This is a genomic window from Pseudomonas fluorescens, assembly GCF_902497875.1.
GTDB classification, from domain to species: domain Bacteria; phylum Pseudomonadota; class Gammaproteobacteria; order Pseudomonadales; family Pseudomonadaceae; genus Aquipseudomonas; species Aquipseudomonas fluorescens_BR.
The window spans coordinates 1-86299 of record NZ_CABVHY010000033.1 but is presented as its reverse complement, the minus strand read 5'-3'; the positions used below and the strand labels follow the sequence as shown (position 1 = coordinate 86299).

Sequence of the window (86299 nt, the reverse complement as noted above, 5' to 3'; positions counted from 1 at the left end):
GGGCTATCGGGTCTGCGTCGTCAATCCTGCACAGACCAAGGCCCATGCCAAGAGTGATTTGCAACGGGTCAAAACAGACAAGACCGACGCTAAGTTGATCGCCGATTTCGCCAAGGAAAAGCATGAAAAGCTAAGGCTGTGGGAGCCGGAGCCGCTGAAGTATCGACAGGTGAAGGCCATGGTTCGTCGCCTGAATGACCTTCAGGAAATGCTGCAGATGGAACGTAATCGTCTGGATGTGTCCGACGACAGCGTCAAGATTTCGATCAAATCCGTAATCAGCCACATCGAGAAAGAGATTGCCGAAACCAAAAAGGCTCTCAAGAAACACATTGATGACGACCCGGACATGCGCCAAATGCGCGATTTGATGGTGACCATTGATGGCATTGCCGACAAATCGGCGCAAATGCTGTTTGCCGAGCTGGGCGACCTGCGAAAGTATTCGAATCCTCGACAAATGGTGGCGGCGGCGGGCTTAAATCCAAAGCTGGAAGAGTCTGGCCAGCTTAAGGGCCGCACCTTTATCTCGAAAATCGGATCAGCGCGACTCCGAACCGGGCTCTACATGCCAGGTCTGGTGGCGATGCAGCACAACGAAGCGATTATCGCGCTCAAAGAGCGATTGAAAGCCAACGGCAAGGCTCCCAAGCAGATCATCTGTGCAGCAATGCGCAAGCTGCTGCACATCATCTTTGGAGTGATCAAATCGGGCCAGCCCTTTGACCCGAAACTTGCGCTTGCCCGGTGAGAGTTAAGACGGTATCTACGCCGATTGAGTACACCCACAACATTGCGGATGGACACAAATCTACAATCGCCGCTTGACCAATTTCATCACCACCACAAAAAACACCGGCACGAACATCACGGCCAGGGTCGCGGTGATCATTCCGCCGATTACCCCGGTACCAATCGCTTGCTGGCTCGCCGAGCTGGCACCCGTAGCAATCGCCAGTGGCATCACGCCGAGGATGAACGCCAGCGAGGTCATGACGATCGGTCGCAGCCGCAGGCGTGCGGCTTGCACCGTGGCGTCAATCAGGTCGTGGCCTTCGTCGTACAGGCTCTTGGCGAACTCGATGATCAGGATCGCGTTCTTCGCCGACAGGCCGATGATGGTGATCAGCCCGACCTTGAAGAACACGTCGTTGGGCATCCCCCGCAGGGTCACGGCCAGTACCGCGCCGAGTACGCCGAGTGGCACCACCAGCAACACCGAGGTGGGAATCGACCAGCTCTCGTACAACGCCGCCAGACACAGGAACACGATCAGCAGCGACAGCCCGAGCAGGATGGGTGCCTGGGCGCCGGAAAGGCGTTCCTGCAACGACAGCCCGGTCCATTCCTGGCCCAGGCCCGCCGGCAGTTGTGCGACGAGCCGTTGGACTTCCTCCATTGCCTCGCCAGTGCTGTAGCCGGGTGCCGGCTCGCCGGAAATGCTGATGGCCGGGTAGCCGTTGTAGCGGGTCAACTGCGCCGGGCCCTGGGTCCACGTGGCCTGGACGAAGGCCGACAAGGGCACCATTTTTCCGCTGTTGTTGCGCACGTGCATCTTCAGCAAATCCGCCACCTGGCTGCGTTGATCGCCTTCAGCCTGCACCACCACCCGTTGCATCCGGCCCTGGTTGGGGAAGTCATTGATATAGGCCGAACCCACTGCGGTGGACAGCACATTGCCAATGTCCGCAAAGGCGATGCCCAAGGCGTTGGCCTGCTTGCGGTCGACTTCCAGTTGCACCTGCGGCGCTTCGGCCAGCGCGCTTTCGCGCACGTTCATCAGGATTGGGCTTTTCTCGGCGGCGGCCAGCAACTCGCTACGCGCCTGCATCAATGCGGCATGGCCGACGCCGCCACGATCCTGCAGACGGAACTCGAAACCGCTGGAGGTGCCGAGACCGTCCACCGGTGGCGGCAGTACCGCGAAAGCCGCGGCGTCCTTGATCTGGCTCAACGCGATGTTGGCGCGATCGGCAATTGAACTCGCCGAATCGTCGCTGCCGCGATCAGACCAGTCCTTCAACGTGGTGAACGCCAACGCTGCGTTCTGTCCGCTGCCGGAAAAACTGAAGCCCAGAATCACCGTGCTATCGCCAACGCCGGGTTCGGTTGCGTTATGGGCTTCGATCTGCTCCACCACCTGCACCGTGCGGTTTTTGCTGGCACCCGGTGGCAGCTGGATATCGGTGATGGTGTAACCCTGGTCTTCGACCGGCAGGAACGAGGAGGGCAGGCGGCTGAAACACAGCCCCAGGCCAATCAGCAGCACACCGTAGATCAGCAGGTATCGCCCGGTGCGTTTCAGCGCGTAGACCACCCCGCGTTGATAACCGTTGCTGAGCTGTTCGAAGCGTCGGTTGAACCAGCCGAAGAAACCGCCCCTGGCGTGATGGTCGCCCTTGGCAATCGGTTTGAGCAGGGTCGCGCACAGGGCCGGGGTCAAGGTCAGGGCGAGGAACGCCGAGAACAGGATCGAGGTGGCCATGGACAGTGAGAACTGCTGATAGATCACCCCCACCGAGCCCGGCATGAACGCCATCGGGATAAACACCGCCACCAGCACCAGGGTGATGCCGATGATCGCCCCGGTGATCTGCTTCATCGCCTTGCGCGTCGCTTCTTTGGGCGACAGGCCCTCGGTGGCCATGATCCGCTCGACGTTCTCCACCACCACAATGGCATCGTCCACCAGGATGCCGATGGCCAGCACCATGCCGAACATGGTCAGCACATTGATCGAGAAACCCAGCGCGAGCATGGTCGCGAAGGTGCCCATCAGCGCCACCGGCACCACCAGGGTCGGAATCAACGTGTAGCGAATGTTCTGCAAAAACAGGAACATCACCGCAAACACCAGCAACATTGCTTCGCCCAGGGTGTAGACCACTTTGGTGATCGAGACCTTGACGAAGGGCGAGGTGTCGTAGGGGATCTTGTATTGCACACCGACCGGGAAATACTGCGCCAGCTCATCCATCTTCGCCCGCACCAGGGTCGCGGTGCTCAGGGCGTTGGCCCCCGGCGCCAGTTGCACGCTGACGGCGGTCGACGGCTTACCGTTCAGGCGAGTGGAAAACTGGTATTCCTGACTGCCGATCTCGACCCGGGCGACATCGCCGATGCGCACGGTGGAACCGTCGGGGTTGGCTCGCAACACGATGTCGGCGAACTCTTCGGGACTCGACAATTGGCCTTTGACCAACACCGTCGCGGTGATTTCCTGGGTCGAGCGAGCAGGCAGGTCGCCGATGCTGCCGGCCGACACCTGGGCGTTCTGCGCCGCAATGGCCGCGTTGACATCGGCCGGGGTCAGGTTGAAACCCATCAGCTTGCGCGGGTCGATCCAGATGCGCATGGCCCGCTCGGCACCATACAGCTGCGCTTTGCCGACCCCGTCGATACGGCGAATTTCGTTCATCACATTGCGCGCCAGGTAATCGCTGAGCGCCACGTCGTCGAGTTTGCCGTCACTGGAGGTCAGGGTGATCAGCAACAGGAAACCGGCCGAGACCTTCTCCACTTGCACGCCTTGCTGGGTCACTGCTTGCGGCAGGCGCGGCTCTACTGCCTTGAGTCGGTTCTGCACGTCGACCTGGGCCATTTCCGGATTAGCGCCGGGCTGGAAGGTCGCGGTGATGGTGGCGCTGCCGAGGCTGCTCTGGGATTCGAAATACAGCAGGTTGTCAGCGCCGTTGAGCTCCTGCTCGATCAGGCTGACCACGCTTTCGTCCACCGTTTGTGCCGAGGCGCCGGGGTAGGTGGCGTAGATTTCGACTTGCGGCGGCGCGACGTTGGGGTATTGCGCCACCGGCAACTGCGGGATGGCCAGGGCGCCGCCCAGCAGGATGAACAGCGCGACCACCCAAGCGAAGATCGGGCGGTCGATAAAGAATTGCGGCATGGGGTTTCCTACCTACTGAGCAGCCTGGGCAATCGGAAGAGGGGTGTCGTCGATCTGCACTTTTTCGCCGGGGCGAGCGTGCTGCAGACCTTCGGTAACGATGCGGTCGCCCGGTTTCAGGCCGTCGATGACGATCCAGCGGTCGTTTTGCACCGAGGCCAGCTGCACCGGCTGCTGGCTGACCCGCTGCTCGGCGTCCACCAGCAATACCTGGGCGATACCGGCGCTGTCGCGCAGGATGGCGCGTTGCGGCACGCTGATGCCTTGCTGGTTGATCGCCTGCTCCAGCCGTACGCGAATGAAGCTGCCGGGCAGCAGGTCGAGGTCCGGGTTGGGGAACTCGCTGCGCAGAATGATCTGGCCGGTGCTCGGGTCGACACTGATGTCGGCAAACAGCAGCTTGCCCGGCAGCGGGTAAAGGCTGCCGTCGTCCTGGATCAGGGTGACGCGGGCCTGGTCCTGGCCAATCTGCTGCAACTGCCCGGCACGGAAAGCCCGGCGCAGGTCGTTGAGTTCGCGGGTCGACTGGGTCAGGTCGGCGTGGATCGGGTCCAGTTGCTGGATCAGCGCCAGCGGGGTGGTTTCGTTCTGCCCGACCAAGGCGCCTTCAGTGACCAGCGCGCGGCCGATGCGCCCGGAAATCGGCGCGGTGACCGTGGCGTAACCCAGGTTCAACCTGGCCCGTTGCACCGCGGCCTGATTGGCCGCCACGTCAGCAGCGGTCTGCCGGACGCTGGCCCGGGCGTTGTCGTAGTCCTGGCCGCTGATGGCGTTGCCTTCGACCAATTGGGCGTAACGCTGCTCCTGCAAGCGCGCCTGGAACGCATTGGCCTCGGCCTTGCGCAGGCTGGCCTGGGCGCTGTCGAGATCGGCCTTGAACGGCGCCGGGTCGATGCGAAACAGTACATCGCCCTGCTTGACGTCGGAGCCTTCGCGGAAGGTGCGCTGCAGCACGACGCCGGCCACCCTGGCACGGACTTCGGCAATCCGCGGCGCGGCGATCCGGCCACTTAATTCGCTGGTGATCGAAAGCGCCTGCGCCTGGATCGTCTCGATCCGCACCGAGGCCAGCGGGGCCTGTTCTTCGGCGATGGAGGACTTGTCGCAAGCACTCAGCGTCACTGCCAGCGCAATCAGGCCAAGCTTTGCAAGCAGGTTCTTTGACATGTGGATACCCCAATATTGACCCCGGCATGCTACGGACAGCCGCCAAGGTGAGCGGTGAAGCTTTGTAGGCGCTCTGTGAAATTGTGTAAGGGTTTTGCTCGCTGGCGTGCGTGGGCGTATATCCTTGACGGCTTACTGACTGGTGGCACATTCCCCGTAGCAGCTGGCGAAGCCTGCCTTCGGCGGCGCAGCCGTCGTAAAATTTGCAATCGCGTTACTACAGGTAAATCACAGTTGTCGGCTTTACGACGGCTGCGCCGCCGATCGCGAGCAAGCTCGCTCCTACAGGAAACACCCATGCCCAACATTCTCCTGGTCGAAGACGACTCCGCGCTCTGCGAACTGATCGCCAGCTACCTGGAACGCAACAGCTACCACGTCAGCGTGCTCAGCCGCGGTGATCAAGTGCGTGAACGTGCACGGTCGAACCCGCCGGACCTGGTGATCCTCGATCTGATGCTGCCGGGTCTCGACGGCCTGCAAGTCTGCCGCCTGCTGCGGGCCGACTCGGCGACCCTGCCGATCCTGATGCTCACCGCTCGTGACGACAGTCACGATCAAGTCCTGGGCCTGGAAATGGGCGCCGATGACTACGTCACCAAACCTTGCGAGCCAAGGGTATTGCTGGCGCGGGTGCGCACCTTGCTGCGCCGCAGCAATCTGAACGAGCCGCAAACCGCCAACGACCGGATCCTTATCGGCAATCTGTGCATCGACCTGTCGGAGCGCAGCGTGACCTGGCGCGAGCAACCGGTGGAGCTGTCCAGCGGCGAATACAACCTGCTGGTGGTGCTGGCCCGGCATGCTGGCGAAGTGCTGAGCCGCGACCAGATCCTACAACGCCTGCGCGGCATCGAATTCAACGGCACCGACCGCTCGGTAGACGTGGCCATCTCCAAGCTGCGGCGCAAGTTCGACGACCATGCCGGTGAGGCGCGCAAGATCAAGACCGTGTGGGGCAAGGGCTACCTGTTCAGTCGATCCGAGTGGGAATGCTGAGCCGATGCTGCGAATCCTGATTCGGTTGTACCTGATCACCATCGTCACCTTCAGCGCGGCGATCTATCTGATCCCTGACCTGGTGATCAAGGTCTTTCACGAGCGTTTTCAGAACTACACCCTCGACCAGTCCCGCGGCCTGCAGAATCTGATCGTCAAACAGTTTCACCAAGTGCCCGCCGAGCAATGGCCGGCCCTGGCGGCGGAGCTGGATCAGGAGTTCCAGCCGCTGCAGGTGGTCCTGGTACGCAATGACGACCCAGACTTCAGCGACTATGAAACCGAACGCTTGCAGCGCGGCGAGAAAGTGGTTCGCATGGGCGACTGGGCCTGGCGTACGCTCGCGGTGGCGCCGCTGGACCAGCAGTTGGCGGTCAAGCTGACCGTTCCGCCGGATCCGGCGGACGTCAGTTTCCTCTACTGGAGCATCAACGTGCTGATCGGCGCGGCGTTGCTGGCGTGCCTGTTGATCTGGCTGCGCCCGCACTGGCGCGATCTGGAGCGCTTGAAAGGCACCGCCGAGCGTTTCGGCAAGGGCCAGCTGAGCGAGCGCACGCAGATTTCCCCGAGTTCCAACATTGGCAGCCTGGCCCATGTTTTCGACACCATGGCCGCCGACATTGAAAACCTGCTGAACCAGCAGCGCGACCTGCTCAACGCGGTCTCCCATGAACTGCGCACGCCGCTGACCCGGCTCGACTTCGGCCTGGCGCTGGCACTGTCCGACGATATGCCGAGCGCCAGTCGCGAGCGTTTGCAGGGGTTGGTCGCGCACATTCGCGAACTGGATGAACTGGTGCTGGAACTGTTGTCCTACAGCCGCCTGCAAAACCCGGCGCGGGTGCCGGAGCGGGTGCGGGTATCCCTCGATGAGTTCGTCGACAGCATACTGGGTAGCGTCGACGAAGAGCTGCAGTCCCCCGACATTGTCATCGATGTCTTGCTCGATGGCCTGTACGAACGCTTTGTCCTCGATCCACGACTGACCGCCCGCGCCATCCAGAACCTGCTGCGTAATGCCATGCGTTACTGCGAAAAGCGCATTCAGGTCGGCGTCCACGTAGGTTCAAAAGGCTGTGAAATCTGGGTCGACGATGACGGTATCGGCATTCCCGACGATGAACGGGAACGGATCTTCGAACCGTTCTACCGCCTCGATCGCAGCCGCGACCGCGCCACCGGCGGCTTCGGCCTCGGCCTGGCGATCAGCCGCCGGGCGCTGGAAGCCCAGGGCGGGACGTTGACGGTCGAGCCGTCACCACTGGGCGGGGCGCGGTTCAGGCTGTGGTTGCCGATGGCGGGGTGAACACTTTCAATGCTGTGGTGAGTTTGCCGGCCTCTTCGCGAGCAAGCTCGCTCCCACAGGGGAATCCGGTAGGCCACACAACTTGCGGTGTACACGGCACTTGTGGGAGCGAGCCTGCTCGCGATAGCGGTCTCACAGTCACATCAATCTTGAATGTGCTGCCTTGGAGCAAGCTCGCTCCCACAGGGGAATCCGGTAGGCCACACAACTTGCGGTGTACACGGTACTTGTGGGAGCGAGCTTGCTCGCGATAGCGGTCTCACAGTCGCATCAATCTTGAATGTGCTGCCTTGGAGCAAGCTCGCTCCCACAGGGGAATCCGGTAGGCCACACAACTTGTGGTGTACACGGTACTTGTGGGAGCGAGCTTGCTCCGGGCGGCGCTCCGACGATAGCTGCCGAACAGGCGATGAATATTCTGACTATCGTGCTCAAACACTCAACCGGCTTCTAACCAACTGCGCCATAGCCTCCAGTTCCGGCATCGGGTTACGCCCGATCAGCATGTAGGCATAACCCATGTCTGACCAGAAGACGATGTTCATCCCGCGCCGTTGCTCCTGCGCCGGATCGCGGTTGCCGACGGTCGAGCGGGTGATGCACAGCGCCAGCGGCCCATGAAGGGGGTCCAGATAGATTATCTGGGCAATCGGCACGCCATTGTATTCGAGTAGTTGTGCGCGTTTGAGTGCCGGCCTCGGGAGCTTCAGCTGCGTCGGTTCCAGCGCCCGCCCCAAACGCTGGCCGAGGGTCTGCAGTTGCGCCCGCTGGGAGGCTTCGTCGCCGGGCAGGTGGTCGAGAGTTTGCGGGCTGTAGAGGGCCATGTAATCGGCCACCTGGCCCCGCCAGTGGGTTGCAATCCTGGGGGACGAGGTCTGCCAGCCGAGGTACAGCCGATCCGCGGCGATCCCTGCGAGCAGAAAACCTGCCGCCACCCCGATGAAACGGCGGCGGCTCCATGGCGCGCTGGCAGCGGGGGCCGGCTCCGTGAGCATCGTCGCCAGCCGATCCCGGGGCGCTTGATCGTGCGATTGCGCATAGGCGCTCTGGTACGGCATGTCGCTGCTGGACAGCCACTCAAGACGCTGTTCCAGGCTTTCATCATTGGCCAGTGCGCAATCGATCCGCAGACGCTCCTCGCTGCTCAGTTGCCCATCGAGGTAGGCCACCAACTGCTCATCCGAGGGCGCGGGTCGCGAGGGTTGATCAGTCATCGCCGTTCTCCTGTGGAGGGGCTGGGCACTGAGTGCAGAATCAGCGCATCGCCCCCGTAGCAGCTGCCGAAGGCTGCGTACGAGCGGGCAGCGGTCGTAAAATCATACACCACGTTTTTCCAGGCTAACCGCAATAGCCGAACTACGACCGCTGCGGTCGAGCGCGACCCCGGTCCGAACGCAGCCTTCGGCAGCTGCTACGGGTCAGTCAGTCCCGCTTTTGGCCAATGCGCTGCCTACGTCCAGACACAATGCCTTGTTATAGTTCGGCCTTCATTACAGTCCAGCAAAGGATCACTGCATGTCCGACTACCAAGCCTTTCGCGTCGAACTGACGGATCACATCGCCCATGTGCAGATCAACCGTCCGGAAAAGATCAACTCGATGAACGCGGTGTTCTGGAGCGAAATCATCGAGATTTTCCAGTGGATCGACGACACCGATGAAGTCCGGGTAGTGGTGCTCAGTGGTGCCGGCAAACACTTCTCGTCCGGCATCGATCTGATGATGCTGGCGTCGGTGGCCAACGAGCTGGGCAAGGATGTTGGGCGTAACGCGCGCCTGCTGCGGCGCAAGATCCTGCAACTGCAAGCCTCCTTCAATGCCGTCGACAACTGCCGTAAGCCGGTGCTTGCAGCGATCCAGGGCTACTGCCTGGGCGGTGCCATCGACCTGATTGCCGCCTGCGACATGCGTTACGCCGCCGAAGATGCGCAATTCTCGATCAAGGAAATCGACATGGGCATGGCTGCCGACGTCGGCACCTTGCAACGATTGCCACGGATCATCGGCGACGGCATGCTACGGGAACTGGCTTACACCGGGCGTACCCTGGGAGCCGAAGAAGCGCGTAGCATTGGCCTGGTCAACCGCACCTACCCGGATGCGGCCAGCCTGCTCGACGGCGTAATGAGCATCGCCTGGGAAATTGCCGGCAAATCGCCGATTGCGATAGCCGGAACCAAAGAGATGATCAGTTACATGCGCGATCACAGCATTAACGACGGCCTGGAATACATCGCGACCTGGAACGCCGCCATGCTGCAATCCGCCGATTTGCGGGTGGCCATGGCCGCGCAGATGAGCAAGCAGAAACCCGAATTTATGGATTGATAAAAAATGACTTCACGCTGGACCACCGCAGTACTCGATACCGACATTACCGGCGGCTGGGCGGTGGCGCGCAGCCGCGACGGTTTTCTGTTCGATGACAACGGCGCGCTGTTCCCGCGTGAATGGCTCAAGCGCCAGGAGCTGTCGATTCTGGCGGAGCATGGCATCGGTCATCTGGATGGCGAGCCGGTCTACCTGCTCGAGCTCAACAGCTCAGCCGAGATCCCGGGTTGTCGCTGGCAAGGCCTGCGGGCGTTCATGCTCGAGGGCGATCACACGGTCTACAAAGTGTTGGGTTACGCCGCGCAAATTGGCACCTGGGCCCGCGAACATCGCTTCTGCGGCAACTGCGGCCAGGCCATGCAGCAGATTTCACGGGAACGAGCGATGTACTGCGAAGCCTGCGATCTGCGGCATTACCCACGAATCTCGCCGAGCATGATCGTGCTGATCACCCGCGGCGACGAGGTATTGCTGGCACGCTCGCCGCGTTTTGTCCCCGGGGTCTACAGCACCCTGGCCGGCTTCGCCGAGCCTGGCGAGTCGGCGGAGGATTGCCTGATTCGGGAAGTGCGCGAAGAGGTGCGGATCGAGGTCAGGAACATCCAGTACATGGGTAGCCAGTGCTGGCCGTTCCCGCATTCGATGATGCTGGGCTTCCATGCCGAGTACGCCGGTGGCGAAATCGTCCCGCAGGAGGACGAGATCGAAGATGCACAGTGGTTCAACATCCATGCGCTGCCGCCGTTGCCGGCGTCCCGCTCGATTGCCCGCTACCTGATCGACGTCTATGTCGCGCGTCGCTTAGGCCACACTGAACCAGTGTTGCCAGGCTAGGCGCACGGTCAAGCCCAGGACGACGGTGATGAACACCGGGCGAATGAACTTCGCACCACCGCTGATGGCGGTGCGCGCGCCGAAGAATGCCCCGACCATCACCGACAGGCCCATGCTCAGGCCGATGATCCAGTCCACCTGACCGGAAAAGATGAACACCGACAGCGCCGCGATGTTGCTGACGAAGTTCATGCTGCGCGCCACGCCACTGGCCTTGACCAGATCGATGGGGTACAGCAGTAGGCTGCTGACGGTCCAGAAGGCACCGGTGCCGGGGCCGGCCACTCCGTCGTAGAAACCCAGGCTGAAACCCTGGCTCGACTGCCACTTCTTCTTGATCGGCGCATCGCTGTCCAGCGGCGCCTTTGGCGTGCCACCAAACAACAGGTAGACGCCACAGGCAAAGACGATCACCGGCAGCATCTTGTTCAGCCAATCGGCCGGCAGGTAATGCGCCACGATCGCGCCGGTCAATGCGCCCACCAGGGTCCCGACTATCGCGTGCAGCCACTGGCGCGGGTGGAACAGCTTGCGCCGGTAGAAGGTGAAACTGGCGATAGCCGAGCCGAAGCTGGCGCTGAGTTTGTTGGTGCCGAGCACCAGATGCGGCGGCAAACCGGCGGTGAGCAAGGCCGGGGTGGTGAGCAAGCCACCACCGCCGGCGATGGCATCGATAAAACCGGCGATGAATGCGACAAAGACAAGAATGGCGAGGGTGGCAAGGTCTACGCTGAGTTCCAAAGGCATGGGATCGACTTATTCGGCGGGGCGCAGAAGAGGCTGCGCGAAAGGCCGGTATATTACCCATAACCACCAATGGCCGCGACTGCTGCTGACCTCACTGGCCCAGGACTTGTGCTTGCGGCGTACCGCTGCAGGCAGGCCCTGATCGGTAACGGGATTGCGGGTGTCCCCATTCGGCGTAGGAGCTGGCGAAGCCTGCGATCTTTTGATCTTTCATGAAATCGGCGGTGAGCCGGAAAAGATCGCAGCCTGCGGCAGCTCCTACAGATACCAGCTTTTACATCCCCAGCTCAGACAACCCCGGATGCTCATCCGGGCGCCGGCCCAGCGGCCAGTGGAACTTGCGCTCGCTTTCCTTGATCGGCATGTCGTTGATGCAGGCGTGACGGTTGGACATCAGTCCGTGTTCGTCGAATTCCCAGTTTTCATTGCCGTAGGAGCGGTACCAGTTGCCGGAATCGTCGTGCCATTCATAGGCGTAACGCACCGCGATGCGGTTATCGGTAAAGGCCCAGAGTTCCTTGATCAGCCGGTAGTCGAGCTCCTTCGCCCATTTACGGGTCAGGAAGCCCTTGGCTTCTTCGCGATTGTTGGCAAACTCGGCGCGGTTACGCCATTTAGTGTCCAGGGTATACGCCAGGGACACCCGTTGCGGGTCGCGGGAGTTCCAGCCGTCCTCGGCCAGGCGAATTTTCTCGATGGCCGACTCACGGGTGAAGGGCGGAAGTGGCGGACGAACTTCGGCGTTAGATGACATTTCAAGTCTCCACAGAAAGTTAACGTTCAAACAGGGGTTGTCTTGTTTGAATCAATCAGAGGTCCAATAACTTTCGCGCCATGCATTGCGCATTATCGGCGGCACTCTGATCACCCATGACAAGCGCAACGGTAATGGCGCCGTCGATCAGGATCAGCAGCTGTTTAGCCTGCTCCTGCGGATCTTGCACGCCATGTTCTTTGCAGAGCTCGCCCAAGTAGTCGAGCAGCTTCTGTTTATGTTCCCTGGCCACCAGGCGCACCGGGTTCTGCGGGTCGCCGGTTTCGCCGCTGGTGTTGATGAAGGCGCAGCCGCGAAAGCCTTCGCTGGCGAACCAGTCCTTGAGGACGGTGAACAGGTTCAGCAGGCGCGCCTCGGTAGTAGGGGCCTTGCCGACTTCGCCGCGGAACCAGCTGATCCAGCGTTCATCCCGGCGCTGCAAGGCGGCCACGGTGAGCTCGTCCTTGTTGGCAAAGTAGCGATAGATACTCTTTCTGGAGACGCCGGCGGTTTTCACCAGAAGATCCATGCCCGTGGCAGCGATGCCACTTTTATAGATCAGCTTTTCGGTGACATCCAGAATGATGTCGCGGGTTTCGTTGCTGTTGATTTCGTTCATGTGGCTAACAGTAGAACGATCGTTCTCCTTGGTCAATGGGAGATTTGGTTTTTCTTTCTGACCCCAAAAGATCGCAGCCTATCGGCAGCTCCTACGCCGATCGTGTACACCCGCAATAAATGGATGAACACCGATCCCGTAGGAGCTGCCGATAGGCTGCGATCTTTTGATCTTTTGATCTTTTGATCTTTTGATCTTACGGTCACCAGAAGACCCGGACGAACGCATGGTGTAAGCTCATCCGCTCTTCGGAATCGACCTTTTGCGAGCCCTATGCCGTCGCTTTTCAAACGCTCCCTACTGCCTAAACTGCGCAGTTTTCCGCTGACTGCCGATGCCGTCACCATCCTTAGCGGCGCCGCCGAGTTTCGCCGTTGCCTGCTGGAGAAAATCGCCCAGGCGACGCAGCGCATCTATATCGTCGCGCTTTACCTGCAACAGGATGAAGCCGGTCAGGAAATTCTCGATGCCTTGCACGCCGCCAAGGCTGCCCGGCCCGAGCTCGATGTAGTGGTCGTGGTCGACTGGCTGCGCGCCCAGCGTGGTTTGATCGGTGCCGGCAAGCAGCCGGGCAATTCGGCCTGGTATCAGGAACAAACCCGCACCCACGCCAGTGAAGTGCCGGTTTATGGCGTGCCGGTGCAGACTCGCGAGCTGTTCGGCGTGTTGCACCTTAAAGGCTTCGTGATCGATGACTGCGTGATCTACAGCGGTGCCAGCCTGAACAACGTCTATCTGCACAAGTTCGACAAGTACCGTTTCGATCGCTATCACGTGCTGCAAAACAGCGCCCTGGCCGACTCCATGCAGCACCTGGTCGAGCACGGGCTGATCGGTTCCAGAGCTGTGCATCGCCTCGACCTGCCGAACCTGCCGACTACCCGCAGCCTGCGCAATGACATCGGTGATTTGCGCAGCCGCCTGAAGTACGCGGCCTACGACACCACCTGCGGCAGCATCAACAAACAGGGGTTGTCGGTCAGCCCGCTGCTGGGGGTCGGCAAGAACAATCCGTTGAGCCGGGTGATCTGCGAGTTGATTGCCAGCGCCAAGGAACAACTGACGATCTGCACACCGTATTTCAACCTGCCGCTGGCCGTGACCCGGGAAATCAACCGGGCGCTGACCCGCGGGGTGAAAGTCGATATCGTCGTCGGCGACAAGACCGCCAATGACTTCTACATTCCGCCGAGCGAGCCGTTCAAGGTCATCGCCGCGCTGCCATACCTGTATGAAATCAGCCTGCGACGCTTCGCCAAGCGCCATCAGCGGATGATCGACAGCGGCAAGCTGAACCTGCACCTGTGGCGCGATGGCGACAATACCTATCACCTCAAGGGCATGTGGATCGATCAGCGTTATACCTTGCTGACCGGCAACAACCTGAATCCCCGGGCGTTTCGCCTGGACCTGGAAAACGGCTTGTTGATCGATGATCCGAAAAACGAGTTGAAGGAACCACGGGAGGCTGAGCTGCTGGAAATTTTCCGTAACACGCGCCGCGTCGAGCAGCATCAGCAGCTGGAAACCCTGGTGGAGTACCCGGCGGCCGTCGGCAAGTTCTTGCGACGGGTCCGCCGGTTGCGCATCGAGCGCTTGCTCTATCGCATTCTGTAAGGCTTAGCGGCGCTGCGGCTGTCTGGCCGCTGGCCAACAGGCGACCAATAGCAGCAATGCCGCCGCCAGCAGATACGGCAGGCGAGGTTCGATCGCGTAGATCAGGGTGCCGGCCAGCGGGCCGATGACCGCCCCGAAACCTTGGGCGGCACCGATGGAACCGGCAGTGGCACCTTGTTCCGCGGCCTCCACGGCATTCGCCGCCAGCGCCGCGAAGGACGGAAAGATCCAGCCCATGCCCGAGGCCGAAACAAAGAAACACGCCCACAATCCCCAAGCGGTGTCGGCCAGCATGCTGCCGGCAAAACCGCTGGCGGCGATCAGCGCGCCGACGCGGATCATCTTCAGCGGCGGCCATTCCAGTTTGCGCACCACCAACTGCGAACAAATCAGCGCCAGGCCGACCATGGTCAGGGCGATCCCGGCGGTCTGCGCGGCATCGGCCGGGTTCATCCCGAGCTTGTCGAGGGCGTAGAAACCGACGGTGATTTGCGCGATAGACACACAGAGCATGGCCACGAATGCCACCGCCAGCGGCCGGCGCAGGCGCGGATCAGCCAGGTGCACGGTCTTGGGCGGTTGCTTGAGGTGCAGCTCCTGGCCTTTGAGCTTGAACAGCAGCACCAGGAAGCCCAGCAGCGGCAGCAGCGCCATGGCATAGAACGGCAAGCTCAGACTATGCCGGGACAGCAACGCCGCGATCGCCGGCCCCAGCACCAGCCCGCAGGCGTTTGCCGCACCCAGTGAAGCCATCGCACGCGTACGGTGTTGGGGTTCGATATTGTCGGCAATCAAGGCATAACCACCCACCGGAATCGCCGCGTAGAACACCCCGACCAGACCGCGTCCGAGCATCAGCCCGACAAAGGCCAGCAGCGCTGTGGGCAGCAGCTGCAGCGAGAGGTCGATAAACAGGCACAGCGCCCAGTAGGCGAGGGTGAAGCCAGCGGTGCCGATCAGCAACACCCGTCGCCGCCCGAGGCGATCGCTGGCCTGACCCCATGGCCGCGCGAGCAGCATCCAGATCACCCCGGAGACGGTGACCGCCGCGCCGGCCTGCCAGGTGGCAAGCCCGAGGACGCGGGAAATCGGCCCGATCAATGAAACGAAAGCCATCATTGCCATGGTGCAGGTCATGTTGGCGATCAGCAGAGGGCGCAGGTCAAAGGTGACGCTGGTCAGCGGCACAACGGCGGTGGCCGTCGAATTGGGCATGGTGAAGTCTTCCTTGAACAATGAGCGTCGGTGAACGTTATAGATATGACGGGGCAAGGCACAGGTTTATTAGTGCATGAATAGAGAGGTATTTGCAGGGGGGGGCGCAGGCCCTAACACCCCAATCCCTTGTAGGAGCTGCCGCAGGCTGCGATCTTTTGATCTTGATCTTGGGTAACCGCCAACTCGCCAAAAGATCGCAGGCTGCGCCAGCTCCTACGTTAAGATGTCCGCCCATTCATCTGCGCAGGGCAGTGCAACCGTCAATGTCGGAAAAAGACACCATCTCCATCCAGCTCGTGCGCGAAGCCCTGTTGCAGAGCTGTGCGCCTGGCCCTGCGACGGATGAAGTGCTGAACAAGGTCGGCATGGATCCGGCGCTGCTCGATCAACCGCTGGCGCGGGTCCCGGCCACCGACTATGCGCGGCTTTGGCGCTTGCTGGCCCGGCGCATGGATGATGAGTTCTTCGGGATGGATCCGCGCAAGCTCAAATCCGGCAGCCTGGAGTTTCTCTGTCGCTCGTCGATGGCGCAATTGACCCTGGCAGCGGGGCTGGAGTCGGGGCTGGGGTTTCTGTCACTGATGCTCGAGCGGATGCCGGCGCAGCTGGTTCAGCAGCAGAGTCTGGCGGAAATCGTCTTGCTGGAGGACGACCAGGAGCCACGTCGGGCCTTCACCTATTTCACCTACTGGATGATCGTCCACGGTGTCGCTTGCTGGCTGGCCGGGCGGCGGATTCCGATCCTGGCCATTGAGCTGCGGTGCCCGGAAGCGGATTTTTGCGACGACTACAAGGTGATGTTTTCCCAGAACCTGCGCTTTGACCGACCGCGGACCCGGATGATTTTCGCCGCCGATTGTCTCGAGCTGCCGATCAAGCGCAGCAGCGAAGAGCTCAAACGTTTTCTGGCCCATGCGCCGGCCAATATCCTGGTCAAGTACCGCGACCCCGAAAGCCTGGCCAGCCGGATCAAGCACGATCTGCGACAGTTGCCCGCCGAACACTGGCCGGAAACCGAGAGCCTGGCGCAAAGCCTGTGCATGTCGGCCTCGACCTTGCGCCGCCGTCTGGCCGAAGAGGGCCAGACCTATCAAGGGCTCAAGGACAGCGTGCGCAAGGAACTGGCAATCCTCTGGCTGGCCGAGCCTCAAATCAGCTTCGCCGAGATCGCCGCGCGGCTGGGATTTGCCGATACCAGTTCGTTCTACAAGGCGTTTCGCAAGTGGTCGGGGTCCAATCCCGGGCATTACCGGAGTTTGATCTTGAATGAGCCGGGGTAGGGCAAGGCTCTATACTTATGTTGTCTGTGATGCCCTTATCGTCGGAACGCCGCCCGGAGCAAGCTCGCTCCCACATTGGATCTGTGTCGGTCACAAATCTGTCTACTGGATGAGATCAAGTGTGGGAGCGAGCTTGCTCGCGATAGCGTCGGCACAGGCAACACCTCTCTAATCCTTGGCCAAACCAGTCAGCCAACTTGATAGCTTTGACCATTGCCCTGCACCCCCTGCGGGGCGAGTATTTCCCTGATTTTTATGTGGTTCCCATCCAAATAAAAAAATGAGGGATTCTGACGATGCGCGATTACTTGTCTGCCACTGCACAATTTGATTATCAACACACTGTCGATGCCGCCCTCAAGGGCACGCTGGCGGGGCTCAATGCGTGTGTCGAGTGCTGCGACCGCCACGCCTTGCCCGGCCGTATTGCGTTGTTCTGGGAAGGCCGCGACGGCGCCAGTGCGGCCTATACCTTCAGCGAGCTGCAGGACAAGGCCGCGCGCTTCGCCAACTTCCTGCTGGCCCAGGGCGTCAAGAAGGGCGACAAGGTCGCCGGCCTGTTGCCGCGCAATGTCGAACTGCTGATCACCGTCCTCGCCACCTGGCGCATCGGCGCGGTCTATCAGCCACTGTTTACCGCCTTCGGCCCCAAGGCCATCGAGCATCGGCTGAGCAGCTCCGGTGCCGCCGTGGTGGTGACCGATGCCGGCAACCGTTCCAAGCTCAGCGAAGTGCCCGACTGCCCGACCATCGTCACCGTCGGCGGGCCCAAGGGCCAGGGCATCGTGCGCGGCGATTTCAGCTTCTGGGCCGAACAGGCCAATTATTCGGCGGACTGTGAGCCGGTGCTGCTCAGCGGCGAAGACCCTTTCCTGCTGATGTTCACCTCGGGCACCACTGGCCCCTCCAAGGCCCTGTCGGTACCGCTCAAGGCGATTGTTGCGTTCCAGAGCTACACCCGTGACGCGGTGGACCTGCGCCCGGAAGACGCGTTCTGGAACGTCGCCGATCCGGGCTGGGCCTATGGCATCTATTTCGGCGTCACCGGTCCCTTGGCCATGGGCCATCCGATCACCTTCTACGATGGCCCGTTCACCCTGGAAAGTACCTGCCGGGTGATCAACAAGTACGGCATCACCAACCTGACCGGTTCGCCGACCGCCTATCGCTTGCTGATCGCCGGCGGTGACGAGTTCGCCCGCTCGATCAAGGGCAAGCTGCGCATCGTCAGCAGCGCCGGCGAGCCGCTGAACCCGGAAGTGATCCGCTGGTTTGCCGATAACCTCGGCGTGGTCATTCATGACCATTACGGCCAGACCGAACTGGGCATGGTGCTGTGCAATCACCACGCGCTGGAGCACCCGGTGCATGTCGGTTCGGCCGGGTTTGCCTCACCGGGGCACCGGATTGTGGTGCTCGATGAGAACTTCGAGGAATTGCCGGCCGGGCATCCGGGGATTCTGGCCATCGACCGCACTCAGTCACCCATGTGCTGGTTCGCCGGCTACGAAGGCGCGGCAACCAAAGCCTTCGTCGGCAATTACTACCTTAGTGGCGATACCGTGGAGCTGAACCCGGACGGCAGCATCAGTTTCGTCGGCCGCAGTGATGACGTGATCACCACTTCGGGTTATCGGGTCGGTCCGTTCGACGTGGAAAGCGCGCTGATCGAACACCCGGCGGTGGTTGAAGCGGCGGTGGTCGGCAAGCCGGATCCGGAGCGCACCGAACTGGTCAAAGCCTTTGTCGTGCTCAGCGCGCAATACCGTGCTTCGCCGGAGCTGGCCGAGGAACTGCGTCAGCATGTGCGCAAGCGCCTGGCGGCGCACTCGTACCCCCGTGAAATCGAATTTGTCAGCGAGTTGCCGAAAACCCCTAGCGGCAAATTGCAGCGCTTTATCTTGCGCAACCAGGAAATCGCCAAGGCTCAAGAGGCCGCGGCTCAAAAAGTTTGAACTGAAGGACATCATGATGCAGATTGAAAACAAGATTTTTCTGGTCAGTGGCGGCGCATCCGGCCTGGGCGCCGCTACCGCTGAAATGCTGGTGGCCGCCGGTGCCAAGGTGATGCTGGTGGATATGAACGCCGAAGCCGTGGCCGCCCAAGCGCAAAAGCTTGGCCCGCGGGCGCAGAGCGTCGTCGCCGATATCAGCCAGGAAGCCGCCGCCGAAGCAGCAGTCAAGGCTGCGGTCGCCACCTTTGGCGGGCTGCATGGGCTGGTCAACTGCGCGGGCATCGTGCGTGGCGAGAAGATCCTCGGCAAGAACGGCCCCCATGGCCTGGACAGCTTCAGCCAGGTGATCAATGTCAACCTGATCGGCAGTTTCAATCTGCTGCGCCTGGCAGCCGCGGCCATTGCTGAAGGCCAGGCCGATGCCGACGGCGAGCGCGGGGTGATCATCAACACCGCCTCGGCCGCAGCCTTTGATGGCCAGATCGGCCAAGCGGCCTATGCCGCTTCCAAAGGGGCGATTGCCAGCCTGACCCTGCCTGCCGCCCGTGAACTGGCGCGCTATGGCATCCGGGTGATGACCATCGCTCCGGGAATCTTCGAAACGCCAATGATGGCCGGCATGACCCAGGAAGTACGCGACTCTCTGGCCGCCGGCGTGCCGTTCCCGCCGCGTCTGGGCAAACCGTCGGAGTACGCTGCGCTGGTTAGGCATATCATTGAAAACAGCATGCTCAATGGCGAGGTGATCCGTCTCGACGGTGCCTTGCGCATGGCCGCCAAGTAAGGAGTATTTGTCATGACTATTTCCCACGATCCGATTGTTATCGTCAGCGCCGTCCGCACCCCGATGGGTGGTTTTCAGGGCGAACTGAAAAGCCTCACCGCACCGCAACTGGGTGCCGCCGCGATCCGCGCCGCAGTCGAGCGCTCCGGTGTTGCCCCCGAGGCTGTGGACGAAGTGTTGTTCGGCTGCGTGCTCCCGGCCGGTCTCGGCCAGGCACCTGCGCGCCAGGCGGCGCTGGGCGCCGGGCTCGACAAGTCGACCCGCTGCACCACCCTGAACAAGATGTGCGGTTCCGGCATGGAAGCGGCCATTCTCGCCCACGACATGCTCGTTGCCGGCAGCGCCGAGGTGGTGATTGCCGGCGGCATGGAAAGCATGTCCAACGCACCGTACCTGCTGGACCGCGCCCGTAGTGGCTACCGCATGGGCCATGGCCAGGTCATCGACCATATGTTCCTCGACGGGCTGGAAGATGCCTACGACAAGGGTCGCCTGATGGGCACCTTTGCCGAGGATTGCGCCGAAGCCAACGGCTTCAGTCGCGAAACCCAGGATGAGTTTGCCATTGCGTCGACAACCCGTGCCCAAAAGGCCATCAGCGACGGCAGTTTCGCCGCCGAGATCGTGTCATTGCAGGTCATGGTCGGCAAAGAGCAGAAGCTGATCATCGACGATGAACAACCGCCCAAGGCCAGGCTGGACAAGATCTCCAGCCTGAAGCCGGCGTTCCGCGAAGGCGGCACGGTGACCGCAGCCAACTCCAGCTCGATTTCCGACGGTGCCGCGGCATTGCTGTTGATGCGCCGTTCCGAGGCGCAAAACCGCGGCCTCAAGCCCTTGGCAGTGATTCACGGCCATGCGGCATTCGCCGATACTCCGGGCTTGTTCCCGGTGGCACCGGTCGGTGCGATCAAGAAGCTGATGGAAAAGACCGGCTGGTCGCTGGATGAGGTCGAGCTGTTCGAGATCAACGAAGCCTTTGCGGTGGTCAGTCTGGTGACCATGAGCAAACTGGAAATCCCCCATGAAAAGGTCAACATCCACGGCGGCGCCTGCGCCCTGGGCCACCCGATCGGTGCCTCCGGTGCGCGGATCCTGGTGACGCTGCTCTCGGCCCTGCGCCAGAAAGGCCTGCATCGCGGCGTGGCGGCCATCTGCATCGGCGGCGGCGAAGCGACGGCCATGGCTGTTGAAGTTTTGTATTAAGGAATCCTTATGCTGCCCAATGACGAACAACTACAGATCAGCGAAGCGGCCCGGCAGTTTGCCCAGGAACGCCTGAAACCCTTCGCCGCCGAGTGGGATCGTGAACACCGCTTTCCCAAAGAGGCTATCGGCGAGATGGCCGCGCTGGGTTTCTTCGGCATGCTGGTGCCGGAGCAGTGGGGCGGGTGCGATACCGGTTACCTGGCCTACGCCATGGCCCTGGAAGAAATAGCCGCCGGTGACGGCGCCTGCTCGACCATCATGAGCGTGCACAACTCGGTGGGTTGCGTACCGATCCTCAAGTACGGCAACGATCAACAGAAAGAGCAATTCCTCAAACCCCTGGCCAGCGGCGCGATGCTCGGGGCCTTTGCCCTGACCGAACCCCAGGCCGGCTCCGACGCCAGCGGCCTGAAAACCCGGGCTCGACTGAACGGCGACCACTACGTTCTCAATGGCTGCAAACAGTTCATCACCTCCGGGCAAAACGCCGGGGTGGTGATTGTATTTGCAGTGACCGATCCGAGTGCCGGCAAGCGCGGCATCAGCGCGTTTATCGTGCCGACCGACTCGCCGGGCTACAAGGTCGCGCGGATCGAAGACAAACTCGGCCAGCATGCCTCGGACACTTGCCAGATTCTGTTCGAAGACGTGAAAGTGCCGGTCGCCAATCGCCTGGGCGAGGAGGGTGAAGGCTACAGAATCGCCCTCGCCAACCTCGAAGGCGGGCGTGTCGGCATTGCCTCGCAATCGGTGGGCATGGCCCGCGCCGCCTTTGAAGCCGCACGCGACTATGCCCGCGAGCGGGAAAGCTTCGGCAAGACCCTGATCGAGCACCAGGCCGTGGCTTTTCGTCTGGCGGACATGGCCACCCAGATCGCAGTCGCCCGGCAGATGGTGCATTACGCCGCAGCCCTGCGCGACAGCGGCAAGCCGGCGCTGGTCGAAGCGTCGATGGCCAAGCTGTTCGCCTCGGAAATGGCCGAGAAGGTCTGCTCTGCGGCCTTGCAAACCCTCGGTGGCTATGGCTATTTGAGCGACTTCCCGCTGGAACGCATTTACCGCGACGTGCGGGTCTGCCAGATCTATGAAGGCACCAGCGACATTCAGCGCATGGTGATTTCGCGCAATCTTTGACTCACTCCATTTGAATCAGGAACCTGTTCATGAGCTATGAAACGATTTTGTTGGAAATCCACGGCCGCGTCGGTCTGATTACCCTCAACCGCCCACAAGCCTTGAATGCGCTCAATGCGCAGATCGTCAGCGAGCTGAATCAGGCGCTGGATGGCCTGGAAGCCAACCCCGAAATCGGCTGCATCGTGCTCACCGGTTCGAAGAAGGCCTTCGCCGCCGGTGCCGACATCAAGGAAATGGCCGAGCTGACCTATCCGCAGATCTACATCGACGATCTGTTCAGCGACAGTGACCGGGTGGCCAGCCGCCGCAAGCCGATCATCGCCGCGGTCGCCGGGTTTGCCCTGGGCGGTGGCTGTGAATTGGCGTTGATGTGCGACTTCATCCTGGCCGGCGACAACGCCAAATTCGGCCAGCCGGAAATCAACCTCGGCGTGCTGCCGGGCATGGGCGGCACCCAGCGCCTGACCCGTGCGGTGGGCAAGGCCAAGTCCATGGAAATGTGCCTGAGCGGGCGCTTGATCGATGCGGTGGAAGCCGAGCGTGCCGGGATCGTTGCGCGCATCGTACCGGTGGATGAACTGCTGGAAGAAGCGCTGAAAGTGGCCACAGTGATTGCCAGCAAATCCCTGCCGATCGCGATGATGGTCAAGGAAAGCGTCAACCGCGCCTTTGAAGTCAGCCTGTCCGAAGGCGTGCGTTTCGAACGCCGGGTATTCCATGCGGCGTTTGCCATTGAAGATCGCAAGGAAGGGATGGCGGCGTTTATTGACAAGCGTGCGGCGCAGTTCAAAGGGAAGTGATGTTGGTGCCTTGAAAAGATCGCAGCCTGCGGCAGCTCACACACCGACCGCGTTCACCCGTTAATACCGGGTGTACGCAAATCCTGTAGGAGCTGCCGATAGGCTGCGATCTTTTGCTTCAGATCTGATAGTTCTTCAAATCCCGCGCAATCACCATCCGCTGTATCTCGCTCGATCCTTCATAGATCTGGGTAATCCGCGCATCGCGGTAGTAGCGCTCCACCGGATAATCTTCCAGATACCCGTAGCCGCCGTGGATCTGTATTGCGGAGGAACAGACCTTTTCCGCCATCTCCGAAGCAAACAGCTTGGCTTGTGAGGCTTCCGACAGGCAGGGTTTGCCGGCACTGCGCAACCGCGCTGCATGCAGAATCAACAAGCGCGCCGCGTTCAGGCGGGTGTGCATGTCCGCCAGCAGGTTGGCGATGCTCTGGTGCTCGATGATCGGTTTGTCGAACTGTACCCGGTCGCGCGAATAAGCCAGTGCCGCTTCGAAGGCCGCACGGGCAATGCCCAGGGCTTGCGCGGCGATGCCGATTCGACCGCCTTCCAGATTCGACAGGGCAATCGCCAGGCCCTTGCCGCGCTCACCCAACAGGTTGGCTTCGGGAATGGTGCATTGGTTGAGGGTCACGGCGCAGGTGTCCGAGGCGCGGATGCCCATCTTGTGTTCGGTCCGGTCGACGATAAAGCCCGGGGTGTCGGTCGGTACCAGGAACGCGGAAATGCCCTTTTTACCCAGATCCGGATCAGTGACTGCAAAGACAATCGCCAGCTTGGCCCGTTTGCCGTTGCTGACGAATTGCTTGGCGCCGTTGATCACCCACTGACCGTCGCGCAGTTCGGCGCGGGTGCGCAGGTTGTGGGCTTCGGAACCGGCCTGAGGTTCGGTCAGGGCGAAACAGCCGATGGCCTGGCCGCTGGCCAGATCCGGCAGCCAGGTCTGCTTCTGTTCCTCGGTACCGTAATTGAGCACCGGCCCGCAGCCCACCGAGTTGTGGATGCTCATCAAGGCCCCGGTCGCGCCGTCACCGGCGGAGATTTCTTCCACCGCCAGGGCGTAGGCCACGTAGTCGACATAGGTGCCGCCCCATTCCTCGGGAACCACCATGCCGAGCAAGCCCAGCTCGCCCATCTTCGCCACCAGCGCGTCATCGATCCAGCCGGCCTTTTCCCAGGCCTGAGCATGGGGGGCGATTTCACGGCGGGCGAAGTCCCGGGCCATGTCGCGGATCATGACTTGCTCTTCACTCAATTCAAGGTCGTGCATGGCTCAGCTCCCACTCGTGTCGAAACCGCAGAAGAAACTCGCGACCTGCTCGCCGTCGAGGGCGTGCAGGGTCGGCGGGTTCCAGCGCGGTGTCTTGTCTTTGTCGATCAGCAAGGCGCGCACGCCTTCAATCAAGTCGCCTCGTTCGAACCACTGACGGTCCAGATGCAGCTCCAGGGCGAAGCATGCCTCCAGGCTCAGATGGCGACCGCGACGCAGCATCTCCAAGGTTACGCCCATTGCCAGCGGCGAGCGGCTTTCCAGCAGTGTGGCGGTGCTCAGGGCCCACTCGTGGCTGTCGGCAACCGTCACTTCGCGCAACTGCTCGACGATGCTCGGCACGTCGGGCAGGGCGAAGAAATGGTCAATGGCCGGACGCAGGGCGTGCAAGGGGGCATCAGGCAGTTGTTGCACGGCGAGTGTGGCCAGAAGACCTTGCAGGTCCTTGAGCGGAGTGTCGTGCCACTGCAGGCTGTCGAGGCGCTGATCCAGCACCGCCAGTTTGTCGCTTTCCAGGTACCAATCGGCCAATCCGCAATACAGCGCATCGGCGGCGCGGATCTGCACGCCACTGACGCCGAGGTAGATCCCCAGTTCACCAGGGATGCGCGGCAGGAAATAGCTGCCACCGACATCCGGGAAATAACCGATGGCCACTTCCGGCATCGCCAGACGGCTGCGTTCGGTGACCACCCGAAGGTCTGCGCCTTGCACCAACCCCATGCCACCGCCGAGGACAAATCCGTCCATCAGCGCCAGCACCGGTTTGGGGTAGTGGTGGATGGCCAGGTCGAGGGCGTATTCCTCGACGAAAAACTCCTGGTGCAGGGTTTGCCCGTTTTTGAAGCTGTCGTACAGCGTGCGGATGTCGCCCCCGGCGCAAAAGGCCTTTTCACCGGCACCGCGCAAGACCACCGCATGCACCTGCGGGTCATCGGCCCAGGCGTCAAGTTGCTGTTGCAGGCAGCGGACCATGTTCAGGGTAATGGCATTGAGACCGGCGGGGCGGTTGAGGGTCAGATGGCCAATCTGGTTGCGGACCTGGGCCAGCACTTCGTTTTGTGTGGCGTCGATGTCCCGTGTCACTTGGGAAGAAACCTGAGCAGTCATCACTAACTCCCTGCTTTTATTGTTCTTTATAGAAATGCTCGCGCGCGAACGATGATGGATCGTAACAGTGCAAATTTGCCCTGTACAACCCGGATAACTGCAGGTTGGGTGTGCATTTTTGCAGTCCCGTAGGAGCGAGCTTGCTCGCGATGGACGTTAACGATAATGCGTGTTTTCTGAATAAACGCGCCCGCCCTTGAGTCCATCGCGAGCAAGCTCGCTCCCACAACGACCGATTCGGCTGTCAAATAGCCCTTATCAGCACAACTGGTCTGTCTGCGCAGGCCGTTACGACACCTGCCCAAGGCGTTCTGTCGGCATTCTGGACTTCCCGTTGAAGCCGTCTGCGCCAAGGGTTTCAGGGAGGGTGTGGCGACGCACCCATTAAAAACAATAACAACCCTGTTGCGGTGAATGCCGCATCGACTCTCTGCTCCTGCCCATAAATGTGGCTCGGACCTGTACCAGGCCGCGATAAATCCAAATAAATCGGGACTCAAGAAGATGAACAAGAAATGGCTGACCTTGCCGGTACTCGCGGTGCTGTTCTGCACCACAGGCGCTAGCGCCAAAGAGTGGAAAGAACTGCGATTTGGCGTGAATCCAAGCTACCCACCGTTCGAATCGACCACCGCCGATGGCGGCGTGCAAGGTTTTGGCGTGGACCTGGGCAATGCCATCTGCGCCGAGCTCAAGCTCAAGTGCGTGTGGGTCAGCAATGACTTCGACGGGCTGATTCCTGCTCTCAAGGCCGGCAAGTTCGATGCGATCGAGTCGTCGATGACAGTGACCGACGCCCGCAAGAAACAGATCGACTTCTCTGACCGTCTGTACGCCGGCCCGACCGCGATTGTCACCCGCAAGGATTCCGGCCTGGAGCCCACCGCGCAATCCCTCAAGGGCAAGGTGATCGGCTACATGCAGGGCACGATTCAGGAGACTTACGCCAAAGCCAGACTGGCTCCGGGTGGTGTGCAGCTGCGGGCCTATCAGAGTCAGGACCAGGTCTATGCGGATCTGGTTTTCGGGCGTCTCGATGCCTCGATCCAGGACAAGCTGCAAGCGGAAATGAGTTTCCTGAAGTCGCCACAAGGCGCCGACTTCCAGAACAGCCAGGGTATCAGTGACCCGTTGGTACCGTCGGAAATCGCCATTGGCCTGCGCAAGGACAACGACGAACTCAAAGGCATGCTCAATGCCGCCATCAAGGCCCTGCATGAAAAGGGCATCTACGCGCAGATCCAGCAGAAACACTTCGGCGATCTCGACCTCTACAACAACTGATCCTTGCACCGACCACGCTGCATCGCCCTGTGCGACGCAGCGTCCGGCTGCGGCAAATCAAGACGGGTGACTGACGTGAATTTCTTCCTGAATATTCTGGGCCTCGACGTGTCGGCCCTGCAGGGCTATGGCCCTCTGTTGCTGCATGGCACCTGGGTGACGCTCAAGCTGTCGTTTCTTTCGTTGCTGGTGAGCATGTTGATGGGCCTGCTGGGTGCGGCCGCCAAACTGTCGCCGCTGCGCATCCTCAACCTGCCGGCGACCTTCTACACGACACTGATCCGCGGCGTTCCCGATCTGGTGTTGATGCTGCTGATTTTCTACAGCCTGCAAGGCTGGTTGAGCAGCCTGACCGAGGCCATGGACTGGCCCTATATGGAAATTGATCCGTTCGTGGCCGGGATCATTACCCTGGGGTTTATCTATGGCGCCTACTTCACCGAGACCTTTCGCGGAGCGATTCTCAGCGTCCCACGGGGCCAGCAAGAAGCCGGTGCGGCGTTTGGCTTGAACCGCTGGCAACGGTTTCGCTTCGTGGTGTTCCCGCAAATGATGCGCTTCGCTTTGCCGAGCCTTGGCAACAACTGGCTGGTACTGCTCAAGGCCACGGCGCTGGTATCGATCATTGGCTTGTCGGACCTGGTCAAGGTCGCCCAGGAGGCTGGCAAAAGCACCTTCAACATGCTGGATTTCCTGCTGTTGGCGGCAGCGCTGTACCTGCTGATCACCAGTGCCTCGAACTATGTGCTGCGGGTGCTTGAGCGGCGTTACAACCAGGGCGTGCGGGGGATGACGCGATGATCGAGTTGCTTTCGGAGTACTGGAAACCCTTTCTCTTCAGCGACGGCTATAACTTCACCGGGCTGGCAATGACCTTGTGGTTGCTGTGCGTAAGCATCGTCCTCGGGTTCTTTCTTTCGCTGCCCCTGGCGATTTTGCGGGTTTCGCGCTGGGGTGTGCTGCGCTGGCCGGTTCAGCTGTTCACCTATGTGTTTCGCGGTACGCCGCTGTATATCCAGTTGCTGATTTGCTACAGCGGGATCTACGGCATTGCAGTGGTTCGTTCCCAGCCGCTGCTGGAAGCTTTTTTTCGCGATGCGATGAATTGCACCTTGCTGGCGTTCACCCTCAACACCTGCGCCTACACCGTGGAAATCTTCGCCGGGGCGATTCGCAGCATTCCCTACGGTGAAATCGAAGCGGCCCAAGCCTATGGCTTGAGTGGCTGGCGTTTGTACCTGCGGCTGATCCTGCCGTCGGCGTTGCGCCGGGCACTGCCGTATTACAGCAACGAAGTGATCCTGATGCTGCATGCGACTTCCGTGGCCTTTACCGCGACCATTCCAGACATCCTCAAGGTCGCCCGCGACGCCAACTCCGCGACCTTCATGACCTTCCAGGCATTCGGTATTGCCGCGCTGTTGTACCTGGCGCTGTCTTTCGGGCTGGTGGGCGCATTCCGCCTGGCCGAGAAGCGCTGGCTGAGCTTTCTCGGGCCGGCTCACTGAAGCCGTTGCCGACGCTTTTTCACTTCCCTTGTTTCTGTCCAGAGCTGTGCCGACAGCGGTCCGGCTCCAGGAGTCTTTCATGTACAAACTGACAGTCGAAAATCTGTATAAACGTTTTGGTGACAATGAGGTGCTCAAGGGCGTCTCGTTGAAAGCGCGGGCCGGCGATGTGGTGAGCATGATCGGCGCCAGTGGCTCCGGGAAAAGCACCATGTTGCGTTGTATCAACTTCCTTGAGCGGGCGGACGAAGGTTCCATCGAACTGGACGGTGAACGGATCGCCACCCGGCCAGCCGCAGGCGGTATGCGAGTATCGAGCCCGGCGCAGTTGCAGCGGCTGCGCACGCGCCTGGCCATGGTGTTCCAGCATTTCAATCTGTGGAGCCACCTGACGGTTCTGGAAAACATCACGCTGGCGCCATGCCGCGTGCTGGGCATCAGCCGCAAGGATGCCGAGACGAGCGCCCGTGCGTATCTGGACAAAGTCGGTTTGCCACAACGAGTCGCCGAGCAATACCCGGCGTTTCTATCCGGCGGTCAGCAGCAGCGAGTGGCGATTGCCCGGGCCCTGGCGGTGGAACCGCAAATTCTGCTGTTCGACGAGCCGACCTCGGCACTCGATCCGGAACTGGTGGGGGAAGTACTAAAGGTAATACAGGCGCTGGCAGAGGAAGGTCGTACCATGCTGATGGTGACCCACGAAATGGGTTTTGCCCGACAAGTGTCCAGCCAGGTGCTGTTTCTGCATCAAGGTCGGGTCGAGGAGCAGGGCAGTGCAGAGATTCTCGATCAGCCGCAAAGCGAGCGTTTGCAGCAATTTTTATCGGGCCGTTTGAAGTGAGGCAAGACGTACATGGCGGATATCCGCGATCTGTCGATCGTGCTTGATCGTATCGATCAGGCAATCATTGAGGTGCTGCGCCACGATGGGCGCATCACCTATCAGAAGCTTTCCGAGCGGGTCCACCTGACACCCAGGCCGTGCCTGGAACGGGTGCGCAAGCTCGAACAGCTCGGCGTTATCCGCGGCTACGGGGCGATTCTTGACGAAAAGAAGCTGACACCGGGGTTGTCGTTGCTGGTGCTGGTGGCGCTGTCGAACCAGAGCGGGCGGGCGGCGCAGAAAGCCTTCGAAGCCAAGGTCCGTGCCTGTCCGCAGGTGCTTGAATGCCGCTTGATCAGCGGTGCTTTCGACTACAGCCTGCGCATGCGCTGTCGGGACATGGAGCACTATCGGGTGCTGACCGAAACCTGGTTCGATGATTCGGAGTTGCATATCGACAAGCTGGTCAGCCATCCAGAATTGGCCATGGTCAAGACGTCGATGGAGTAAGCCTGGCTACAATCGTTGTCTGTGAGGCCGCCAAAAGATCGCAGCCTTCGGCAGCTCCTACGCCGACCGGGTACACCCGATATTACGGGTTGAACACAAACCTCGCGTAGGAGCTGCCGAAGGCTGCGATCTTTTGATCTTCCCGGCCCTCACCGAATCGGCTGCCTACCCCCTCGCTTTCAGCCATTTCCATCACCCCGACCCCCATTATCAGCCGGGTTTTCCCGGTGCCGAATCAGACAATGAGCCCCTCTCAACCCTCATTGATTCTGTGCCTATGCAAACCACCAATACCGTTTTGATGATTCGCCCGACACGTTTCTCCTTCAATCAGGACACCGCGGCCAACAACCATTTCCAGCGCCCGGCAGCGGCTGCCGAAGATGTGCAGCTCAAGGCGCTGCAAGAGTTCGATGGCTATGTCGCCGCGCTGCGGGAGCAGGGTGTCACCGTGATGGTGCACAACGACAGCGAAGCGCCACACACCCCCGACTCGATTTTCCCCAACAATTGCTGGAGCAGTCATCCTGACGGCACCTTGGTGCTGTACCCGATGCAAGGCCATAACCGGCGCCTCGAGCGGGACAAGGGCGTGCTGGACTGGTTGCGCGACGAGTACCGGGTCGAGCAGTTGCTGGATCTGTCCAGCCTGGAACAGCAGGAAGTGTTCCTCGAGGGCACCGGCAGCATGGTGCTCGATCGTCAGCAGCGCATTTGTTACGCCGGCTATTCCACGCGCACCCATGCCCGGGCCCTGAATCAGTTGGTTGATCATCTGGGCTATGAGCTTTGCGCGTTCAATGCGCTGGACCGCCAAGGCGTCGCCATTTACCACACCAATGTGATGATGAGCGTGGGCAGCAGCCTCGCGGTCGCCTGCCTGGAGTCGGTCCGCGATGCGGGCGAGCGCTCGACGTTGCAGGCGCGCTTGCAAGACAGTGGCAAGCAGGTGATGGCGCTGAGCTGGGAGCAGCTTGAGTCTTTTGCGGGCAACATGCTCGAAGTCCATAACGCCGCGGGCGAACCCTTGCTGGTGATGTCGCGCACGGCCTGGCAATCACTGGATGCCACCCAACACAAGCTGATCGAGCGTCACGCCAAACCGCTGCCAGTGAACATCGACACCATCGAACGCATCGGCGGCGGCAGCGCGCGCTGCATGCTGGCGGAAGTCTATCTACCTAAAAAACCTGAAACCACAGCGGAGCAACTGCGATGATCGTCCGTCCTGCAACCATGGCCGATTTACCGGCCCTGCTGACCCTGGCCCACAGTGCCGGCACCGGTTTGACCACCTTGCCGGCGGATGCAGTGCGCTTGCGCCAGCGTCTGGAATGGGCGGAAAAAACCTTCGCCGGCGAGGCTGAGCGAGCCGATGCCGACTATCTGTTTGTGCTGGAAGCGGACAACGGCCAGGCCATCGGCATCTGTGCCCTGGCCGGAGCCGTCGGGATGCGCGAGCCCTGGTACAACTACCGCCTCGGGCTGTTTGTCGCCGCATCGAAAAGTCTCGGCATCAACCAGCAGCTGCCGACACTGTTCCTGGGCAATGACATGACCGGCCATTCGGAGCTGTGCTCATTGTTCCTGCATGCCGACCACCGCAATGGGCTCAATGGGCGATTGCTGTCGAAGGCGCGTTTTCTGTTCCTGGCCGAGTTTCGTCAGCAATTCGGCGACAAGGTGATCGCCGAAATGCGCGGCTATTCGGACGAGGAGGGTGTTTCGCCATTCTGGGAAGGTCTGGGGCGGCATTTCTTCAAGATGGACTTTGCCGATGCCGACTACCTCACCGGCCTTGGCAACAAGACCTTTATTGCCGAGTTGATGCCCAAGTTCCCGCTACCGACCTGTCTGCTGCCGGAAGCGGCGCGTTCGGCGATCGGTCGGGTTCACCCCAATACCGAACCGGCGCTGGGCATGCTCAAGGCCGAAGGTTTCGACCACAAGGATTACATCGATATCTTTGACGGCGGGCCGTTGATCGAGTGTGCCACCGGCGACATCCGTGCGGTGCGTGACAGCCAGGTGTTGCAGTTGAGTATCGGCACACCCGGCGATCAGGCAGTGCCGTATTTGATTCACAACCGTCAGTTCGCCGATTGCCGGATCACCGCCGCCCCGGCACGGGTTGCTGCAGGCACCTTGATTGTCGATGTGGACACCGCGAAGGCCCTCGGTTTGACTGCCGGGACTTCGGTACGGGCGGTGAGTCTGGCGGTACCGGCGCGGCAATTGGCGGCGGCCTGAGCAAGCACCAACAGATTCAGACCCGGCTGGACAGCACTTCGCCGATGCTGCGGCGCCTGGCGTGCAGTTCGCTGGCGTGGATCAGCAGCTCGAGGTCCTCGGGGGTCACGTCGAAGAACTCTTGCATGTCTTCCAGCGCGCGCTTCAGGTCTTCGGCGGTGATGCCTGCTGGGTCTATGGGTGGGTGATCGGCGGGAACCACCGGAACCTTCTCGTTATGGCTTTTCGGGTAGCGTATCCGCGTCAGGTTGTTATAGGCCAGCGCGCTGAACAGCATGCACAACGCGCTGAGCATGACCGAGCCCAGGGCCAGCCAGTCCAGGGCGATGGTCGCAGGATCAGCCAGCACCAGCAACAGGGCCAGGGCTCCGGCCGGGGGATGCAGGCAACGCAGCCAGCACATCAGCATCAGGGCCATGCCGGCGGCCAGGCACGCACTGCCCAGGGTCCGACCGAGCACGTGAGCCACCAACAGCGAAATCACCGCCGCGGTGAAGTAGCCGCCAAGAATCGACCACGGCTGAGCCAGCGCGCCGGACGACACGGCAAACAGCAACACCGCCGAAGCGCCCAGCGGACCGATCAAGTGCAGCGCCACTTCCATCCCGAACACCTTTGCGCAGCACCAGACGCTAAACATAGTGGCGAAGGACATGCCGATGGCGGCACGACTCCATTCTGCGGGGCGGGTGTTGATGGCGGCAGGAAACCAGCGAGCGAGCATGACGAAGACGATCCAATGACAAAAAAACCGACAAAAAAAGAGCACTCTGGAGCACCAGAGAGCCCTTTGAACGTTCCAGCATTTGGGAGGCAGGAACCAGCACAGTGTGCCGATGAACGGCATCCCCTACAAATTCATAATAATGCGCTTTAAGTGCATTAGTTTTGCTGTATCTCCACTCTGCGCCCATCGAAGTTGAACGTGATTGTGCGGGGGGGCGACGAATGGAATTTCCTTCCAACCAGCCAGTGCCACTGAACAAAAAGATGAACCTCTGCAAAAACCCGAGGCTCAATACAGGTAGCGGTAACCAAAACAATCCGGAACCACGAGACGAGGACTTCATAATGAATACTCTGTTGCGCAGCGGCGCTTTCGCTCTGGCTTTCACACTGGCTGGCGCGGTGCATGCGGCCCAGGATGCTGATGATTTTGTCGAAGAGGCATCGGCCAAAGGCGTTGCCGAAGTCGAGGCGGGAAAACTGGCCAAGGAGAAGGGCACCTCCAGCGACGTCAAAGCGTTTGCTGACATGATGATCAAGGATCACGGACAGGCCGGCGAGAAACTCCAGACACTGGCCACCAGCAAACAGCTCAAAGTCTCTACCGATGCCGAGCTGATGGACAAAGCCAAAGCGATGATCCTTGAGTTGCGTAACGCCAAGTCCTTCGACCAGGCCTATGCCAAGAATCAGGTCAATGCCCACGAAGCGGCTATCAGCTTGTTCCAGGATTATGCCAAAGACGGCACCGATGCCGAACTCAAGGCCTTTGCCCAACAGACATTGCCAACGTTGCAAGAGCACCTGGAGAAAGCCAAGGCGCTGGCCGCAGCGCATGGCGGTAGTCAGGCCAATCCATAACCGCAGGTTAGCCGAAGGCCGGCGTCCCGGTGCCCGTCTTCGGCACAGCCGCAAGCATCAAGGCAGGCAGACATGAACACGCACACCTTCATTCTCGGGTTGGCCATGCTGGTCAGCAGCTACAGCCATGGCGCTGCCTGCGATGTTGTCACCCGCTCGCAAAGCAGCGCGGTGCCGAGTGTTGAAACCCATACCTGTTACCGGTTCACCGGTGTGCCGCCGGAGGCAATCGATTGGTCATGCAGCAACGAGAGCAAGGAAATGCTCACCAGTGAAAAACGCCAGGTCGCCCAGTGCCAGACCGGCTCGGTCGGCAGCTGCATCGCGACACTGACCCAGGAGGGGCTGGCCAATCCGCACGCGACGAGCAAGGCACCCGGGCAGGATCCGCTGAACATTCCCCAAGGCGCGCAGGTGGTCACCTATTACTACCAGACCGCGCACCTGCCACAGGCACGCAAAGACTGCGAAATGGCGGGCGGTCGTTGGGAGTGAGCCCGGAAGCGATCATCACCCATGGATTGTCGCTGGAGCAGGCGCGCAGAGGTATGAGAGATCCGCAGGTGAGCCATGAGCAAAAATCTGGACGACTACAATCGCATGCGAGACTTCGCCGCCACGCCGGAACCTGCGGCGAACAAATCGGCAAAGCGCTCGAAAAAAACTGCGCACGCCTTGCAGTTCTGTATTCAAAAGCACGATGCCTCTCGACTGCACTACGATTTTCGGCTGGAGCTCGATGGCGCGCTCAAGAGTTGGGCGGTGCCAAAGGGACCGTCTCTGGACCCCAAGGTAAAGCGACTGGCGGTGCACGTCGAAGATCATCCGATCGATTACGTCACGTTCGAGGGCAGCATTCCCGAAGGGCATTACGGCGCAGGCGATGTGATTGTCTGGGACCGTGGGGTGTGGATACCTCAGGAAGACCCTGCCAAAGCCTATGAAAAGGGCCGTTTGAAGTTCGAGTTGCAGGGCGAAAAACTCAGCGGCCTGTGGAACCTGGTGCGCACCCACATGCCGGGCAAGCAAGAGCAATGGTTTCTGATCAAGCATCAGGACAATGCAGCGAAGCCCGAGGCCGAGTATGACGTGGTCAAGGCCGAGCCGGACAGCGTCCTTAGCGACCGCACGATCGTCCCCAAGGCGCGAGGCACGGACAAACCCAAACCCATCAAAAAAAATCCGGCACCTGCGCAAAAGTATAAATCGCCGCAATTGACCGGCGCGCGCAAAGCCAAACTGCCCGAACTGCTCAAGCCGGAACTGGCGACACTGGTCGACAGCGCGCCGGACGGCGACTGGAGCTATGAAATCAAGTTCGACGGTTATCGAATCATGGCCCGTGTCGATCACGGCGAAATCCAGCTGTTCACCCGTAATGGTCATGACTGGACTCACAAGCTACCCCAACAAGCAGCGGCCCTGGCTGCCCTTGGTCTGGAGTCAGCCTGGCTTGACGGTGAAATGGTGGTGGCCAACGAGCAGGGAGTCCCGGATTTTCAGGCCCTGCAAAACGCCTTTGACTCAGGTCGCAGTGGCGGCATCGTTTACTACCTGTTCGACTTGCCTTACCTCAATGGCGTTGACCTGCGAGAGGTGCCCGTCGAGGAACGAAGGGCCGCCCTGGCGACGGTGCTTAACCTTAACGAAGAACCGCTTCTGCGGTTCTCCGAGGCATTTGGCGAGGGCCCGGAAGCCTTGCTCAACAGTGCCTGTGAAATGCAGATGGAAGGGTTGATCGGCAAACGTCTTGGCTCGCCTTATGTGTCCCGGCGCAGCAGTGACTGGATCAAACTCAAGTGCAAACATCGACAGGAGTTTGTGGTGGTTGGTTACACCGACCCCAAAGGTGCGCGCAGTGCCTTTGGTGCCTTGCTTCTGGGGTTGCATGATACCGACAGCGGCGAATTGCGCTATGCGGGGAAGGTGGGGACCGGCTTTAACGAAGGAACCCTCAAGAGCATTTATCAACAACTCAAGCCGCTGGAGACGAAAAAACCGGCGGTGGTCAATCCACCGAGCGGTTTTGAGGCTAAAGGCGTGCATTGGCTGAAACCGAATGTGTTGGCAGAAGTCGCCTATGCCGAAATGACCAAGGATGGGTCGGTACGCCATGGGGTATTTCATGGGCTGCGTGACGATAAACCTGCCAGGGATATTACTGAGGAGCGCCCGAAGGATATGAAAAAACCAGCCAGCGCTGCGAAAAAACCACCCGCCAAGGTCGCCTCAACCCAAGCTGCGTCGGGTACCGGCAAAGTGCGCATCACCCACCCCGACCGAATCATCGATGCCACCAGCGGCACCACCAAAGTGCAGCTTGCGGAGTACTACGCCAGCGTCGCCGAGTGGATCCTGCCTCAGCTCAAGAATCGACCGGTGGCACTGGTTCGGGCGCCCGAAGGCATTGCCGGGGAATTGTTCTTCCAGAAAAATGCGGAGCGCCTGGCCATTCCGGGGATCGTTACTCTGGACAAGGACGTCACCGGGCAGCCGGTGATGATGATCAATAACATCGAAGCCCTGGTCGGGGCGGTGCAGATGAGCACGGTGGAGTTGCACACCTGGAACGCCACCTCTGACAACCTGGACAAGCCCGACCGATTTGTCCTTGATCTCGACCCCGACCCGGCATTGCCCTGGAAAAGCATGGTCGAAGCGACGCAGTTAACCCTCTCGGTGCTCGATGAACTGGGACTCAAGGCATTCCTCAAGACCAGCGGTGGGAAGGGCATCCACCTGATCGTGCCGCTCACCCGCAAACTTGGCTGGGATGAGGTCAAGGATTTCAGCCACGCGATAGTCAGCCACATGGCCAAGCTGTTGCCCGATCGATTTTCCGCGGTATCCGGACCGAAAAATCGGGTGGGGCGAATTTTCATCGACTACCTGCGCAATGGCCTTGGCGCTACCACCATCTGTGCCTACGCCGTGCGCACTCGCGAAGGGCTGCCGGTGTCGGTACCGATCTTTCGCGAAGAGGTCGCGCAGCTGAAGGGGGGCAATCAATGGAATCTGCACACTGTGTATGAGCGCTTGGTCGACGTTGGTGACGAACCCTGGGCGGACCTGAAGAAAACCCGACAGACCATCACCGCTGACATGTGTCGACGGATAGGGATGCGCAAGGTTTGAACATTAAAGACCGCATCGCAGACTTCTGGTCAAGGTATTCGACCCGGCGTTGGGAGTGGTTCTGAAGGCCGCTTCCTGACGGCGTGTTCAGGTGCCCATTGCCGGTGAAAGTCGAGGGGCCGACAGACCACTTTGCCCAGCATCCGATCATAAGTCTCGTTGTTGAAAAGCCCCCATTCAATACGCTCGCGCAACCGCGGATTTTCCGCCAGCGGCCCCTTGAGCGCTACCAGGGCATTGCGCAACGCTCTCAGTGTGTTCAGTTGTGGCAAGGGCAGCGGCGGTTCGCCGTAGAGCAGAGCCTGTGAGGCAAGAGGGTCGATGCCTTCGCGCAACGATCGGGCAGGCTGGGCACTGAGGGGGGCATCTTCGGGCATGGAGGCACCAAGGGTAGTTTGGCAAGAAACGCATTAACTTTTCTGTAAGTCGATTTTACCGATTGATTATGAGCCGCTCGAGGGGCGCTCATAGGTGATGGTTACCGATTTATGTGTAGGCTCTTTCTGCGAGAGAGGGGAAGGTTCAAGAACACGGCTTTGAACTTGGGCAATGGTCGGAAAACAGGAAAAAACCGGGCAAAAGGCTGTATATCCGAGAGCCAGGCAGCTAAGGTTCAGGGTCTGCGTTGCACCGACTTTCCCCAGAGAAAAAACCTTCTTTGCATTAGGACAGCTCAACTAGTGAGCTATTAGGTTGAGCCATTTTCATTTAAGGCCTGTTCAGTTTGATTGATCTACCCGATACCGAATTACCGAGTACCTCAAGCGCCGCAAAAGGTAACGCTAATCCGCTGACGCTCTATCTGGCTCGTCTGGCGCCTTCCAGCCGGCTGACCATGCGCTACGTGCTGCAGGATGCCGCGGACCGGCTGGGTTTCGACGAGGTCAATATCGAAGAAATCCCCTGGCATGAGCTGCAACCTGGCGACGTCATCGCACTGGTCGCGGCCTTGCGTACCGATGGCTATGCACCCAACACCTCGTCGTTGTATGTCAATGCCGTGCGCGGGGTGATGAACGAAGCGTGGCGCCTGAGCCTGATCACCCAGGACCATCTGTTGAAAATGCGTTCGGTCAAACCCATCGCCGGCACACGCCTGTCCCAGGGCCGCAATCTCAAGCGCACGCTGATCCAGGACCTGATGGCGGTCTGCGCCGCTGACCCACGCCCGCAGGGGCTGCGGGACGCTGCGGTGATTGCGATTCTGTATGGCTCGGGCATGCGCAAATCCGAGTCGGTGAACCTGGAGCTCAAGCAGATCGACTTCAATGAGCGCAGCTTGCGAGTCACCGCCAAAGGCAACAAGGAGCTGATCAAATACGCCCCGAGCTGGGCCTTCGCCAAGCTCGATGCGTGGCTGGAGTTCCGCCGCTCGCAGTTGATCGAAGGGCAGGAAGACGATCCGTTTCTGTTCAACCGGATTCGCCGCGGCAGTCACATCACCCGTGAGCGCATTACCAAACACGCGATCTATTACATCGCCCGGCAACGCGGCACCCAGGTCGGGGTGAAAATCATGCCGCATGATTTTCGCCGTTCATTCATCACCCGAGTGATCGAGGAGCACGACTTGTCGATCGCGCAAAAGCTCGCCCATCACACCAACATCCAGACCACCGCGAATTACGATGTTCGGGATGAAAACGAGCGGCGCAGGGCGATTGATCGCTTCGACCTTTGAATGGGCCGACGATGCCGCTCAGGTTCGCGCCCCGGAGCTGTGATGCTCGATGGAAAGGTCGGTCCATTCGCCGCGAATATACTGTTCGAACTGACGGATCAGATCGGCCTGTTCGACGATGGCTTCCTTGACCAGGTCGCCAATGGACAGCAGGCCGAGCAGCTGATCGTTCTCCACCACCGGCAAGTGGCGCAGGTGGCTGTCGGTCATGACGCCCATGCACTGCTCGATGCTTTGGCTGGAATCCACCGTCACCACCGGTGCGCTCATGATCGCGCTGACGGGGGTGCCGACCGAGGAGCGGCCCTGGAGCACGATCTTGCGGGCGTAGTCGCGCTCGCTGATCACCCCGACCACCTGACCGTTTTCGATCACCGGTAGCGCGCCGACATTTTTTTCCGCCATCACCTTCAGCGCTTCCAGCACCATTTGCTCGGAGCCGATAGTGTGCACTTGCTGGTTTTGCCGGGCCTTTAACTTCAGGAGTTGCGCAACGCTTTTCATCGGGGTCTCTCCAGTGCTGTTAACGAGGGTGACAGAGCGGACAGTTAACCCGCGCTACTCACGCCAATCTCCACCACATCGCCGTTCAGCCGCACCGGCCAGACTCGCAGGCATTGCTCCGGATACTCCAGGCAACGACCGTCTTCGAGGCGAAAGTGCTGCTTGTACAGCGGCGAGGCAATCACCAGTTCGCCCTTGAGGCTACCGACGATGCCCCGGCCAATGACATTGGCACCGGATTTCGGGTCGCGGTTGTCGATGGCGTAGAGGGTCTTGCCTTGCGTGTCAGGCAGGTGAAACAGCGCCACCTGGGTGCCCTCATGCAAGGCGACGACGCCGGAGTTGGCCACCAGGTCCTGAAGGCTGCACAGCGCCTGCCACAGCGCAGGATGTTGATTGGCGCGTTGCGGCTCGATACGGACGACGTTTGACTGGCTCATCAGAGCACCTCCTCGGTTACGGGAATCAAGTGGAGTTCGCTGGCGTGTACGGGCCGGCGCTGGCCGCGCTCCTTGACGAAATGGATGTCCGGGTCGCCACGCTTGTCGTTGACGAACGTACGGAAGCGCTTGAGCTTTTCCGGGTCGTTGATGGCGTTGGCCCATTCGCATTCATAGCGGTCGACCACCAGCTGCATCTGCGACTCCAGCTCGGCGGCCAGGCCCAGGCTGTCGTCGATGATGACTTCCTTGAGGTAGTCCAGGCCGCCTTCCAGGCTTTCGCGCCAGACCGAGGTGCGCTGCAGTTTGTCGGCGGTGCGGATGTAGAACATCAGGAAGCGGTCGACGTAGCGCAGCAGGGTTGCATCATCCAGATCGGTGGCCAGCAGCTCGGCGTGACGCGGGCGCATGCCGCCGTTGCCGCAGACATACAGATTCCAGCCTTTCTCGGTGGCGATCACGCCGATGTCCTTGCTCTGCGCTTCGGCGCATTCACGGGTGCAACCGGACACCGCCAGCTTGAATTTATGCGGCGCGCGCAAGCCCTTGTAGCGGTTCTCCAGCAGCAGCGCCATGCCCACGCTGTCTTGCACGCCGTAGCGGCACCAGGTGCTGCCGACGCAGGATTTCACCGTGCGCAACGACTTGCCGTAGCCGTGGCCGGTCTCGAAGCCGGCCTCGACCAGCTCGCCCCAGATATCCGGCAGTTCATGCAGCTGGGCGCCGAACAGATCGATGCGCTGGCCGCCGGTGATCTTGGTGTAGAGGTCGTATTTCTTCGCCACGGCGCCGAGGGCGATCAGCTTGTCCGGGGTGATTTCGCCGGCGGCAATGCGCGGGATGATCGAGTAGGTGCCGTTTTTCTGCATGTTGGCCATGAAGGTGTCGTTGGTGTCTTGCAGCGACACCAGCGCCGGATCCATGATCGGCTGGTTCCAGCACGAGGCGAGAATCGAGCCCACCGCGGGTTTGCAGATATCGCAGCCAGTGTGACCGCGGCCGTGCCTGGCCAGCAGTTCGTCGAAGCTGATGATTCCTTCCACCCGCACCAGGGCATAGAGCTCCTGACGGGTATGGGCAAAGTGTTCGCACAGGCTCTTGTCGACAGCGACGCCACGGGCGCTGAGTTCGTGTTCGAAGACCTGCTTGAGCAGCGCGCTGCAACCACCGCAGCCGGTGCCGGCCTTGGTCTTGCCCTTGAGCTCGCCGAGGTCGGTGCAGCCGGCGTCGATCGCGCAGCACACCGCGCCCTTGCTGACGTTGTGGCAGGAGCAGAGGGTCGCGCTGTCCGGTAGCGCATCGGCGCCGAGTGTCGGCGCGCCGTCCGACAGTGGCAGGATCAGGCTCGACGGATCCTTGGGCAGCGCGATGCCATTCTGCGCGTACTGCAGCAGGGTATCGTAGTAACTGTTGTCGCCGATCAGCACCGCGCCGAGTACGTGCTTGCCGTCGGCGGAGACCACCAGGCGTCGATAGCTGGCGCTGGCTTCGTCAATGAACCGGTAGCTCTTGGCACCCGGCGTGGCGGCGTGAGCATCGCCGATCGAACCGACATCAACCCCCAGCAGCTTGAGCTTGGTCGACATGTCGGCGCCGGTAAAGGGTTCGTAGTGTTGACCAGCCAATAGCGCTGCGACGTTGCGCGCCATGCTGTAGCCCGGCGCGACCAGGCCGAAGATACTGCCGTTCCAGGACGCGCACTCGCCGATGGCGAAGATCTCGGGGTCGCTGGTGCGGCAATGGTTGTCGACCACCAGCCCGCCGCGAGCGGCCACTTCCAGCCCGGCGCTGCGGCCGAGTGCATCCTGTGGGCGGATGCCGGCGGAGAACACGATCAGGTCGGTTTCCAGGAACTCGCCATCGTTGAAGTTCATGCGGTAGGCATAGTCTTCACCGGAGACGATTTCCTTGGTCGCCCGTGACAGATGCACGCCGACCCCCAGGGCCTCGATTCGCGCTTTCAGCGCTTCACCGCCCAAGGCGTCCAGTTGCACCGGCATCAGCTGTGGGGCGAATTCGACGACATGGGCTTGCAGCCCCAGGGATTTCAACGCATTGGCGGCTTCAAGGCCGAGCAAGCCTCCGCCGACCACCACGCCACGGTGGGCATTGGCGGCCGCCTCGCGAATTGCGTCGAGGTCGTCCAGGGTCCGGTAGACCAGACGCGAACGGCCTTCGGCACCGGGGATCGGCGGCACGAACGGATAGGATCCGGTGGCCAGCACCAGGCGGTCGTAAGCCTGGCGTCCGGCACTGGTGACCACTTCTTTGCGCTCGCGGTCGATTTCCAGGACCTGCACCCCGAGGTGCAGGTGCACGCCGTGGCGGGCGTACAGATCGGCCTCGCCAAGGGCCAGGGACTCGGCATCGCGGCCGCCGAAGTACTCTGAGAGGTGCACGCGGTCGTAGGCACGCTGGCGCTCCTCACCGAACACATGTACGTGATAGTGGGCGAGGGCGCCGTGCTCGATCAGTTGCTCGACGCAATGATGACCGACCATGCCGTTGCCGATGACAACCAATGTTTCGCTCTTGATCGGGGTGACGATAGCGTTCATTGCCTTTCCTCAGTCGAAGCCGCTGCCTTGGCATGGCCAAAAAAACCAAAAAAAAACGCCTGGAGCCGACTAGCAGCTCCAGGCGCCTTTGCCTGGTATTCATTCGTGTGTGATGGGGTGAAAGCCGCGGCCACGTTGCCCGGTTCACCCGTCCCGGGCCTTTGCAGGCCGGTGGTCAGCAGTGACCACTCGGGAGGTATACAAGGTGTAGAGCACATTCCATGCCAGCTTCAGTCGAGCCGGCTCTCCCATGAAACAACGGATGCACGCAATCCCCGTGTAGGAGCTGCCGCAGGCTGCGATCTTTTGGAGGCTGCACCCACCCCCTGTAGGAGCGAGCTTGCTCGCGATGGATTCAAGGGCGGCGCGTTGATTCAGAAAACACGCGTTATCGTTAACGTCTATCGCGAGCAAGCTCGCTCCTACAGTGGGGCATGACCAGTGCGGCGAATTGAACCAGAAAGGTGCGATGCGAGTTTGGCGGTGGTTTGTTTTGGGGCAGTTCGGGACTTTGCCAGCTACAGACCGCCCGCCATTGACCGGCCCGCCTGGTTATAAATGGACAAAGTGCCATTCCCACCTAAAGTTTCCTTCAGTGTCTTCTCGAGTAACCTTGTCTCAGAGGTTTTCCAGCATGTCGACGCCCACCTTTATCAGGCTCAGCCTGGAGCAGTTCACGCAGCTGCTTGCTCAATACCCCTTCAGTCGCAAAATCAATGCCGTGCACATGCATCACACCTGGCGACCGAGCCGACGGGACTTCAAAGGGCATGAAACGATCGTCGGCATGTGGCGGTTTCACACCCAGACCAATGGCTGGAGTGATATTGCCCAGCACATCACCATTGATCCCGAAGGCTTCATCTGGCTGGGGCGCAACTGGAACCAGCCACCGGCGAGCGCGGCGGGGCATAACGGCAATGCCTCGTTCGGCCCGTTCATGTTCGAGATGGTCGGTGATTTCGACCAGGGCCGCGACCCCTTTGATGGTCAGCAACGTGATTCGGCATTGCGGGTGGTGGCCCTGGTTCAGGAGAAATTCGACCTGACGCTGGAAAGCCTGCGCTTTCATAGTTCGATGTCGAGCAAGTCGTGCCCGGGCAACAGCCTGGACTACCAGCAGATTCTTGCCGAGGTGCAGAGCCTGCGCGAGCAGATAGCCGGCCAGGGCCAGGGTCGTGGCTTCGGTGAAACGGAGGGACCCTTTCCCGGTGAGCAGGCTAATGTCCTGCGCGATGCCATTGACGCGCTGTCGCGCACGCCAAGGGGCATCGATCCGGCGGATGCGGAGTTGTCTCACGATGAGCACGAGGCGCGGTCCACCGATGGGTCGCGAGAGCCGTCCGCAACGGCGCGCGGCCACGGGTTGACCCCCGGCCAACTGGCCGCGCTGCAGCCGCACCTGGTCAACCTCACCGTGGGGCGATTCACCAGCGAAGGTGAGGTCACGACTTCAGCGGCCGATGTCGATGCGATATTCGAGGAGCATTTGATCGAGGCGCTGGCCGTGGCGAAGCGGGAGAATCGCAAGCTGCGCGTGTTGCTCTATGCCCACGGCGGGTTGATTTCGCAGTCCGCCGGCCTGGAAATTGCCCAGAAACATTTGGCGTGGTGGCTGAGCAATGGAATCTATCCGATCTTCTTCATCTGGCGGACCGGCTTTTTCGAGACTATCGGCAGCCTGCTCAAGCGCGCCTGGCCGGGGGCGGCTCGGGACCTGGCCGACTACAGTTCGGACCTGCTGATCGAAGGTGCGGCGCGATCCCTGGGTGGGGAGAGCATCTGGGGCGGGATGAAGTACAGCGCCGAACGGGCAGCTGACCCGGTCGATGGCGGGGCCTGGTACGTCGCCGGCAAGCTCAAGCAATTTTGTGACGCCCATCCCGAAAGTGTCGAACTGCATGGGATGGGCCACAGTGCCGGGGCGATTTTTCATTGTCATTTCCTGACCGCCGCGCACCATCTCAGAGTACCGAAATTAGCCACCCTGCAATTTCTCGCACCCGCGGTGCGGGTCGACACCTTCAAGCAGCACCTGCTGGAACTGTTGCACAAGGGTGAGGTGGCCGAGAAGATCACGATCTTTACCATGAAAAAACTCTTCGAGAAGGCGGACGACTGCGCCGGGGTATATCGCAAGTCGCTGCTCTATCTGATTTTTTATGCATTGGAAGAAAAGCGCGGCACACCGATTCTCGGGCTCGAAGAGAGCCTGCGCGCGGATCCTGTGCTCAAGCAGCTGTTCAATCTCGACGGCAAGAACAGCGGGCCGGGAGAAGTCATCTGGTCGCAGTCAGCATCCGACACCGGGCTCTCGGCCAGCCAGTCCACCTCCCATGGCGGCTTCGATGATGACCCGGTGACCATGAACAGCGCCTTGCTGCGCATTCTTGACCTGCCGGATGCCGGCAGGATCAACCCCTATCCGCGGGCCAAAGCGCTGTCCCGGGCTCGGGCATGGACCGAGGAGGTCGATTGGCCCGAGGGCTTTGAGCAGTGGCGTCAGAACGCCTCGATTGCCCCGCCGACGCGCTACCCGGCGTCGCCGACTGCGGTTTCGCTCCAGGCCGTTGGCGCGTCTGCGGTGGCGGCAGGTGGCCGGCGCATGGCGCTGTGCATCGGGATCAATGATTACCCTGAACCGGAACATCGGCTTGCCGGCTGTGTCGCCGATGCGCAGATGTGGGCGCAATCTCTGAGCAAGCGCGGCTTTTCCATCCAGATGCTGCTCAACGGCCAGGCCACCCGCGAGGCGATCGACCGAAGTATTCGCGAGATGGTTACTGACTCGCGGGCCGGGGATGTGATCGTCCTCCAGTACTCCGGCCACGGGACCTTTGTCACCGACCTCAATGGCGACGAAGACGATGCCAATGACGAAGCGCTGTGTCCGTTGGACTTTGCCACGGGCGCGCTGTACATCGACGATGACATCGCCGAGATCTTCGCCCGCTTGCCGGACGGAGTGAACCTCACCTGCTTCATGGACTGCTGCCATTCAGGCAGCAATACGCGGTTTGCGGTCGGTGGCGTCAATCAGCGCCCATTGGGCCGAGACGCTCGCAAGCGTTTCGTGCCGCCTAGCGAGGAAATCAACCGCGCCCACGCGCTCTTTCGCCAAGCCCGCGGCGGCGTCTCGCGGGCCATGGACAGTGGCGGGGCGCAGGGCATGCGCGACATCAAGTTCGCCGCCTGCCAGGATGATGAAGTGGCGTGGGAAAGCGACGGCCATGGCGAGTTCACCCTGCGCGCTACCCGCGTGCTCGACGAGGGTAGTCAGATCACCCATGAGCAGTTCACCCAGCGGGTGGTTGGCGATTTCGGCGCGCAAGCCCGTCAGCATCCCAAGCTCGATTGCAACGACAACGCCAAAGTCGCGGTGCTGTTGCAACCGCTGCAGAGCGTCCTGGTGGCCGGTCCGGGGCGGCAGTCGGGTTCGGAGAGCGCCGTGCTGATGCAGATCCTGCAGCTACTGCAACAGTTGAACAGTCAATCCGGCAGGAGGTAACCGATCGTGCCAAAGGAACCCAAGCGCCCTGGCGAAGGGGTCGACTTCTGCCTGGCGGGGTCATTCGGCTGGCTACCGAGCCCACCCTACCAACGGGACCCCGCAGACCCGTTGTACCGACCATTGCGGATCTATACGGTGGACCCTTCGGTGCGGCGCCTGGAGGGCGCCATTGGCACCATCAATGTACCCTTCGAGAGATTCAAAACCGCCGGGCTCAGCGGTTGTCTGTTCCGGGTCGAGCATCGCAACACCCAGTTGGGCCTGGAGTATCGCCAGGCCGACCTGGATGAGCTCGGGGTACTGATCGCCAATGGTTATGAACCTTCGCCGTCGGACCCGCGCTTTCATCAGCAGATGGTCTATGCCGTCAGCAGCAACATCTACATGGCCTTCAAGCTGGCGCTGGGACGCGACCCGAGCTGGGGATTCGGCAATGAACAGGAGCCAGTACCGCTCACCTTGCACCCGCATTACGGCGAGAACCGCAACGCTTACTACACCCAAGGCAGCCAGGGCGGCGAGATCCGTTTCGGCTATTTCAAGGCCAGCGACACGCCCAGCGATCGATCGCTGCCGGGCGGCTACGTCTTCACGTGCCTGTCACACGACATCATCTCCCACGAAGTCACCCATGCGCTGCTCGATGGCCTGCGCCCATGCTTCAGCCTGCCGTTGAGTGTGGACGTGCCGGCCTTTCATGAAGCGTTCGCCGACCTGGTGGCAATTTTTCAACACTTCAGTTACCGGGAAGTGCTGATCGCCTCGATCCGCAGGTGCAAAGGCAATCTGCTGCAAGCCAGCTTGCTGACCCAGCTGGCTCAGCAGTTTGGTCACACCACCGGCAAGAACGGTCCACTGCGCAACGCGATAGAAATCAATTTCGAGCAGCCGCGACAGTACAAGCCGGATCTGGAAGTGCATGAACTGGGATCGATTCTGGTGAGTGCGCTGTTCGAAGCCTTTGCGCAGATCTTCGAGCGCAAAAGCGCACGCTACATCCGCCTCGCCACCAACGGCTGCGGGATACTCCCGCCCGGTGACCTGTCCCACGACTTGCAAGTGCTGCTGGCGGAAAAGGCCAGCAAGCTGGCCCGCCAGTTCCTCACCATCTGCATCCGTGCCATCGACTATTGCCCACCCACGGCAATCAATTTCGGCGACTACCTGCGAGCGCTCATCACCGCCGATTACGACGTGCTGCCGGATGACACATGGGACTATCGGGGGGCGATCATCGACAGCTTCCGGCGGCGTAATATTTACCCGCGCACTGTTACCAGCCTCTCGGAAGACGCCTTGTTATGGCGAGCGCCACGGATAGACTTGCCCCGCGTGTCGGCCCTGGACTTCGCCTCCCTGCGTTTCGAAGGGGACCCGGCGCATTGCGCCAGCCCCCAGGAACTACGCCGCCAGGCCGGTGTGCTGGGGATGTATGTCAGCAGGCCCGAACACCTGGCCGAGTTCGGCCTGGTCGCCGCGGATGACCGGCGCTTGCAGGGCGACAGCGTCAGCCTGCCATGCGTCCAGTCGATCCGCACCTTGCGTCGAGTCGGTCCTGATCAGAGCGTGACCTTCGACCTGGTGGCGGAAGTCACTCAAAAGCGTCATGTAAAGGCCTCCGGGCAGGGCCCGGCGTTTACCTATCAAGGGGGATCGACGGTGCTGATCAGCCCGGTCGGCAAAGTGCGCTATGTGATATTGAAAAGCGTGGGTGGCGACGACCGGCTGGAGCGTCGACGCAGTTTCCTGACAAGCGCAGAGGGCCAGAAATACTGGCGGATCAGCCCGCAGGGTTACTCGCAGATCGATGAGATGTTCCGCTTGGTGCATGAGGGGCAGGATCCATGAAGGTCCTGTTTGCTATCAAACCTTTGTTGGAGGCGGGGGAGTGACGTCCGCTACCCTGAGGAATAGTTCCTTGGCTTTCTGATAGCCATAGTCAGTAAGGAAGTCATTGTAGATGTGAAGGTTCAAGGCGATTTTACTCGCGTAATATTTTAGTGGGACCTCTATTTCTTCATAGTTGATGTAGTCGATGGAAACAAGATGCTCAATCATCAGGATATGATCAAAAAACGATTCGAAACAATCGCGTATAAATAGTTCTTTTCTGCTGAAATTCAGATTGTGTGTTCGAAGTCCGGAAATGACGTCTTCGGTCAGAATCGGGACCGAAGTTCCATCTATCAGGTAGTAGCGACCTGTCCAATCAGTCATCCTCATGGCTGCGTGAGCCAACGGGTCGCTGAACAGTGATTTAAGCTCTTCTTTAGCCGCACTCGCCTGTTTGTGGCGATTCTCCCGTTGTTTTTCGGTATTCCCGACCCTGAATTCGACCAGCGCCTTCCAGGCCGCCAGTAGCGCCGCCGGGACGCCAATCACAGTCACGATGATTATTATCAGATCCTTGAGCGTCATTGGCTGTGGGCTCTCTACGATGGGGAAAACTGAAGCCGGGAGCTCATGGTTGACCGGAAAAATATCATAGAAAACAAGACCAAACAGTGCAACAGCCACGTGAGGCAACATTACATGAGGATAAAACAACACCTTGGCAAAGGTGGCGATGCGATTGGTCTTGTAGGCATTGTTCCAGGCGCGATGTATTTGGAGCGGAGCCAATTCCCCGGTGGGTTTCTCGAAATAGACTTCGAGCACTTTGACCCGTTGGTAATAAGCATCCTGGAATGTTTTCCAACTGGCCTCAATGCACCAAAATAGCAAGCCGCTGATAAACACAACGAATGAGACAGCCGGTTCGTTGAATATTGCGGAGCCCACCAGGGTGGCGAAGCCGAAGGTAACACTCCAGGCTTTTATTGTCAGGGCGCGGGAGTCGAACGCATCTATGGCGCTTTGCAGGTGGAAATACTCTTGTTGAAGAACTTTTGATTTATCGATGTCTTCCACGTTAACCCCCGCCTGGTTTTCCCGGATCCGACGAAAAAACAGGGTAATTTCGATAGGCCAGTATCCACACGATAGCTGCTTTTTTCAGGGCAAGGATGTACAAACATGGTTGCCATGTCGGGTGCTACCGAGCCCTGCCATCAGTGACCGGCGAAATGTCAGTGAGCAGGGGCGCGGCGGTTATTTCTTCTGGAACTTGTAGAATAGATTGGGCTCGCTGACCACATACAGGTTACCCGCGCTGTCCATCGTTACGCCTTCGGCTTGCGGTGCATGGGCCTTGAGTTGCGAAACGCCGCTTCTCAGGGGCAGGAAACTGACGAACTTACCGTCACCATCCAGCTCGATGATTGACTTCGATTCGTCGCTGAGGATCAGCAGGTGGCCCGTCCCGGGGTGGTAATAACCGTCGGACAGGTCGCTGGCGAACACGCTGCGATTGATCCATGAGGTCAGGTCCCCGACCTTGATTTGCAACGGGCCATCGAGAGACTTCATGACGCCCGAGACTTCGAACAGCTGGCGGGGGTCGCGTTCTTTGATTGCCAGCAGGCGATCATTTGCGGCGTCATAAGTAACGCCTTCAAAGCCTTTGTTGGAATGGCTCAAATTGATCGCCAGCGCGATGAATTGTGCCTCCTCGACCTGAATCGGGCGCACCGCAGTCGGCAGATCGATAATGTCCAACTGTTGAAGACGTTCCTCGGCCAATGCCACACGGCCGTTACCCAGATAGGTGATGCCTTCGAGATCCTTAAACCCTGACAGCGGATATCGCTCAAGCACTTCACCGGTCTTGCTCAGGGCCAGGAGTTCCACCGGTGAACCATTGGTGACTGCCAGCAGGCGATCACGATCATAGTCATAGGTGATCCCGGACAGGTTGTGCCGGATACTTTCCAGCGGTTTGCCATCAATCACCGGATGATAGTCCGGCAGCCAGATGTTTTTGCCAGGCGCGGTATCACCCGTCCAGCGGTTGTGCAGGTAGAAATACACTTGTTGATGCCAGTAAGACCGTGAAGAGGTGGCATACAAAACAATCAGTCCAAGGACCACCAGCGACCACCCAAGCCGTCGCAGCCGTGAGCCATGCCGAGGTTTCACGCGTTGCTTCTCTTGGCCAGGCTTAGCCTTTCCCGTTTCAAATAACATCCGTTACCTCTCCATTCACCAGCAACCCGGGGACGTCGTCGACTATTTAAAGTTTTAGCGGGAACTCATAGAGCCGATGTGTTCCACGCGAAGCGCTAGACCCTGGCGCGAGAGGTCTCTTGTTAGTGCCCTGGCTCCGCGCACTGTAAAGGTCGGAAGATGTTTATAGAGTGGAATGGTAGACAACTAATCGCAGTAGTGTCATGAGAACTAGCGGGTGGCCCTGAATAGCCTTGCCTGGTATCGGAAGCGATATATTTGGAAATGAGAATGCCTGCCTCCCTTGGCCGCTCGCCTGGAATCGCTTAGCCAGGCCTTTCATGGACATCCCGAAACGGTATTGCAGAACGCTAAAGCCGGACCCGGAACCCATGCCTGATGCCAGGCAGTGCGCCGTGGCGCAACTATAGTGTTTGTTATCGGGGATATCGGGGCCCCCGCGCGGCATCGAGTCTGTTGTCAAACACCCTTCAAAGAGGTAACCGCCATGCCACTCGTGCTCGAATCGCCTGCTTTTCCTGCCCAGGGTCCGATACCGGTGCTTTACAGCTGTGAGGGCAAGGATGTTTCTCCGCCGCTGGCCTGGAGTGGTGTGCCGCCAGGCACCCAAAGTCTGGCGCTGATCATGGACGACCCGGACGCGCCAGATCCCGCGGCCCCGAAGATGACCTGGGTCCATTGGCTGCTCTATAACTTGCCCGCAGGGACAACCGGCTTGGCCGAAGACCTGCACACGCCGCCGCCCGGCACGCTACAGGGGCTCAACGACTGGCAAAGGATCGGCTACGGTGGACCCTGTCCGCCCATTGGCACCCATCGGTACTTTCACAAGCTCTACGCGCTGGACACGGTCTTGCCGGACCTGAAGCTACCAACCAAGGCTCAACTGGAAAGCGCCATGCGCGGCCATGTCCTGGCACAGGCCGAGCTGATAGGTACCTATCGTAAAACCCGCTGAGGCTTGGATGTCATGAAAAGCAACGCTCCCAGCGTCGGGCACACTTCCTGTGGCGAGGGGGCTTGCCCCCGTTGGGCCGCGAAGCGGTCCTAAAACCAGGCGCTGCGGTTCATCAGTTGGAGCACGTTCGCCGGTTTTACGACCGCTGCTCCCGAGCGCGGACCGGCCGGCGGGAGCAAGCTCCCTCGCCACAAATGTCACTAGACGGAAGAATCCCGTTTTTCATGGCGGTGGCGTTCAGCTTCCAGTTTGTTTATTCAACGCCTCTTCAGCCGCTGCGATTTCGGCCTGGCGCTTGATGATCGTCTCGCCCATGGGCGGGCCCTGGAAGCGCCGGGCTTCAAAGGCGAACCAGACGATAGCGGTCAGAACCAGAAAGCCGATGGTGATGTACAGCGCCCAATCGTTCGGCGGCTGAATGCCGATGATGAAGATCAGCACCATGGAGAGGATCGAGAGGATGGCGAAGAATGAATACCAAAAGCGCCCCATGTTCCACGGCCCCATGGTCGGCCACTTAGCGGTGCCGAAGGTAAACAGGCCCAGGATGATGGGAATGACGAAGGAGAAGAACAGGAAGATCACCGTGCAGGACACCACAATGGTGTAGACCGGGGTTTCGCCGATCGATACCAGGGACGATCCCCAGACGAACAGCACCGCGAGCGTGGCGCCGGTCCAGATCGCCGCCACCGGGCTGCGATGCTTGGGTGAGACCTTGGCCAGGGCTTTGGAGCAGGGCAGGCCGCCGTCACGCGAGAACGCGAAAATCATTCGTGAGACCGAGGTCACGGTCGCCAACCCGCAGAGAAACTGCGAGATGAAAATCGCCAGGTACAGCGCCATCTTGACGTTCGGGTTCACCTGCGTGTCCATCGCCCAGAAGAACACGTTCCAGCCATGGGTTGCCGCTTCGTCCATGCTGGGCAGCATCAACACAAACGAGCTGAGCATGAGCCAGCCAAACAACAGCGACCAGACCACCGACATGACCATCCCGACCGGCACCGACATGGCAGCCTGGCGGGTCTCCTCGGAGGTATGCGCGGAGGCGTCATAACCGGTGATGGTGTAGATCGGCAGGAGCAGGCCGAGCATGAAAATCCAGCCGTTCGACACTTCTGGCCAGACGTTACCGCCGGTCTCGCCGGAATAGTTGCCGAAGGTCACCAACCGGGCGAACTCATAGCTGGGCGCGGCGATCAGGCAGACGATGGTCAATGCGATCGCCGTGGCGAAGATCAGATAGCCCGAGAAGTCGGTGAGCTTTGCGGTCAGGCCAATACCGAAGTGGTTACACAAGGCCTGGATGCCGGTCAGGATGCTCAGGAAAATGATCCGTGTGGTGATGGTGTCTTCCATTCCCAGGGCCGGTCCGAAGGCCCCGAAAAAGAAGTAATAGGTACCGACGTTAATCGCGCCGAGCACCGTCACCAGCCCCAGCAAGTTGAACCAGGCTGTCAGCCAGCCGGCGAAGCGGTTACCGAGAATCGAACTCCAGTGATAGAGACCGCCAGCGGTGGGGTAGGCCGAGGAAATCTGCGCCATGGCCATGGCGAAAACCCCGGAGATCAGGCATCCGATCGGCCAGCCGATGCCGATGGCCGCGCCGCCCGCGCCCGAGGTGCCCTGGGCCAGCGAGTTGATGCCACCCGAGAGGATGCAGATGATCGAAAAGGAAATGGCAAAGTTGGAGAAAACGCCCATGCGTCGTGAGAGTTGCTGGGCATAGCCCATGCTGTGCAACACCTTGATGTCATCGTCTTGCGGCGCGCTGGTGCCGGGCTGGCTTGCTGGACTCATGATCTGTGCCCCTTCAGGTTTTGATTCACATCCATTGGCGTTGTGCGTTGCCGAATGGGCTGGCCTTCAACCCCCTGTCGTACTGCTCCTGCCTCTAACCCTGCCTCTAATGGATGGAACCCATTCATGCTGCGTCTTGGCCATGGACAGCCGTAGGCTGCGACCTTGGTTTTACAGACGGCCGTGAAAAGCCGCGTCGAAAATCTGTGCCGCGCCGTCCCGGGTCAATGGCAGCGGGTTGCCGCCGGCAGAGGGATCGACAATCGCCATGTCGGCGATCAGGTCGGCCTGGCGATCATCCACGCCCAGTTCAAACAGCGTATGCGGTACGCCGATGTCCTTGCGCAGCTTGAGGACGAAGGCCAGGAAGCTGCTGAAACCCGGGGAGGGCAGACGCAGATAAGCCGCCAGGCGGGTGATGCGTTCCTCGATAGCCGCTCGATTGAACTGCAGGACATAGGGCATCAAGGTGGCATTGGTCATGCCGTGATGGGTGTCGTACAGAGCTCCCACCGGATGCGCGAGCGCGTGCATCCCGCCCAGACCTTTCTGGAAGGCAGTGGCGCCCATCGCGGCAGCCGCGAGCATTTGCGCTCGCGCCTCAAGGTCCGAAGGTGTGTGTACGGCCCGTACCAGGGCATTGGCCACCAGCCGCATGCCTTCCACCGCGATACCCTCGGCCATCGGGTGAAAACCCGGGGCGCAGTACGACTCCAGGCAATGCGCAAAAGCATCCATGCCGGTGCCGGCGGTGACCTTGGCCGGCATGCCGATGGTCAGGGTCGGGTCACTGATGACCACCCGCGGCATCATTTTCGGGTGGAAGATGATGCGTTTGGTGTGCGTCCGCTCATCGATGATCACCGCCGCACGGCCGACCTCGGAGCCGGTCCCCGCGGTGGTCGGCACCGCAATGACCGGGGCGATGTGACTGTCGTCGGCGCGGGTCCAGTAGTCGCCGATGTCTTCGAAATCCCAGACCGGTCGGGTCTGGCCGCTCATGAAGGCGATGAGCTTGCCCATATCCAGGCCGCTGCCACCGCCGAAGGCGACCACCCCATCGTGGTTGCCCGCGCGCCAGGCGTCGAGCCCACCCGCCAGGTTGGCTTCGACCGGATTGGGCTTGAGGTCGGAAAACAGTGCTACGCCAAGACCGGCGGCGCGCAAGGCCTCCAGCGCCGCCGCGGTGATCGGCACGCGCGCCAGGCCACTGTCGGTGACCAGCAACGGTCGCTGGATACCCTGGCTGCGACAGACCTCGGCCAACTCGGCGATGCGGCCGACACCGAAGCGAATGCTCGTGGGGTAGTTCCAGTTTCCAGTCAGGCTCATGTTCTACACCTCGTGGCGCAGATGGAAGGATTTGGCTCGGGTCAGATGTTCGTAGCCAAGGCGCGACAGGGTTACGCCGCGCCCGCTGTTCTTCACTCCGGTCCAGGCCAGGGCCGGGTCCAGGTAATCGCAGCGGTTCATGAAAACCGTGCCAGTGTCGATTTGGTTGCCCAGGTGTTCGGCGGCGGCGAGGTCTTGGGTCCAAATGGACGCGCTGAGCCCGAACTCACTGTCGTTCATCAAGGCGATGGCTTCGTCGTCGCTGGCCACCGGCATGATGCCGACCACTGGACCAAAGCTTTCCTCGCGCATGACTGACATTTGATGGGTAACGTCGACTAACACCTGCGGCGCGAGGTAGGCGCTGCCCGGCGCGTCTGCGGGAAAGGCCTTCGGATCGATCAGTGCCCTGGCGCCCTTGGACAGTGCGTCGGCGATCTGACCCCGAACGAATTCAGCGGCGCTCGGCGTGACCATTGGGCCGAGGGTGGTGGCTTGGTTCAGCGGATTACCGAGCACGTATTGGCCGGTCAAGGCAACGAAGCGCTCGACAAAGGCCGGGTAGATTTTTTCATCGACATAAATACGCTCGACGGCACAACAGCTCTGCCCGGAGTTGAAGAAGCTGCCGTCCACCAGGTTTTCCACCGCGTGCTCGAGGTTGGCGTCTGCCCGCACGTAGGCCGGGTCTTTGCCGCCGAGCTCCAGGCCGACGCCGAGGAAACCTCCGACGGCAGCGTGTTGCATGGCCTGGCCGGCGTCCACTGAACCGGTGAAGTTCACCTGCTGCACCCCTCCAGAGGCAATGATCGCCCCGGTATAGACATGATTGAGCAGCAGGTTCTGGAACAGCCCTTCAGGCAGATTGGCGCGGCGCATGGCCTCGGCGAAACGTTCGCCGACCAGCAGCGTTTGTGAAGCGTGTTTGAGGATGACGCTGTTGCCGGCCATCAGCGCCGGAATGATCGTATTCACCGCCGTCAGATAGGGATAATTCCAGGGTGCGACGACCAGGACCGTACCTAACGGCTCGCGTTTGATATAGCGCCGAAAACCCGCGACAGGCGTGGGTTCAAGCGCTGCCAACGCTTCAGGCGCAATGGCGATCATATGCCGGGCACGCTCTTCGAACCCGCGCAGCTCAAAGGCGCCAAAGCGCACCGGGCGGCCCATCTGCCAAGCCAGTTCAGGCACGATTTCAGCCTTCATGGCCAGCATCGCGTCCACCGCGGCGCTACAGAAGGCGGCGCGTTCGCTCAGTGGCCGGCGTTTCCATTGCGCCTGGGCGGCTGTGGCCGCCCTCAGAGCCTGGTCGATTTGCGCAGCATCGGCGCAACGACGTTCGGCGTAGACCCGGCCATCGACCGGTGAGATGAGATGAATCATCGAGGTCATGGTGGTCTCAATAGCGCTCGAAGCCGCGCTGCAGTTCCCAGTCGGTGATCCGCCGGTCGTACTCTTTCTGCTCCCACTCGGCGGTGTGTACGTAGTGCTCGATCACTTCATCACCGAACGCCTCGCGCAACATGCTCGAGGCCTTGAGTGCGGCGCAGGCATCGCGCAGGGTCTTCGACACTTCAGGCAAATGCTCATCGAGGTAGGCATCGCCCTCGAAAGGCGGCGCGAGGTCGAGCTTTTCGTCGATACCGGCCAGGCCCGCGGCGATCAAGGCGGCGAAGGCCAGATAGGGGTTGAGGTCGGCGCCGCCGATGCGACATTCGATGCGGATGGCTTTGCTGCCTTCCGCGCACAAACGAAAGCCCGCGGTGCGATTGTCCCGACTCCATACCGCCCGCGTCGGCGCAAAGGTGCCGGCCTGGAATCGCTTGTACGAATTGATGTAGGGCGCGAGAAAGCAGGTGATGTCGTTGGCGTATTTGAGCTGCCCGGCCACCCACGAGCGCATCAGCTTCGACATGCCGAACTCGGCCTTGGGGTCGAAGAACAGCGGCTTTTTGGCATTTTTGTCCCACAGCGAATTGTGTACATGGCTGCTGGAACCGGCGGCGTCATAGCGCCACTTGGCCATGAAGGTGATTGCCTTGCCCTGCAGTTGGGCGATCTCTTTGCAGGCGTGTTTGATGATGACATGGTGGTCGGCCATGGTCAGGGCATCGGCATAGCGAATGTTGATCTCTTCCTGGCCGGGGCCCCATTCACCCTTGGAGTTTTCCACGGGAATGCCGCAGGCCTGCAGATGCTTGCGAATGGCCCGAAGCACCGGCTCCTCGCGGGTAGTCTGGAGGATGTTGTAATCCTCGATGTAATGGCCGGCGGTCTTCGGTTGGTGATAATTGCGCTCGTGGATGGCCGCGTAACTCTCATCAAACAGGTAGAACTCAAGTTCCGAGGCGAACATACCGGTATAGCCGCGTTCGCGCAGGCGCTCGATCTGTTTTTTCAGGATTGCCCGCGGGCTGTGCGGCAAGTCTTGCCGATGGTGATGATCGAGCACGTCGCAGAGCACCAGCGCCGTGCACTCCAGCCAAGGCACGCGGCGCAGCGTGGCCATGTCGGGTTTGAGCACAAAATCGCCATAGCCTTTGCTCCAGCTGGCAGCGGCGTAACCCGGCACCGGCTCCATGTCGATATCGTCGGCCAGCAGGTAGTTACAGCAGTGGGTTTCTTCATGCCCGCTGTCGATGAAAAACTCGACCTGGAAACGCTTGCCGACCAGTCGCCCCTGCATATCGACCATGCACACCAGCACGGTATCGATCTCGCCGGAGGCCGCCGCGCGCTTGAGTTCTTCGAAGGAGAGGAGGGGCTTGGTCATCACGTCAATCCTGCGTGAAATGTTTGGGCCAGTCTGAATTGTCGGATCTACGCCGAACCTGTACGCCTACAGCCGCTCATTGTCGGATGTATGCAATACCTGCAGGAGCTGGCGTAGCCTGCGATCTCTTGATCGTTGCGCAGACAGCGCCAAGCCCGAAAAGATCGCAGCCTGCGGCAGCTCCTACCCGGATGTACGCACTACCTGTAGGAGCTGGCGAAGCCTGCGATCTTTTGATTTCCCGCAGACCAGCGCCAAGCCTAAAAAGATCGCAGCCTGCGGCAGCTCCTACCCGGATGTACGCAATACCTGTAGGAGCTGGCGTAGCCTGCGATCTTTTGATCTTCCCGCAGACCAGCGCCAAGCCCGAAAAGATCGCAGCCCGCGGCAGCTCCTACGAGCTTAGCCCAAGTTTCGACGATCGAAACCCGGCGCTTAGCGATAAACCTCCCGGTGAAATATCATCGACGGCGAACCTCGATAGATGCCGAATCTGGCCAGCCCCGTTGCCGCCTCGCGGCCCTTGCCATTCCAGTCATAGAAAAGCCAGGACGGCATTGCCGCTAACTGACCGAGGACTGATCCATTGATGCCGGGAGCCTGCAGGCGCAACAGGCCCAGGCCGGCGCTCGGCGCGATTAACGTGATCTTGTCATTGCCATAATCTTTCTGGCCGAGCTGTCCCGTGTAGGAGCTTAGCCCCGGCGCCTGCAAAACGGTGGCGGTGGTGCAGGTATCCAGGCCTTCAACCCGAAAGCTGCCACCGGCAACGTTTTGCCAGGTCTCGATGCTCAAGGGCAGGTCCAGATTCTGATATTCCGAGCCATGGGCGTTACCCAGACGCAAGCGACCGAGACGGACTTCGCTACCCGGGCTGTTGGCGAAGTCATAGTGATACGCCGAACACCCATTGCCACCGCCAAAACAGGCACCATCGCTGTCGGTCAATGATGCAGCGCTGAAGCCCCCGACAATGGCCGCAATAAATGGCCGGTCATCGGCCAATGGCAGGATGGCCGGGGTGTACCGCAGGGTTTCGTTGCGCCAGCGGTAGCTCTGGGTGCCGTCGCCATCGTCGACACCACCTCGCGTCAGACTGGCTCCGCCACTGCTGGTCAGGCGCCCGCTGGCATCCAGGCTGAGCTTGCCGGTATTAGAGGTGTAGGCATTCGGCACCGGCGTCGCCAACCGCCAGAATGCACCGCGATCATAGTTACGCGTGATGCTGGCGGCGCGATTGAAACCGGTGACCTTCAAGTCAGGCTCTTGTCCGGCGGCAAAGGCCATGGGCTGACCCTGATAACTGAAGGACGAATTACAGCTGGGCGTCAGACTGGCACTTGCCTGGACGCCCAGATAAGCGGGAATCAAGCGTCCGACCAGGCCGCTCTGACCGCCACTGACGGTTTCACCGAAATAGGCATTGGCCAATGGCGTTGCGCTCAGTCGAAATACACCGACCTCGGAAATCGAGGTGAGGGTCGTCGTCTGGCTACCTGACTCATGACGGTATGCAGACGGCGAGGCTGTTCCATTGTCGCCGCCCACGGGCGCGACCACTGCGCTGACCAGGGGAATGTCGGCCATCCGGAAATTGCCCGTGACGATATGGTTGCTGCACAACGCCGCCGCTGTCAGTGGCTCGCCGTCTGCCAGCCAGCCGACCGCCTGGATGCGCAGGGGAAATGCGTCGCCCGCGCGCACATTGGGGAACACCTTGCAATCGCTACTGACACCGGCAACGCTGCACGTGGAATCGGTCTGCAGGCACAGGCCGTAGGGTTTGGCGACGAACACATCGTTCCCGCTCATGGTGAGTCCGGCATCGTTGTTGGCGGCGCTGCCCTGGTAGCTGGCCGTGAGCATCATCTGCCCGGCATCGTCGTAACGGACGGTAAGGCGCGCGCTGCCGGTGCTGTCGAAGGCGAGATCCAACTCGCGCGGGCTGCCCGTTACCGAGGTGCCATTGACCAGCACCGGTTGGCTGCCGGTACCGGGATCAAGGTAGGCCGAGGTAAAACTCAGTTTGCGGGTGACACTGGAGAAACTGGGCACACAGGCCTGCGAGGCATCGCTTTTTTTCACGGCGCGCAAGGCAATGTTGCTCTGTGGTCGGGCCGCGATCAGGGTTGGCACATCGAAAATAAAACCGCTTTCGGCGTAGCCGATCGTACAACCGCTGGTCGAGCAGACGACCGGCCTGGTGCTGGCAGGGACCGACGAGAGGACAGCCAGGCTTACATTCCCCGCTGAGCCGCTGCGCAATGTTGCCTGGGCACTGCCACCGCTGAAGGTCAGGGTGTTGCCGCTCATGACTGCCGGCGGTATGGCTGTCCAGCCGCTGGTGGGGCTAAGGGTAATACTGACGGGATCGGCGTAAAGGCTGCAGTCGGCACTGCTGCAGGCACTGATGGTGATCGGCTGCGGATTGCAGGTCAGCGCTGCGGCCCCATAGCTGAACGCGAAGTGATCAAGGGCCTTGGTCGGCGGCGTAGCCTTGCAACTGGAATGGTTCTGACCGGATGAGCAACTGCCGGTGATGGTGGTGGCGCCGCCGGCCTTGATGGTGCCTTCGATACAACTGTGGGTGGAGGTGATGGCGCCACCGGCCTGGACATTGCCGCCGACACTGGTGCGGGTGAGGGTGATAGCGCCACCGGCCCGTACATTGCCGCCGACGCAAGTGTCGGTAGTGGTGACGGCGGCAGCCGCATTGACATCGCCCGAGACGCTGCCGCGCACCAGGGTGATAGCGGCGGTGCTGCTGGTGAGGTTGCCGGTCACCGGCGCATCGGTCGCCGTAATCACGCCGGCGGCCAGGATATTACCGCCGACACTGCCACGGGTGAGTGTTATAGCGCCTGCGTTGCTGGTCAGGTTGCCGGTCACCGGCGTGGCCGTTGCGGTGATGGCGCCTTCGGCGCGAACGTCATTGCCCACGCTACCTCTATCCAGGGTAATCGCCCCCGTGCTACTGATCAGGTTGCCGTTGACCTGGGTGTCAGTCCCCGTAATGGCACCGTAGGCCTGGGCATCGCCACCGACGCTGGAGCGGGTCAAGGTGAGCGCGCCTGCGCGGCTGGTCAGCGCTCCGCTCACCTCGCTGTCGGATTGAAGAGTGACCGCCCCCAGGGCCTCGACAAAACCACCGACCTTGACATCGGTCAGCGTAATGGCTCCGGTACTGCTGATCAGGTTGGCGCCGACCGAGCTTCGCGTGGCCGTAATCGCGCCGCCGGCCAGAGCATCGCCGGCAATAGTGCTGCTGATCAGGGTCATGGCGCCGCGGGCGGTCTGGACGGAGCCTGTCACCGTGGCGTTGTTCATGCTGATGGCGCCATCGGTGGAACTCACCGAAGCACTGAACGTACTCCCGGAACCCTGGACGTTAATCGCCCCGGCAGCGGAGACCAACGTCACCGTGTTACTGCTGGTGCCGATGGTGTTGGAGTTCAGTGAAAAACCCTGATTCGCCACCACGGTAATGTTGCCGACGATCAAGGTGCCGGTCGCCAATGCGTCCCCGCCATTGAGGTTCATCTGACCGCTGCAGGTGAACGTATTGCCGCTGCGGGTCCAGGCGCCTGAGCATGGCGCATTTGTACCCGTCAGGCTGAAGGTATAAGTGGTGGCGGCGTGAGCCAGGCTGGTCAGCGCCAGGCCCGCCAGAAGCACAACGCACAAGCCCCTGCGGATGAATGCTTGTCTGCTCATGGAGTGCCTTGTTCTATGGTTGCGGCAAGTTGTCGATAGGCGTAATCGGAGCGGCTGCCTGGCGTACCGTTCTGCGCGGTGGAGGTGAAGCGGAAGATCTGTACGGTGGAGCCGTTGTTATCCAGGTAGCTAGTGCCGTTGCAGGCCACGCCGAGATTGAAATCGGCAAGATTATTGCCGCTCAGGTCGGGGGTTCCCGCCACGCAATGGCCGGTGTTCATCACCTGGATTATTCCCCACTCCAGGCCGGCCCGCGCAGCCTGATAGGCCCGTGCTTGCTGGATGGCCAGACTGTTGCTCCCGTGTTGCAGAGTGGACAGACGCGCCATGGCGATCACCACCAGGGTCACCACGATGAGCAAAAACATGGCCGCCACCAGGCCAAAACCCTGGGTGCGACGAGGCCAGCGGAGATCAGGGCGCATTGTCGACATGGACCTGTTGCAAGAGTTGGAAGCTTTCGCCTTCGAGGGTGATCCGCAACACCAGGGACAGTAAGCCGCTGCGCTGGGTGCTGCCGGCTTGGTAGGTGAACTGGGTTTGCCCACAGTCGACATTGCGTGCCATAGGCACGGGACTGGAGTCGGCGGGTGGGGCAGCGGGTAGCGCAGGCAGCAGTCGGTCATAGCTGTAGCGCAGCAATTGGCCATTTTGGCAGCGAAAGCCCACCACCGACCTGGCCAGATACAATCGATGCTGCGGCGACTCGTAGGCGAAGCGAAAACCGCCGACGGGCAGGTTGCCCACCGCGATCAGGCTTTCCCCTGCCGGGGCTCCCGGGATCAGGCTGAAGGTGCTGCCGGTGGGGGTCATCACGCCCGGGTTAGCGGGTGCCCAGAGATTGCTCCCGGCGACCGGAACACCCCCCGACTCGGCGCCGATGTTGTACAGCACCATCCAGCGCGCGCCTGCGGGATCGAACGCCGCGTCCAACACCTGCACGCCATCGCAGCGACCGCCCACGGTGGTGCTGGCGCAGGTGCCGGCCGCCTCCGTGGAAAACCGCAGGCCTTCGCTGTCCTGCCGGTTCGAGCGGTAGCGCGCGGCACTGTGAATCAGCAGCAGCTCCACCGCCTGGCCATCGGCCGATACCCGAATCGAATTGGGCACGGCCATGCGCACATCGCGGATCATCCGGTCGAGTGCGCTGGCCGCTTGATCCACCAGCGCGCCGCGTCGGCTCTGATCGACGAAACCCTGCAACGGACTCGACAGCACACTGCCAATCAGTACCAGGACAACGCCGGCCAGGGCGATCACCAGGACCAGTTCGACCAGGGTGAAACCGCGGGTGTGTGCTGAGCTGCTCATCGATAACGCGTCCGATAGGCGCCGAGCACCAATGCCTGATTGGCCGGGTCGGTCACCGTGACTTCCACATACAGAACGTCAGCCGCCGGCAGGCCTGCCCAGGCTTGCGGATTGACCGTGACATTCACCCGGTAGCCGGCGAGGGCGACGATCGGCGTGGTATCTGATTGCCGGACTCCGTTGTCATTCAGCCCGGCGTAGTTGCAGACCAGCTGATATTGACTGCGGCTGGCCGGGGCGGGAGGGCAGGCGACACCGCTTGGGTCGGCGAAATCCTTGAGCAGGATTTCCTCGAGGTAGGCCTCGGCAATGTCCAGGCTCTGCTGGCGCAGCAGCGGGTCGGCCGAGCGGCTGCTGATAGCGGCCATGGCACCGAACAAGGCCGCCGCCGCGATACCGATGATCACGATGGTGATCACCAGTTCGATCAGGGTCATGCCCCGTTGGCGCTTCACTGCACCAGACCTGTTTCGGCCGTGACGTTGAAGGTGAAACCGTTGTTGACGGTTCCGATAGTGGCACTCGCCGCGCTGGACGGACGGCCCAGCGAGTCGAATACCACGGGAAAATTGACCGTTGTCAGCGTCACATCAGTGGGCGCTGCAGCGGCAAAGGTTGTTTCGCCATCCGGGCTGCGGACCTCGGCGCTGTAGGCGCCGCTGGTACAGTTGGCCGCCTGGCGCAGGCGGTAACCGCCGGCATCGAGGCTGACCTGGGTCAGGCAACCGCTGGCCAGGGCAACTTTCTGCCCGTAGCGCACGGCCGCCAGGGTTTCTTCGAAGAACAGGCGTTCATCGAACACCCGTCGATCAAAGAACCGTGGCCCGACCACGGCCGCGAGGATGCCGATGATAACCATCACCAGAATCAACTCGACCAGGGTAAAGCCACGGTTGTAAGGCATTAGCAGTCGGTGCTGCTAGCGGTAACGACAACAGTAGGGGCGGCTGTTGCTGTCGCTTCCGTGTAGACGACCTTGCAAGAGGCTGGTGTCGTGGCACCGGTGGCGGTCACTGTGCCGGGTGTAGTAGCCGTGTCTAAACCTTCCCCGGAGATTTGCGCTGCATCCAATATACCCGCCAGGCTTGGGTAGCCGTTCTTCATTGCGATATCTTTGCCTTCAAGCTTAACGCTAACGTTAGGACCGGTACCCGCTACCAGAAGCGCCGAATGCGCAATAGCCGAGGCTGAGCGCATGGATCCCGCTACAGCATTGATGGTCGCGGCCCTGGCATTGCCGCTGACATCAACAAACCGCGGAAGCGCAAACGCCGCCAGGATGCCAAGAATAACAATCACAATGATCAGCTCGATCAGGGTGAAACCACTTTGTTGACTTTTCACTGTGTAGATCCTTCTTGGGTTAATTCAGTTAATGGTATTGGATACGTCGCCGTTGCTGGCGTCGTAGGTAATTGCGCTGTTCTGGTTGTCTGGCTGATAGGTAAAGGTGCAGACCGTCCCGGAAGCTGTGGTGAGGTAATCGGTGCCTTCGCTGGTCCCCACCGTAGGCGCCGACGCTTGCAAAACGCTGCGAAAGACCTCGTTGCAGGTGCTTGCGCCCATGGCGGTAGTGGCCGCCGGCGTGCCCGTGGCCCCGGTCGCCACCGGCCAGCCATTGGCATTCACGTCGACGTTGTTGTTGCCAAAACCCTGCACATCGATCTGGCAGTTGAGCGGGGTACCGCAACTCCCGCTGCTACCGTGACGGTTGACTTCATACTGAGCGCGCACCAGCAAGATGGCTGACGCCAACGCCCCCCCGGTCCCCTTGACCTCGACGCGATGGGCGTCCTGGCTGACGTTGATAAAACGCGGCAGCGCAACGGCGGCGAGAATGCCGAGTATCAGGATCACCACCACCAGTTCGATCAGGGTAAAGCCCTGGTTTTTTTTCATCGTGAGCCTCATCCGTGGCCCTTGGCCGCCGAGGACAAATCCCACATGGGCAGAAACACGCCCAGGGCCAGGACCAGCACCATCACCCCCATGCTCACGATCAGGATCGGTTCGATGGCATCGGCCAGTTGCTTGAGGTCGTAATCCACTTCCTGCTCATAGAAATCCGCCACCTCGATAAACAGGTCGTCCAGGGCGCCCGTTTCCTCGCCGACCGCCATCATCTGCAGCACCAGCGGGGTGAACAGGCCGCTGGCAGTCGCCGTGCGAGTCAGTGCTTCGCCGCGCTCCACGCCCTCGCGCATGCTGAGGATCGCCCGGCCGATATAGCGGTTGCCGACGCTTGCGCTATTGATCGTCAAGGTCTGCAGCAGCGGCACCCCCGCGCGGTACATCATCGCGAACGTGCGGGTAAAGCGGCCCAGGGCGATGCGTTCAAACAGGCCGCCGACAATCGGCAGACGCAGCTTGATCCGGTCCCATTGCATCGCCCCTGCGTCGGTCCGGGTCCACGACGTGAACCCATAGATGCCTCCCGCCACCAACAACCCCAGCAGCCACCAGTAGTCCTGAAAGAACTGTGAGGTGCCGATCAATAAACGGGTGGCCCAGGGCAATTGCGCATGAAATTGCGCAAACACCTTGGCGAACGCGGGGATTACCAGCAAGTTGATAACGGTCAGGCCGACGCCCATGGCAATCAGCACAAACATCGGATAACGGGTAGCCTGCTTGATGCGCTTGCGTGTCTCGCGTTCCAGCTCCAGGTAAATCGCCAGCTGGCGAAAAGCCAGGTCCAGTTGCCCGGTGTTTTCGCCGACGCTGATCATGCTGATGAACAGGGTGCCAAATACCGAAGGGTGGGCATTCAGGGACACGGCCATGCTCATGCCACCCTCAAGGTCGCTGCGCACCTCCAGCAATACTTCGCGAAAGTAGCGATTGCGCTGGGATTCGGCCAAGCCGCCCATGGCGCGGATGATCGGCACGCCGGCTTTGCTCAGGCTGTGCATTTGCCGACAGAACATGATCAGCACCAGCAGATCGACTTTTTTACTGCGCAGACGTTCGGCCAGCACTGCAAGCCCGTTGGCGGTTTGGCCGGCCGCCGCTTCGATCGTCAGCGGGGTAATCTGCTGGGCCAGCAACTCGCTGGCCAGCGAGTCGGCGGAACCGCTATCGCGGCTGCCACTGACCTTGCCGCCCTTGGCATCGCGGCCGGTAAATCGATACAGAGTCATTGCGTCAGGCTACCTGCAAAGAAGACACGATGGGGGGAAGGGCGGTGCAAGACGCTATCCATCAGATCGGTGCCTCATCGGTCCGGGTGACGCAGACCTTCAGCACTTCCTCGATGCTGGTCAGTCCGGCCAATGCATAGTCCAGGGCACAGGTGGCGAGCGGGCGATAATGCGGGCTGGCGAGCGCCGCGTCGGCGAAGCCTTGTGGGTCGTCACGGCGCAGGGAGCTGATCATCGCCTCGTTCATTTCCAGCAATTCGAAAACCCCCAGACGCCCCGAATAACCGGTGTTATGGCACAGGTGGCAGCCAGAGCCGTGCTGGAATTCCTGCCCGGCCAATGAGGCGCCGTGCAGCTTCTCCAGCCAGACCAGTTGGTTCGGCTCGGGAACGTGCGGCCCGCGGCAGCTTTCGCAGACCCGGCGAATCAATCGCTGGGCCAGCACGGCGTTCAGCGCGGTGGCCACCAGGAATGGCTCCACCCCCATGTCGACCAGACGCAGGGCGGAGGTCGGGGCATCGTTGGTGTGCAAGGTCGACAACACCAGGTGGCCGGTCATTGCCGCGCGCAGCCCGATCTCGGCGGTTTCCTGGTCACGCATTTCCCCGATCAGCAGAATATCCGGGTCCTGGCGCAGGGCAGAGCGCAGCACACGGGAAAAACCGAGGTCGATCTTGGCGTTGACCTGGACCTGGTTGATCCTCGGCAACCGGTACTCCACCGGGTCCTCTACGGTGATGATCTTTTTCTGCGGAGTGTTCAGTTCGCTGAGCCCGGCATAGATAGTCGTAGTCTTGCCGGAACCGGTGGGCCCGGTGACCAGCACCAGCCCGAAAGGCCGCTGCAGCAACTGGCGAAACCGCGCGAGCATCGGCGCCGGCATGCCGCCCGCGTCGAGGCTGGTGATGCCGTGAGTCTGATCGAGCAGACGCATGACCACCGACTCGCCGTGCTGCACCGGCATGGTCGACATCCGCACGTCGATGGTGTGGTTCTTGACCCGGATATTGAAGCGGCCATCCTGGGGCAGGCGCTTCTCGGAAATGTCCAGGCCGGACATGATTTTCAGGCGCATGACCAGTGCCGAAGCCACCCGCGCTTCTTTCATGATGTGCTCGCTGAGCACGCCGTCGATACGCTGGCGAATGCGCAAGATACCCTCGCCGGGTTCGATATGGATGTCCGATGCTTTCATTTGCACGGCATCTTCAAACAGCGTTTTCAACAGCCGCACCACCGGGGCTTCGCTGTTGCTGTCGGCGCCCAGGGCGGACAGGTCGAAGTCGTTGTCCTTGAGTTCGCCTTCGAGTTCGCCAGCGATCAAGTCCATCTCGCTGGTGCGCCGGTACAGCATGTCGAGGGCCGCCAGCAGCTCGGCCTCACGGACCACCGCGGGCTGGACGCTGGTCTTGAGCAAGCGGTCCATCTCGTCCAGCGCGAACAGATCGAGCGGGTCGCTCATGCCCACCACCAGGCCTTCGCCCAACCGCGACAGAACGATGACCCGGAAGCGCCGGGCCACGGCTTCAGGCAGCGTTTGCACCAGGGCTTTGTCGAACTTGAAGTGCTTGAGTTCGATAAAGGAGATGTTCAATTGCTCGGACAATGCGGTCAGCAGCCGCACCTCGTCGACGAAGCCAAGGTCGACAACGGTCCGTCCGAGCTTGAAGCCGGTACGTTTTTGTTCCTGCAAGGCTCGCTGCAACTGGATATCGTTGAGTAGCCCGGCGTCGATCAGCAGGTCGCCAAGTCGCACCTTGCCCCGACGTATCTCTTCCTTATCCATTAAGCGTTACCCACCTAGTCACCTGCTTCCCAGCGCCAGTGCGCGATCACTGGCGAAGCGTCGAGCGCCATCGTCCAGACCTTGTCCTTGTTCGGCCAGGCGGTAATGGACCGCCGCCCTGGCCGAGCGATCCAGTCGCTCCAGAGCGATCGCCAGGCCTAACTGCCAGGCCGCCTGGCCGGGCCGCAATTTGATCATCTGCTCATACAGCGCGACGCTTTGTGGCCACTGCTCGGTCTGTTGGTAGCAGGCCGCGAGCAAGGCGTGGTAGATCAGGTCTTGCGCCAGTGGCGGGGCGTTCTGCTCCAGGGTCGCCACCGCGCCCCGGGCGTTGCCCGATTGCAGTTGGGCACGGGCCAGCAACAGGCGTAACTCGCTGTCGTTCGGCCACTGTTTCAAGCGCGGCGGTAACCACGTCAGCAGCAATGATTGTTGGCCGTCGGCCAGGTAGGCGCGGGCCAGTCCGCGCACGACATCCACGTCATTGCCCCGGGACGCCAGCAGGGCGTTGAGCTCACGGATGGCGCGCGGATAGTCGCCGTTCTGCAGGGTTTGCAGCGCCAGTGTCAGGGCGTCCGGCTGGTAGGTGGTGATATTCATCTGCGGCGGCCCACTGGCCACCGGTGGTTTGACCCGCGGGGCAGCAGGGGCGGGGCGAGGCTCTTGGTCTGCCGTCGGCACCGGCGCGTAGGCCCAGGCGGGCAGCGGTTCCTCGGCGCTGGCTGGATCGACCGCTGGCGTTTCAGCGAGCGGTTCTTCCATGCCCATCGGTGTGTCCGCCGCATCGGGGGTGGCGGTCTTCGTCGCCATCGGCACTTCGATCCACAGACGCCAATGATCGCCCGACGCCTCCAATCGATCGCGAACCTGGAGGTTGTCACCCAGCCCCGTCAGCAATACTTGCACGCCCTGGTTCAGGGCCTGAACGCGCCACGACAGACTGTGGCCGTCACGCTCCAGGCGGCCTTGGGGCTGTTCGGCGCCAAGTGCCGTGCTCAGTTGCACCCCCGGAAAGATGAGGGCCACCGAGCCGCTTTCATCACGACGCTGGTAGGTGGCCGAGCGGTCCAATAGCAGTTGCAGGACCAGACCATGGTCATCGTGCCGGGGCAGCACTTCCATCATATGAGCAGGGGCGAGCGACGGAGCGCTTTGGCTCGTGACAGGTGTGACAGGTACGACAGGCGCTATGGTTGCGACCTGCGGCGGTGCCACAGACTTCACCAGACGGTGGATCAGCAGCCCCGCGAGCACACCGATCAGCATGATCAGGATCAACCCGCCGACGATAATGCGCAGACGCCGAAAGCGCCGGGCATTGTCGGCCTCGTCAACGGCTACCAGACCGTCCAGCCGCGGCCGCTCGGAGGGTGCGGCACGGCGCCGCTCAAGGTCGCGGAGCATGTCATTGACCAGGCTCATACCAGGCTCTCCCAATACCGGGTCAACCAGAGCCCGACGGTGACCAGCAGCAACAATGACACAGAGGCAACGCGCCAGAGCGGTCGTAACGAACGGCCCGGCACAAACGGCAGAGCGCCTTCGGTATCCCGCTGGGCGCGTTGCACATGCCGGGTCATGACCTGGCGCCGGCCCTCGCCGTAGGCCGCCATCAGGGCTTTGTGCGCAAGAACATTGAGCAGCCTGGGAATTCCGCCGCTGTCGTGTACCAGTCGGCGTACTGCGGCCGGAGCAAACAGGGGCTCGCCGCGATAGCCGGCGACGGCCAGGCGCTCGTTCAGATAACGGGTGGTGTCTTTGAGGTCCAGAATGCGCAGGCAGTAGGAAAAGGTGATGCGCTGGCGAAGTTGGCGAAGGTCATTGCGCGCCAGAGTGGCATCCAGTTCCGGTTGGCCGAACAGCACCACCTGGAGCAATTTGGCCTGCTCGGTTTCCAGGTTGGTCAACAGCCGCAACGCTTCCAGCGTGCCCACGGGCAACCCTTGAGCTTCGTCGATCAACAACACCGTGCTTTTTCCGGACGCAGCCAGTTCGATCAACCGCCGCTGCAGGGCCTCCAGCACGCCCTGGGTATCCAACTCTTCAACGTCGGCGATATGCAGCTCGCGCGCCAGCGCCTGTCGCAGTCCAGTCGGGCTCAGGCCGGGGTTGGGCAGGTAGGCCAATTGATAGTGTTCGCTGTCCAGTTGCTTGAGCAGGGTGCGGCAGATCAGGGTCTTGCCGGTACCCACTTCACCGGTCACCTTGATGAAGCCTTCGCCTTCGCCCAAGGCAACATGCAGCAGGTTAAGGCACGCCTGATAGGGCGCCAGCCTGACCAGAAAGCCGGTATTGGGGGTAAGCGCGAACGGTTTCTCGCGTAGACCGAAGTAGGCTTCGTACATAGCCTTACCTGAGTTCCTTGAAGGTCTCGGCGGTTTTGCGCAAATCCCCCAGCCATACGTCGTCGTTGACCACTTGGGGGCGCATGAGGATCACCAACTCGCTTTTGTTCAGTGCCTTGCGCTGTTGCTTGAACAGGTTGCCGATGACCGGCACTTTGCTGAGCCATGGAATTCCAGCGTCGAGGTTCTCGCTATCGTTTTGCAGCAACCCACCGATCACGACGACCTGGCCGCTACGGGCTCGCACGATGGAATCGGACTGGCGGGTGGTCGACAACGCCAACGGCAGGTTCAGTACGGTGTCCTCGCTCAGGGTGATGATCTTGTTCTGATCGGTCACGCGGCTGACGGTCGGCCGTACGTGCAGGGTAACGACGTCGTGCTGATCGATCTGCGGGGTCACGTCCAGCGAGATGCCGGAAAAGAACGGGGTCAGCGTCACGTTCTGGGTCGGTTGGGTAATCCCGGCAACGGTGGTGGTTCCCGATGTCGACGACACATCAGTGACAAAAAATTCGTCGGAACCGACCTTGATGACCGCCTTCTGGTTATTGAGGGTGGAAATCCGCGGGCTGGACAGCACGCGCACTTCGCCCTGGGTTTCCAGCAGCTGGATCAGCCCGTTGAAGTCGCCCGTGCTGATGGTGCTGCTGAATACCCCGCCAACACCGACTGGGCCAGCCAGCGCCACGCCCGCCAGGCTGGTGCCTATATCGCCGCCCAGCTCGGTCCAGCTGATCCCGGCCTGGAAGTTTTCGGACAACTGAACTTCGAGAATCTTGGTTTCCAGCACCACCTGACGCTGCAGGTTGTGCTGCGCTTTTTCGAGAAAACGCGCGACGTTTTCCTGGTCGGCAGTTCTGGCACGAACCACCAGCAGGCTGGCCTGTGGATTGACCACCACATTGTTGCCGACCTCGTCACCGACGATCATCTTCACCACGACGTTGACTTCTTTCCAGAAGTCGACGTCGCTGGTAGTGGTGACCTGACTGGCATTCAGGGTAGACGCCGTGCTTTGGCCATTTTGTTGGTTAGTGCTGTTGCGATTGTTGCCGTTATTGCCGCCGTTATCGCCGTCAGTCCCCTGGTTATTGTTGTTGCTGGTCATCTGCCCCGCACTGACCCGGGTATCGGATTTTCCGAAGCGCTGCAGGTTCAGGTAATTGAGGTCATAGCTGCGGGTGATCATGCTGTTTGGCAGGATCTGATAGCCATAACTGGTGCGGCGAAAATCATAGCCGTAGGTATCTCGTACCGCGCTGAGCACTTCTTCGAGCGTGACCCGGCGCAGGCTGAACGTGATGTCGCCGGTGACCTCCGGGTGCACCACGAGGTTCTGCCCGGCACCTTGCATCAGGCTCAGGAAAAAGTCGCGCGCGGGCATGTCTTTGGCCGAGACGTCAAATCGCGGATCGCCGGTCGAGGACCCTTGCGCAATATAAGCAGGCAGCAACGCCGCCTGGACCGAAGGCGGAGGCACTACGCGTGCTTGTGCCTGTTGCAGGCTTTCGTTGAGCAACTGGTTGCTTTGGTTATAGAGCACCTGATCGCCACCTTTAAATGTCTGGCAGGCGGTCAGCAAGCACAAGAGACCAAGCAGGCCTGCGCCCGATAAGAACTTCAACATGGGCATTATCGGCTCGGTTGTAGAACAGGTTTGGCCAGGCGCAAGTATTCGCGTTTGCCGTGGCGTTCGATCAAAACAGTCTGGGGATTAATAGTCATTACGCGGGCATCGGCATGGGAGTCGCCGACGCGCAGGGTCTGGCCGTTGATGACTACCCGGCTGCCCCGCGGGCCCCACAGGATTTCTTGCAGCACCAGTGCCTGGACTTGTTCTCCAGGGACTGCCTTTGACGCCGGTGCATGGTTGGCGGGTGGTCGGGTCGGATCAAGGGACGCCGCGCCGGCGCCTTGGACGATGGCGCTGCATAGCAGCACACTGACGATCAGCCGTTTAAACACCGATCCACCCCACGTAGCGACTCAGCGTATACAACTGCAGGCTGATCTGTGCGTGCGCCGCACCGGCCTCGCCGACCCGATAGTCGAGGCTGTCCCAGTTGAGTTTCCACGGGGTGCCCTGAACGGCCTGCAAGTAACGCAGCAACTCGAAATAGCCGCCCTCCAGCTTCAGATGTACGCCATGCCGATACAAAACCACTGAGCTGGCCGGTGCGCGCGCTTTGGTGGTGTCGACTAAATCGGCGGACGGCAACTCGACGGGCGTGGTGAAACTCTCCAGGCTGACCAATTGCAGACCCGTTTGGGCCTTGAGCAAATCCTGAAGCACGGCGCGCATCTTGTTCGGAGAGATCAACTGTCCGGTGCTGTGGTCGATCTGCTCGAGCAATTTCGCGCTGTCGGTCGACGCCAAGAGCAGGGCGCGGTTGTAGGGGATGTTGGGGTCAGCCTCCAGTGCGGCGTGCAACTTGGCCAGAGTGGCCGCGGCTTCAAGGCCGCGGGCCTCGACAGCCTGGTATTCAGTCGTCTGGCTGGTGAGCCTGGCGGCGATCGGAGTGCCGACGAACTGCACATATAACAAGCCGCACACTGCAAGGCCGGCACCGTATGCCAACCATTGCTCTCTCGGGGCCAGGGCTTGCCAGCGTCGCAACCATGTGTCCATGTTCATGGGATGTCCTGTGGATCGGTAGCCCGTGAGGACAAGTCAAAATGGAATAACTGATCTTCACCGAGCCGCACATTGAAGCGTGCAAACTCACGACCCTTGAGCGCGGCGTTCTGACCCAGTCGCACCAGGTAATCGGGCAACAGTTGTTGATTCAGGCTGAGCCCCTGCAAGCGCATATGCGCCCCACCTTCGCTCAAGGAAATGGCATTAAGCCAAAGCCCGCTGGGCGGGTGTTGAGCGGCCAGTGCTGCGAGTGGTGCCACAAAGCCGATACGCTGCTGGTGTGCCAGCGTCTGCAGATAGCTGACCAGACGCGTCAAGGCACGGTTCCGAGCCTCCATGTCGGCCAGACGCAGGGGTAGTTGCGGATCAAGTACCGGCTGGACGAAGGTGGCCTTGGCCTCTTCGAGTTGGCGTAGCTGCTGTTGCTCCAGATTTTGCGCCTGGACCAACCGTGCAGCGCCGGCACGCAGTTGCCAGCCTTGCCAAGCGCCATGACACAGGCAGAGCAGGATAAGAATGGCCAGGCCACCCAGTAGTTGAGGTCTATGGGGTCCAGCGCGAACCGGTTTTTCTATTTGATAGAGATTGAGGTTTTGCATCAGGCAACCGTCTGGCGCAGTGCCGCGCCGACGGCTGTCATGCAGGAAGCCTGTGTCTGTTCATCCAGCTCTGCCGCGGGTTGTCCATCGAACAAGTCACGCAGATCCAGCGCCTGCAATTTAACCGTGAGTCGGCTACCCAGCGCTTCCAGGGCACCCTGGTTATCACCTTTCATGGGCAGCAACAGCAGACGGTTGATGTGTCCTTTGCCGAGTTGGCTTTCGAAATAATCAAGAGAGCGTTGGATCTCAAGCGTGGCCGAAGAAAAGTTCGGCCCGGCCTGTTCCAGACCATGCTCGATAGCACGCGCCATATACAAATCGGCGCCGCGCTGCACGCAAATCAGGCCACCGGTGGTACGCAGGCGGAGCATTGCGATGTTCAAATCCTCGGCGCCAGCCAACAAGCCGAGATTGCGAAAGGCCATTTCAGTGACGTCGATGCTCACGAGCTTGAGTCCGGCCTTTTTGATCAGGGTGCTCCAGCCTTCCATCCGCGCTTTGTCGAGTACGGCACAATAGGCCATGCGCGATCGGCCACGGTAGGCGTCCGCGGGCAGGGCGAACGCATCGACGACGAGATCTTCGAGGGGTTCACTGATCAGGTCCTTGATACGCCAGCGCATAGCGGCGCCCAGGTCTTGCGCGGGAACATCGGGGCATTCGAGAAGCAACATCTTGTATTCGGCGGGGTGCAACACGAGGTTGACCGGCAAGCCATCAAGCCCTGCCTCGCTGACCATGCTTTTTAATACGGCAAGCTGTTGTTCTGGCGCTGCTTCGCGGAAATGGCAGTGGAGTAGGCGGGGAGGCTGGTCGGAACTGCGTTGAATGTGGGCCAAGGCGATGCCGGTTGGACTTATCTCCATGCCCAGCAAGCTGCCCGCAGTGGTTTTAATACTTGAAAACCACATGATGACATTCAGTCCCTTGGCCAATCGAGGCATGCTAGTAGCGAAATAATACCATGTTCTGTAGGGCAATTCATTTACTTCGATGAGGGACCGTTTTAGCCGATTGGACTTCGGATGTATACCGACCGTCTAAACGGTGATTGAGACCTGAATGCTATATTGATAATCAAGAGCAGGCCGTCCAGCCGTTGGGTTTCGCGGCTCTGCGTCCTGCCGGTTGCACTCGGGAGTGGCACCATGAGTGAATTTGTAAAGGTCGCCAGCGTAGGCGATATCCAAGCGGGTACCGGCAAGACTGTGAACCTGGGGGGAACGCCTGTCGCGCTGTTCAATGTCGATGGCCGGTATTTCGCCATTCAAAACACCTGCCCCCATGAGGATGGCCCGTTGGGGGAGGGTACGCTCTGCGGCAGTGTCGTGACCTGTCCCTTTCATGCCTACGAGTTTGACGTGATCAGCGGTGAATGCCTGACGGAATCGGTCTATCACGTCGAGCGGTTCGAGGTTCGGGTGGAGGGTGATGACATTCTGCTGCGGGAGGCGGGGGATGTTTGATCTCGCAGATGTACCCTGATCCCCTATGGGAGCTGCGGTGCGGCGATCCGACTTGCCTGCGAAGGCGGCCTGGCAGCCGGCCTGGCTCTTGCGGATGTACCCCGATCCCCTGTGGGAGCTGCGGTGCGGCGATCCGACTTGCCTGCGAAGGCGGCCTGACAGCCGGCCTGGCTCTTGAGGATGTACCCCGATCCACTGTGGGAGCGAGCTTGCTCGCGATGACGGCCTGACAGCCGGCCTGGCTCTTGCGGGTGTACATATCCATTCCTGCGGTAACGGCCACTAATGGTTTCGCCCTTACGGCGCCTTCCTTTGGCAAACGCCCCAAAGGAAGCAAAGGTCTCGCCCCGAGCGTTCGGCCCCTCGCTAAGGCTCGGGGTTCCCTCGCTCCGGTGTCCATCAGGGGGCGCCGCAATGCGGCGGAGTCAGCTGCGCTGACGGCGCTACGCGCCACCCCCCTGATGAACACCTCCACTCGGCCTGCCGAAGGGGCGGGTAGATCAAGATCAAGATCAAAAGCCAGAGCCAAAGCGAGGCGGCCTACCGGCCGGCCTGTTTTTTGGCGCACGTGATGTCTTTGGGGGTTGCGGTGGGGCGCTTCGCTTTATCTGCGAAGGCGGCCTGACAGCCGGCCTGGCTCTTGAGGATGTACCCCGATCCACTGTGGGAGCGAGCTTGCTCGCGATGACGGCCTGACAGCCGGCCTGGCTCTTGCGGGTGTACATATCCATTCCTGCGGTAACGGCCACTAATGGTTTCGCCCTTACGGCGCCTTCCTTTGGCAAACGCCCCAAAGGAAGCAAAGGTCTCGCCCCGCGCGTACGGCACCTCGCTAAGGCTCGGGGTTCCCTCGCTCCGGTGTCCATCAGGGGGCGCCGCAATGCGGCGGAGTCAGCTGCGCTGACGGCGCTACGCGCCACCCCCCTGATGAACACCTCCACTCGGCCTGCCGAAGGGGCGGGTAGATCAAGATCAAGATCAAAAGCCAGAGCCAAAGCGAGGCGGCCTACCGGCCGGCCTGTTTTTTGGCGCACGTGATGTCTTTGGAGCTACCGCAGGCCCCCATCCCTTTATCTCGCACGCGCCGCGAGATAAAGGGATGGAGTATAGTTAAAACCATTGAATCGTCCTGCCAGCAGCAGGAGGAGTCAGCGATGAGCACTGACAATGCCGGGATCCGCGAACTCAGCGGCCAGGCGTATAAATATGGCTTTGTCTCCGATCTCGAGAGCGATGAGGCCCCGCGCGGGCTCAACGAAGACGTTATCCGCCTGATCTCGACGAAGAAGAATGAGCCGCAATGGCTGCTCGATTGGCGCTTGAAGGCCTATCGCCACTGGCTGACGATGCGTGAGCCCAGTTGGCAGAATGTCCGTTACGCGCCTATCGACTACCAGAACATCATTTATTACTCGGCACCCAAGCCGAAAACGCCGGGGCCCAATAGCCTTGACGAGGTCGATCCCGAGCTGCGCGAGATGTTTGGCAAACTTGGTATTTCGCTTGCCGAGCAGGAGCGCCTGACCGGGGTCGCGGTGGATGCCGTGGTCGATTCGGTCTCGGTGGCGACCACTTTCAAGCACAAACTCGCCGAGGTCGGGGTGATTTTCTGCTCCTTTTCCGAAGCCGTGCAGAATCATCCGGAGCTGGTGCGCAAGTACCTGGGTTCGGTGGTTCCCTACAGCGACAACTTCTTTGCCACGCTGAACTCGGCGGTGTTTTCCGATGGCTCTTTCTGCTATGTGCCCAAGGGCGTGCGCTGCCCAATGGAACTGTCGACTTACTTTCGCATTAACGCCGCCGATACCGGCCAGTTCGAGCGCACGCTGATCGTCGCCGAGGAGGGCGCCTACGTCAGCTACCTCGAGGGCTGCACTGCGCCGATGCGCGACAATAACCAGCTGCACGCGGCGGTAGTCGAGCTGGTGGCGCTGGATAACGCCCGGATCAAGTACGCCACGGTGCAGAACTGGTACCCGGGCGATGCACAAGGACTCGGCGGGATCTTCAACTTCGTCACCAAACGCGGTAAATGCGCAGGCGCGCACTCGAAGATTTCCTGGACTCAGGTCGAGACCGGCTCAGCCATCACCTGGAAGTACCCGGGGGTGATTCTCCAGGGCGACTATTCGGTCGGCGAGTTTTACTCGGTGGCCCTGACGGCCAACTACCAGCAGGCTGACACCGGCACCAAGATGATCCACATCGGCCGGCACACCCGCAGCACCATCCTTTCCAAGGGCATCAGCGCCGGTCATGGGCAGAACACCTACCGCGGACTGGTGAAGATCCAGAAGGGCGCGACCGGTGCGCGCAACCATACGCAGTGCGACTCCCTGCTGCTGGGCAGCCAGTGTGGCGCCCACACCTTCCCGTATGTCGAGGTGAAGAACCCGAGCGCCCAGGTCGAACACGAAGCCTCCACGTCGAAGATCAGCGATGAGCAGCTCTTCTACTGTCGCCAGCGCGGCATCAGCGCGGAGGACGCAGTGCCGATGATCGTCAACGGTTTCTGCCGCGAGGTGCTCAAGGAACTGCCGATGGAGTTCGCGGTGGAAGCCCAGAAATTGCTGGGCGTGAGCCTTGAGGGCTGTGTGGGCTGAGGCCCGGGGTGGAGCATGCTCGAGATCAATGATCTGCACGCCAGCGTCGAAGGCCGTGAAATCCTGCGGGGTATCACGTTGCGGATCGACGCCGGCGAGGTGCACGCGATCATGGGGCCCAACGGCTCCGGCAAAAGCACCCTGGCTCAAGTGCTGGCGGGCCTCGACACCTACGAGGTCAGCGGCGAGGTACTCTACGAAGGCCAGGATCTGCTCGCCATGCCGGCGGAAGCGCGCGCGGTCGCCGGGATCTTCCTCGCGTTTCAATACCCGGTGGAGATCCCTGGCGTCGGCAACCTGTACTTCCTGCGTACGGCCCTCAACTCCGTGCGCAAACAGCGCGGGCTCGAGGAACTCGACGCGATGGATTTCCTCGAGCTCGCCAAAGAGCGCATGGCGCTGGTCGAGATGGACCAGAGCTTCATGAATCGCTCGGTCAACGTCGATTTCTCCGGTGGCGAGAAAAAGCGCAACGAGATCTTCCAGATGGCGATTCTGGAACCCCGACTGGCGATCCTCGACGAGACGGACTCGGGTCTCGACATCGACGCGCTGCGGATAGTCGCGGCCGGCATCAACGCGCTGCGCAGCAAGGATCGCGCGTTGCTGGTCATCACCCACTACCAGCGACTGCTCGACTACATAGTCCCCGATCGCGTCCACGTCATGGCCAACGGCAGGATTGTCCAGTCGGGCGGCAAGGAGCTGGCCGTCGAGCTTGAGAAGCACGGCTATGCGAGCTTCGAACAAACTCCGCCAGTGCCCGGAGCCGGGCCATGAACACCGCGGCGAGTGAAGCCTTTCTGAGCCGACTCCAGCCCGGCACCGATTCCCCGCATCCTGCCTGGCTGCAGGCGTTGCGCCGCGCGGCATTTCAATGGGTCGCCGAACAAGGCTTTCCCACGGCCAAGGACGAAGCCTGGAAGTACACACGCGTCGCGCCCATTCTGGAGATCCCTTTCCAGCCAGCCAAGCCGGACACGAACCCGCAGCTGTGCGCCGCCAGCGTCGAGCGGCTGGTCGGCGATTACGGCGGTCCAAGGCTGGTCTTCGTCAATGGCTATTTCGCCGCCGGGCTCTCGACGCTGGAGCGGCTGGCCCCAGGCACTCAAGTGACCCATCTCGCGCCGCTGCTGCGTGCCGACCGCGAGGCGCCTCTGTTCGCGGATGCGTTCCGCGCCCGACCGCAGGCGTTCACGGCGCTCAATGCGGCGTTCGCCGAGGATGGAGCACTGGTGCAGATCCCCGCTGAGACCAGGGTCGATGAACCGATCCACCTGGTGTTCCTCTCGGCCCCGGGCCCCACGCCGCGGGCCAGCCATCCTCGCGCCCTGGTGCGGGTGGGGGCCGGCAGCCGGGCGATCCTGGTGGAAAGCCACGTCGGCAGCGCGGGCGAGGTCTACCTCAGCAATGCCGTCAGCGAGGTGCTACTCGATGCAGGCGCGGCGCTTGAGCACTACAAGGTGCAGAACGAAAGCACGGCGGCTTTCCATGTCGCGCTGCTCAGCGTGCGCCAGGCCCGGGACAGTCACTTTACCGCGCACTCCTGGGCACTGGGGGCGGCGCTGGCACGCCAGGAGGTGCGAGTCGTGCTCGAGGGGCCCGGCGCGGAGGTCGTCCTGAACGGCCTCTACCTGCCACGGGGCAAGCAGCACCTGGATAACCAGACGACCATCGAGCACCTGGCACCGCGCTGCACCAGCCGCGAATTCTATAAAGGTGTGATGGATGATCGCGGGCATGGCGTCTTCGACGGGCGAATCATCGTGCATCCGGGCGCGATGAAGACCGATGCCAGTCAGACCAACAAGAATCTCTTGTTGTCGGAGGTGGCCCAGATCAATACCCAGCCACGGCTGGAGATATTCGCCGATGACGTCAAGTGCGCCCATGGTGCCGCCGTCGGTCAACTGGATGAGCAGGCGCTTTTCTACCTGCGCTCGCGGGGGATTTCCCTGGCGATGGCGCGGTCTGTACTGACCTTTGCGTTCGTCAGCGAGATGCTCGAGCTGATTCGCCTGGAACCGCTGCGCGCCGATGTGCAGCGACTGGTCACCGCGCAGCTGCAGCGCCTGGAGGTGTTGGTATGAGCGAGCTCGAAAGCAGCCTGCAGGCATTGCCGAAACAGCTCTTGCCTGCGTCAGGTTATGACGTCGAGCGGGTGCGCCAGATGTTCCCGATCCTTGCGCAGCAGATCTATGGCAAGCCGCTGGTTTACCTCGACAGCGCCGCGACCAGCCAGAAGCCGCTGGCGGTCATAGAAGCAATGTCGCACTTCTTCTTGCGGGAGAACGCCAACGTGCACCGTGGCGTGCACTACCTCTCGGTGCGCGCCACCGAGGAGTATGAGAAGGCACGGGCCAAGGTCCAGGGCTTCCTCAATGCCGAGCAGGTCGAAGAGATCGTTTTCGTCCGCGGCACCACCGAAGCGGTCAATCTGGTGGCGCAAACTTATGGCAAGGCTCAGGTCCGCGCGGGCGACGAAGTATTGATCAGCGCTATGGAGCACCACTCGAACATCGTGCCCTGGCAAATGCTCTGCGAGCAAACCGGTGCCCGGCTGCGAGTGGCCCCCATCAATGATTCCGGAGAACTGCTGCTCGATGAGCTGGAACGGCTGATCGGGCCCAGGACCCGGCTGCTGGCCGTCACCCATGTGTCGAATGTGCCCGGCACCATCAACCCGATCCGACGCATCGTCGAACTCGCCCACGCCCGGGGCGTACGGGTGCTGGTCGACGGCGCCCAGGCGGCCCCGCACCTCGAGAAGGTTGACGTGCGCGCGCTGGGCTGCGACTTCTACGCGCTGTCGGGGCACAAGATGTACGGTCCCACCGGCATTGGCGTGCTCTACGGCCGTCACGAGCTGCTCGAGGCCATGCCACCTTATCAGGGCGGCGGCGACATGATCCTCTCGGTCAGCTTCGAGAAGACCGTCTACAACAAACCGCCGTACCGCTTCGAAGCAGGGACACCGAACATGGCCGGGGCGATTGGCCTTGGCGCGGCGATCGATTTCATCGGCGAGCTGGGGCCCGCCGCTATCGCCGCCCACGAGCAGAGTGTGCTGGCCTACGCGACGAAGGCGCTGACAGCGGTGCCCGGCCTCAGGCTGATCGGCACCGCGGCGCAGAAAGTCGGGGTCCTCTCGTTCGTCCTCGATGGCATCCATCCACACGATATCGGGACCATCCTCGACCGCGAGGGGATCGCGATTCGTACCGGGCACCACTGCGCCCAACCCTTGATGAACCGCTTCGGTGTGGCCGCCACCGCCCGCGCCTCGCTCGGCTGCTACAGCACCGAGCAGGATATCGATGCGCTGGTGACGGGCCTGGCCAAGGTCCAGGAGGTGTTCCGATGAGCGGCGATGAGCTGCGCGACCTCTACCAGGACGTGATCATTGACCACGGCAAGCGACCGCGCAATTTCCGCAAGCTCGAGGACGCTACCCATACGGCGGAGGGCTTCAATCCGCTGTGTGGCGATCAGCTGAGGATCTATATCAAACTCGCGGGCGGGGTGATCGAGGACATCGGCTTCCAGGGCGTCGGCTGCGCCATTTCCCAGGCCTCGGCATCCTTGATGACCCTGGCGGTCAAGGGCAAGAAGCCGGAGGAGGCGCTGGCACTCTTTGCCCGGGTGCATACGCTGCTCACCGAAGGGCCCAACGCCCGAGTGGTGCCCGCGGAACTCGGCAAACTCGCGGTGCTTTCCGGAGTCTGGGAATTCCCGGTGCGGGTCAAGTGCGCCACCCTGGCCTGGCACACGCTGCGCAGTGCCCTCGAAGGCAGCGACGCACAGGTCTCGACGGAGTAAGCCATGACAGCCGAACCAGCCATCCCCAAGATCCGCCTCAGCGATTCGGCGCAGCAAATCCTCGGTGCCGCCCTGGCGGATGGTAGCGGGGACTCGGTACGACTCAGGATCGACGAGGGCTTCGCCCATGAGTTTCTGTTCGAGCCCGGCGTCGAGGGCGATATCGTCGTCGAAACCGACTACGGCATCAGGCTGCTGCTCGATCCCGCCAGCGCAGGGCGAGCCGATGGCCTGTCCATCGACTTTGCGTATGAGCTGCAAGGCGCCGGCTTTCATTTCGACAACCCGAACCAGCCTGGCCATCCCCAACCGATCGAGCTCACGCGGGACTGCGCGGCGACCCTGATTCCTCATGGGGATCGGCTGCAGCTTAAGCGCGGCGAGCGCGTGATGGTGGCCCAGGCACTCGGTGGCAGCATCACGGTGCAGATCGTCGGCGGCCGGCTGGCAAGGATTGCTGCCGAGGACGCCGATGCCCTGGGGCTGGAGGCTCCTCAGTCTCAGCCCCGGCCCCGGCCGGCGCTCAGCGGCGCCTTCGACATCCAGCAGGTGCTGGACAGGCTGCGCACCGTCTACGACCCGGAGATTCCGGTCAACGTGGTCGATCTCGGGTTGATCTACCAGTGCCACGCCTCGCCGCTCGCCGATGGCGGCCAGCGCGTCGAGATCAAGATGTCGATGACCGCGCCCGGTTGCGGGATGGGCGACGTGCTGAGGGAGGAGGCACGCGCCAGGGTCCAGAGCATTCCCGGAGTCAGTCAGGTCGAGGTGGAGATCGTCTGGGAGCCGCCCTGGGATCAAAGTCGCATGTCCGAGGCGGCCCGCCTGCAGTTGGGCCTGCTGTGAGGAACCCATTGTGAGGATGCAGCCATGAGCAATCGGCTCGCCAAGGAAACGTCGCCCTACCTGCGCCAGCACGCAGAGAACCCCGTTGATTGGTATCCCTGGGGTCAGGAGGCGTTCCAGCGTGCGCGCGACGAGGACAAGCCCGTCCACCTGTCGCTGGGTTACGCCGCCTGTCACTGGTGTCACGTGATGGCCCACGAGTCGTTCGAGAACCCGGAGATCGCGCGCCTGATGAACGAACGCTTCATCAACATCAAGGTCGACCGCCAGGAGCGGCCTGACCTCGACGACATCTATCAAAAAATAGTGCAGATGATGGGGCAGGGTGGCGGTTGGCCACTGACGGTGTTTCTCACCCCGCAGCGTGAGGCGTTCTTCGGCGGCACCTATTTTCCACCGCGGGAAAGCTATGGCAGGCCTGGATTTGACCAACTTCTGCGCGGTCTGAGCGAGGCCTGGCAAAACAACCGAGAAGCGCTGCGGCAGAACGTCGAACAGTTCCTCCAGGGTTACCACGCCATGGACAGGCAAATGCTCGAGGGCGATACGCCGCTGGAGCCAGACCAGCCGGCCGCCGCTGCCCGGCTGTTTGCCAGGAACACCGACCCGGTGCACGGTGGCTTGGGCGATGCACCGAAGTTTCCCAACGTGGCCTGCCATGATCTGGTCCTGCGCCTTTATCCGCGCCTGCACGAGCCGGACTTGCTGCGCTCTCTGGAACTGACCCTGGATCAGATGGCCGCCGGTGGGCTCTACGATCACCTGGGCGGCGGTTTCGCTCGCTACTGCGTGGATGAGCGCTGGGCCGTACCGCATTTCGAAAAAATGCTCTACGACAACGGCCAGCTGGTAAAGCTCTATGCCGACGCCTACAGGGCAACCGGCAAGCCTGCCTGGCGGCGGGTGTTCGAGGAAACGATCGACTACATCCGGCGTGACATGACTCACCCCGAAGGCGCTTTCTACGCCAGCGAGGACGCCGACAGCGAGGGCGAAGAAGGCAAGTTCTATGTATGGACGCCCGCGCAGGTGCAGGCCGTCCTCGGCGACCCGGACGCCGCGCTAGCCTGCCAGGCCTATGGCGTGACCGCCAGCGGCAACTTCGAGCATGGCACCACCGTGCTGCACCGCGCAGCCGTACTGGACGCGGCGCAAGAAGTGCAACTGGCGGGTCTGCGCGACAGGTTGTTGGCAGCGCGGGGCCAGCGCATTCGTCCGGGACGCGACGAGAACATCCTCACCAGCTGGAACGCGTTAATGATCCAGGGCCTCTGCGCCGCCTACCAGGCGACCGGAACCACGACCCACCTGGACGCCGCGCGGCGCGCCGCGGATTTCATTCTGGATCGCCTGTCGACTCCCGAGGGTGGCCTGTACCGGGCCTGGCGGGAGGGCACGGCCAAGGTTCCAGGCTTCCTCGAGGACTACGCCTTCCTCGCCAACGCCTTGCTCGATCTCTACGAGTGCGATTTCGACCCGCGTTATCTCGAACGCGCCACGCAGCTGGTCGAGCAGATCCTCGAGAAATTCTGGGAGGACGGACTCTATTTCACCCCCAGCGATGGCGAGCCGCTGGTGCACCGGCCACGGGCGCCGCAAGACAATGCCTGGCCATCGGGCACCTCGACCAGCGTATTCGCGTTCTTGCGCCTCCATGAACTGACCGGCCGCGAGCTGTACCGCGAGCGCGCCGAGCAGGTGTTTGCGATGTACCGCGCCGCGGCCGCCCAGAATCCCTTCGGCTTCGCCCATCTATTGGCGGCGCAGGACTTCGTCCAGCGTGGCCCGATCAGCATCGTCATCGCCGGCGCACGCTCGGCGGCCAGTGCCCTGGTGGCGGGCCTGCAGCGCCGCTACCTGCCAGCATGGGTCCTGGCTTTTGCCGAGGATGTGCCCATTGGCGCAGACCGGCATATGCTCAAAGGGCAAACCACTGCCTATGTGTGCCGAAACCGCACCTGCGAACCCCCGGTGACCAGCGCGGCGGAGCTGGTAGAGCGCTGCGTGAAGTGAAAGGCGAGAACTAATATCCAACGCGAGGAGACAACGATGGAAAGCAAGAAGGAGCACAACATCTACCAACGTCTCAAACAGCAATACCCGGATTACTTTGGCGCGGTGCAGGCCTTGGGTGCGGCTGCACATCATGCCGGCCCGCTGGACGAGAAGGTTGTCCAGCTGATCCAGCTCGCTGCCGCCGCGGCCATCCGCTCCGAGGGCGCGGTGCACAGTCATACCAGGCGGGCACAGGAAGCGGGCGCCACGACAGAGCAGATCCATCACACGCTGATTTCACTGACGAGCACGATTGGTTTCCCGACCGTCGTTGCGGCCTTGAGCTGGGCGGACGATGTGATTGGGGGCACAAGCAAGTTTGTGGCTGAGTAATACGTCAGTGGGGGTCGAGGATGTGGAAGACTTGCGGGCGGATCTGGCTCAGGCATTGGAGCGGGTTTGAAGGGTCGATAGCAGTACAATCGGGTCCTCGATCAGGACCCGCTATTGCGCCAACATCCTCTCCATAATGATCGTGCGCTCGGCACCATGAAATTCATGACGTGTTTTTCAATAGCCCAGCCTGGCGTAAAAGCCTTCGGCCGTGATCGATGAGGGCACGTGCAAAGCATCAAGTCCCGCACTGATGGCGGCTGAATGAATGACAGCCATGAGTTGCCTGCCAATTCCGCCACCTTGAAACTGCGGGTCGACAAATACGCTTCTTACAACGTCTCGATCGACACCAAGTAGTGCGTGACCTGTTTTACGCTGACGCCACGGTGCGCCAATTGGCGGCTATGCTGGTGCAACTGGTTGCTGATAACCCGGTGATTGAGGCCTCGGCGTTTCGCGACAGGGTCGGCCTGGGCCGCAAGCGCAGCATTCAGATACTCGAGTTCTTCGACCGGATCGGCTTGACCCGACGGCTTGGCGACCAGCGCCGCCTCCGCGCGGACAATGCACTGGCACAGCGGACCGAAGGCTAACCTCAAGGAAGGCAATCGCGCCCGGTGGCGCGGCCGGGCTTCAAACCCGGTTGGGGACGGCAGCCGTTCCCGGGCAGGTTCGACTCCCGCAGCCTTCCGCCATTTCGCGCAGATCCCGTTGAGCACCAGGTTTACAATTTTTCAGCACAAAGCCCAACAATCACCAGGTGCGATGTCGTTACCTGCCTGTCCCCCGACCCAGTCCTCTGCGGAGCGCTGGGCCTTGTCGGAGGTTGTCATGAATAGGTTATCGTCCCTTAGTCTGTGCCTCACCTTGTCGCTTGCCGGCACTCAAGGCTGGGCGGAAACAGTCGTGCCCATCAAGGGCCAGACTTCGCAACAAATCCAGCTGGACATCACCGACTGTCAAACCGTGGCTGCCAGCCAGAGCTCCGCGACCGCGCCGCCTGCCGGGGGCAGACTTCGTGGAGCCGCCGTTGGCGCCGCTGCCGGGGCGGCTGGCGCGCAGGTACGAGGACGTCAGCATGACGAGTTTTATGAGGGTGTCGATGACGACGTGAAGCAGGACTATCGCCAGGATCGCGCCCAGGAAACTGCAGTGGCTGGAGCCGTGGTGGGTGGTTCGCGCCAGCGTCAGGAACGCCGGGCGCAGGAGAAGACCAGTGCGACGACCAGTGCAACGGCCTATACCAGTTGTCTGCAGGGGCGGGGGTATCAGGTTAACCCTTGAGCGTGGAGTTCAAGGCGAATGGGACGGGATTTATCGCCCTGACCAGGCTCCAACTGCCAGAAGCTGGTAATCCTCGCTGACGCCTGGCGTTCAACAAACGCCCGCGAAGCAGAGCGCTGGTTTTCGAAATCAGGGTCGGAAGGTGCACGCTTGGGGCGAGAAGGGCTTTTCAATAAAATATTACAAATCTAATATAATTTGAAAAAATCACACGCCTTGCAATGACTCCATGGGCCTGGCTTTCCAGGTGAGGCGTCATGCCGGATCCACGCAGAAACAAAGAGGACACAACCATGAGTGAACAGAAGCGTGAACTGCTCGATCAGGTACTGATCGCCCATGGTGGTCTCGAACGCCGGAACCGGTTCACTACCGTTCGCGCCAGCCTGGTGACGGGCGGCTTGCTGTGGGGCATGAAAGGGCTGACGCAGGACAGCACGCCACGCCAGATGACCGTCTGGCTGCATGAGCAGAGAGCCTCGGTGATGCCTTTCGGGGCTCTTGATCAGCTTACCGCCTTCACGCCGGATCGAATCGCCATTGAAAAGACCGACGGGCAGGTGGTCGCCGAGCGCCTGGCGCCACGGGAGTCCTTTCGTGGCCATGGGGAGACGACACCCTGGGATCCACTGCAGCGGGCGTACTTCAACGGTTATGCGCTCTGGTCCTACTTGACCATGCCCTTTGCGTTCACCTTGCCAGGTGTCGTGGCCGAGGAAATCGAGCCCTGGCAAGAGGGCGCACAGCGATGGCGCCGCTTGCGGGTGCGCTTTCCCGAAAGCATCGCTACCCACTGCGCGGTACAGGATTTCTATTTCGGTGAGGATTACCTGCTTCGCCGGCACGACTACAACGTCGACGTCAGTGGTGGCCTGCCGGCGGCCCAGTACGTCCATGACTACGTAGAAGCCCAGGGGCTGCGCATGCCGAGCAAGCGACGGGCTTATCGGCGCGGGGCGGATGGGGAGGCGGACAAGGACGCGTTGCTGGTGGCTATCGACCTCAGTGAAATCACCTATTCGTAGTGGATTGCGCATTTGGCCGATGAATGAAACCAGGTCTGAATGATCGTGCCCACGCGGGAACGATCATTCAGTAGCGCACAACTTTCCAAGACGTTTCCTACAACGTACCCTGTTGCCGCGTTTCAGCATCGACCCCTATAGTTCGGGCTCGCGGAAAAGACCGCGAACGACCTTGGCCGGTCGAATGCAGGAACGCTCAGCGTCCCCAACACCTTTCAGGCGATGTATGTCTGAAACGTTGTGTTATGGCGGCTGTGCGTGGGACACCTTCGGGTGTGCCGGTTCCTGTACCCGGTCGGCCAACCCGCGTACGGCTGCCACCTTTTTCGTTTGGCCGCGAATGGTGGTTGCTCTAATTACAGGAGTTACACCATGTTCGACCAAGTCATGCCCCGTTACCTCCCCATCGACACCTACGACGCCGAAAACCCGGTACTCTTCATCAATACCCACCAGGCACTCAGCGACATGGCCGCCTGCGCCATGCATCGTTTCACCGTGGTTCGCGATCTGACGGACACCTTGTCCAGCCTCAACCTCAAAGACATTTCCGACTGTGACCTCACCCGCATCACCCGGGCGGTGCATCTACTGACGCGCGAAGGCTGCGCCGTGCTGGATGTGATTCAGGCTCGGCTGTTGCAGCGGGAGGAAGGGTTCAAGACTGCGATGTAGCGCTGTAGCGCTGTAGCGACGGACGCTGTGGCTCACATTGCGCACAACTCCTGTGGCGAGGGGGCTTGCCCCCGTTGGGGCGCGCAGCGGCCCTAAAACCTGCAAACCGGTTCTGCCAGACACATCTCATGTGCTGGTTTTACGACTGCTTCGCAGCCGAACGGGGGCAAGCCCCATAGGCGCTAACCAAATCTCTCGCTCCATAGCTCATCTTGCTGGTATCCCCGCTTTTTTCGCGGGGATTCGCGCAGTGCACGACTGAAGTAATCCCATTTCTCAAGACACGTAAACAACGACAAGCGGGGACTGATCACGCTACAAAGCAACCAATGGATAAAGGCCATTTCACGCCAGCGACAACGCCTCTGAGCCACGTTTTCTTGAATGCCCCTCGCTCTCGACAGGGGAAAAATGCTCGCCTGTGGCGATCAACCGCTCAATAAGGCAAGCCACTAATAATTTCCCTTGCAGCCAGGCTTTCGCGCCTTCCGGGTTTTTCTTTCTCAAGCGCGATAACCCTAGCAATGACTTCATCCGCTTGAACGCCAACTCCACCTGCCAGCGGTGCCGATAAAGGGCCAAGACCTCTTGCGCACTCAGGCAGTCCAAGGTCGTGACCACCACAACGTAGCCTGCTGCCTCCACTGTCTGTGATTGAAGCTGCTTCTGTTTTTGCTTTTTTTGTGCAGTTCTCTGTAACTTGCGCTCGCTTTCCATCCTTTGTTCATCCGTCTTGCGGTATGCACACACGCGTACCGCAATATCCCCTTTCGAGCCTTGCATCACCGCTGGCCATTCACCCGTTTGCCCTGCCTGCAAGGTGCGTAACTGCGGCAGTTGCTCAAAGCGCGACCCTTGCTCATCCGTCAGCGGCAGGCTGCTCAGGTT

General features: G+C 61.0%; 75 protein-coding genes, 1 tRNA gene and 2 pseudogenes. 40 read left to right on the top strand and 38 right to left on the bottom strand.

Features of this window, described 5'->3' with window-relative positions; genetic code table 11:
• Positions 1–751, top strand: a 751-nt coding sequence (locus F8N85_RS27260) for an IS110 family transposase (protein ID WP_150806607.1), incomplete at its 5' end; no start/stop codon positions are given.
• Positions 752–811: 60 nt separating this feature from the next.
• Here the strand turns inward: F8N85_RS27260 and F8N85_RS27255 are convergent.
• A complete protein-coding gene (locus F8N85_RS27255) occupies positions 812–3901 on the bottom strand; it encodes an efflux RND transporter permease subunit (RefSeq protein ID WP_150806606.1) in 3090 nt (1029 codons plus the stop codon).
• Positions 3902–3913: 12 nt separating this feature from the next.
• Entirely contained in the window at positions 3914–5068 is a 1155-nt protein-coding gene (locus F8N85_RS27250; RefSeq protein ID WP_150806605.1) for an efflux RND transporter periplasmic adaptor subunit, read from the bottom strand.
• 297 nt (positions 5069–5365) lie between these two features.
• On the opposite strand from F8N85_RS27250, the gene F8N85_RS27245 reads away from it, so the two are divergent.
• Together F8N85_RS27245 and F8N85_RS27240 are read left to right on the top strand one after the other, a co-directional pair.
• A complete protein-coding gene (locus F8N85_RS27245; protein WP_150806604.1) occupies positions 5366–6067 on the top strand; it encodes a response regulator transcription factor in 702 nt (233 codons plus the stop codon).
• Between the two features lie 4 nt (positions 6068–6071).
• Positions 6072–7373 carry an ATP-binding protein gene (locus tag F8N85_RS27240; RefSeq protein ID WP_150806603.1) on the top strand — a complete coding sequence of 434 codons (1302 nt, stop codon included), beginning with the start codon at positions 6072–6074 and terminating at the stop codon, positions 7371–7373.
• 431 nt (positions 7374–7804) lie between these two features.
• Here F8N85_RS27240 and F8N85_RS27235 read toward each other — a convergent pair whose 3' ends face one another.
• Entirely contained in the window at positions 7805–8587 is a 783-nt protein-coding gene (locus F8N85_RS27235; RefSeq protein WP_150806602.1) for an anti-sigma factor family protein, read from the bottom strand.
• Between the two features lie 301 nt (positions 8588–8888).
• On the opposite strand from F8N85_RS27235, the gene F8N85_RS27230 reads away from it, so the two are divergent.
• Both F8N85_RS27230 and nudC read left to right on the top strand, forming a co-directional pair.
• Positions 8889–9701, top strand: a complete 813-nt coding sequence (locus F8N85_RS27230; RefSeq protein WP_150806601.1) for a crotonase/enoyl-CoA hydratase family protein — start codon at positions 8889–8891, stop codon at positions 9699–9701.
• A gap of 6 nt (positions 9702–9707) precedes the next feature.
• On the top strand, positions 9708–10538 hold the full coding sequence (gene nudC, locus F8N85_RS27225; RefSeq protein ID WP_150806600.1) for an NAD(+) diphosphatase: 831 nt from the start codon (positions 9708–9710) through the stop codon (positions 10536–10538).
• Here the strand turns inward: nudC and F8N85_RS27220 are convergent.
• The 3 genes from F8N85_RS27220 to F8N85_RS27210 form a co-directional block, all read right to left on the bottom strand.
• Positions 10506–11285 (bottom strand): TSUP family transporter, encoded by a 780-nt coding sequence (locus F8N85_RS27220; protein ID WP_150806599.1) that lies wholly within the window; start codon positions 11283–11285, stop codon positions 10506–10508. The two genes, nudC and F8N85_RS27220, sit on opposite strands and share 33 nt — an antisense overlap.
• A 274-nt stretch (positions 11286–11559) precedes the next feature.
• Positions 11560–12039: a DUF1348 family protein gene (locus F8N85_RS27215; protein ID WP_150806598.1), complete on the bottom strand. Its 480-nt coding sequence runs from the start codon at positions 12037–12039 to the stop codon at positions 11560–11562.
• Positions 12040–12094: 55 nt separating this feature from the next.
• Positions 12095–12658, bottom strand: coding sequence for a TetR/AcrR family transcriptional regulator (locus F8N85_RS27210; RefSeq protein WP_150806597.1), 564 nt, complete (start codon positions 12656–12658; stop codon positions 12095–12097).
• Between the two features lie 273 nt (positions 12659–12931).
• On the opposite strand from F8N85_RS27210, the gene pssA reads away from it, so the two are divergent.
• Entirely contained in the window at positions 12932–14275 is a 1344-nt protein-coding gene (gene pssA, locus F8N85_RS27205) for a CDP-diacylglycerol--serine O-phosphatidyltransferase (RefSeq protein WP_150806596.1), read from the top strand.
• 3 nt (positions 14276–14278) lie between these two features.
• Here the strand turns inward: pssA and F8N85_RS27200 are convergent, their stop codons facing one another.
• Positions 14279–15490, bottom strand: a complete 1212-nt coding sequence (locus F8N85_RS27200) for an MFS transporter (RefSeq protein WP_150806595.1) — start codon at positions 15488–15490, stop codon at positions 14279–14281.
• A 266-nt stretch (positions 15491–15756) separates the two neighbouring features.
• On the opposite strand from F8N85_RS27200, the gene F8N85_RS27195 reads away from it, so the two are divergent.
• The 6 genes from F8N85_RS27195 to F8N85_RS27170 all read left to right on the top strand — a co-directional run bounded on the left by F8N85_RS27195 (position 15757) and on the right by F8N85_RS27170 (position 22658).
• Positions 15757–16773, top strand: coding sequence for an AraC family transcriptional regulator (locus F8N85_RS27195; RefSeq protein WP_150806594.1), 1017 nt, complete (start codon positions 15757–15759; stop codon positions 16771–16773).
• A gap of 296 nt (positions 16774–17069) precedes the next feature.
• On the top strand, positions 17070–18728 hold the full coding sequence (locus F8N85_RS27190) for an AMP-binding protein (protein ID WP_150806593.1): 1659 nt from the start codon (positions 17070–17072) through the stop codon (positions 18726–18728).
• Positions 18729–18744: 16 nt separating this feature from the next.
• Positions 18745–19512 (top strand): SDR family NAD(P)-dependent oxidoreductase, encoded by a 768-nt coding sequence (locus F8N85_RS27185; RefSeq protein WP_150806613.1) that lies wholly within the window; start codon positions 18745–18747, stop codon positions 19510–19512.
• Positions 19513–19524: 12 nt separating this feature from the next.
• Complete coding sequence (locus tag F8N85_RS27180; RefSeq protein WP_150806592.1) at positions 19525–20718, top strand: acetyl-CoA C-acyltransferase; 1194 nt, start codon at positions 19525–19527, stop codon at positions 20716–20718.
• A gap of 9 nt (positions 20719–20727) precedes the next feature.
• Positions 20728–21855: an acyl-CoA dehydrogenase gene (locus tag F8N85_RS27175; RefSeq protein ID WP_150806591.1), complete on the top strand. Its 1128-nt coding sequence runs from the start codon at positions 20728–20730 to the stop codon at positions 21853–21855.
• Positions 21856–21884: 29 nt separating this feature from the next.
• A complete protein-coding gene (locus tag F8N85_RS27170; protein WP_150806590.1) occupies positions 21885–22658 on the top strand; it encodes an enoyl-CoA hydratase in 774 nt (257 codons plus the stop codon).
• A gap of 118 nt (positions 22659–22776) precedes the next feature.
• Here the strand turns inward: F8N85_RS27170 and F8N85_RS27165 are convergent, their stop codons facing one another.
• On the bottom strand, positions 22777–23928 hold the full coding sequence (locus F8N85_RS27165) for an acyl-CoA dehydrogenase family protein (protein ID WP_150806589.1): 1152 nt from the start codon (positions 23926–23928) through the stop codon (positions 22777–22779).
• Positions 23929–23931: 3 nt separating this feature from the next.
• Positions 23932–25038: an enoyl-CoA hydratase/isomerase family protein gene (locus tag F8N85_RS27160; protein WP_150806588.1), complete on the bottom strand. Its 1107-nt coding sequence runs from the start codon at positions 25036–25038 to the stop codon at positions 23932–23934.
• Positions 25039–25542: 504 nt separating this feature from the next.
• On the opposite strand from F8N85_RS27160, the gene F8N85_RS27155 reads away from it, so the two are divergent.
• From F8N85_RS27155 to astA, 7 genes are all read left to right on the top strand, one after another.
• The gene (locus F8N85_RS27155; protein ID WP_150806587.1) at positions 25543–26322 is read left to right on the top strand and encodes a transporter substrate-binding domain-containing protein; all 780 of its coding nucleotides are present in this window, start codon (positions 25543–25545) and stop codon (positions 26320–26322) included.
• 75 nt (positions 26323–26397) lie between these two features.
• Positions 26398–27123, top strand: a complete 726-nt coding sequence (locus F8N85_RS27150; protein ID WP_150806586.1) for an ABC transporter permease — start codon at positions 26398–26400, stop codon at positions 27121–27123.
• Entirely contained in the window at positions 27120–27830 is a 711-nt protein-coding gene (locus tag F8N85_RS27145) for an ABC transporter permease (RefSeq protein WP_150806585.1), read from the top strand. Before F8N85_RS27150 ends, F8N85_RS27145 begins: the two co-directional genes overlap by 4 nt.
• Before the next feature lie 79 nt (positions 27831–27909).
• Complete coding sequence (locus F8N85_RS27140; RefSeq protein ID WP_150806584.1) at positions 27910–28671, top strand: ABC transporter ATP-binding protein; 762 nt, start codon at positions 27910–27912, stop codon at positions 28669–28671.
• A gap of 12 nt (positions 28672–28683) precedes the next feature.
• A complete protein-coding gene (locus F8N85_RS27135) occupies positions 28684–29163 on the top strand; it encodes an Lrp/AsnC family transcriptional regulator (RefSeq protein WP_150806583.1) in 480 nt (159 codons plus the stop codon).
• Between the two features lie 277 nt (positions 29164–29440).
• Positions 29441–30382 carry a citrulline utilization hydrolase CtlX gene (gene ctlX / locus F8N85_RS27130; protein WP_150806582.1) on the top strand — a complete coding sequence of 314 codons (942 nt, stop codon included), beginning with the start codon at positions 29441–29443 and terminating at the stop codon, positions 30380–30382.
• The gene (gene astA / locus F8N85_RS27125) at positions 30379–31413 is read left to right on the top strand and encodes an arginine N-succinyltransferase (RefSeq protein WP_150806581.1); all 1035 of its coding nucleotides are present in this window, start codon (positions 30379–30381) and stop codon (positions 31411–31413) included. The genes ctlX and astA overlap by 4 nt, the downstream gene beginning before the upstream one ends.
• A 16-nt stretch (positions 31414–31429) precedes the next feature.
• Here astA and F8N85_RS27120 read toward each other — a convergent pair whose 3' ends face one another.
• Entirely contained in the window at positions 31430–32137 is a 708-nt protein-coding gene (locus F8N85_RS27120; protein ID WP_150806580.1) for an HPP family protein, read from the bottom strand.
• A gap of 347 nt (positions 32138–32484) precedes the next feature.
• Between F8N85_RS27120 and F8N85_RS27115 the strand changes: the two genes are divergently transcribed.
• The 3 genes from F8N85_RS27115 to ligD all read left to right on the top strand — a co-directional run bounded on the left by F8N85_RS27115 (position 32485) and on the right by ligD (position 36135).
• Positions 32485–33000, top strand: a complete 516-nt coding sequence (locus tag F8N85_RS27115; RefSeq protein WP_150806579.1) for a DUF4142 domain-containing protein — start codon at positions 32485–32487, stop codon at positions 32998–33000.
• A gap of 72 nt (positions 33001–33072) precedes the next feature.
• Complete coding sequence (locus F8N85_RS27110) at positions 33073–33495, top strand: hypothetical protein (RefSeq protein WP_150806578.1); 423 nt, start codon at positions 33073–33075, stop codon at positions 33493–33495.
• 75 nt (positions 33496–33570) lie between these two features.
• Entirely contained in the window at positions 33571–36135 is a 2565-nt protein-coding gene (gene ligD / locus F8N85_RS27105; RefSeq protein ID WP_150806577.1) for a DNA ligase D, read from the top strand.
• 29 nt (positions 36136–36164) lie between these two features.
• Here the strand turns inward: ligD and F8N85_RS27100 are convergent, their stop codons facing one another.
• A complete protein-coding gene (locus tag F8N85_RS27100; protein ID WP_150806576.1) occupies positions 36165–36512 on the bottom strand; it encodes a type VI secretion system contractile sheath small subunit in 348 nt (115 codons plus the stop codon).
• Positions 36513–36859: 347 nt separating this feature from the next.
• Between F8N85_RS27100 and xerC the strand changes: the two genes are divergently transcribed.
• Positions 36860–37816, top strand: a complete 957-nt coding sequence (xerC, locus tag F8N85_RS27095; protein ID WP_412072512.1) for a tyrosine recombinase XerC — start codon at positions 36860–36862, stop codon at positions 37814–37816.
• Positions 37817–37834: 18 nt separating this feature from the next.
• On the opposite strand, the gene F8N85_RS27090 is transcribed toward xerC, so the two are convergent.
• Genes F8N85_RS27090 through nirB form a run of 3 tightly spaced genes read right to left on the bottom strand, consistent with a single transcriptional unit; the run spans position 37835 to position 41318 of the window.
• Entirely contained in the window at positions 37835–38320 is a 486-nt protein-coding gene (locus F8N85_RS27090; protein ID WP_150806575.1) for a CBS domain-containing protein, read from the bottom strand.
• A gap of 44 nt (positions 38321–38364) precedes the next feature.
• On the bottom strand, positions 38365–38760 hold the full coding sequence (gene nirD / locus F8N85_RS27085) for a nitrite reductase small subunit NirD (RefSeq protein ID WP_150806574.1): 396 nt from the start codon (positions 38758–38760) through the stop codon (positions 38365–38367).
• Complete coding sequence (gene nirB / locus F8N85_RS27080) at positions 38760–41318, bottom strand: nitrite reductase large subunit NirB (protein WP_150806573.1); 2559 nt, start codon at positions 41316–41318, stop codon at positions 38760–38762. The genes nirD and nirB overlap by 1 nt, the downstream gene beginning before the upstream one ends.
• Positions 41319–41952: 634 nt before the next feature.
• Here nirB and F8N85_RS27070 point away from each other — a divergent pair.
• Entirely contained in the window at positions 41953–44826 is a 2874-nt protein-coding gene (locus F8N85_RS27070) for a caspase family protein (protein ID WP_191636271.1), read from the top strand.
• A 6-nt stretch (positions 44827–44832) separates the two neighbouring features.
• Complete coding sequence (locus F8N85_RS27065; protein ID WP_150806570.1) at positions 44833–46677, top strand: peptidase M4; 1845 nt, start codon at positions 44833–44835, stop codon at positions 46675–46677.
• A gap of 15 nt (positions 46678–46692) precedes the next feature.
• On the opposite strand, the gene F8N85_RS27060 is transcribed toward F8N85_RS27065, so the two are convergent.
• Both F8N85_RS27060 and F8N85_RS27055 read right to left on the bottom strand, forming a co-directional pair.
• A complete protein-coding gene (locus F8N85_RS27060; protein ID WP_150806569.1) occupies positions 46693–47739 on the bottom strand; it encodes a hypothetical protein in 1047 nt (348 codons plus the stop codon).
• Positions 47740–47919: 180 nt separating this feature from the next.
• On the bottom strand, positions 47920–48846 hold the full coding sequence (locus F8N85_RS27055) for an SdiA-regulated domain-containing protein (protein WP_224795758.1): 927 nt from the start codon (positions 48844–48846) through the stop codon (positions 47920–47922).
• Between the two features lie 535 nt (positions 48847–49381).
• Here F8N85_RS27055 and F8N85_RS27050 point away from each other — a divergent pair.
• Positions 49382–49852 carry a YbhB/YbcL family Raf kinase inhibitor-like protein gene (locus tag F8N85_RS27050; RefSeq protein WP_150806567.1) on the top strand — a complete coding sequence of 157 codons (471 nt, stop codon included), beginning with the start codon at positions 49382–49384 and terminating at the stop codon, positions 49850–49852.
• Positions 49853–50089: 237 nt separating this feature from the next.
• On the opposite strand, the gene F8N85_RS27045 is transcribed toward F8N85_RS27050, so the two are convergent.
• From F8N85_RS27045 to F8N85_RS26950, 20 genes are all read right to left on the bottom strand, one after another.
• Positions 50090–51655: an amino acid permease gene (locus F8N85_RS27045; RefSeq protein WP_150806566.1), complete on the bottom strand. Its 1566-nt coding sequence runs from the start codon at positions 51653–51655 to the stop codon at positions 50090–50092.
• Between the two features lie 171 nt (positions 51656–51826).
• The gene (locus tag F8N85_RS27040; RefSeq protein ID WP_150806565.1) at positions 51827–52987 is read right to left on the bottom strand and encodes an iron-containing alcohol dehydrogenase; all 1161 of its coding nucleotides are present in this window, start codon (positions 52985–52987) and stop codon (positions 51827–51829) included.
• A 3-nt stretch (positions 52988–52990) separates the two neighbouring features.
• Complete coding sequence (locus tag F8N85_RS27035) at positions 52991–54382, bottom strand: aldehyde dehydrogenase family protein (protein ID WP_150806564.1); 1392 nt, start codon at positions 54380–54382, stop codon at positions 52991–52993.
• Between the two features lie 7 nt (positions 54383–54389).
• On the bottom strand, positions 54390–55763 hold the full coding sequence (locus F8N85_RS27030; RefSeq protein ID WP_150806563.1) for a glutamine synthetase family protein: 1374 nt from the start codon (positions 55761–55763) through the stop codon (positions 54390–54392).
• 435 nt (positions 55764–56198) lie between these two features.
• Complete coding sequence (locus tag F8N85_RS27025; protein WP_150806562.1) at positions 56199–59477, bottom strand: DUF6701 domain-containing protein; 3279 nt, start codon at positions 59475–59477, stop codon at positions 56199–56201.
• Positions 59474–59845, bottom strand: coding sequence for a hypothetical protein (locus tag F8N85_RS27020; RefSeq protein WP_150806561.1), 372 nt, complete (start codon positions 59843–59845; stop codon positions 59474–59476). Before F8N85_RS27020 ends, F8N85_RS27025 begins: the two co-directional genes overlap by 4 nt.
• A gap of 46 nt (positions 59846–59891) precedes the next feature.
• A complete protein-coding gene (locus F8N85_RS27015; protein WP_150806560.1) occupies positions 59892–60788 on the bottom strand; it encodes a type II secretion system protein in 897 nt (298 codons plus the stop codon).
• A complete protein-coding gene (locus tag F8N85_RS27010) occupies positions 60785–61243 on the bottom strand; it encodes a prepilin-type N-terminal cleavage/methylation domain-containing protein (protein WP_224795757.1) in 459 nt (152 codons plus the stop codon). Before F8N85_RS27010 ends, F8N85_RS27015 begins: the two co-directional genes overlap by 4 nt.
• Positions 61240–61692 (bottom strand): prepilin-type N-terminal cleavage/methylation domain-containing protein, encoded by a 453-nt coding sequence (locus tag F8N85_RS27005; RefSeq protein WP_150806559.1) that lies wholly within the window; start codon positions 61690–61692, stop codon positions 61240–61242. The genes F8N85_RS27010 and F8N85_RS27005 overlap by 4 nt, the downstream gene beginning before the upstream one ends.
• The gene (locus F8N85_RS35630; RefSeq protein WP_150806558.1) at positions 61692–62132 is read right to left on the bottom strand and encodes a prepilin-type N-terminal cleavage/methylation domain-containing protein; all 441 of its coding nucleotides are present in this window, start codon (positions 62130–62132) and stop codon (positions 61692–61694) included. The genes F8N85_RS27005 and F8N85_RS35630 overlap by 1 nt, the downstream gene beginning before the upstream one ends.
• A 24-nt stretch (positions 62133–62156) precedes the next feature.
• Positions 62157–62687 (bottom strand): type II secretion system protein, encoded by a 531-nt coding sequence (locus tag F8N85_RS35625; protein ID WP_150806557.1) that lies wholly within the window; start codon positions 62685–62687, stop codon positions 62157–62159.
• A gap of 8 nt (positions 62688–62695) precedes the next feature.
• Positions 62696–63928: a type II secretion system F family protein gene (locus F8N85_RS26990; RefSeq protein ID WP_150806556.1), complete on the bottom strand. Its 1233-nt coding sequence runs from the start codon at positions 63926–63928 to the stop codon at positions 62696–62698.
• Between the two features lie 61 nt (positions 63929–63989).
• Entirely contained in the window at positions 63990–65714 is a 1725-nt protein-coding gene (locus tag F8N85_RS26985; protein WP_150806555.1) for a GspE/PulE family protein, read from the bottom strand.
• An 18-nt stretch (positions 65715–65732) separates the two neighbouring features.
• Positions 65733–67136: a tetratricopeptide repeat protein gene (locus tag F8N85_RS26980; RefSeq protein WP_150806554.1), complete on the bottom strand. Its 1404-nt coding sequence runs from the start codon at positions 67134–67136 to the stop codon at positions 65733–65735.
• Positions 67133–68059 (bottom strand): ExeA family protein, encoded by a 927-nt coding sequence (locus tag F8N85_RS26975; protein WP_150806553.1) that lies wholly within the window; start codon positions 68057–68059, stop codon positions 67133–67135. The genes F8N85_RS26980 and F8N85_RS26975 overlap by 4 nt, the downstream gene beginning before the upstream one ends.
• Before the next feature lie 4 nt (positions 68060–68063).
• Positions 68064–69689 carry a pilus (MSHA type) biogenesis protein MshL gene (locus tag F8N85_RS26970; protein ID WP_150806552.1) on the bottom strand — a complete coding sequence of 542 codons (1626 nt, stop codon included), beginning with the start codon at positions 69687–69689 and terminating at the stop codon, positions 68064–68066.
• A 5-nt stretch (positions 69690–69694) separates the two neighbouring features.
• A complete protein-coding gene (locus tag F8N85_RS26965) occupies positions 69695–70027 on the bottom strand; it encodes a Type II secretory pathway component (protein WP_150806551.1) in 333 nt (110 codons plus the stop codon).
• Positions 70020–70697: a type II secretion system protein GspM gene (locus tag F8N85_RS26960; protein WP_150806550.1), complete on the bottom strand. Its 678-nt coding sequence runs from the start codon at positions 70695–70697 to the stop codon at positions 70020–70022. The genes F8N85_RS26965 and F8N85_RS26960 overlap by 8 nt, the downstream gene beginning before the upstream one ends.
• The gene (locus tag F8N85_RS26955) at positions 70694–71299 is read right to left on the bottom strand and encodes a PilN domain-containing protein (protein WP_150806549.1); all 606 of its coding nucleotides are present in this window, start codon (positions 71297–71299) and stop codon (positions 70694–70696) included. The genes F8N85_RS26960 and F8N85_RS26955 overlap by 4 nt, the downstream gene beginning before the upstream one ends.
• Positions 71299–72237, bottom strand: coding sequence for an MSHA biogenesis protein MshI (locus tag F8N85_RS26950; protein WP_224795756.1), 939 nt, complete (start codon positions 72235–72237; stop codon positions 71299–71301). Before F8N85_RS26950 ends, F8N85_RS26955 begins: the two co-directional genes overlap by 1 nt.
• A 213-nt stretch (positions 72238–72450) precedes the next feature.
• On the opposite strand from F8N85_RS26950, the gene F8N85_RS26945 reads away from it, so the two are divergent.
• The 9 genes from F8N85_RS26945 (at position 72451) to F8N85_RS26905 (ending at position 82424) form a co-directional block, all read left to right on the top strand.
• Positions 72451–72768 carry a Rieske (2Fe-2S) protein gene (locus F8N85_RS26945; RefSeq protein WP_150806548.1) on the top strand — a complete coding sequence of 106 codons (318 nt, stop codon included), beginning with the start codon at positions 72451–72453 and terminating at the stop codon, positions 72766–72768.
• Between the two features lie 1154 nt (positions 72769–73922).
• Entirely contained in the window at positions 73923–75371 is a 1449-nt protein-coding gene (gene sufB, locus F8N85_RS26940) for a Fe-S cluster assembly protein SufB (RefSeq protein ID WP_150806547.1), read from the top strand.
• 15 nt (positions 75372–75386) lie between these two features.
• Complete coding sequence (sufC, locus tag F8N85_RS26935; RefSeq protein WP_150806546.1) at positions 75387–76151, top strand: Fe-S cluster assembly ATPase SufC; 765 nt, start codon at positions 75387–75389, stop codon at positions 76149–76151.
• On the top strand, positions 76148–77461 hold the full coding sequence (sufD, locus tag F8N85_RS26930) for a Fe-S cluster assembly protein SufD (RefSeq protein WP_150806545.1): 1314 nt from the start codon (positions 76148–76150) through the stop codon (positions 77459–77461). The genes sufC and sufD overlap by 4 nt, the downstream gene beginning before the upstream one ends.
• A complete protein-coding gene (locus F8N85_RS26925; RefSeq protein ID WP_150806544.1) occupies positions 77458–78735 on the top strand; it encodes a cysteine desulfurase in 1278 nt (425 codons plus the stop codon). Before sufD ends, F8N85_RS26925 begins: the two co-directional genes overlap by 4 nt.
• Positions 78732–79190, top strand: coding sequence for a Fe-S cluster assembly sulfur transfer protein SufU (sufU, locus tag F8N85_RS26920; protein WP_150806543.1), 459 nt, complete (start codon positions 78732–78734; stop codon positions 79188–79190). The genes F8N85_RS26925 and sufU overlap by 4 nt, the downstream gene beginning before the upstream one ends.
• A gap of 3 nt (positions 79191–79193) precedes the next feature.
• Complete coding sequence (gene sufT / locus F8N85_RS34650) at positions 79194–80036, top strand: putative Fe-S cluster assembly protein SufT (protein WP_191636270.1); 843 nt, start codon at positions 79194–79196, stop codon at positions 80034–80036.
• 24 nt (positions 80037–80060) lie between these two features.
• Positions 80061–82049, top strand: a complete 1989-nt coding sequence (locus tag F8N85_RS26910; protein ID WP_150806542.1) for a thioredoxin domain-containing protein — start codon at positions 80061–80063, stop codon at positions 82047–82049.
• Between the two features lie 36 nt (positions 82050–82085).
• On the top strand, positions 82086–82424 hold the full coding sequence (locus tag F8N85_RS26905; protein ID WP_150806541.1) for a carboxymuconolactone decarboxylase family protein: 339 nt from the start codon (positions 82086–82088) through the stop codon (positions 82422–82424).
• 177 nt (positions 82425–82601) lie between these two features.
• Here the strand turns inward: F8N85_RS26905 and F8N85_RS26900 are convergent.
• A pseudogene (locus F8N85_RS26900) lies at positions 82602–82778 on the bottom strand (GNAT family N-acetyltransferase); the annotation flags it as partial.
• On the opposite strand from F8N85_RS26900, the pseudogene F8N85_RS26895 reads away from it, so the two are divergent.
• From F8N85_RS26895 to F8N85_RS26875, 5 genes and pseudogenes are all read left to right on the top strand, one after another.
• Positions 82775–83020 (top strand): annotated as a pseudogene (locus F8N85_RS26895) (SelB C-terminal domain-containing protein); the annotation flags it as partial. The pseudogenes F8N85_RS26900 and F8N85_RS26895 overlap by 4 nt on opposite strands.
• Before the next feature lie 6 nt (positions 83021–83026).
• Positions 83027–83122: transfer RNA gene (locus F8N85_RS26890), tRNA-Sec, on the top strand.
• 136 nt (positions 83123–83258) lie between these two features.
• Positions 83259–83711: a YMGG-like glycine zipper-containing protein gene (locus tag F8N85_RS26885; protein WP_150806540.1), complete on the top strand. Its 453-nt coding sequence runs from the start codon at positions 83259–83261 to the stop codon at positions 83709–83711.
• A 293-nt stretch (positions 83712–84004) separates the two neighbouring features.
• On the top strand, positions 84005–84736 hold the full coding sequence (locus tag F8N85_RS26880) for a hypothetical protein (protein ID WP_150806539.1): 732 nt from the start codon (positions 84005–84007) through the stop codon (positions 84734–84736).
• Positions 84737–85108: 372 nt separating this feature from the next.
• Positions 85109–85411 carry a hypothetical protein gene (locus F8N85_RS26875; RefSeq protein ID WP_150806538.1) on the top strand — a complete coding sequence of 101 codons (303 nt, stop codon included), beginning with the start codon at positions 85109–85111 and terminating at the stop codon, positions 85409–85411.
• Between the two features lie 345 nt (positions 85412–85756).
• Here F8N85_RS26875 and F8N85_RS26870 read toward each other — a convergent pair.
• On the bottom strand, positions 85757–86299 hold a 543-nt coding region (locus tag F8N85_RS26870), incomplete at its 5' end, for a transposase (RefSeq protein ID WP_150806537.1).

Excerpts from the sequence above, each read along its gene's own strand:
- F8N85_RS26910 (WP_150806542.1), top strand. The coding sequence starts at position 80,061 with ATGAGCAATCGGCTCGCCAAGGAAACGTCGCCCTACCTGCGCCAGCAC.
- F8N85_RS27215 (WP_150806598.1), bottom strand. The coding sequence starts at position 12,039 with ATGTCATCTAACGCCGAAGTTCGTCCGCCACTTCCGCCCTTCACCCGT.
- nirB (WP_150806573.1), bottom strand. The coding sequence starts at position 41,318 with ATGAACGCTATCGTCACCCCGATCAAGAGCGAAACATTGGTTGTCATC.
- F8N85_RS26985 (WP_150806555.1), bottom strand. The coding sequence starts at position 65,714 with ATGGATAAGGAAGAGATACGTCGGGGCAAGGTGCGACTTGGCGACCTG.
- F8N85_RS27045 (WP_150806566.1), bottom strand. The coding sequence starts at position 51,655 with ATGAGTCCAGCAAGCCAGCCCGGCACCAGCGCGCCGCAAGACGATGAC.
- astA (WP_150806581.1), top strand. The coding sequence starts at position 30,379 with ATGATCGTCCGTCCTGCAACCATGGCCGATTTACCGGCCCTGCTGACC.
- F8N85_RS27145 (WP_150806585.1), top strand. The coding sequence starts at position 27,120 with ATGATCGAGTTGCTTTCGGAGTACTGGAAACCCTTTCTCTTCAGCGAC.
- F8N85_RS26925 (WP_150806544.1), top strand. The coding sequence starts at position 77,458 with ATGAGCGAGCTCGAAAGCAGCCTGCAGGCATTGCCGAAACAGCTCTTG.
- sufD (WP_150806545.1), top strand. The coding sequence starts at position 76,148 with ATGAACACCGCGGCGAGTGAAGCCTTTCTGAGCCGACTCCAGCCCGGC.
- F8N85_RS27255 (WP_150806606.1), bottom strand. The coding sequence starts at position 3,901 with ATGCCGCAATTCTTTATCGACCGCCCGATCTTCGCTTGGGTGGTCGCG.
- F8N85_RS27005 (WP_150806559.1), bottom strand. The coding sequence starts at position 61,692 with ATGCCTTACAACCGTGGCTTTACCCTGGTCGAGTTGATTCTGGTGATG.
- F8N85_RS26885 (WP_150806540.1), top strand. The coding sequence starts at position 83,259 with ATGAATAGGTTATCGTCCCTTAGTCTGTGCCTCACCTTGTCGCTTGCC.
- F8N85_RS27160 (WP_150806588.1), bottom strand. The coding sequence starts at position 25,038 with ATGACTGCTCAGGTTTCTTCCCAAGTGACACGGGACATCGACGCCACA.
- F8N85_RS27155 (WP_150806587.1), top strand. The coding sequence starts at position 25,543 with ATGAACAAGAAATGGCTGACCTTGCCGGTACTCGCGGTGCTGTTCTGC.
- F8N85_RS27165 (WP_150806589.1), bottom strand. The coding sequence starts at position 23,928 with ATGCACGACCTTGAATTGAGTGAAGAGCAAGTCATGATCCGCGACATG.
- ligD (WP_150806577.1), top strand. The coding sequence starts at position 33,571 with ATGAGCAAAAATCTGGACGACTACAATCGCATGCGAGACTTCGCCGCC.
- F8N85_RS27235 (WP_150806602.1), bottom strand. The coding sequence starts at position 8,587 with ATGACTGATCAACCCTCGCGACCCGCGCCCTCGGATGAGCAGTTGGTG.
- F8N85_RS26945 (WP_150806548.1), top strand. The coding sequence starts at position 72,451 with ATGAGTGAATTTGTAAAGGTCGCCAGCGTAGGCGATATCCAAGCGGGT.
- pssA (WP_150806596.1), top strand. The coding sequence starts at position 12,932 with ATGCCGTCGCTTTTCAAACGCTCCCTACTGCCTAAACTGCGCAGTTTT.
- F8N85_RS27110 (WP_150806578.1), top strand. The coding sequence starts at position 33,073 with ATGAACACGCACACCTTCATTCTCGGGTTGGCCATGCTGGTCAGCAGC.
- F8N85_RS27245 (WP_150806604.1), top strand. The coding sequence starts at position 5,366 with ATGCCCAACATTCTCCTGGTCGAAGACGACTCCGCGCTCTGCGAACTG.
- F8N85_RS27200 (WP_150806595.1), bottom strand. The coding sequence starts at position 15,490 with ATGCCCAATTCGACGGCCACCGCCGTTGTGCCGCTGACCAGCGTCACC.
- sufU (WP_150806543.1), top strand. The coding sequence starts at position 78,732 with ATGAGCGGCGATGAGCTGCGCGACCTCTACCAGGACGTGATCATTGAC.
- F8N85_RS27040 (WP_150806565.1), bottom strand. The coding sequence starts at position 52,987 with ATGAGCCTGACTGGAAACTGGAACTACCCCACGAGCATTCGCTTCGGT.
- F8N85_RS26990 (WP_150806556.1), bottom strand. The coding sequence starts at position 63,928 with ATGACTCTGTATCGATTTACCGGCCGCGATGCCAAGGGCGGCAAGGTC.
- F8N85_RS27230 (WP_150806601.1), top strand. The coding sequence starts at position 8,889 with ATGTCCGACTACCAAGCCTTTCGCGTCGAACTGACGGATCACATCGCC.
- F8N85_RS27015 (WP_150806560.1), bottom strand. The coding sequence starts at position 60,788 with ATGAGCAGCTCAGCACACACCCGCGGTTTCACCCTGGTCGAACTGGTC.
- F8N85_RS27115 (WP_150806579.1), top strand. The coding sequence starts at position 32,485 with ATGAATACTCTGTTGCGCAGCGGCGCTTTCGCTCTGGCTTTCACACTG.
- F8N85_RS35625 (WP_150806557.1), bottom strand. The coding sequence starts at position 62,687 with ATGAAAAAAAACCAGGGCTTTACCCTGATCGAACTGGTGGTGGTGATC.
- F8N85_RS27050 (WP_150806567.1), top strand. The coding sequence starts at position 49,382 with ATGCCACTCGTGCTCGAATCGCCTGCTTTTCCTGCCCAGGGTCCGATA.
- F8N85_RS27135 (WP_150806583.1), top strand. The coding sequence starts at position 28,684 with ATGGCGGATATCCGCGATCTGTCGATCGTGCTTGATCGTATCGATCAG.
- F8N85_RS27030 (WP_150806563.1), bottom strand. The coding sequence starts at position 55,763 with ATGACCAAGCCCCTCCTCTCCTTCGAAGAACTCAAGCGCGCGGCGGCC.
- F8N85_RS27070 (WP_191636271.1), top strand. The coding sequence starts at position 41,953 with ATGTCGACGCCCACCTTTATCAGGCTCAGCCTGGAGCAGTTCACGCAG.
- F8N85_RS27175 (WP_150806591.1), top strand. The coding sequence starts at position 20,728 with ATGCTGCCCAATGACGAACAACTACAGATCAGCGAAGCGGCCCGGCAG.
- F8N85_RS27220 (WP_150806599.1), bottom strand. The coding sequence starts at position 11,285 with ATGCCTTTGGAACTCAGCGTAGACCTTGCCACCCTCGCCATTCTTGTC.
- F8N85_RS27100 (WP_150806576.1), bottom strand. The coding sequence starts at position 36,512 with ATGCCCGAAGATGCCCCCCTCAGTGCCCAGCCTGCCCGATCGTTGCGC.
- F8N85_RS26905 (WP_150806541.1), top strand. The coding sequence starts at position 82,086 with ATGGAAAGCAAGAAGGAGCACAACATCTACCAACGTCTCAAACAGCAA.
- F8N85_RS27140 (WP_150806584.1), top strand. The coding sequence starts at position 27,910 with ATGTACAAACTGACAGTCGAAAATCTGTATAAACGTTTTGGTGACAAT.
- nudC (WP_150806600.1), top strand. The coding sequence starts at position 9,708 with ATGACTTCACGCTGGACCACCGCAGTACTCGATACCGACATTACCGGC.
- F8N85_RS26960 (WP_150806550.1), bottom strand. The coding sequence starts at position 70,697 with ATGAACATGGACACATGGTTGCGACGCTGGCAAGCCCTGGCCCCGAGA.
- F8N85_RS27170 (WP_150806590.1), top strand. The coding sequence starts at position 21,885 with ATGAGCTATGAAACGATTTTGTTGGAAATCCACGGCCGCGTCGGTCTG.
- F8N85_RS27035 (WP_150806564.1), bottom strand. The coding sequence starts at position 54,382 with ATGACCTCGATGATTCATCTCATCTCACCGGTCGATGGCCGGGTCTAC.
- F8N85_RS26970 (WP_150806552.1), bottom strand. The coding sequence starts at position 69,689 with ATGTTGAAGTTCTTATCGGGCGCAGGCCTGCTTGGTCTCTTGTGCTTG.
- F8N85_RS26955 (WP_150806549.1), bottom strand. The coding sequence starts at position 71,299 with ATGCAAAACCTCAATCTCTATCAAATAGAAAAACCGGTTCGCGCTGGA.
- F8N85_RS27020 (WP_150806561.1), bottom strand. The coding sequence starts at position 59,845 with ATGTTTTTGCTCATCGTGGTGACCCTGGTGGTGATCGCCATGGCGCGT.
- F8N85_RS27120 (WP_150806580.1), bottom strand. The coding sequence starts at position 32,137 with ATGCTCGCTCGCTGGTTTCCTGCCGCCATCAACACCCGCCCCGCAGAA.
- F8N85_RS26875 (WP_150806538.1), top strand. The coding sequence starts at position 85,109 with ATGTTCGACCAAGTCATGCCCCGTTACCTCCCCATCGACACCTACGAC.
- sufT (WP_191636270.1), top strand. The coding sequence starts at position 79,194 with ATGACAGCCGAACCAGCCATCCCCAAGATCCGCCTCAGCGATTCGGCG.
- F8N85_RS27025 (WP_150806562.1), bottom strand. The coding sequence starts at position 59,477 with ATGAGCAGACAAGCATTCATCCGCAGGGGCTTGTGCGTTGTGCTTCTG.
- F8N85_RS27210 (WP_150806597.1), bottom strand. The coding sequence starts at position 12,658 with ATGAACGAAATCAACAGCAACGAAACCCGCGACATCATTCTGGATGTC.
- F8N85_RS26980 (WP_150806554.1), bottom strand. The coding sequence starts at position 67,136 with ATGAGCCTGGTCAATGACATGCTCCGCGACCTTGAGCGGCGCCGTGCC.
- F8N85_RS26880 (WP_150806539.1), top strand. The coding sequence starts at position 84,005 with ATGAGTGAACAGAAGCGTGAACTGCTCGATCAGGTACTGATCGCCCAT.
- F8N85_RS27090 (WP_150806575.1), bottom strand. The coding sequence starts at position 38,320 with ATGAAAAGCGTTGCGCAACTCCTGAAGTTAAAGGCCCGGCAAAACCAG.
- F8N85_RS27180 (WP_150806592.1), top strand. The coding sequence starts at position 19,525 with ATGACTATTTCCCACGATCCGATTGTTATCGTCAGCGCCGTCCGCACC.
- F8N85_RS27195 (WP_150806594.1), top strand. The coding sequence starts at position 15,757 with ATGTCGGAAAAAGACACCATCTCCATCCAGCTCGTGCGCGAAGCCCTG.
- F8N85_RS27250 (WP_150806605.1), bottom strand. The coding sequence starts at position 5,068 with ATGTCAAAGAACCTGCTTGCAAAGCTTGGCCTGATTGCGCTGGCAGTG.
- F8N85_RS27185 (WP_150806613.1), top strand. The coding sequence starts at position 18,745 with ATGCAGATTGAAAACAAGATTTTTCTGGTCAGTGGCGGCGCATCCGGC.
- F8N85_RS27190 (WP_150806593.1), top strand. The coding sequence starts at position 17,070 with ATGCGCGATTACTTGTCTGCCACTGCACAATTTGATTATCAACACACT.
- sufB (WP_150806547.1), top strand. The coding sequence starts at position 73,923 with ATGAGCACTGACAATGCCGGGATCCGCGAACTCAGCGGCCAGGCGTAT.
- ctlX (WP_150806582.1), top strand. The coding sequence starts at position 29,441 with ATGCAAACCACCAATACCGTTTTGATGATTCGCCCGACACGTTTCTCC.
- nirD (WP_150806574.1), bottom strand. The coding sequence starts at position 38,760 with ATGAGCCAGTCAAACGTCGTCCGTATCGAGCCGCAACGCGCCAATCAA.
- F8N85_RS26975 (WP_150806553.1), bottom strand. The coding sequence starts at position 68,059 with ATGTACGAAGCCTACTTCGGTCTACGCGAGAAACCGTTCGCGCTTACC.
- F8N85_RS27240 (WP_150806603.1), top strand. The coding sequence starts at position 6,072 with ATGCTGCGAATCCTGATTCGGTTGTACCTGATCACCATCGTCACCTTC.
- sufC (WP_150806546.1), top strand. The coding sequence starts at position 75,387 with ATGCTCGAGATCAATGATCTGCACGCCAGCGTCGAAGGCCGTGAAATC.